The following is a 115,343-nucleotide window of genomic DNA, read 5'->3' on the forward strand; positions in this document are numbered from 1 at the left end:
CACGAAGGGAAAATTACCACTGGCGATCTTCTGTGATCCCGCTGGGACTCGAACCCAGGACCCATACATTAAAAGTGTATTGCTCTACCAACTGAGCTACGGAATCGGTAATTATTTTTTGGTAAAAAAAGCCATCGCTTCAGCTAAAACGATGGCTTTTTCTTTGGTGATCCCGCTGGGACTCGAACCCAGGACCCATACATTAAAAGTGTATTGCTCTACCAACTGAGCTACGGAATCATTTGCTTTTTTAAGTGAAACGAAAAACTTCTTTTGTTTTTCTCATATTGTTTCCCTTAATTGCGGTGCAAAACTACGATTATTAAGAATACAATGCAAGCATACTATCTAAAAAAAATCATATTTTTTTTCACTTTTTACTTAGCAACGATACAACTTGCTTATTCTCAGAGTGATGTAAACACATTAAAAAAAGCAGATTCTCTCTACAAAACTGATAATTTTTCGCAAGCAGAAGTTCTTTTTGAACAAGCACTCCCTTCGATTGAAAAACCAGCTACAACACTTTTTCTAAAATTAGCTTTTATCAAAGAAAAAAAAGGTGACTTTTTAAAAACGCTTTATTACTTAAACAAAGCCTATCAACAAGAACCTAATGAGAAAATTTTATCTAAACTCAATGAAATTGCTCAACTCCACGAATTGAAAGGTTACGAACTGAACGATTTTAATTTCTTGATTTTGTTCTACAAAAAATACTCTGGTTTTTTGATTGGAACAATGCTGATTTTGGGAATTTATATTTTTTACATTCTTTTTACAAAAAGATATAAAAGACATTATACACCCTTCAATCAAAAAATATTTTTATTGATTTACCTTTCAGGAATAGCATTATTACTAAATCTTCCAGATAAGTACCACCAAGGCATTATCAATCACGATGGCGTGTTACTTAGGGCTGAACCTTCTTCGGTAGCTCCTGTGGTAGAAATGATTGACAGAGGACACCGCCTAAACCTAATTGGCGGAACGGATATCTGGAGAAGAGTATATTGGAAAGATAAATTCTTGTATTTGAAAGAAAGTGATATTTGGTTGGTAGAATAAAAAATCCCTTTTCTAACAATGAAGAAATAGGGATTTTAATGAAGTGGAAGTGCTTTAGGCTGTAAGCAATAAGCAAAAACAAATGTACTTCTAATAAACATTTTGCCTAATGCCTACGGCTTAAAGCCTAAAGCAGATTACACATTTATCTTTTCAATGGTGAATCTTTCTCTTTCGCCAAAGTATTATAAACTATCTTATCTGCCAAAGAAGGAAGCCATTTGTTGAGTAACACAGCCATTTTTCCTTGAAGTGTCAATACTAAATCTCTTTTTCTATTTTTTACAGCCCATAAAATTTTATCCGCTACTTCTTCCGAAGTCATCATTTTACCTTCGTCACGCATAGTTTCGCCTTTTGAATTTCCATCTGCTCCTAATGAAGCTGTGCGAATATTTGAAGCCGTAAAACCCGGACAAGCCGTAAGTACGTGAACGCCAGTATGTAACAACTCAGTACGAAGTCCTTCTAAGAAACCATTCAAAGCGAATTTTGAAGCCGAATAACCAATTCTTACAGGTAAGCCTCTGTATCCTGCAATAGAAGAAACCCCAACAATTGAGCCTTTGGTGGCTTTGATATAAGGCAGTGCGTACTTGGTAATATAAACTGTTCCAAAAAAATTAATATCCATCACTTTTCTGAATACTTCTGGGTCACAGTCCTCAAACATAGCACGCATCGAAACGCCAGCATTATTGATAAGTACATCTATCTTTCCATACTTTTCAATAGTTTGATTCACCACCGATAAGTTATCTTTTTCAACACTTACATCAGAAACAATCGGTAAATTTTCGATTCCTTGTTGTGTTAATTCATTACTTGTTTCAACTAATGCTTCTTTTTTTCTACCTGTAATGACAATTTTTGCCCCTTCACGCCCAAAAGCAAAAGCCAACGCTTTTCCAATGCCCGAAGAAGCCCCTGTAATAATGACAACTTTATCTTTCATAAAAATTTATTGTGCTTTAATATAATCTATTTAATTACTAAGGATGAAATAATTGTGTAATGATTCAACTACAAAATTGAACTAAGTTTCTGAAAACTCCTGCTTGATTAACAATAATAATTTCATTCCTTCGTATTTTTGCACAATATGAAAAAGAATAAGAAAGAAAATATCATTTTCGAGAATGTTTTAATAGAAAACTTTGCCGCAGAAGCAAAGTGTATAAGTAGAATTGAAGATAAAGTAATTTTTATTGAAGGACCAGTTGCTCCGGGCGATTATGCTGATTTAAGAGTAATGAAATCTAAAAAAAGCTTCATGGAAGCGGTTGCCTTCAATATTCGTCCTACTTCAAGCTATCGTACTCAAACCATTTGTTCGCACTTCGGTACTTGTGGTGGTTGCAAATGGCAACATATTGATTACAAAACGCAATTAGATTTTAAAACAAAGCAAGTAGTTGATGCTTTAGAAAGAATTGCAAAAGTAAATCTTCCTGAAATCAAACCCATTTTTCCTTCTTCGGAAACCTTTTATTATCGTAATAAATTAGAATATACTTTTTCACAGAACCGCTGGCTGACGCAAGCACAAATTGATTCTGGTGAATCGTTTTCGAGAAATGCTTTGGGCTTTCATATTCCCAAACGTTATGATAAAATCTTGGATATCGACCATTGTTATTTACAGCCCGACCCATCAAATGCGATTCGTTTGGCTTTGAGAGATTTTACGGCTGCCAATAATTTGGATTATTACGAACAAGTACGTCAAGAAAAGGGAGCTTTACGCAATTTAGTAATTCGTACAGCCAGTACTGGTGATTTGATGGTTGTAGTACAATTTGCCTATTGTAAGCCCGAAGACATTGATTTAGTGATGAACTTTTTGGCAGAAAAATTCCCAGAAATTACTTCATTAAATTATGTCATCAATACAAAAGGCAATGATACTTTCTTTGATTTAGAGATTGTCAATGTAAAAGGTTTGCCATACATTATTGAAGAAATGGAAGATTTGAAATTCAGAGTTGGACCAAAATCTTTCTTCCAGACAAATTCAAAACAAGCTTACGAACTTTACAAAATCACTCGTGAATACGCTGATATTCAAGCAAATGATTTTGTTTATGACCTTTATACAGGAACGGGAACAATTGCCAATTTCGTAGCCAGACAAGCTAAAAAAGTAATTGGTTTGGAGTATGTGGAAATGGCGGTGGAAGATGCTAAAGTGAATTCGCAAATCAATAATATTACAAATACAGAATTTTATGCTGGTGATATGCGAAAATTATTGAGTAATGAATTTGTTAGTCAGCATGGCAGACCCGACATCGTGATTACTGACCCACCAAGAGCAGGTATGGACGAACCAGTAGTAAGAACACTCTTAGAAGCTGCTCCAAAAAGAATTGTATATGTAAGCTGTAACCCAGCGACACAAGCACGAGATTTGGCTTTATTGGATGAGAAATACGTAGTTACTGCTGTTCAACCCGTTGATATGTTCCCTCAGACCCATCACGTTGAAAATGTTGTAAGATTAGATTTACGATAAGCAGTGAAGTAAATAGTGATTAGAGATTAGGGTAAAACCTTCTAATTTTCCTTATTTACCGAAACATTAATACACAAAAAAGAAAAGCTACCGATATAAAATCAGTAGCTTTTTTTATGTCCCAAGCATTAAGTATTTTTCAAAAATAAAATTTTAAAACGGAACGTCTTGATTTGGTAAACTTGTACCAAATGGCGTTGCCGAAGGAATTGGCTGATTAGGTAAATTATTAATTTTACTTCCCAACATTTTACCACTACTTTCAAAGGCGGTCACAGGATTGTCAATTTGTTGGAAAGATTGTAAAGAATCGCCCGCAAAACCTGAATAATCACTTGCATCCAAATCGCAGTACTTGGTATATTTTCCGATAAATCTTAATTGAACAGTATCCAACGAACCTGCACGGTTTTTAGCGATAATCAATTCTCCGATTCCAGCCACAGAGTTACCAGCTTCATCCTGAGTAATTCCATAATAATCAGGACGATAGATAAACATTACCATATCCGCATCTTGCTCGATTGACCCCGACTCACGTAAATCTGAAAGCTGTGGTTTCTTTTCGCCACCACGAGTTTCAACCGCACGACTCAATTGTGAAAGGGCAATTACTGGTACGTTTAATTCTTTGGCTAATTGTTTCAAAGAACGAGAAATGTTAGCAATTTCCTGCTCACGGTTGCCTGGGCCTTTTCCACCAGAATCTCCTGACATTAATTGCAAATAGTCAATCACGATGATTTGAATATCGTGTTGAGCTTTCAAACGACGAGCTTTGGCTCTTAATTCCAAAATAGAAAGAGCAGGCGTATCGTCGATAAAAATCGGAGCGTTGGTTAATTTACCGATTTTCGCATGAAGTTGAGCCCATTCGTGTGCGGCAAGATTTCCTTTTCTGATTTTATCAGATTCTAATTCAGCTTCCGCAGAAATTAAACGATTCACCAATTGAACCGAAGACATCTCTAAGGAGAAAAATGCCACTGCCTGACCATGGTCAACTGCTGCATTTCTACACGCCGAAAGAATCAAAGCGGTTTTACCCATACCCGGACGAGCCGCAATAATGATTAATTCCGTTTTCTGAAAACCAGAAGTTACTCTATCCAAAGCAGTAAAACCCGTTGGAACACCCGTAAGACCTTCTTTTTGGTTTTTCTTTAATTCTAATTCCAACAAGGCAGTTCGCATAATTTGCCCCATGTCAGAGTAATTTTTACGAATATTTGCCTCAGAAATTCTGAATAAATCTTGTTCGATTTTATCCAACAACATAAAAACGTCTGTTGTATCTTCATAAGCCATTTTCTGGATTTCAGAAGAAACCGTAATTAACTGACGTTTCAAGGAATGTTCCACCACAATTCTGGCGTGAAATTCAATATTTGCGGCGGAGTTTACTCTTTGGGTAAGTTCTGCTAAGTACTGTACACCACCAGCCATTTCCAATTCGCCATTAGAAACTAACTGATTTTTAACCGTTAATAAGTCGATGGGTTCAGAATTAGCAAATAATTGCGTAATTGCCCCATAAATTCTTTGATGAGCTTCTTTATAAAAAGACTCAACTTTTAAAATATCAATAACATCTGTTAAGGCATCACGCTCCAACATCAAAGCACCCAGAACAGCCTCCTCCAAGTCGGTAGCTTGAGGTGGAATTTTGCCAAGCCCAGTATCCAGCCACCTGTTTTGGGCAGAGATACGACCACCAGCATAATTGCCATTTTTTTTATAATTCCCGTTATGTTGATTTGAATGTTCCATTCTCAATTATTACAAGCCTTTTTTCAAGATGAAGTGATTTTGAAAATTCAATTTTTTCTCAAAAATTTCATCCGCAACACAATTTTACAAATAAAAACTTAGAAAACCGAAATATAAAAGTTTGTATCAAACCTAATTTGCTGATTATCAAACGCTAAATTTTATGATTCAATTTTATGTGAGTTTTATGCAACAATTGAACCTTTTTTTTATTAAGTTTAATAATAATTCAATTTAAACTAAATTTTTCCAGATTTGACAGAAAAAGTAATTACCTTAGAAGACCTTGAGTTGGTTGGTTTTCTGGGTGTTGAAAACAGTAATATCAAAGAAGTTGCTGCCGCATTCCCTCAGAGTAAGATTATTTCCCGTGGCAATGAAATTATTATAAGAGGTTCTCTCCCAGAAATTGTCCGAATCCACGAGATTTTGGAATCACTCATCCAACATTATCAAAAATATGGTAAGATTAGTAAAGAACAGGTACAGTCTTATCTTATCCTTGAAAAAAATCCTGCCACTGAAACAAGTGTACATTTAAAGGAAGAAGACGATGTGCTTTTGTATGGGACAAAAGGCGTTGTAATCAAAGTAAAAACGCCCAACCAGCAAAAAATGGTTGAAGCGGCTGCCAAAAATGACATTGTGTTTGCAGTAGGGCCAGCGGGAACGGGTAAAACCTATACGGCTGTTGCCATTGCCGTAAAGGCTCTCAAGAATAAAGAAGTAAAAAAAATCATTATTACTCGCCCTGCGGTAGAAGCTGGCGAGAATTTGGGCTTTTTGCCAGGTGATTTAAAAGAGAAAATAGACCCCTACCTCCGCCCTATATACGATGCCCTCGATGATATGATTCAGCCCGAAAAGTTAAAATATTTTATCGAAAACAGAGTCATTGAAATTGCACCTTTAGCGTATATGCGTGGTAGAACGCTCAATAATGCCTTTATTTTATTAGATGAAGCCCAAAATACTACGCCAATGCAAATGAAAATGTTCCTTACACGTATGGGAATGTATTCAAAAGTAATCATCACTGGTGATAAAACACAAGTAGATTTACCTTCAAAAGTAAAATCAGGCTTGGCAGAAGCAGGCAGAATTTTAGGAAATATCAAAGGCATTGCATTTGTAGAATTAGATGGTAAAGACGTAGTTCGCCACCGCTTAGTTCGTGATATTATCATGGCTTACGAGAAATCAGAAGCCGAAAAGTAAAAGGCTATTTGACAAAAAAGATAAAAGGCTTTGGTAAGTATTATGTAAATACAAACCAAAGCCTTTATTTCGTTAAGGGTAAAATTAATTAGATAAACATGAAAAAAATATTATTCGCCATCTTTCTCTCGATTCCTTCCCTATTAATTGCTCAAGACCGCTGTGGCGTTGCCATCGCCGACAAAAAACTCCAAGAAAAATATAGCAATTGGCAACAAAGAAAAGCCAATTTTGAAACACAAGTCCAAAAAATTCAAGAACAAAATAAAAACCAAGCCAGAATCACCGATAAAGTATATCAGATTCCTGTGGTTGTGCATGTACTTCATAACAATGCTAATAATGCCATCGGTGGAACAAACATTTCGGATGAACAAATTCTTTCACAAATTAGAGTACTCAACGAAGATTATCGTAAAAAAGAAGGTACAAATGGCTACAATACCAATGCCGTTGGTGCTGACATGGAAATTGAGTTTGTCTTGGCTACAACCGACCCTGACGGTAATACAAGTACAGGTATTACCCGAACATACATTACACAAAATGGCTTTAGCTTCGTTGATGACAAAAATACGATTGCAAAAATCATTCAATGGGATTCCGAAAGGTATCTTAATATTTGGGTGCTAAAAGGACTCAATGGTGTAATTGGCTATGCCAGTTTTCCTTATGACAGCAAATTGGATGGCTTAGGAGGTACTTCTCAAGACATTGCTGAGATGGAGCTTTTTGATGGAGTTTTAATTGACTACCGAAATTTTGGTACTTGTTGTGGTACTTTGTCATCCACCTATAATTTAGGAAGAACCACTACCCATGAAATTGGACATTGGTTGGGTTTATTACACCCCAATGGTGATGAAGAATGTGGTACTGATTACTGTAACGATACGCCACAAATTGAGAAATTAAATCTTACTACTTCATGCGATAAAATGACTTCATCTTGTGTAGTACGTGTAACCAATATGATTGAAAATTATATGGATTATTCGCCTGACAGATGTATGAATATTTTTACAAATGACCAAAAAAGTAGAAGCCGAGCAGCTCTGAGTCTAAGTATCAAAAGACAGGCTTTACTTAATAACATAGAACCACTGGGAGAAACAGATAAGTTAAGTATTAATATTGAACCTAATCCAGTGAGTACAGGTAAAAGTATCCGCTTGAGAACTACTTTTAAAGGAGAACAAAACTTACTTATTCGACTTTTTGATTTTCAAGGTAGATTACTCCAAGAAGAGAGCCTTCAAAAACAGAAAAGTAATTTTATCAATCTCAAGAACGAAAGCCTTCGTGAAGGACAATATATCATAAATGTGTCAACTGAAAGCGAAAGTGTTTCACAAAAAATCTTAATCCAACCTTAATTACTCGAATAATTCTACTATTTAGAAACAATGCTTTTTAAATACTTGTTATCCTTTTATATAATAACACAATAAAGGCTATCAATTTGATTTGAATGTAGTGATAACATGGAAAAAGTAGAAAAAATCAAACACGCATACATTGAGTACTTCCTTGAAAATGGAACTCAACCAGCTTCAGTTTATGCTTTTACAAAAAAGTTGAAAATGAATGAGAGTGAATTTTACGACCATTTCAACTCTTTTGAATTATTAGAAAGTGCCATTTGGCTCGGTTTTTTTGAAGAAACAAAAAAGAAAATCGAATCAGAAAGTGTATATGAAACATACAGTGTTCGTGAAAAACTTTTAGCATTTTACTACACATGGATTGAAGTTTTGAAACAACATAGAAGCTACGCTTCACAAACTTGGCGACTCATTGACAAGCGAAAATTGAAAACCCCTGTCTTTATGACAGATTTAAAAAACGCTTTCAAAGATTATACAAAAGACCTTGTGTTGGAGGGAAAAGAGAGTAGAGAAGTACAAGCCAGAAAATTTTTAGACGAACGCTATCCAGATGCTTTCTGGTTACAGTTCTTAATGATTATAGATTTTTGGGTGAAAGACAAAACCAAAGGCTTTGAACAAACTGATGCCATGATTGAAAAATCAGTCAATACTTCGTTTGATTTGTTAGGTTCTACGGCTCTCGATTCTGTGTTAGACTTCGCAAAATTTATTTATCAAAACCGATAATCAAAAAATCAATATTAATTAATAATTGAGCATAAGCACCATAAGCAAATTGATAGTCAAGTATTTAACAAAAATACATCTTGTAATGTGCTGAAAACTCAACTATTGATATAGATTTTTTCTATTCTTATGAAAGAGCAAAACTCAATCCCAACCTCCAAAGTAGCAAGAGCTACAAAGTTTGTACAAACAGGTGTAAAAATCGGTGGTAACTATTTAAAACATAACGTTAAGAAAATTATTGACCCATCTATTAGTAGAGACGAGTTACATCAAGATAATGCCAGCGACATTTATTCTTCATTAAGTGAAATGAAAGGTTCAGCCCTCAAAGTTACACAAATGTTGAGTATGGACAAAGGAATGTTGCCAAGAGCTTACAGAGAGAAATTTGCAATGTCGCAATATTCAGCACCTCCCCTATCTGGGCCTTTAGTAATGAAAACCTTTAAAAAACATTTTGGCAAAACACCTCAAGAACTTTTTGATACTTTTGAAATGAACGCCAGTAATGCTGCTTCTATTGGTCAAGTGCATAAAGCTACAAAAGATGGAATTGATTTAGCGGTAAAAATTCAATACCCGGGTGTTTCAGAAAGTATTGGAAGTGATTTGAAAATGATTCGTCCCATTGCTATTGCCATGTTCGGCTTGAATGAAAATGATGTTGATAGATACATGGGTGAAGTAGCTGAAAAACTCATTGAAGAAACGGATTATCATTTAGAGCTAAAACGCTCGGTTGAAATTTCAGAAGCTTGCTCACATATCGAAGGTTTGTTTTTCCCGAAATACTATCCTGAGTATTCTTGTGATAAAATTCTGACGATGGACTGGTTGAAAGGTTTTCACTTAAATGAATTTTTAAAGACAAATCCTTCACAAGAAGTTAGAAATCAAATTGGGCAGTTACTTTGGGATTTTTACGATTTTCAAATTCATACACTCAGACAAGTACACGCCGACCCGCATCCAGGTAATTTTTTAATGCGTGAAGATGGAACAATGGGTGTGATTGACTTTGGATGTATCAAAGTAATCAACGATGAATTTTACGACAATTATTTTGCTTTGATTAATTTCGATACTTTGGAAGATGAAGAGCGAACAGTACAAATTTTCAAAACCTTAGATTTTATTACAAAATCGGATACTGATAAGGAAGCAAAGTTCTTTACTGAATTGTTCAAAGAAATGATTTATTTGTTAGGAAAGCCATTTGCCGTAGAAGAGTTCGATTTTGCCGACGACGACTATTTTGAGAGTGTTTATCTATATGCTGAAAAACTTCAAAATTTAGAAGAACTTAGAAAATCAAAAGTAGCTCGTGGTTCTCAGCATGGACTTTATATCAACCGTACTTATTTTGGTTTATATTCCATTTTGAATGAACTCAGAGCCAAAGTTACTACTACTCGTCCAGAGTGGCTTTGTTCAAAAGCCTTGAAAATAGCTTAATCATTGGGTGTTAATTGTTGAATTAACACCCAATTTTTTTTAGAAAGGTAAATCTTGGTCGTCTTCGCTGAAAGAAGGTAAATCAGCCACAGGAGCTGAAGGACGAGGTGCGGGACTACTCGCTCTCGGAGCTGGAGCAGGTGTTGATGAAACCGAACCTTCGCCAGCGGCTTCAATTCTATAAGCACGTAAATCTGTGTACCAACGCTCGTTGTATTCACGAGATTCCACGCTGAAAGTTACTTTCAACTTATCACCCAAAGAAAATGTTTTTAAGTCTGCGGTCTTGTCTCCCCAAGCAGTAAAGCAAGCTTTTTTAGGATATTGGTCAGCAGTTTCAAGAATAAAATCTTGCTTTACCCATACACCATTTTTCCCTTGACCACTCACTTCCGACAGTACTTTTATCAAACTACCTTCAAATTCTAATGCCATTGTAATAATATTTATTTTTATGCTGTTTAATATGATTGATTCTCAAAGAGTTAAAACTTATTCTTAAAAAGATAGACTTTCCTCCTCCCGAAATTCTTTGCAATTAAGTAAAAAATCTTTAATTTCGCACCATCAAAAGGCAATGTGGTGGAATTGGTAGACACGCTACTTTGAGGTGGTAGTGGGAGTAATCCTGTAGGAGTTCGAGTCTCCTCATTGTCACAGATAAAAAATCCCTCTCTGGAAAACCAAAGAGGGATTTTTTTATTAAATATATTCTTAATCAAGCTTACTGGGTGCTTTAGGAGCAGCAGGTGGTGCTGGTGGAGTTGCTGGCGAAGGTGGTTCAGGAGCATCAGCAGGAGAAATTCTACTTCTACGACTTTTTCTTGAAACTTTTGCCTGCTCAGGTAAAATCTTTTCAATAGCCAAAGCATGTTTTTCAATTTCTTTGCCTATCGCTTCCATTGGTTTGGCGGCTTTGTCCATCAATCTCCCTAAGCTATCCATCGGTGCGGCATTCAAATCCATTCTGCGACCAACTTCATCCATTTTCTTTCCTTCAACTTCCATCTGACGAGACAATTCATTCATTTGCTTTTCAATCTGCTCTGATTGCAATTGAGCATCTTTCATTGCTTGAGAACCTTCTTTCAAATGAATCATTCGAGTAGCAAGGGTAGCTTGCTTTTCCCCTAATTTGCCTAATTCAGTCCCTAATTTTGACATTTTATCAGAAAACACACTCATAGGTTTTGATTCTGATTCCATTTTAACGCTGAACTCATTCATCTGTTTTGACAAACTTTCCATTTCTTCTTGATGAGGTTTCATTTGTTCTTGTAACTCATCAATCGCTTTTAACTCTTTTGAAAGTGCAATACTATCATTTTCAGAAAGCGGTATTTTTACACCATTCACAAATACTTGTCCGTTATGAATTTGCATATCATTCCCCGAGAAAGTATGAGTAACATTTTTGTGAGCTTTTGGCGGAGCTGGTCTTTTTGGCGGTTTTGGTGGTGCAGGAACGGTCTGAGCATCAGCCGTTGGTAAACTTAGAACCAAAACACTCATCAAAACCAACATTCCTGTCAGAATAATTCCTGCATGGTTTACCGAATTGGCTTTTTGAACACCCAAAATTCTTTGAATTCTGCCCAACAAACTTTGTTTTTTTCCTGCAAAACCCATTGCCAAAGTACTAATAGGTTGCTGTTGAAAAATTTCTACTTTGGTAAGAGCTTTAGCCAAATGAATATTACTACCACAAAGCTGAACGGCTAAATCATCACAGCAATTTTCTCTTTCTTCACGAATACGAGATGAAATCCACCAAATAGCTGGGTGAAAAAAGAATATAATTTCTACCAACGACTGAATGATATTTACCAAATAATCATGTCTTTTGATATGTGCCAACTCATGAGCTAAAATAGCTTCCAATTCTATATTTGATAAACCTGTTAGTAAACCCACTGGTAAAAGAATAACAGGTTGTAAAAAACCTATAGTCATCGGACTACTTGCCAAAGATGACTCTAATAAATTTACGCCTTTGTTGATGTTGATTTTTTCTAACAAAGCCTCAAAAGTAGCCAAAGTATTGCCTTTAATTACTTTAGTATGCTTCCAACGCAATTGTTCTGTGTAAAAATATCCACCCATTAATCGTACTGAAAGTACTAAAATTCCAAGCACCCATACTTTTACGAATATGCTTAAATTAGCTGAGAGGAAATTCGTTAAAACCGTCCAAAAACTGAAAGTATCATTTGCTACACTTTGAACTTGGTTACTTGTTGAGGGTTTTAAAGCGGCTAAAATCTGAGAACTTTCATAAGTGCTGATGGTTGAATGATTCTCGAAGACCAAAAAATAAGTAAGTACTGAAAGTAAGCTTTGTAAAACTAAACTCCCGATGCCTGACCAGTATTTGGCATGAGCGGACTGTTTTTTATAATAAAAAACGCCTTTTAATAAAATGGCAATCACTACAATTTGCCAAAGAGAATGAAGTAAAGTCCAGCCCATTGCTGACATTACATTTTCGGGGAAAAAAATTAATAAATTTTGCATGGATTTGATAAGAGGTTATTTTTAGTTATGAATTATGAGTGATGAGTTTTGAATTAGGGCTGTATGAATGTCCTTCATTATGAAACAAACAATACTGTTATTTGAGTTAAAAACTCAATATCAGCATTTAATATTCATAATTTATAACTCATCATTCATAATTAAGACTGTTGTTCCATTGATGCAATCAACTTTTTGATTGCATCTAATTCTTCTTGTGAAGCTTGATGATTTCCTAAAGCTTGCATCACTAATTTCATTGCCGAACCACGAAAAGCGGTGTCAACAAATTTGTCAACCAATAATTGTTGCGTTGCTTGCTCGCTTACTGCTGCTTCATAGACATGATACCTTCCCTCCTCGGTTCTTGAAACCAGTTTTTTATCAAACATGATTTGCAATAACTTTAGCGTTGTGGTATAGCCAATATCACGAACTTTTGAAAGTTCGTCATTTACCTGCCGAACACTGGCTTTGCCCAATGTCCAAAGTACTTGCAGGATTTCTAATTCCGACTCTGTTGGTTTGATACCTTCCATATTATATTTTATTTGCTACGAATATTTTCGTAACAAATATACTACGAAAATATTCGTAATAGCAAATTTTATTACGAATATTTTCGTAGAAAGAATTAAAAAGCCGATAATAGGCTGTAAGTCGTAGGCTTTAGACTAAATTTTGCTTTTTCTTTTTTTTTGCCTAAAGCCTATCGCCTATTGCCAAAAAATTAAACCTTCTCATAAATTAAGGCTTTATCCACTTTTTGGATAACTATGTTCAAATCGTCGGGGTTATTCAAATAATCCATATCATTTACATCCAAAATCAAGATTTTACCATAAGTATAATTTTCGGTAAATTCTTCGTAATGTGCATTGAGGTCTTTTAGGTATTCGATAGGAATATTACTTTCAAAATCACGTCCACGCTTTTTTATTTGTGAAATCAGTTTAGGCAAATCAGCCTTTAGGTATATCGTAAGGTCGGGAGCTTTCACATTCGACATCATCAAATCGAAAATTCCTTTATAAGTAGTATAGTCATTTTCAGACATCACGCCAGAGCGATGTAAATTCTTGGCAAAAATGTAAGCGTCTTCATAAATGGTTCGGTCTTGAATAATTCTTTTGTTTGACCGCTGAATTTGCATTACTTGTTCATATCGACTTTTCAAGAAATACAATTGCAAGTGAAAAGCCCAACGAGGCATATCTTCATAAAAATCAGCTAAATAAGGATTTCCCTCTACGGCTTCATAAAATACTTCCCAACCAAAATGGTCTGCTAATTTTTTTGCTAAAGATGTTTTCCCTGCTCCTATGTTTCCAGTAACGGCAATGTGCATTTCTTAATAAAGATTAAATTGATGAAAATTAGAGTATAAAATAATGTTTTTTACAAATTTCCGCATTTTCAGAGCAAAATCAAAAGGCGGATAAGTACTTCTAAAAAAGCTATTACATTTGCTTCAATGGCGATGAGTAGAAAACGAAATTTCATAATCCTCCGCTTAGTGAATTTTCAGCATTTACATTTCTCCATTTCGTTTAATTAAACACTCTTTTATCCAAGAAAAAATTATGAAACATTTACTTTTATTCACTGTACTCTTACTTTTTTCAGAAAGTACATTTTCACAAAACAAAAGGACTTCTGGAAATCCTCTTTTCACTGGCTGGTATGCCGACCCCGAAGGTATCATTTTTGGCAACGAGTACTGGATTTATCCCACTTACTCTGCTCCTTACGACAAACAAGTATTTTTTGATGCTTTTTCTTCAAAAGATTTAGTTACTTGGACAAAACATTCAAAAATTCTTGATACTTCTAACGTAAAATGGGCAAAACGTGCCGTTTGGGCTCCTTCGATTATTCAAAAGGATGGAAAGTATTTTTTATTTTTTGGTGCAAACGATATTCAAAGTGATAATGAGTACGGAGGAATCGGTGTAGCGGTGGCTGACAAACCTGCTGGCCCTTTCAAAGATTACCTTAAAAAACCTTTGATTGATAAATTTCACAATGGAGCTCAACCAATCGACCAGTTTATTTTTAAAGATAATGATGAATATTATTTGATTTATGGCGGCTGGAAACATTGCAACATTGCTCATCTGAAAAAAGACTTTACTGGTTTTATTCCTTATAATGATGGAAGTATTTTTAAGGAAATTACTCCAGAAAACTATGTAGAAGGGCCATTTATGTTTAAAAAAGATGGTAAATATTACTTTATGTGGTCGGAAGGTGGCTGGACAGGCCCTAATTATAGCGTAGCTTATGCCATTTCGGATTCACCTTTTGGGCCATTTAAAAGAATTGGGAAAATTTTACAACAAGACCCTAAAATTGCTACTGGAGCAGGACATCATTCGGTTATTCAAAATCCTACAACCAAAGATTGGTACATGATTTACCACAGAAGACCATTGACAGAAACCGACGGAAACTCAAGAGTTACTTGTATTGATAAAATGTTTTTTGATGAAAATGGCTTGATTAAACCTGTAATCATTACCAACGAAGGTGTCGAAAAGCAGAAAATCAAGTGATTTTTGTCATCTTTCAAGTTCTGAATAGCCCGTAATTTTGGCATATTATATTTCATCAGCATTTATTAATCATCGCCCTAAGTGCAAAAAAGCACTTAGGGTTTTATAAATTCTCTAAAATACTATGCACAAAAATCGTATTCAATGCCCCGACTTGCTCGGAAAAGTGATTTCTGCACAAGAAGCTGCCAATTTTATTACCAAAGGAATGGTAATTGGCACAAGTGGTTTTACAAAAGCAGCCGACAGCAAAGCTGTACTTCAAGCTTTAGCTGACAGAACTTTAAATGAAAATTTAGCGATTACTTTGCTTTCGGGTGCTTCCTTGGGACATGATATTGATGGACATTTAGCTGAAAACAATATTCTTGCGAAAAGAATGCCTTTTCAATCTGACCCAGTTTTAAGAAAACATATTAATTCGGGAGAAGTACTTTTTATCGACCAACATTTAAGCGAAACAGCCGAATTAATTGATAATAAACATTTACCTGAAATTGATATTGCCATTGTAGAAGTAGCAAAAATCAATGAAGACGGAAGTTTAGTACTTACCACCTCAGTTGGAAACTCTGCCACTTTTATTGCCCGAGCAAAAAAAGTAATTCTTGAAGTCAACCTCTCGATTCCAACCAGTATTCAAGGCATACACGATATTTATTACTTACAAGAACATCCAATCCGAACAGCCATTCCTATAACGGAGTCACATACACGCATTGGTACAGATTTCGTTCCTTTAGATATAAGTAAAGTTATTGGAGTCGTTTTTACTGATTTACCAGATAGTCCAGCCCTTGTGGCTTTGCCTGATGAAAAAACAAAAGCCATTGCTAAACATTTAATTGATTTTTTGCAAAATGAAGTAAAGGCTGGTAGATTAAGCAAAAACCTTTTACCACTTCAAGCAGGTATCGGAAAAATTGCCAATGCTATTTTAGAAGGATTTATCGAAAGTGATTTTTCAGACTTAACGATGTATTCAGAAGTATTACAAGACAGTACTTTTGATTTAATAGATGCAGGAAAAGTGAGTTTTGCCTCAGCCTCCTCCATTACTGTTTCGGCTGAATGCTATGAAAGAATATTTAATAATTTCGATTTTTATAGAGATAAAATTCTTTTAAGACCACAAGCGATTAGTAATGCAGCCGAAGTAATTAGAAGATTGGGGGTGATTGCCATCAACACCGCCATCGACTGCGATATTTATGGAAACGTAAACTCTACACATCTTTGTGGTTCAAAAATCATGAATGGGATTGGAGGTTCTGGTGATTTTGCAAGAAATGCTTATTTAAGCATTTTTGTAACGCCTTCAATTTCAAAAGAAGACAGAATTTCACACATTGTTCCGATGGTTGCTCATGTTGACCACTCCGAACACGACGTTGATATTATCGTCACAGAACATGGTTTGGCTGATTTACGAGGACTTGCTCCGACAGAAAGGGCAATTGAAATTATTGAAAACTGTTCACATCCAATATATAAACCACATTTAAAAGATTACTTTCAAAGAGCTTGTGAAAATGGAGGACAAACGCCGCATCTTTTGAAAGAAGCATTCGACTGGTACATTCAATATATGGAAACAGGAAGTATGCAAGCTTTGGTAGAAATTGAAGCTTAATGAATAAAAAAAGGCTCAAGAATTGATTTCTTGAGCCTTTTTTATGAAAATAAATCTGCTACGGATTAAAAATATAAGGTGTGTATCTGTAACCAGCTTCAGTATTTGAATACCAATCGGTACGATAAGCTCCACCTGAAGTTGCCCAAGTAGCAAAGTACCAGTAGGTCGCTGTAATCATTTTATTTTCTGATGGATACTTGAAATTATCAGTTGCTATTTCAATCCCCCAAGGTAAATTACTTGATGTACGATAGTAATTAGTACCGGTTGAATTATCCGAAGCTGTTCCAAACAATTTGGTATTCATTAAATCAGTTGGTTTTTTGCCGACCAAGTGCGTTTCGTAACCTCTGCCAAAATTTGCTGAGTTATTCCAAATAAATGGATTGTATGAACCAATACCAAAAGTTTCTATTGATGGCCCGTCAACCACATCAAAGCTAAATGAATAACTTTTTGTGGCTACCGCTCCTTGTGTCGGAATGGTATTCCAAGCTGCCAACTCTTTTGAACTATTTTTAAATAATAATACAACCGCATTCGTCTGACCAGCTTCTACTTCAGCACCAGTACTTGAGCTAAAGTTCTTAATTGAACCACTTGGTAATTCAAATTGAATCCCTGCTCCGTTGTCATAGCTACCACCAGAAGCCTGTAAAGTATAATTAGCAATTACTTTGGCTACTTTGTTTTTGGCATTTGTTACAATTTGATATTTGTAAGAAAGTACCACATCATTCATATCGTAGTCACCTAAGTTTGGCCATTGGTCCTCAAAAGCAACGGTTGATGGTGTTGAATAACTATCAAAGGCTTTATCTGCATCATTTGGATAACTATCTTCCGAGTCAATAATACCATCTTTGTCAGAATCTTTAGCCACTACAGGTTCTTCGCCGTTTCCTGCATTACACTCTGTTTTAGGAATATAGATACCTCCGTCAGTTGTTGATTTTGCATTAGCATCAAAATGTTTGGCTAACATTGTTCCACTTGGTTCAGAGTACTGTATCATTCCTGTAATCTTCGGAGCTTTTCCTCCATCAAGATTTGGCGAGCTATTAAGAACCTTGAACAAAGAATAACTTGTACCTTGTCCATCTACATGACCATCAAATGTTTTTAATACTTTAGTTACAAACAAAGAACCATTGTTCATCCAAAATATAGCTCTTCCGCTAATTTCAGTATTGCCACCAACATAGATATAACTATCAAGGCTCAACATATTTTCAATTAAAAAATCTGTATTAATGATTAACTGACATTTGTTAAATACTTTTCCAGAATTGATAATCTTCATACTGTTGACAGAAATATACCCATTATTAGTCAATGTCGTCGTACTTGTTACCACCAAAGCACCTTTAATTTTATAAGTACCATTATTGGTAAAGCTAATTCCAGCTGAACTCAAAGATGTACTACCGTCTGCCTCAATTGTACCATTATTGGTAGTGGTTGAAAAAGGACTGAAATCGCCTTTTATCGTAATTTTTTTATTATTTAAAAAAGAAGCTCTACTTCCAACACCCACTGAATTAGTGAAATTGATTGTTCCGTCGTTGTATAAACTTCCTGATAATGTTAGGAAAGAAGTATTGGGAATATCGAGCGTTCCGAAGTTTTTAAGTGAAGCACTTGATGAAAGCCATGAAAAATTATTGAAAGTAGCTGAACCAGTATTTGTAACAATAACGGTATAGTATAAACTACCATCAAGTTTTAAGTTATTTACCGTAATATTCGTTCCGCAAATTCTTAAAGTTCCTCCGCTACTGATTGAACTTACCGTAACGCTATAATTGCTACCTGTCAAACAAACGGTTTTGCCATCAAGTGTAATATTTTTATTGGCAGTATTTTCATCAATCGAAACATCGCAGCCTGTACTACAATTTGGACTTGCTTCTGCAACTACATTTTTTTCTGAAAGATTTTCAAAAACACTTACTCTACCAGAAGAAACAGCTCCTAAAGAAAGATTAACCGTTGGATTGGTATCTAAAGTAACTTTTTGTGTAATTTTTGTACCATCTGGTGCAGTTTTTACAACAAACAAAGTTTTTGTTTTCGTTGCAATAGAAACTTTAGTGACAAATGGATTGGCTGTACTTGCAGCTCCTTTTGAAAGCGGAGCGACTCCCGTTATTGGGTCAGCAGTGTAAACAGAAACAACATGGCTGGCACTTTTGAAACGAATATCACTTACTTTAATATTTAGCGTGACATCTCGGGTTGTTTTCCAGTCGAATCCGGCAGGTACATTTAAAGCAGTAATGTCTGTCTTGTTGGTGTCGTTGGTGACAAGTTCAGAGGTACAGGCAGCAGTAATCAAGCTCAGTATGAGGGCGATAGGTAAAAGTTTAGTTCTCATGATTTGGTTGAGTTAGTAGTAATCAAAAATTTAAAATGAATAGGGATTTATTCGGGGCACTTAGGTTATTATTATTTCTATCAATAAAAAAGTGAATAGGGATTTAAGTATTCCTTTATTCCCCTATTCACTTTTCAGTATTAATTCGATTTAACTATCTCTATCTTATGGATTAAAGATATAAGGCGTGTATCTGTAACCAGCTTCTGTATTTGAGTACCAGTCTGTACGATATGCTCCACCTGAAGTTGCCCAAGTAGCAAAGTACCAGTAGGCAGCAGTAATCATTTTGTTTTCTGATGGATATTTGAAATTATCAGTTGCAATTTCAATTCCCCAAGGTAAATTACCTGATGTACGATAGTAATTTGTTCCAGTCGAGTTATCGTAAGCTGTTCCGAACAATTTTGTATTCATCAAATCGGTTGGTTCTTTACCCATCAAGTGCGTTTCGTAACCTCTACCAAAATTTGCTGAGTTATTCCAAATGAATGGATTGTATGAACCAATACCAAAAGTTGAGATTGATGGTCCATCTACAACATCAAAGCTAAATGAATAACTTTTTGAAGCTACAACTCCTTGTGCTGGAATGGTATTCCAAGCACCCAATTCTTTAACACTATTTTTGAAAAGAATTACTACAACTTTTTTCTGACCACCCTCTACTTCTGAACCAGTGCTTGAGCTAAAGTTTTTAATTGAACCGCTTGGTAATTCAAACTGAACACCTGCACCATTTTCATAAGCACCACCAGCAGCTTGTAAAGTATATTTAGCAATTACTTGAGCAACATTATTTTTAGCATTGGTGACAATTTGATATTTGTAAGCAAGTACCACGTCGTTCATATCGTAGTCACCTAAGTTTGGCCATTGGTCTTCAAAAGCAACGGTCGATGGTGTCGAGTAGTTGTCAAATGCTTTACTTCCGTCGTTTGGATAATTATCTTCTGAGTCGATAATACCATCTTTGTCAGAATCTTTAGCCGTTACTGGAGCATCACCATTTCCTTCATTACATTCTGTTTTAGCAATATAAATACCTCCGTCAGTTGTATATTTTGCATCTTTGTCGATAAACTTCGCATCTAACTTACCGCTTGGTTCAGAAAGTTGAACCGTACCTGTAAGTTTATAAGGATTTCCATTATTGATGTTCTGCACAGAAGAACGAACTTTGAACAAAGAATAATCTGAGCCTGAACCTGTGATTTTTCCATCATAACTTGAAGTATTCGTAGTGAAGAAAGCACCATTAAATAAATTCACAGTACCAGAGCTATTCAATCTTGTGAAACCACCAACATATACATAACTATTGTTATTAAGTGTTTGGTCAACCCCTAAATCAGTTTTAATAATCAACTGACATTTGTTATTCACAGTACCAGAGCTATTGATTTGCATTGAATTAGCAGTCATGTAGCCATTGTTTGTTAATGTAGTACTGCTGTTAACGATGAAATTTCCATTGGCAATCATTTTACTGTTGTTAGTAATTGTTTGTCCAGATGAATTTAATCTTACTTCACCGTTGAAAGTAATTTCACCATTATTAGTCATTGCTCCATCTAAAGGAGAAGAACCTTTTACGATGATTACTTTTTCGTTTACAATCGTTGAACCTTTACGAGTCTGTAATTCAGAGTTTGCGTTAATTGTTCCGTAGTTCGTTAATGTACCACCAACGATTAAATTATTAGGGAAAGTAACTGTTCCAAAGTTTTTGAAAGTAACATTTGGAGAATCCCAGTTCATATTATTGAATGTTGCCGAACCTGAACTTGTAATTACAACGTTGAACTTAGCGTTGTTTTGAAGATTCATGTTATTAACAGTAATACCTGTACCGCAAATTCTTAAAGTTCCACCGTTCAAATTGTTTGTGTTTACATTTACTGAATAGTTACTTCCTGTCAAACAAACTGTCTTAGAATCAAGTGTAATGTTTTTATCAGAAGTTTTTTCATTTACTGTAAAATCACAACCAGAACTACAATCAGGACTGTCTTCTAAAACAGCAGCAGTAATATATTCACTTGTACCAAATGAAGCAATTCTTCCTGATGAAGTAGCACCAATTGATACAGAGATTTGAGGATTTGTATCAAGCGTTACTTTCTGCGTTACTTTTGTTCCGTCTGGAGCAGTTTTTACGATATAAACCGTTTTTACTTTTGAAGCAATCGAAATTTTAGAAGTGAAAGGACTTGAAGTACTTGCGGCTCCTTTTGATAAAGCGGCTACGCCTGTTGCTGGGTCGTCGTTGTAAATCGAAATTACATGGATAGCATCTTTGAAACGAATGTCACTTACTTTTACACTGAAATTGATTTCACGAGTAGTTTTCCAATCAAAACTTGTTGGAACGGTAAGAGAAGTAATATCCGTATTCGTAGAGTCGTTTGTTAATAGCTCAGAGGTACAACTTGAAATCATTAGTCCCAGACCAAGAACCGCTGAAAGTATTTTTGTTTTCATTTTGAATGATGCCCTTTCGGACAAGAGTTTAATATGATAATGTGTTATTTAATAGATATAAATACTGTTAAGTATTTGCTCTTAACATTACAAATACTATACCAATTAATACATTATTCGATTAAGTATTATCTACTAAACTTCTATTGGGAGTCGAGAAATTTAAGGGTTTTCTCTTTTATTTTAACGATAAACGAAGAATTTAAACTTTTCTAAAAGAAAATACTTTGGCAAAACTCAGTACGTGTACAATTTCTGAACATTTATTTTGAGTTATTTTTTTCAAAAAAATTAAAAATTAATCTATGGTAACGTATAATTTTAAGTTCGACTACCAATCTTCACCAAAAACAGTCATTTGAATATCAGTTTGGTCTATACTTCTATCACTAAAACTGATAAGAAAAAAGCTTTGTAATCTTCTTTTTTCTCATTTTTTTACAAGTAATTTTCATCTTTACATCATTTAAAGGACGGTTATTTTTATCAGTTTTTTGTTTAGCAACAGAATCAATTACCCACAAATTATCTATCACTTGTCCGAATACCGTATAGTTTCCATCCAAATGTGGAGTGCCTCCAATGGTTTTGTAAACATTTTTTTGTTCATCGGTATAAGTCCGTTGTGGACTTCTCGCCATTTGTTTACTCAGTGTATTATCATCCCACACTTTTCCTTGAACGATATAAAACTGACAACCTGATGAAGCTTTTGCAGGATTGTTATCACGTGCCGCTGCCAAAGCTCCCTTTTTATGAAATAGCGTTGGCGTAATTTCAGCAGGTACTTGGTAGCCAACATCTCCTTCACCTAACATTATACCTTCTTTTGCATTTTTAGATGCTGGGTCTCCTCCTTGTATCATAAAACTTTGAATGACTCTATGAAAAAGTAAATCATCATAAAATTTATCCTCTACCAATTTCAAGAAGTTCTTTTTATGCTGGATAGCTTCATCATACAAAACTGCGTGCATTGTGCCAAAAGGGGTTTCTATCGTAACAAGGTAATCTTTTCTTTTACGCTGTGCTGAAGCACCGAGCGTACTGATAAGTAGGAATACAAGAATAAACGTTTTGGTGATTAGTTTTGAATTTTGAGCCATGCGTTTTAAGCTGTTTAGTTTTTAGCTGTGAGCTATGAGCCACAAGCTTTTTTTAGAATTTTGAAAAGAATTTGCTAAACAAATATAACTATAAGCCTCAAAAAAAAGCTCAAGGCTCACAGCTTATAGCTCATAACTTATAATAATCCACTACAAAAGCTTCTGGCTCATTCGGTGTGATAATTATCTTTTCATTTTCTTCCGTGAGTATCAATACAGTATTATCTTTTCGTGTGGCGTACCAAGTCATATTTCCCATTTGTGTATTAGCAAATTTCCCAAAGAAACCATAATAACCGCCAACTCCAAAAGTTCGGATAGACCATTCTAACTTTTTTTCATCTAATATACTTACACTTTTGATGTCCGTTTTTTCAATCACCACATCCTTATATAAGCGATGAATTATCAATTGATTTTCTGTGATAGTATAATGTATTGGTCGCAAAGAGTACGTAATTACAAAAACTAAGAAAAAAATAGTTCCAGTTACAATCTGAAACTCTTTCCCAGAATCCTTCAAAAAAGTAAAGAAGCCTATAAAAGTAAGTACAAACATTGTATTAATAATAATGGTTGTTACTTTTACAAAACCGCTCAAAGATGCTTTATGTGTCATTTTTTTATGGTTTTTATTTCAATGAAATTATATTCTTCTCAACTCAACGCTTTCAACTATACTTCCATCTCCAATAAAGCATAACTCAAAGTTTTGCCATGCGTGTCCATTGCTAAAGAAGTAGTAACGCCACCCAATAAAGCATTCTGACAAACAAATAAAAGTGAAGCAATATTGGGCATTTCGTAACGAATTATTTCGCCAGAAACAATTTCTGATAAATGTGCTTTTACTTTTTCTGCCGTAATATTTTCACAGAGCATTCTATAATCTGATGCTTGATAAGGAATCAATGAAAGTGTCAGGGTATTTCCTTTGTCTCCTGCACGGCTGTGGGCTATTTCATAAAGTTTCATGCTTCAAAAATTTTAACTGTGGCTTCAATACTCTTTCTATCTATCAATACAGAAACAATGCCTATTACTTCATTGACAAATTTTCTTACTCCTCCGCCTGCTGCTGGGCCATTTGTGTAAAGTGCTTCGACTTCTTCACCGATGATTGCAGCTTCTTCGGCTGTTTTTACTTTTCCAGCGGCTCTTACTCTTACTTCTTGAATATGCTCTGCTTTTGCATTGATAAGACTTGAGTTTTTTCTAAAAACAGAATTTACACCAATATAATCAATTCTGAAATCTTCAAATTGATGTCCAATTCTTTTATTCAAAATATCACCTGCTAAGGTAGCTCTTCCTAAAGCGTTTGGTCCTGAGTAAGAAATTTCTCCTTCTCCTTGATAAAATGCTTTATAACCAACACTTACTTTATACGTTTCTGGTTTTACAGCACCTCCTCCTCCACTTACAGCAATCTGATTCTTAGCAATTTCTTCTAAATGTACACTTGTAAAATCAGCAATTACATCTGGCGTAAAATATTGATAAGGATTGATTACTTCATAAAGTAATTGTTCTTTTGCTGTTTGCAAATTAATTTCTCCACCTGTTCCTGTTACTTTACTAATAATGGCTCTACCGTCAGCAAATACATCTGCAAATGGATGTCCGAGTGTATCCATATTTTCAATGGGTTTTGTCAATGGGTCGGCGAAGTATCCTCCACAAATATGTCCTGCACATTCTAATAAATGACCAATCACAGAGCCTTTTCCCATTAAATCATAATTATCACTTGCCCAAGCAAATTCATGAATCATTGGAGCAAGAAAAAGTGACGGGTCTGAAACTCTGCCTGTAATAATAATCTGTGCCTCCGCTTCCAAGGCTTTCACAATACCTTCAACACCTAAATAAGCATTGGCAGAAATGACCTCATAATCGGCTAATGTTTTAGTTTTGTCTTCAATAATTGGAAACTTTGAAGCTTCTGCACTCAATTTTTCTAATACGTCATCGCCTGCTACTGCCGCTACTTTGATAGTATAACCTTGTTTTCGGGCAATTTCTATAATTTTCTTTGCCCCTTCTTCAGGGTTCGCCGCTCCCATATTGGTAATTAGGCGAATTTTGTTTTTTACAAGATGTGGCAACAAACTTGAAATTCTTTTTTCTAACAATGGGTCATAACCTTTGATAGCATCTTGTAATTTGCGTTTCTGTGCTAAACCAATCGTTCTTTCTGCTAAACATTCCAGCACTAAATAATCTAATGCTCCCCGTTCTGCTAAAATAACAGCAGGCTCAATTCTATCTCCAGAAAAACCTGCTCCACATCCTATTCTAATTTTCTCTTTCATTTTTCTTACTACTTAGATATGAATTGAACCTGTTAATAAAGCAATTATTGTCATCACGATAGTTGTTCCCCATGCCCATTTAAAAGTAAATCGTTGATGTTCCCCTAAATCTACTTCCGAAAGTCCTACTAATAGAAAAGTAGATGCGGTAAGTGGACTGATGGGAAATCCTACGGTCATTTGTCCTAACAATGCTGCTCTACCAATTTCAAGTGCATCCATATTAAACTGTGTTGCCGTTTGACTAAGTATTGGCACAACCCCAAAATAATAAGCATCTGGCGTAAACAACATACTGGCAGGTAAGCTGGTAATTGCCGTTAGAACAGGTAATAAATTAGCATGATGTTCGGGAATTAAAGAAACTAATTCAGTTGCCATCGCATCAATCATTTTTGAACCTGTGAGTATTCCAGAAAAAATACCTGCGGCAAAAATCATACTCGACACCAAAAAGATATTCATACCATGTCCACGCATTACTTTTTGTTGTTCGGCAAGTTTTGGATAATTGACAATCAAAGCTAACATACTTGCTACAATAAATAATACGGGTGCTGGAATAAATCCTTTCATCAAACCGATAATTAAGCCAATCGTTATCAGGGCATTAAACCAAATCAAATTGGGTCTTCTTAATATTTTTTCATCTGCACTTAAATTTTCAGTATGATGATAGCTTAAATCAATAACGCCTAATCTTGTTCTTTCTTTTTTTCCTAAAATATAAGCTACAAACAGTACCCACAAAATACCGCCAATAATCGCAGGAATGTTCGGATTAAAAATATGTACTGCATCCGACTTTAAAGTAGAAATGGCTCTTGCGGATGTTCCCGACCAAGGCACTAAGTGCATCGGCCCTACACTTAAAGCGACGATACAGGATAAAATCAAACGATTAATTTTTAATTTCTTATAAATGGGCAGAAAAGCAGAAAGTACAATCATAAAAGTAGCTGTTCCGTCTCCATCCAAATGAACAATCATGGTCAGAATGGCTGTTCCCATAATTACTTTCAATGGGTCGCCTTTTACCGAACGAACAATTAGGGCAATTACGGGGTCAAAAAGACCCGTATCTAACATCGTAGCAAAATATAAAACGGCAAAAGTTAATAGAATCCCTGTTGGAGCTACTTGTTTGATTCCTGTCAACATCATTTCACCTAATTCTTTCAGTGAAAAACCTGCTATTAAACCAAAGGCAATCGGAATAAGTACCAAAGCTGTCATTACTGACAGCCTTTTGGTCATAATTAATAGCAAAAAAACGACGATTGTCGCAAAACCTAAGAATGCAAGCATAGTTTTAGTGGTTTGATTTTATTCAAAAACAAGATATTCATTAAAAAATGGCAACAAATCATTCAATACTCTACCATCTGTTGTCCAAATCTTATTAACATGATTACCGATATATTCTTCGGCGTAATGTTCAATACCAAGATTCTCTAATTTCTGACTAAACATTCCACATTGAATCGGAAAACGGGCAGCATCATTTCTTCCCCAATCCAATTTCAAGGCTTTTAATTTTCTTAAATTATTAGTGTACTTATCTACCATCAAAACTGGGAAATTTTGATTCCATTTTTCCAACACTGCTTGATTCACTATTAAACTATCACCTTTATAAGTGTAAGGAACATCACAATAAAATGGAGGATTTGCAGGATTTGGCGACCAAGCTCTTGCCACAGCTACTAATACTTTAGGATAATAACTTTTTTTCAACTCTTCTTGGGTTTTTATTTTACCAAGTTCTTTAAAAGAATCACTATTTGCTCCAAATTCTTTTACCATTGTTAGCAATCCCGGGCTCATGGCATATACCGAACTAAATACTTCTGGAAACAACATTCCGATTTTAATAGCACCATAACCACCCATTGAATGTCCACCGATAGCTCTACTTTCACGAGTAGGAATGGTTCTAAACTGCTTATCAATACTTTCAACTAATTCTTTTGCCATAAAATCAGACCAATTTCCTGTTAATGAAGAATTACTATAAAAACTTCCTTCATAAAGTGTATAATTACTGGCAATTACTAAAATGTAGGGACGAATTTTAGCTTGAAGAATTGCTCTGTCCAATATCATTTTCATATTGGCATCTATATTATCCGTACCCATAAAACCATGTAAGTAATAAATAACGGGATAACGTTTAGTTGAAGCATCATAATTGGGAGGAAGATAGACAGATACTTTTCGCTCGGGGTTTTCGCCTCCTGAATTTTGTAAGGTTTTAGCGTTCAGCGTAAAACTTACTACTTTACCAGTGGCATTTTGTGCTTTTATCGGCTGAATGCAGATGACAGCCAATAAAAGAAATAGATATTTTTTCATATAAATTGTGTTTTGATTGATTAAAATTAGCAATATATCACAAAAAAATAATCCAAACGCAATATTTTGTAAAGCATTTGGATTTTCATTGAAAAGTTTTCAATTCGGCTAAAAAGAAAAAACTTTCGCCAAGAAGAAAAAATCATTTCTAATTAGCGAAAGTTGTAAGATAAGAAGATAATCCTATTGTGGAATAATCAATAGATTTCATCAATAAAGCAAAGAAGAAACCAATAGACAGAAAAAATCTTCATATAGTCTTTTTAAAATATAAAATTCAAGGTTTGTGGACATCAGCTTTAGGGTTTTCTAAAGATGACATAGGCGATTGTATTTTTACAATGCCATAAATAGGTGAAAATTTTCCTTTACCTTGACAAACATCACATGCTTCATTGGTATTTTCTTTGGAAGGTTTCATAGTATTTTCCTTCACTTCAAAATAGGATTTATCTTCTTTTCCGACTGTAAAATTAATAAGATTTCTTGCTGTTTCATTCAATTTTGCTGGATTGATAGCAGTATTTTTTACATTTTGTTCGTTAATAAGTGAAACAAAAGGCATTTCTGTGAAATTTATTACTTCTTTTGGTTTGGTATCTTTGGTAATTTTCTCTTTCGTTTTTTGTGCAACAATGATAGAACTTGCCAAAAGTAAAAGCGAAAAACTTGTTGCAAACTTTTTCATGGTATAAATAATTCTAAAATTTGATGAATTGCGATAGTTGGTATTACATCGCTTGTTTATACCTCAAAAGTAGAGTACTAAAGTTGAGCTTTCAATGAGTTTTGTTAGGGTTTTAGCGTAGATTTACCGACAGTTCAGATAGTGACAATTGTCATTTTTACACTTTTTATAATTATTCGTCTTTAGGTTTTTTCGAAATAAATATTGTCATTTATCCAAACAAAAAAAGCCATTTTTAGGATTGATTTATAAAATACATATTTGATTATCGTAATTAATGATTTGATTTTCGTTACAATTAATCTCTTTCATTAAATACTTTTGTAGCTTTTAATTGTAGCGAGATTGGAGTAAATATATTTGAATTTTGCAAGGCTTAACACATGGAAAAGATAGAAACATTAGAAGATTTTTATAAGCGTAAATTTGATTGGATGCCCGAAAGTGTTCGTAAAGAAATCGGACATTTTAATATTTTCCCGCATGAACCCATCGAGGCAGGAAAAACGAGAGCCATTCCCTACAAAAGAAGAGATTTTTATAAAATCATGTTTGTAGTTGGAAATATAGAAATGAATTATGCCGACAAAGTGGTGGAGGTAAAAAAGCAAGCAATTTTATATTCTAATCCACAAATTCCTTATCAATGCAATCATCTCGAAAGAATTGAAGAAGGTATTTATTGTATTTTCAATACAGAGTTTTTTCACAAATTTGGCGATTTGAACCAGTATTCACTTTTTCAACCAAAAGGCAATCATGTTTTTGAATTGACTGATGAACAGGCTGAACAAGTAAAATTGATTTATAAAAAAATGAATGAAGAACTTCAATCAGACTATATACACAAGTATGATTTACTGCGTAACATGGTTTTTGAGTTGATTCATTTTGCCATGAAAATTCAACCTTCTACGGGTCAAGACAAAACACATATCAATGCTTCTCAGCGGATTTCTACCTTATTTTTGGAATTATTAGAAAGACAATTTCCGATTGAAGAAAATCACCCAAAAATCAATCTTCGCTCTGCTTCTGACTTTGCAAACCAGCTCAATGTACACGTGAATCACCTCAACAGAGCCATTAAAGAAACAACCGACAAAACTACTACGCAACTCATAGCCGACCGTGTTTTACAAGAAGCAAAAATATTATTAAGGCATAGCCAATTGAATATTGCTGAAATTGCCTTTTCGTTGGGTTTTGTAGAAGTAACACATTTTAATAATTTCTTTAAAAAACACGTGTCAGTTAGCCCAAGTAAATTTAGGAATGCCTAAACTTAAATTAATTTAACAAACGATACTCATTGGGAGATTGACCAACTCTTTGTTTAAATAGTCGAGCAAAATGCTGAGGATATTTAAAGCCCATTTCGTAAGCAATCTCACTGATTGATTTACTGCTATCAAAGATTTTCTCTTTGGCTAAATCAATCACTTTAATTTGAATGTACTCTTGTGCCGTTTTGCCAGTTTCTTTTTTAACCAATTCTCCAAAATAATTAGCGGATAAATGAAATTTATCCGCACAATAACTGACGGTAGGTAAACCTATCATTTGCGGTTTCTCTGATTTGAAGTACTCATATAATAAGTTTTCAAAGCGTACTAAAATATCTTTATTGAGACTCTCTCTGGTAATAAATTGACGGTCAAAAAAACGAGTACAATAATTTAAAAACAATTCGATATTACTAATTATCAATGTTTTACTGTGTTTATCAATCCCGTGTTCTAATTCATCTTTAATTTTCTGAAAACACTCCAAAACAATTTGTCTTTCTCGAGTTGAAATATGCAAAGCTTCATCGACATCATAAGAAAAAAATGAATAATCATTGATTTTTTTTCCTAATGAAGTCCCTCTGATAAAATCTGGATGAAAAACCAAAGCCCAACCACTTGGCTGTACAACAACGTTTTCGGGTAAATCAAATCCAAAAACTTGTCCGGGTGCTATAAAAATCATTGTTTCTTCTTGATAATCATAGTGTGTCCTTCCATACTTCAATTCTTCACATTTTACATCTTTCAAAAAGATAATATATACCTCCGAAAGGTAACGATGAGCCTGAATCTGCTTTGATTTAGTTTGATCCAAAACACTTACCAATGGATGTAAAGTTATTTGTCCTCTTTGCGTATTAAACTGCGTAACACTTTCCAGTTTTAAGATATTTTCCATAAGATTCCGAATTCATTTAATCAAAATTACGCTAAATATTTTCGGATTTTTCATTTGCCAACCAAAACCGTAATAATGGTACGAAAGACCGTAATTCATATAAGTACTTGCTAAAAAAATTGAAAGAAATTTGTTGCTCAAATAATCAAAAATGCAATAAAAATTACATGAAGCACATTTCAAAAAATGATTTTATCAAAAATATCGCAATTACACTTCTGATATTACAAGTGGTATTCCTGAGTTACGGACAAAGTAAAGACAGCACTCGCATAGCCTCACCCATTATATTTTCTGGAACAATCACCGCCACGAATAATGGAATTTCTTTACTTCCGAACTTTTCATTAAATAAGCCTGCCTTGTTATTTGACTTATCATTAGCAAAAGGAAGAATTAGTTTTGACCCAATGTTTCGCTTTGCGATGGAAGGAAAACCTTGGACTTTTGTTTTTTGGGGAAGATATAAATTAATTAATAAGAAAAATTTCAGCATGGGTATTGGTGCACATCCTTCTTTTGTTTTCAGAACAATTACTGTTGCCTCAAATGGCACTTCTACTGAATATTTAACTTCACAACGTTATCTTGCTTGGGAAGCAAGTCCAACTTTTTATATTAATAAAAATATTAATGTTGGTATTTATTATTTAGGTTCACATGGACTCACGAGCGATTTAACACAATACACCACTTTTATTACCGCAAAAAGTACTTTTTCAAATATTAATATTTCAGATAAGCTAAAATTAGCCATTTCACCACAATTTTATTATTTAAAACAAGATGAAAAAGATGGCATTTATGTAACAGGAACAGTGGCTTTAAGCAAAACAAACAGTCCATTTTCTATTTCATCTATTGTTAGTAAAAGTATTCAGACAGAAATAGCGGGAAAAGATTTAGTTTGGAACATAGCCCTAAATTATTATTTCAAACAGTAATCAAATGGTCGGAGTCTTCATAAGAGTATCCTATTATTTGATTTTTGTAAGTTTTAGTTTGGTTTTTGTTATTTGTTCATTGGGTAAAAAAGTAGCTTTGTTTTATGAAATAGTATCTTAAAATTCAATAAAAATGCAAAAGAGAAAATTAGGAAATAGCGGTTTGGAAGTTTCTGCTTTAGGTCTTGGTTGTATGGGAATGAGTTTCTCCTATTATCCATTTCCCGAGAAAAAAGATGCTATCGCTTTGATACATAAGGCCGTCGAGGAAGGTGTTAGTTTTTTTGATACAGCAGAAGTGTATGGTCCATTTACCAATGAAGAATTAGTGGGCGAAGCTTTAGCCCCTTTTAAAGGAAAAGTAGTAATAGCTACCAAATTTGGATTTAATATCAAAGATGGAAAAATGGCGGGTATTGATAGTCGTCCTGAAACGATTAGAAAAGCCGTTGAGGGTTCACTAAAAAGATTGAAAATCGAAACGATTGATTTATTATACCAACACCGTGTTGACCCTAACGTACCCATTGAAGATGTAGCTGGTACTGTAAAAGATTTAATTCAAGAAGGAAAAGCTAAATACTTTGGATTATCAGAAGCTGGAGCAAGTACGATTCGTAAAGCTCATGCCGTTCAACCTGTTTCAGCATTACAAAGTGAGTATTCTTTATGGACTCGTCAGCATGAAGTAGAAATCATTCCTACTATTGAAGAATTAGGGATTGGATTTGTACCCTTTAGTCCACTTGGAAAAGGATATTTGACAGGCAAAATTGATGAAAAAGCCACATTTGCCCAAGGAGATATTCGTGCGATTTTGCCAAGATATACCGAAGAAGCTCGTATTGCCAACAAAGCTTTGCTGGATGTAATCAGTAAATTTGCAGAAAGAAAAAATGCTACCAACGCACAAATTGCTTTAGCTTGGGTATTAGCACAAAAACCTTGGATTGTGCCAATTCCCGGAACAACAAAAATTCATCGTTTACTCGAAAACAATAGAGCAACCGAAATCATTTTTACGCCAGAAGAATTAGAAGAAATTGAAGTTGCCTCTGCCCAAATCAAAATTATGGGAAATCGTTATACGGAAACCATGGAAAAATCAACGGGACTTTAATGAGTGGTGAATTGAGAGTGAGGAATGAGGAGTTATAAATGTAGAATTAAAAAAAAGGTTTGAGAACGTCGATAGTTTTCAAACCTTTTTCTGTATTACGATGGCGGTCATAACACTTGGAAATAAGATTTTGAAATGGCGGCTTCAAATTAAAATTATTGAATTAGCGAAAGATGGCGGTCTTAGACTGTAATCAAAATTTTCTCTTATTTCCTTGTTTTGTGTTTCAAAATTAGAACATATAGCTATGTTACTAAATGATAAACGTTATGAGTAAATCTGAGTATTATGTACGAACTAAGTGACTATTATCATTTATCAAAAAAAACCGTTTAAAATGAAGGATATGCGTAAAAAATACACTTTGAAATCCTAATAAATAAAAATGGATATTTACAATGACGCATTTTTTCGTGCATCAACTGTAAATATCCTTTTAAAAATCGTTTTTTTTTATTTATTATCTACCTTTTGCGGCATAAGCAGCGGCTTTAGCCAACGCTACTTTGTCTGAAGTACGTGCTTTAATCCAATTACTCAAAAAAGTATAGGAACTTTTATCCGTAGTAGGTTCTAATAAACTATCTAAAACAGCCAAAGCTTGCTGAATCTTTCCTTCTCTGAAATAGGCTGTTGACTCTTCACGCCATACTCTTCCGTTGATAGATTTTTTATCAACGCCCAATTTTGCCAAGTTAGCTCTTACTTGAGCAATTTTAGCAGAATTATAACGCATCCCACGACTACTATACAACGAATACATAATAATATTTTCGGCCGTTTGCTTTACGAGTGTCTTTTCGTACTTGGCATTATATTCACCTAAATGAGCGATAAAGTATTTGAAAATTGGGTTTTCATCATCCATGATTACTTTTTGCAAGAGCAAAAACGAAGTGTTATTGCTGTATTGAGCAACAGGAATTTGGCTTGCATAAATGTTCATCGTATTAATATTATCCAGAGTATCTTGCATTACTCTCGCCATATAACCATATTCAATCAAGAAATCTGCATCTCTTTTCCCAGAACGAAAACTTGCTTTGTATGAACTTGTGCGAGTTTTTGGGTCTAAAGCCTTGTTGGCGGCATCAATCAGTACTTGTGGCGTATTAAAATTTTCACCTAAAACAGAAATGTGCATCAATTTCACATCTTTATCAAAAAACAATAAAGTAGGCGTCGAAGGAATCCAAATGCCTTGTTTGTTCAAAAAAGCTGCACCTTCGGGAGCGGTAATGTCTAATTTATAACTAACAAAGTTGCGATTATAAACTGCTCCAACTTGAGGGTTTTCAAAAGTAGGTTTGAAGGCACTACAAACATGACAAGTAGGTGCATATACTTCTAAAAACACAGGTTTGTTTTGAGCTTTAGCCATATCAAAGGCAGTTCTTAAATTACCTGATTGTAGAAATGCGGTTCCTTTCTGAGCAAAAGAGACAGCGTAAATAAAAAAAGAAAGAACAAGGAAAAGGTATTTTTTCATAGCCATTAGAAAGGAATTAAGTAATTACAACAAAAATATGCCAATCTCATTATAAGTGAGACTGGCATTAACAATCGTTAACAATACTATTGCTGTTTTTCTGCCGCTTTGATTTCCTCTTGTAAGTTTTTAGTCAAAGTTCTACAAAGATTGTCAATCAAGCCAGCCATTTTTTCATCGCCCGTTGCATCTACCAAAGTATTTGCTACACTTCCGATTACTTCAATATAAAAACGTTTCATTTCTAAAACATCCATGTCTTTTGTCCAAAGTGGTAAAGCCAATGTGCCTTTATGATAATGATCCCAAACACCTACAAAAATTGATTTTGTTTCTTCAATACCTTCATTTGGATTGTCTGTGGCCGTCCACTGAATTTGCTCTGGAATACTCTGGTCGTCTAATGTTACTTTAAAATTAATTTCAGAATGTTTCATTATAAAGATGGGTACTTTTATATAATTGTTTTTTAATTGAATCGCAAAAAATGATAGCAAGCATTTCAGATTTATGATGTATGATTTCGGGTGTAAGCTTGCACAGCCAAAATTGTAAATTTAAAATACTAATCACCAATCATTATTAACTAATTACTCCTTTATACTATTGATTAGCAAAAACCTTTTTCAATAAATCCGTTACACGTGCTGCTGGATTTTCTCTGATTTTTTGCTCTTCCTGAGCTACTAAAAGGAATAACCCATCAATTGCTTTTTGAGTTGCATATTGTTTCAAATCTGGGTTTACTTTTTTCGTAAATGGGATTTTATTGTAAGTATTGGCAATATCACCATACAAACGAGTAGCACCTGTTGCGTTGATAGATTCTTCAATCACTGGAGCAAAAGCGGCCGTCAAAGCAGTTGTTGAAGTTCTTTTCAAATAATTGGTGGCGGCATCTTTTTCGCCTTTCAAAATCCCCAAAGCATCTTGAATCGTCATTTGTGTAATAGCATCCACAAAAATCGGAACAGCTTTTGCCGCCGCTTTTTCAGCACCTCGGTTCAAAGCTGTAATAAATTTATCACATTCAGCTCCCAAACCAATTTGACGCAATTTCTGTTCAACATTCTGAGCCTCCGGTGGAAACAATAATTTAATGCTTTGGTTTCCTAAGTAACCATCCAGAGCAGATGCCTTCGACGAACTATTTTTAATTCCCACCGTCAGAGCCTCCTTTAACCCTCTGCCTATTTCGTCGGTAGTCAAAACGCCATTGGCATTGCCAACCAAAACGTCATTGGCTTGTTTAAGAATATTTCCGATATTCTGTGAATTACAACTGCTTAAACTAAGCATTAAGGATAGGCTTAAAATTAATTTTTTCATTTTATTTACATTAATGTTTAACAAAAAGAATATGATAAAATTTATGGAAAGTCATTTGCTTTTACATCTCAATACTCTTGAATTTGTGTAATTTTGAACAAAAATAATCAATTAGGGCTAAGGCTTTAGCTAAAAGATGAAATAATAATGATTAGAGCAGAGATAATTACCATTGGTGATGAAATATTATACGGACAAATTACTGATACCAACACCCAATGGATTAGTGCCGAACTTGATAAAATAGGGATTCGCACCGTTAGAAAATCTTCTGTGGGTGATACAGAAGAAGCCATTCTTCAAATCTTTAATGAAGCTTCGCAAAGAGCAGACTTGGTAATTGTTACAGGAGGATTAGGCCCTACAAAAGACGATATTACCAAGAAAACGTTCTGTAAATACTTTGGTTCGAGTCTTGAAATTCATCCTCAAGCCTTGATTGATTTAACAGCATTTTTCAAGAAAAGAGGCAGAGAAGTAACAGGACTAAACAAAGGGCAAGCTGAACTTCCGACAAATGCTACTTATATTGAAAATACAATGGGAACTGCTCCGGGTATGTGGTTTGAACACGAAGGAGTAGTGTATATTTCAATGCCCGGCGTGCCTTATGAAATGAAAGGATTGATGACGCTCAGTTTGTTGCCTAAAATTCAAGAGCATTTCAAAACGCCCGTTATTTTCCATAAAGTAATTCGTACAGTTGGTATCGGTGAATCATTATTAGCAGAAATGATTGATGAATGGGAAGATGCTTTGCCTTCGCACATCAAACTGGCGTATTTACCTTCCATGGGAAGTGTCAAACTAAGACTCACAGGCTTTGGTGATAATATTGATACTTTAGAACAAGAAGTAGAAGCTGAATTTCAAAAAGTATTACCAATTATTCAAGAGTTTGTATATGGTTTTGGCAATGATGAATTAGAAGAAGTAGTTGGCAGACTGCTGAAAGAAAAAGGGCTGACAGTATCAGTTGCAGAAAGTTGTACTGGTGGTTATTTGGGGCATCAGTTCACTAAAGTAGCAGGAAGTTCTGCTTATTTTATGGGTGGAATTTTGTCGTACAGCAACGAAGTAAAAATCAATCAATTAGGCGTAAAGGCTGAAACTTTAGCAAAATTCGGAGCTGTTTCTGAGGAAACAGTCATCGAAATGTCGGAAAATATTCGGAAATTATGCAACACAAGCTTTGGCTTAGCGACCAGTGGTATCGCTGGACCAGACGGAGGAACGCCTGACAAACCAGTCGGAACTATCTGGATAGCCATCGCTTCAGAACATCAAACAATTACTAAAAAATTACAATTAGGAGGCTTTAGAGAACAAAATATTCATCTCACTGCTATTAATATCCTTAATTTATTAAGAAAAACATGGCTTTAATCGAAGTAATTATGCCCAAAATGGGCGAGAGTATCATGGAAGCTACTATTTTGAAGTGGCTTAAAAGTGTAGGTGAGCGTATCGAAGCCGATGAATATTTATTGGAAGTAGCCACAGATAAAATTGATACGGAAGTACCTTGTACGCAGTCGGGAATTCTTACTCAAATTTTAGTTGCCGAAGGCGAAATTGCTGAAATTGGGAAACCAATCTGTATTATTAATTCTGATGAAAGTGAAGGAACAGAACCGAAAGTTGAAGAGATTTCTGAAACTTTAGCTCAAGAAATTGAAGAAATCAAACAACTGACAGGTATTAATCTCGACCCTCTGGTAAGTACAAGTACTTCAAGTAGCTCTAAATTTTATTCTCCTTTGGTACTCAATATTGCCAAAGAAGAAAATATTTCAAGTGCTGAATTAGACGCTATTGCTGGTACTGGTGCTGATGGAAGAGTAACCAAACACGATATTTTTGCTTACTTAAAAAATCGTCAAACCAGTCCGAAAGTAAGTACAGTAAAAGAAGTTCCAAGCGTGGCTGTTCCTTCAAAACCAGTGGTAATTTCTGGAAATGATGAAATTATTCAGATGGACAGAATGCGTAAAGTGATTGCTGACAGAATGGTTGAATCGAAAAAAGTTGCTCCACACGTAACTTCTTTCGTAGAGACCGATATGACGAACATTGCTCTTTGGAGAAACGGCATAAAAGATGCTTTCAAAAAACAGTATGGCGAAAACATCACCTTCACTCCTATTTTGTTGGAAGCTATCGTGAAAGCAATTGCTGATTTCCCACAAATCAATGCTTCTGTTGATGGTGATAAAATCATTTATAAGAAAAACATCAACGTTGGAATGGCTGTCGCTTTACCAAATGGGAACTTAATTGTACCAGTAATTCACAATGCAGATTCTTATAATTTGATTGGGTTGACAAAAAAAGTAAATGATTTAACGAAAAGAGCCAGAGAAAACAAACTCAAACCAGAGGATTTGGAAGGCGGCACTTATACTTTCTCTAATATCGGTACTTTCGGAAATATCATGGGTACACCCATCATTGTACAACCACAAGTAGCAATTATGGCATTCGGAGCAATTCAGAAAAAACCTGCCGTAATAGAAACACCACAAGGTGACTTACTGGGTATTCGCCACAAAATGTTTATTTCTCATTCTTATGACCATAGAATTGTCGATGGTTCTTTAGGCGGACAATTTGTAAAACGTGTGTCTGATTACTTAGAGGCTTTTGAGATTGATAGAAAATTGTAGTAAACTTTCAGCTATGAGTTTTAAGCTATGAGCCACAACAAAAACGTCCTGATTGAAATTCAATCAGGACGTTTTTGTTGTTTGTGTGTGAAATCAATAATCACTAAATCACAACTCACTCATTCACTCAATAACTAAAACTCCGCATCAGCAGGTTTACTTAAATTCGGCTTGATGATTCTCAACCAGATTAATAATTTAATCATTGGATAAGTTGGGTCGAATTCATACCATTTTGAAGCAAAATTCATACTGTTTGGCAACTTATGGTGATTGTTTTGAAATAATTCGCCCATCATCAAAAAGTCGAAAATCAATGAATTTCTTGATTTGTCATTATTGTCATGATTTTGATAACCATATTTATGACCCGACCAGTTTACAATCGCCCCATGAACTGGCCCCATCAAAAAGTGAATTGGCAATAAAAAGAAGAAAGCCCAGTGCATATCAAAGTAGATATAAGCCACTACATACATCATTACATAAGCTACTCCCCAACCGATTCTTGAAATCCAGTGGTCACCTAATTTCTCAATCGTTTTTGAAAAAGGGTAATTATGGTCGAAACGCTCTTCAATTTTAGCTTTGTTGTTCAAAAGAGCATTATAAATGTCTTTGGTTTTCCACATCATCGCAAATACATTATTTGAGAAATGTGGTGAGTGAGGGTCTTTTTCTGTATCACTGAAAGCGTGGTGCATACGGTGCAAAATTGCATAAGCACGTGGACTTAAATACGAAGAGCCTTGTGATACATACGTTAGGAAATAGAAAAACTTTTCCCAAAATTTATTCATCGTAAACATCTTGTGAGCCGAATAACGGTGTAAAAAAAACGTCTGGCTAAATAAAGATAAGTACCAATGAAAGATGAAAGCGGGTAATACCAACTGCATGTTAATTATTGTGATTTTAATTTGTTCGTGTGATTAATATCAGAAAGAAAAGAGACATTTATCATTGTGAAGACAAACGGTTTAACTTCGATGTTTAACAAAGTTACCTAATCTTTACAAAAAAAATCCATTATTTACCTTAATTCTGACATTTGCAAGGTTTAATTGGAAGTAAGAGCAAAAGAAATGAGATTCGCTCCCATTTGCAATGCTTTCTGACGAATACTTTCGGGGTCTTTGTAAACGCTTTGGTCTTCCCAACCATTTCCTAAATCGCATTCGTAGCTGTAAAAGCATACTAATCGACCTTCGTAAATTAAGCCAAAGCCTTGCGGAGGTTTGTTGTCGTGTTCGTGTACTTTAGGCAAACCGTTGGGGAATTTATATTTCTGAGAATAAATTGGATGATTGAAAGGTAATTCTACAAAACTTAATTCAGGAAATACTTTTTTCATTTCTCTTCTGATAAACTTATCCAAACCATAGTTATCATCAATGTGCAAAAAGCCTCCACTGATTAAATATTTTCTGAGATTTTGTACTTCGGCTTCATTAAAAACCACATTTCCATGTCCGGTCAAATGAACAAATGGATAAGTAAATAACTCTGGACTTGAAGGTTCAACGATGTCTTCTTCGGCGGCTATATTCGTTCTGAGATTACTATTGCAAAACATTATTAAATTTCCCAAAGAGGTTTTGTTGCAATACCAGTCGCCACCGCCGCCATATTTCATTTTGGCAATTTTAAAAGAAGCCTGTGCGACGAGTGTATTATTCTTTGTCTGTAAAAGAACCAAAATAAGTAAAATCAAAAACGACTTGGAAGCCAAACGAGTGCTAAAGAGACGAATCATTGATTAATTAAGTTTAAAGTATGACAAGCGACTAATCCTGCGGTTTCGGTTCTTAATCTACTTTTTCCTAAAGTTACAGCTTTGAAGCCTTTTTCAAGTGCTTGCTGAATTTCCTCTGGTGTAAAATCGCCTTCTGGGCCAATCAATATGGCGTATTTTCCGTTTTTGTCGGCTACTTCTTGTATCAAACGACGTTCACCTTCTTCTAAATGAGCAATCATTTTTTGAGATTCAGCAATTTCTTTTTTCAAAAACTCTTTCCAAGTAATCATTTCATTGATTTTTGGAAGAAAAGCTTTCAGCGATTGTTTCATCGCACCTACCGCAATTTTTTCTATTCTGGCTGTTTTTATTTCTTTTCTTTCAGAATAACGAGTTTGTATAAAAGAAATTTCTTGAATGCCTATTTCAACACATTTTTCTACCATCCATTCTATTCTATCCAAATTTTTGGTCGGAGCAATTATCAAATGAATATAAATGTTGGATAATTCATAATTCTGCTCTTCTTGAATGATTTTTACTTCACATTTTTTTTCATGGGCAATCCTCACTTCACAAGTATAAAAACCTCCTTTTCCATCCACTACAAAAAGTTTTTCGCCTACATTAAGCCTCAATACTTTTATCGCATGACGTGATTCTTCTTCATTCAGTTTTAAAGATTGTTTAATGGTAGGTTCGTAAAAAATGTTCATGAATGTATGAGTAATGAAAAGATAAATGGAAAAATTGTAAAAACCTTTGGCTTAGATTTCAAAAGTTTTGTGATACTTATAAATAAAAAAAATACCCAAAAGCATCATCGGAAAAGCAATCATTGAGCCTTCAAAGCCAAATGAACCGCCTGTAAAAATCTGACTACCAACTAATTGATGTTGAATAATTCCTTTTACATTATGCCCTGATACTTCAAAGCCAAATACTGGCCCTTGAAAGAAATTCCAAGTAAAATGCAAGCCAATCGGAAACATAATACTATGCCTAAGGATGTAAAACACACCTAATAAATAGCCTGCTAAAATTAAATTGAGAAAGGGAATAAAGTCAATGTAATTATTCATGAGATGTAAACCTGCAAAAATAAACGCAGAAATACTTAATGAAACATACTCATTGAAACCTTCCAATAAAATATTCAAAATGAGTCCTCTCGCCAGCAACTCTTCTGTAAAAGCCACTATTAGAAAGAAAAACAAGTACGAAACAAAAATGATGGGATTGAATTCGAGTGAAATTACTCGAACAAATCCCATCATTTTTAATATTACAAAACCAATACTTATTAAAAAAATACCTAAAATAGCTCCGCTTAAAAACTCGATTCCTTTGTTTTTTAAGCTGAAACCCATTCTTTTAAGACTAATTTTTCCCGAATTAAATTTCTGAAAAAGCAAAATGATGATTACTTCAATCACCGCATTGCTTACTTCAAAAATCAATTGTTTTTCGTGATGAGCTGGCATTTGTATCAGCTCATAAAACTGAGAAGTACTTACTCGAAAAACTTTAGCCAAAACAGAAGCCACAAACGACTGCCCGATTCCAACGATTATCAAAAAAAGAACTAAAAAGACAAAAACTTTTGCTATCGTTTTTAACCAGAGTATTTTTGAAATGGGCATTAACTTAATGAATATTAATCTTCAGATTCTGTTTTAAAAGAGTAAAGTGTTGGGTCAAGTTTGAAGTTGCCTGATAAGTAATCATCCACAAATTTAGTTACTACTTTATCGTTGACTTCTTCTACATTCAAACATACTTCTAAGCCGATACCAAACTCAAAGTCTTCATCAATTTCCAAATGTTCGGCTAATTTTATTTCTTCGTTTTCCTCAATTTCTTCAATGAGTTCAGTGATGAAAAGCTCAACTTCTTCGTCCATTTCTTCGTTTGGCGTATAAGTTTCATCACGATTTTCTAATGGAACATACAAAGGGAAAGATTTCATTGCTTTTCTTTCTGCTGTTTCATACACTACACTATTAAAGTGTAATCTCAAGGAGTAAATAACTGCATCAAAAATAGCCTCTTGTCCTTTATATTCTCCTACAAATTGAACATGAACAAACTCTTCCACATTGTCAGGTTCATCATTTAGCTCGTCTTCAAAATACACAAACTTTTTTCCTGCCTCTTTACATTCTTGTTTTAGTAAAGCTATTTCTTTGGGGTCAAGTCCTGGATTTGTTTTATATGACATATTTCGAGGGATTAATTTTTGTTCCAAAGATAACAAAATTGCCCACGAAGACAAACTATCGTGGGCAATTGAGTGAATATATCAATTTTTTGAAATAAAAATAATATTTTATCGAATCAACAATAATTCACGGTATTTTGGCAAAGGCCATTCATCGTCGTCAACGATAAGCTCTAATTTATCTACGCAATAACGGATTTCTTCAAGATATTCCTTCACCGTAGTACTGTAAATGACAGCTCTTTCACCGATGTTTTCTAAATTATTGGCTTCTTTTCTTGCTTCAGTCATCAATTCTACAAGATTATTGATTTTTGAAGTATAGATAGAAATTTTCTTGATAATCTCGATGGTTGGAGCAAAATACTGCGGGTCAATACCGATTTCTTTTTGTCCACGTACATTATCAACCAATTGTGTTTGGTACTTCAATGAAGTAGAAACAATATGATTAATAGCTAAGTCGGCAGCTACACGAGATTCAATCTGAATTTTTTTGATATAATTTTCAATTTCGATTTCATAACGAGCGTGCATTTCTACCTCGTTAAAGATTCCATGTTTTGAAAACAATTCAATCGCCGATTTGTCAAGGTACTGTTTCAAAGCCTCGGGCGTAGTTTTATGATTTGGCAAACCACGTCTTTTAGCTTCTTCAGCCCACTCTTCTGAGTAACCGTTACCTTCAAAAAGAATTTTTCTTGATTGTTTTACATATTTTTTCAATACTTCTACAATCGCTAATTCCTTTTTGATACCTTTTTCTAAATACACATCTACTTCCTCACGGAACTGCATCAACTGGTTGGCAACAATTGTATTCAAGATTGTCATCGGAGCAGCAGAATTGGCTGAAGAACCAACCGCTCTGAATTCAAACTTATTACCTGTAAACGCAAAAGGAGAAGTTCTGTTACGGTCGGTATTATCCAATAAAAGTGCTGGAATTTTATTAATTCCCAAACGCAAATAAACGTTATCACCTTTTTCTAATTTAATATCGTGCATTTCTGAAAGATTTTCTAAATCATTCAATACACGAGTCATTTCTGTTCCAATAAAAATTGATACAATAGCTGGCGGAGCTTCGTTTGCACCCAAACGGTGTTCGTTTCCAGCCGTTGCGATTGATGCACGTAATAAATCAGCGTAATCATGAACGGCTTTGATGGTATTGACAAAAAACGTTAAGAAACGAAGATTTTCTTTTGGCTTTGTTGAAGGACCTAATAAATTCACGCCAGTGTTGGTAGCCAAAGACCAGTTGTTGTGCTTTCCAGAGCCATTAATACCTGCAAACGGTTTTTCATGGAAAAGTACACGCATTTTGTGTTTTGAAGCTACTTTGTTCATCAAATCCATCAAAAGAGCATTGTGGTCGCAAGCTAAATTAGCTTCTTCGAAAGTTGGAGCTACTTCAAACTGTGCAGGAGCTACTTCGTTATGGCGAGTACGTACTGGCATGCCTAATTTCAAGGCTTCCAATTCAAAATCAACCATGAAGGCATTTACTCTTGGCGGAATAGAACCAAAGTAATGGTCTTCCAATTGCTGTCCTTTCGCTGGTGAATGCCCAAATACAGTTCTTCCCGACATCATTAAGTCTGGACGAGCATTATACAAAGCTTCATCAACCAAAAAGTATTCTTGTTCAACCCCAACAGAAGCCGTTACTTTTGATACTTCTCTATTAAAGTATTCATTCATTACTTTAGTAGCAGCTCTATCTATTAACTCACTTGATTTCAACAAAGGAGTTTTGTAATCTAAAGCTTCACCTGTATAAGAAACAAACACCGAAGGAATACATAAAGTAGCTGTTCCTGCTACGTTTTCCATAATAAACGCTGGCGAAGATGGGTCCCAAGCCGTATAACCACGGGCCTCAAAAGTGGAACGAATACCACCATTTGGGAAAGAAGAGGCATCAGGTTCTTGTTGTACTAAAGCAGACCCTTTGAATTTCTCAACTGCTTTTCCTTTACCGGTTATATCAAAAAAAGCGTCGTGCTTTTCAGCAGTCGTACCTGTTAAAGGTTGAAACCAGTGTGTATAGTGAGTAACGCCTTTAGATATAGCCCAAGATTTCATCGCTGCAGCTACTTCATCGGCTGCCTCTCTGTCAATTTTCTTCCCATCCTCAATTGCATTCGTAATTTTCAAGTAAGCTTCCGGGCTTAACAAAGAACGCATCACTTCTTCATTAAAAGTATTACTTCCATAAAAGTCCGTTACTTTCTCACTCGGTATCTTTACCGGTACAGTCGGTCTCGACTGTGCTAACTCAAGTGCTTTAAATCTTGCAATTGCCATATAAAATTATTCAGATTATTTTTTGAATGTTTTTAAGATTTGGTAATAAAATTACGAATGTTCGTGCAAACTCTTTAACAATAAACGAAATAATCTTTAAAAGGCTATGAGTTTAGGGAATAAAAACTTTTTTTAAGCATTTTATCTGACTTCAACATGCCTTCGTATAGGCAATTTTTCTCATCTCAAAAATTCAATTTTGGCAGTCTCTATTTCAAATCTGAATTTGTTTTCAAATGCCCAAAACAGTTCAGAACTGTAAAAACTGCTTCCTTTAAAAAGCACAATTTCGGTACAATAAAAATAACTAAAGAAAAAATTTAACTATTTAAAGAAATTTATATTTAATTCTGAAAATATTTTGATTTACAAAATAAAGTATTGTATTTTTGAGTATAACAAAATATAATTTTACGATTGACAAATTGACTGACAATTTTAAAATTAGAATTATTCAAAAAGAAAAAAAAATAGGTGCAGGTTTAAATATTTCATAAAAATCATTTTTTTTTTGTGTTTTTTAAATTTAGAAGTATAAATTTGTACCAAGAAATAAGGAAAATAACCAAATAAATTAAAATCCAATAACAAAATCATGGCAAAAGCTAAACTTGAGTACATTTGGTTGGACGGATACAAACCAACTCAGAGCCTTCGTAGTAAAACTAAAATTGAGAGTGATTTTAGCGGAAAATTAGAAGATTGCGGAATGTGGTCATTTGACGGTTCTTCAACAGAACAAGCTCCAGGTGGTTCTTCTGACTGTCAATTGAAACCAGTTTATATCTGTCCAGACCCTGAGCGTTCTTTATTAGGAACTCCTGCGTATTTAGTGATGTGCGAAGTTTTAGATGCAAACGGTGTACCTCACGAATCAAACGGTCGTGCTACAATTGATGACGATGATAATGATTTCTGGTTTGGCTTTGAGCAAGAATATTTCTTGTACGACTTAGCTACTAATCTTCCTTTAGGTTTCCCTGCAAACGGTTACCCACGTCCACAAGGCCCTTACTACTGCTCAGTTGGTGCTAAGAATGCTTTCGGTCGTAACATAGTTGAAGAACACTTAGAATACTGTCTTCAAGCTGGCTTAAACGTTGAAGGTATCAACGCTGAGGTTGCTGCTGGTCAATGGGAATTCCAATGTTTCGCTAAAGGTGCTAAACAAGCTGGTGACGAAATTTGGATTGCTCGTTATTTATTGGAAAGAACTTGTGAGAAATACGGTGTTTGGGTTAACTACCACTGTAAGCCTCTTGGAAATACTGACTGGAATGGTTCAGGTATGCACGCTAACTTCTCTAACACAGCTCTTAGAACTGCTGGTAAGAAAGAAACTTACGACATTATCTGCCAAGCTTTCGCTCCATTCGTTAAAGAACACATCGAAGTTTACGGTGCTGACAACCACTTACGTTTAACAGGTAAACACGAGACTCAGTCAATCGACCAATTCTCTTATGGTGTATCTGACCGTGGTGCTTCAATCCGTATTCCAATCGCTGCTGTACAAAAAGGTTGGAAAGGATGGTTGGAAGACCGTCGTCCAAACTCAGCTGCTGATCCATACAAAGTTGCTGCTCGTATCATCAAAACTGTTAAAACTGCTCAAGTTTAGTTTTTTTGATTCCTCATATAGAAAAGACCTGTTCAAAAAACAGGTCTTTTTTTATTGCCTTTTTCCCAATTTTGCTATTAATGCCATAAGAACCAGTGCATTTGAGTTTTTTTGGATGAGAATTTAGGAAAGGATAACTATCTTTGCAGTATGAAAAAGGTCGCATTTTATACATTAGGCTGTAAGCTTAATTACTCAGAAACATCAACTATTGCTCGAATGTTTGAGCAAAAAGGCTACAAAAAAGTAGAGTTTAATCAAACGCCAGATATATTTATCATCAATACTTGTTCTGTTACAGAAAATGCAGACAAGAAATGTAAGAAAATTGTAAAAGAAGCTAATAAAATCAATCCAAATGGTTATGTCACCATTATTGGATGTTATGCTCAACTAAAACCTCAAGAAATCGCTGATATTGAGGGAGTAGATGCTGTTTTAGGTGCTGCAGAAAAGTTTCAGTTAATTGATTTATTAGATGGTTTTGTTAAAGAACCTAAAGAAAATCAAGCCAAAATCTTCAACCAAAATATTGAAGAAGCCATTGATTACCACTCCTCTTATTCATTAAACGACCGTACTCGTACATTCTTGAAAGTACAAGATGGTTGTGACTATCCTTGTGCCTACTGTACTATTCCCTTAGCAAGAGGAGCAAGCCGTTCAGATACCATTGAAAATGTTGTTAAAGCAGCTAAAGAAATTGTGGCAAGCGGCGTGAAGGAAATTGTACTTACAGGCGTAAATATTGGTGATTTTGGTCTCCAAAATGGAAAAAGAAAAGAAACTTTCTTAGACTTAGTAAAGGCTTTGGATGAAGTTGAGGGATTGGAACGAATAAGAATTTCATCTATTGAACCTAATTTATTAACCGACGAAATCATTGAGTTTGTAGCTACTTCCAAACGTTTTGTGCCACATTTCCATATTCCGCTTCAATCTGGTTCAAATAAAGTATTAGGCTTAATGAAACGCCGTTATAGAAGAGAACTTTATATTGAGCGAGTAAATAAAATCAAGCAATTAATTCCTCATTGTTGTATTGGTGTTGATGTAATTGTTGGACATCCTGGCGAAACAGAAGAGGATTTTATAGAAACATACAACTTCTTGAATGATTTAGACATTAGTTATCTTCACGTATTTACGTATTCAGAAAGAGAAAATACGGCTGCTTTGTCAATCAAGCCAGTGGTAGCACTCAACAAACGCTCGGAAAGGTCAAAAATGTTACACATATTATCGGAGAAAAAAAGAAGATACTTCTATGAAGAAAACTTAGGTAAAAACTTCAAAGTACTTTTTGAAGATGATGTTGAAAATGGACAAATGCAAGGCTTTACCGAAAATTACATCAGAGTAACAGCCAAATATGACCCAATACTCATCAATGAATCAAAAGAAGTACATTTAGTTTCAATTAATCCTGAAATGCTTGTAGAAGTAAATGAAGTTGAAGTATTCGAAACACATTAGCCTTTATCAGCATCTAAAAATATTGCCAAAAATTCAGCAAAAAGCCCACAAACACAGTCTGTGGGCTTTCTTATAACAAAACAAAACCACAAGAAACCAAACTTGTGGTAATGCAAAGATATATATATTTTTTGAGAAAATGGATTCCCTACTTCTAATTCAGTGATATATTCTCTGTGTGATTCCTTCTTCAAGATTCATCCAATTCTTCTCTGTAAAACTCGTAATTTATTATTTTACTTTTTGTAATGTCCTTTTTTTGACTAAATGGTACATCATTTTAATCATTGATTGAAGATAGTACGTGCGAAAATTTGATAATTTAATACACGATTCATTATTAATTGTCATTTACTGCCATTTGCCCGTTTGGTTAAGGGCTATAAAGCTAAAAAGCCCCCTGACAAGGTCTGGGGGCTTTCTTTCTGAAACAAAACCACAAGAACCATTACTTGTGGTAAAGTTTTGATATTGTTATGCTTCAACGATAAATTCGTCGTGCTGAGAAATATCTAATCCTACTCTTTCTTCTTCTTCAGTTACACGCAAAGGAATAATTTTGTCAGTAACGAATAATAAGAAATAAGATAAACCAAATGCGAATGCTGAAACAACTGCTAATGCCACTAAGTGTTTAACAATCAAAGCAACGTCGCCAGTGATGAATAAGCCTTGCTCTCCTTCAACAACTACACCGTTTACTGCTTTAGAAGCAAACAAACCTGTCATTACCATACCTACCATACCACCTACACCATGGCAAGGGAAAACGTCTAAAGTATCATCTAATTTAGAATTTGCTCTCCAGTGTGCACCGATGTTAGAAATAATAGCGGCGATAGTACCAATAGTGATTGCTGCTGTAACTGTAACGAAACCAGAAGCTGGAGTAATTGCTACAAGACCAACAACAGCACCGATACAGAAACCTAAAGCTGAAACTTTACGACCACGAGTTACATCAAATAATACCCATGACAAACCTGCTGAAGCCGCTGCTACGTGTGTAGTTGCGAATGCTGATACTGCCAATGGTCCTGCTCCTACTGCTGAACCTGCATTGAAACCAAACCATCCAAACCAAAGTAAACCAGTACCTAACAATACGTAAGGAATGTTTGCTGGAGGTAAAATGTTAGCTTCAACGTGTGACTTACGACGTTTCAAGTATAAAGCACCTGCTAAAGCTGCCCAACCTGCACTCATGTGTACAACAGTACCACCTGCAAAGTCAAGAACACCGTATTTAAACAACCAACCATCTGGGTGCCATGTCCAGTGAGCTAATGGAGCATACACAACAACACAGAACAACACCATGAATAATACAAAAGCACGGAAGTTAATACGTTCAGCTAACGCACCAGAAATCAAAGCAGGAGTAATAACGGCGAATTTCATTTGGAAAAATGCAAACAAAGCAAATGGAATTGTTGTTGCAAGTGACCAAGGTTTACCGTCGAAAACACCTTTGAACATGAAATAAGTTGTTGGATTACCTACAAAACCACCGATAGAATCACCGAAAGCTAAGCTGAATCCGAATACAACCCAAATTAACGTAATTACACCCATTGCAATAAATGATTGCAACATCGTAGAAATAACGTTTTTGTGGTTAACCATACCACCGTAAAAGTAAGCTAAACCAGGTGTCATTAATAAAACAAGACCTGAAGAAACAAGCATCCATGCAGTATCGCCGGTATCGATACCTTCTGTAACTGCTGCACCGGGTGCAGGTACAAAAGCTGCTGCAATGGCAATAACTAACAAAATTAGAATTGGAATAAATGTTGGTTTTTGTGACATTGTGATTAGTGTTTTAGGGTTTATTATGGAATTGTTTACAGAAACTAAAATACACACAACCAATTAAAATTTAATCATTGGTTGTGTGCAGATTATATATTAAAACTTGTAAATCATTGCCCAAGTAAATGTTGATTGAGATTTTGTTTTAACGCCGTCTCCATCTGTAAAGAAATTCTTGTCATAAGAATCTACTCTAAATTCTGGCTTCAACAATAAGTGACCATCTGCTACTGTGAAAGTTGGAGTCACTGTGATTGAATTAACTTTAACACCATTACCATCATAGTCTAACAAAGCAGTTACACCATCTTTGTTTGAGAACGATTCATATCTTGCACCTAAACTAAATGTACTTGTGAAGTCATATTTAGGATATACTGCAAAACCACCCCATGTTTTACTTTCGCCTGCTGCATAAGTTTGTTTACCAGTTGCTGCATTCAAACCTAATAAGAATTTCTCAGTCACTTGGTATGTTGTAGTTAAGTCTAACAAGTTGTAAGTACCCTTATCAGTAAGACCGCTTGTTGCATCTTTTGTATTACGGTTAGCTGTAATACCGTTCACATATACATTCCATCCACCTACTGGCTGAACAAATACTTGAGCGATTAAGCCTGGTTTGTTGTTATTACTGTAAAGTTGGTCAACACCATTTACAATACCACCCATCAAAGCAAATTTATCAGATACTGCGTAAGCAGCTTTAACACCAACATGGTAGAATGGACCATTGTTGAATAAGTTTGATAAAGAGTAGTGATAGTTTAATGGAGCATCGATTACTTCATAACCAATGTGAGTTCCGAACTGACCAGCTGTTAATGTTAATTTATCAGTAGGCTTCCAGTTGAAATATGCTTGTTTTATAGCTAAAGAAGTACCTCCATAACCGTTTCCTAATACACTTACAGCATTACCATAATTTCCTAAGTCAGCATTTGGACCGAAAGCTAAATCTACTACAACGTCAGTATTTTTGTAAGCATATCCAATTTTTGTTTGAATGAGACCCAATGAAAATCCAGTTTTCTGATCAAATGCTCTTGCTGTTCCTGATGCACCTGTATTCTTCATGTTTCTTGGATTATTGAAGTTCGCTAAATAGTAAGAATCAATATATCCAGAGAATGTTAGTTTACCTTTATCTTCCTCTTTATCTTGAGAAAATGCAGGAACTGCTAAAAACAAAGAAAATAACGTGATTAAGGTTTTTTTCATAATAATATTTGGTTGAATGTTTAAATATTAATGCTTGATTACAGTGCAAATATTATAGGTAAAATTTACTATTCCAAATTTTATGTGCAAATTTTTAACCTATTTTAGGCTTTTTTTCAAAAAATAATCCAAAATAGGGCTAAAATCAATCATATAATCATAAATTTTACTAATATTTTGCCTTTAAAAGTTCATTTTTAACTTATTCTGTAATAATGCAAAAAAACCAAATATTCTTAAATTAAAATTCCAAGATTTTATATAACTTTTCAAACAAAAAAGCCCCGATTTTTATCAAATCGGGGCTTTTTAAAAATGTTTTCTTTCTTATTCTGCGTGTAACCAAGCTTTCTTTGCCAAAAGGGTTTCTTCGTCTTCTTCGTGGTCTGGATCTGGAACACAACAATCGACTGGACAAACCGCAGCACACTGTGGTTCTTCATGAAATCCCATACATTCTGTACATTTATCTGATACTATGTAATAAAATTCGTCAGAAACAGGCTGCATCGGGTCTTTACCACCGATTACAGTACCGTCTTCTAATTCAACGTCCACCAGTTTGGTTCCTCCCGACCAAGTCCATTCAACGCCACCTTCATATATTGCTGTATTTGGGCATTCTGGCTCGCAAGCACCGCAGTTGATGCATTCTTCGGTTATGATAATTGCCATAGAAAATCTTTTTAATTATATATAATTATTTGGAAATTTTAATACTGAAGTACTTTTGCTTATCTTTCAAACAGTTCTTCGCTCAAAATCATTCACAAAATTAATAGTTTAACCTTGAATAGCCTATAAAGTTTACAGAGTATCGAAAAAAAATATTTCGAGGGATTTCTGTAAATTTGTAGAAAATAACAATAAAATGAATTTAGAAGCAAGAATTGAGGCATTTGTTGCACTGGGGAATTTCTTAAAAAATGAAGAAAATAAAACAGAAATTACTACTTGGGCTGATAGAGCTTCGCATCAAAATAATTGGTTTACGATTGAAAATTCGCTTAAATCATTAGATGCGATTGCTAATTATTTCTTAGATAAAACTTTACTGGAAAAGTGGATTGAAAATTATAAGATAGCCGACAAACCTGAAACAGTAAAAAAAATCGGCGTTATCATGGCTGGAAATATTCCTGCAGTTGGTTTTCATGATTTATTGACTGTTGTACTTTCTGGACATATTTGTGTTGCCAAACTTAGCTCGCAAGACAGTGTTTTGATGCTGGCTTTGATTGAAAAATTATTAGAATTCAGCCCGGCTTTAAATATTAAAATTGGCGATAAAATGAACGATGTGGACGCTTTAATCGCTACGGGTTCTGATAATTCAGCTCGCTATTTTGAATATTATTTTAGAAATAAACCCCATATTATTCGTCAAAATCGTAGTTCGGTTGCTATTTTGAATGGACAAGAGTCGGTTGAAGATTTTATGAATCTTGGACATGACATCACGGATTATTACGGGCTTGGTTGTAGAAATATTTCTAAGTTTTACGTACCAGAAGATTACGATTTCACTCAATTTTATGATATAATCGAACCTCTTGGCGATGTTTTTTATCATAACAAGTATAAAAACAATTACGACTACAATAAGTCTATTTACTTAGTAAACCGCCAACATCATTTTGATAATGGTTTTTTAATTTTGACTGAAAATGATTCTTTGGTATCGCCTATTTCAGTTATTTTTTATGAGAAGTATCAAAATTTAGAAGATTTGAACCAAAAGATTGCAGAAAAAGCTGATAAAATTCAATGTATTGTTTCTAAGGATGCTTGGTATGAAAATAGCTTGGCTTTTGGAGAAACACAAAAACCGCAATTGTGGGATTATGCCGACGGAGTAGATACCATGCGTTTTCTATTAGATTTATAAAACAAAAAGGGCTTAAAGTTAACATTTAAGCCCTTTTTGTTTTATTCTGCTCTGTATAAAGTAACGGTTTTGCCAAAAATTGGCTTTCCGATATAGCCTCGTAAATCAAGTGTATTCTTATTTTTCAATGACATCTTTCCAGCCACTGTTCTTCCTGTTCGTACATCGTAAATTTCACCGTCTGTCCAAGTGTTATTTCCTTCAAAAATAAAATTATTAAAGATTGTCAAACCTAATACGCTTCTTGAACGCAATTTACTATCTGGATTTTTGCTGTCTGTAACTGCTTTTCCATTGACTAATGGATTTTTCAACCAAACAACTTTTCCAAAATATTGATTTTGAACTTTATAAATTTGAATTTTTGAGGCTTTATCATCCGTAAACCAAGTACCAACTATCAATTCTGAATCCTCATTTGAGGCAAATGTCCAAGAAGAGGAAAGTAAAATGATTAAAAATAATTTAAGGTTTCTCATGGTTTACTCTTAATAAATAATATTGATAAAGTCTAAAGCTTATAAAAGCTGACATTACGCCTACGCCTGCTCCTGCCAGTACATCAAGCGGATAATGTACGCCAACGTAAATACGGCTGTAAGATATAATTATTGCCCAAACAAAAAGAATTTTTACCCAAGCATAGTCTTTACCAATCAACAACAATAAGCTCATGGCTAATGTAAAAGAATTGGCTGCATGAGAGGAGCAAAAACCAAATTGTCCACCACAATTGCCCACCACGTGTACTAAATGTTGAATGGCGGGTTCGTGACAAGGACGTAAACGTTGAACTAAAGGTTTGAAAAAAGATGAACAAATTTGGTCTGAAAGTACCACGCTGAGTATCACAGCAATTAATATGGCAACTGACTTACTTTTATAACGCCAAACCAACAGACCAATTATCAAAACATAAAGAGGAATCCATGAATTTCTACCTGAAATCCATTCCATAATGGGATCTAAAGTTGAATTATGTAATGAATTTAACCAAAGAAAAAGGTAGGTATCAAGTTGGTTCATCTGTTTATGGATTGAAAGTTTATTAAAAATTCATTCTTTCTCTTACTCGCTCAATGGTTGTTTTGGCAATTACTTCTGCTTTGGCTTCCCCTTCTTGTAGTTTTTGCTCTAATTCTGGAATATTATTCATGTAATAATTGAATAATTCTCTTTCCTTGGCAAATTCACGAACCAAAACACTGTGTAAAGCTTGCTTGGCATGACCATAACCGTACCCTCCTGCCAAGTAATTGGCTCTCATTTCTTCAATCTCTGCCTCAGTAGCCACTAATGAGTATAGTTTGAAGACATTATCTGTATCAGGATTTTTGGGTTCTTCTAAAGGCGTTGTATCGGTCACAATCTTCTTGACAGATTTCAATAAATCTTTTTCATTCAAGAATATGTCAATATAATTACCGTAAGATTTAGACATTTTTTGTCCATCTGTTCCGGGAATTACCATGACAGTTTCATCAATTTTGGCTTCTGGCAACAGTAAAGTACCTTCGCCATAAATATTATTGAAAGTAACACCCAAATCACGTGTCATTTCTAAGTGCTGACGCTGGTCTTTTCCTACTGGAACAAGGTGAGCGTCGTAAAGCATAATATCTGCCGCTTGTAACACTGGATAAGTAAACAAACCCGCATTTACACTGGCTAATTTTTCTGATTTTTCTTTAAAACTATGACCGTTCGCCAACATTGGGAACGGGGTTACGCAACTTAAATACCACATCAATTCGGTGTGATAACCTGCTAATTTAGATTGACGATAAAAGAAGTTTTTGTCTGCATCAAATCCACAAGCTAACCAAGCTGCTGCAATCGCATAAGTATTTTCACGAAGTTGTTTTCCGTCTTTTAAGGAAGTAAGTGTATGTAAATCGGCAATGAATAAAAAGGATTCATTAGCTGGATTTTTTGATAATTCGATGGCTGGACGAATAGCACCGAGTACATTACCTAAATGTGGTCTGCCTGATGCTTGTATGCCTGTTAGAATTCGCATTTGTTGGGAGTATTTTTTTATAAATTAGATTCTGTAAAATGAATATTCATGATTTAATAAGAGGGTTTTATCCATAAGTAATTCATTATCAAAAAAATTATAAGACTAATTACTAATTACTATTCTCTAATCACCACTTATAAAGCTTACTAACGCTCAATTTTAAAATGTCTTTATTTTACAAAATTGAGTAAAATCCTTGAATTCCTCAAATCAAGCTTCACTGATTTTATGTAACTTCACGAATTAAGCCCTGAAACTTTGGCTTCCTTTTTTCATTTTCATAACTAAAATCTAACAATGGCGATTCAACCCTCTACTTTCGATTACCTCAATTTGTTGAAAGAAAATAATACTCGTGAATGGTTTCATGCCAATAAAAAAACTTACGATGGAGTAAAAGCCAATTTTGAAGAAACAATAAAAGCTTTGATAGAAAGTATTGGTACTTTTGAAGATATGCGTGGCGTGGAAGTAAAAGACTGTAATTATCGTATTGCTCGTGATGTTCGCTTTAGTAAAGATAAAGCTCCTTATAAAACTTGGCTTTCGGCAAGTTTTTCAGAAGGTGGCAGAAAATCAGGGAAAATGGATTATTACTTGCACATTCAAGACGGAGAGTCTTTTTTGGGTGGAGGAATGTACTCGCCTACACCTGAGCAATTAGCTAAACTTCGTCAAGAAATTGACTACAATGCTCAAGAATTAAAAGATATTATTTACAATCCAAAATTTATAGAAGTTTTTGGCGAAGCCGAAGGCGAGTCTGTAAAATCTGCTCCAAAAGGTTATGCTAAAGACCATCCCGAAATTGAATTACTCCGTAAAAAACAATTATTCTTTTGGCATAAATTCACCAATGAAGAGGTTTGTTCAGAAAACTTTGTAAAACAAGTAAGTGACGTTTGTTTTACTTTAAAACCTTTTTTAGATTTTCTGAACTATGTGTTTTTCAGTGAACAAGAACCAACTATTATTTTGTAAAAGCCAAATCTGCGGAGGATTTTAAAGTATATTGAGCAATTACTGGAAAATGGTCGGACATGGTAATATCTGAAAGTGTATGACAAGACTGTACATTCCATTCTGAACTAAAAAACTGCTGGTCGATGCGTACACAGTAAGGTTGGCGATTAAGTGTAAAACCCAAACCTTTTCCTACTTCTTCAAAAGCATTTTTAAAATTCAAACTTAATTTTCCGTAAGCAAAACCAAAGGGGGTTTCGTTGAAATCCCCGCAAATAATTACAGGATATTTGCTGCCAGTTACATACGATTCTACTTCTTTCAATTGTTCGTTTCTGTATTCAAAACCTACTTTCAATTTATCAAAGCTATCGGCGATTTCACGACAAAAAAGTAAAAACTCTCCTTTTTTTAAAGCTTCAATACTTTGGTTGATTCTTACGCCCATCGACCATAAGTGTGCATTTACTACTCTAACGGTATCGTTTCCGTAAACGATGTCAGCACAAATAAAACCATTGATTTTAGGCCCGTAGGCTTTATCCCAAATTTTTCCGTATTGTCGAACAATTGGAAATTGAGAAAACATTGCCAAACCAACCGAACGGTTTTCTTCAAACTTAGTTAATCTTTCAACTTTATGCTGATATAATTTTTCCAGATTTTCGTTGGGAGAATACTCTTGAAAACAAGCAATATCCGACTTTAATGCCGCCCATTTGTTGGTTTTATCACCTGAAAAACATTCACCATTAAAACTCAGTACTTTTAATGAATTAATGGTACTTATATTTTCAGATTCAGTATTTGTGCCTATCAATCTTTTCAAAATCGGTAAACTCATCAACAGCCAAATGAACCCAATCGTTGCTACTACTTTTTGTTTTTTGAAAAGCAAATAAATACTGGCAATAAAACCCAAAAGAATCGCTATTGGCAAACTCATCATGATAAATCCTGTTGTCCAATGGTCGAAGATGGGATAATGACAAAATGACATTGTGACAAACAAGTACAAAATCGTAGTGTACGAACGTGGATATTCTTTGAAGAAGGCAAAGCCCATTCTAAATCCTTCGAGCATACTGCTGATAATTTTGAAAGGTATCAACAGAAAAATAAGTATGAAGCGACTGTAAATAACCATTGTATGCTTTTTTTTGATAAAATAATTAAAAGTCTTTCAAAACTGACCCTCTAAGAAAAACGAAGGCGAAGTTTTTAATACTTCGCCTCATTTGTTGGGTTTTATTTTTCTACTTTACTTCAAAAGAGCCATTGCCAATTTTAAAGCCTTCTGAGTATAATTCGATACTGTATTTACCGGCTTGATACTGAGAGCTTTTTCCGTAAACAATGTCCACTTTTTGGTCGTTGTTTTCAAATAAAACACCTTGTTTGAAGCTGTACCCTAATTCTTTTCCGTCGTAGTTTAAAGTACCTGCACTACCGTCTTCGCTGATAACAGCTCCGTTTTGGTCGATTACTCTAACGAAAATATCTTTGATGTTTTTCTCAGCCACTGGGTTTGAAGGCATAATAAACGAAATTTTCAACTTACTGATTTTTGATGCTTTGAATACTCCGCCGTCACGCACTTTACCATTTGAAGCCAAAGCATATACTTGTACGTTGATGGCTTTCATGGCTTTAGCGATAGAAACTTTCTGTTTTAACTCATCGTTTTGTGAAGAAAAGTCAGAAACGGTTTTAGTAAGTGTTGCTTTCTCTGATTTCAATCCTGTGTTTTCAGAAATTACTTTTTCTTTTTCTTCTTCTAACAATTTAGCACGAGCAATCAAATCTCCATTTTCAGATTTAAGTCTTGTAATTTCGTCATCTTTGATTTCCAAGAATGCCTCGTACTCTTTAATCATTGAGTCGTATTTCTGAACAGAAAAATTCAAATCTGATTTCAATTTTTTCTTGTCGCCTTCCAAACGAAGTTTAACGGCTTCCAATTCAGCTATGTCACCACCAAGTTTTTTAATTTCTTCAATTTTTACATTAAGTACTGTTGAAATTGAATCTAATTTGATTTGTGCTGTTGAAAGTTGCTCTACTTTGGTTGTTAATGACTGTTGAAGCTCGAAGGTTTCGTTTCTTGCCCCCATGAATAAGTAAGTCAATAAAGCAACAATACCCACCAATACTCCAATGGCAATTTTCAATAATCCTTGATTGTTGTTAGTTTCCATAGCTATTTTATTTGAGATTAATTAATTTTTTGATGACACAAAGTAAGTACTCTTATCTTAAAGAGGAGTTAAAACGACCTTAATTTTACCTTAAAATTACATTTAGGCTTTTGGGAAGTTCAATATGAAACGAGTACCTGACTGATTGGAGCTTACAGAAATTTGCCCTTTATGAAGCTGAGTGACCTGTGCGACTATCGCCAAACCTACTCCATGCCCTTTTGTAGCTTGGGCTGTGGCGTTACTTCTGTAAAATGGATGAAAGATAAAGGGGATTTCTGCTTCTGGAATGATTGGGCCTTCATCAAAAAATGAAATATTGATACCTTCTTGATTGGCGATAAAATCAACGACAGCCGATTTAGTAAAAGAAAATTTACAGGCATTGTCCATCAAATTCATTAGTACAACTTTTAATGAAGCTTCGTTGCCATAAAGAATCAAGGATTCTTCATCTTCGGGAAAATCTAAGAAATTAATCTGTACTTGATAATCTTCGTGCCATTTGATGAGTTGCTCTTTGGTTTCCCAGAGTAATTCGTCCATTCTGATTGGCGATTTTTGTACTGATTCAGAAGTAATAATGGTATTTGCTAAATTCAAAAGTGTGTTCGTCAATTGAATTAAAGTACGAGTATCTTCTTTGAGCGAAAGTAAACTTTGTTCATATACTTCTGGACTACGTTTTTGCATCAAGGCGATGTCTATCTGCGTAAAAATCTTTGTCAAAGGATTTTTTAATTCATGCGAAACATTGGCGATAAACATTTTCTGGATATTCAAAGCTTCTTCAATTCTATCCAATAACTGATTAAAAGTATTGACAAGTAAGCCAATTTCATCCGAGCGATTGGGGTGTTCTACTCTTTTGGCGATATAATCAGGAAAGATTCCGTTTACTTGTTTAATAATTCCCGACATAGGTGCTAAGGCTCTATCAGCAAAAAACCAGCCCGACAAACCCAAGAGTAAAATGCCTGCCAATATCATTACCATCAAAATTTTTCTTAAATCTTGTAAAGCCACCATGCCGTTGGTGTCTATGGCACTCACAAAAATCAAATAATTGGACTTCCCTTTTTTATAATACGTTCCTAATATATAATACTCTCCAAGTTCAGTGTAGGTAGTTTTTCTATCTACTTTCATTTTGGAGATGAGCGATTGATAAGAAATACTCTGAGAAGACGACGAATTAAATACTTGTTTCATCGAGTCGATGTCGTAAATAACAACACTTTCTTGTGTAAGTAATTCTTTGTCTGAAATATTAACTAATTTGGTAATGGTTGAATTGGTCGCTTGTAGGTCAAAAAGCAGTGTAGTGGTAGTAGTAGTACGGTCTTTTAGACGGATAAAAAAACGTTTTTCAAGGTAGAGTTTACTAAAAAAGTAAACGCCTACCGAAAAAAGTAAGAGAATGGCCGTTACTAAAGCCATGAATTGATACGTAAGCCTTGAGCGAATATTTAGCATTATGTGTTGATTTTCAGGACATAACCCATTCCAATTTGCGTATGTAATAATTTCAAATCAAAATCTTTATCAATCTTTTTACGCAAAAAATTCATGTAAACTTCTATCACATTTGTACCTGTATCAAAAGTAATATCCCATACTTTTTCGGCAAGTTCAACTTTTGAAATCACTCTTCCTTGATGACGAATAAAGTACTCTAACAAAGAAAATTCTTTAGCCGTAAGAGCAATTTCTTTTCCTGCACGAACCACAGATTTGCTGTCTAAATCCATTTCCAAATCAGCGATTTTCAAAATGTTAGACGTTTGAATACTTCCAAGATTTCTGCGAGTCAAAGCCCTGATTCTCGCCATCAATTCTTTAAATTCAAATGGTTTTACTAAATAATCATCAGCTCCGCTATCTAAACCTAGAATTTTATCATCTGTTGTTCCTAAAGCAGTTAAAAGCAAAATCGGGTAGTGAATACCTGCTTCTCTTAATTTTTTACAAAGTTCTAAACCGTTGATTCCCGGTAAAATTATATCCGAAATAATAAGCTGATAGTGATTTCTGGAAGCCAATTGAAAGCCCATCAACCCATCATACGCAACTTCTACTTCACATTGCTGTTCTTCAAGTCCTTGTTTGATGAGTTGGACAGTTTTCACTTCATCTTCGATTACTAATATTTTCATAAAATTTCTTGATTTTTAATAATTTTAAGTAAAAAAAGGTAAATGCTTAAAATTAATTTCTTACAGAATTTCAACAAATTCGGCGAAAAAACAAATAACCCATCAAAAATACACAACGAAAAAACATTAAAAATTTAGCATTCCCTAAATCTTCTCAATAAAATGCTTTTGGTTGAGTGATAAGTTTACTTTGTTCCATTCAATAACCTTAGTCTGTGGATACCAACGAATTGGACAGTCTTCTATTTTACAATATGAACAACATTCTGGCAAACAAGGGTCTGCATGAATAAAAAACTCTACGCTGGCATCAAATTCTTTTGATAATACTTCCTCAAACTCATGAACGGTATCATGTACTTTTTCTAAAACCCAATAATTGGGCAAAGTAAGGTGGCAGTCGATATGAAGGTCTGAACCATATTCCTGAATTCTAAGATTATGCACATCAATCCATTCATTTTTTTGGTTATTTTTTATCAAATCTACAATGGTGTGTAGCGTAGCATCGTTGGTTTCGTCCATCAATCCACCGATTGATTTTCTTATAATTTTGATACCGCTAATGCCCATAAAAACTGCAAATGCAATAGATGCCAAACCATCTATCCAAGTAGCTTTTGTGAGAATTATCAACCCAATTGCCAGAATAAGTATTAGTCCACTCTGAGCATCCAATTTCAAGTGTTTGCCGTCGGCAATCAAAGTCGGAGAATTTTGCTTCTCTCCTTCTTTTTCGATGACATAACCTAAATAATAATTGATAATTGCCCCCGAAGAAATGATGATTAGACCAATGTTTAAATCATTTAGTGGCTGAGGTGTAACAAAACCTTGAACGGCATGAAAAATAATAAAAATACTTGCCAGCGTAATTAAAACGCCTTCTAAACCCGCAGAAAAAAACTCAATTTTCCCATGACCATAAGGGTGATTGAGGTCTTTTGGCAGAGAAGCCAAATAAACCGCATAAAACGCAAATCCGCTTGCTACTACATTAATGATGGATTCGAGGGCATCGGTAAGAATGGCACTTGAATACGTTTGGTAATAAGCAATAAATTTGGCAATCATCAATAATGTACTTAGTACAAAAGATGTGAGTATTAATCTATATTTAGGGGACATTAGTCTATCATTTTGCTACAAAGGTACTAAATTCATATTTTAATTTAGAACTTACTATCATACCTTTGCAAAATGACAACATTTGATAATCCTTGGAAGACGGTATCGTCTCGTGAAGTTTATGACAATCCGTGGGTAAATATTCGCCACGAAGAAGTAATTAAGCCAAATGGTGAAGCGGGCATTTATGGTGTCGCTCATTTTAAAACCCATGCCGTTGCTGTTGTACCTCTTGATGCCAATGGTAACATTTGGTTAGTGGGACAATACAGGTATCCGCTAAATGAATATTCTTGGGAAATTCCGATGGGCGGAGGGGCCTTTGATGTGGACATTCTGGAATCTGCACAACGTGAATTGAAAGAAGAAACAGGTATTATTGCCCAAGAATGGACTTATTTAGGAAGACTACACACTTCAAATTCAGTTACAGACGAAGTAGGATATATGTACTTGGCGGAAGATTTGGAATACGGCGAGTCTGAGCCCGATGATACCGAAATTTTGAGTGTTAAAAAAGTAAGTTTAACAGAAGCTGTGCGAATGGTGATGGATTCGGAAATTACGGATTCATTGAGTATTGCTGCTATTTTAAAAGTAGCACGTTTGAAAAAAGTTTAATTTTTTTATGATATTATCGGCGATTGGTTACGGTTTCATTTATGGATTCGTATTGTGTTTTACTTTTGGGCCTGCATTTTTTAGATTAATACAAACGAGTATTGACAATGGCTTTAAAAGAGGAGTATTAATTGCGGCTGGCGTAACGGTTGCAGACGCAATTTTGATGTTTAGTGCGGTTTTTGGCACAAGCTATTTGCCTACTTTTCAGTACTTTGATACTACGGTTGCTCTCTTGGGAGCATTGATCTTATTTATTTTAGGCTTCAATAGCCTTTTCAAACAACAAACCCAATTGGTATATCCTGTTACAAAATTTGGTTCTTTTTTGTACTATTTTACTTCTGGACTTTTGTTGAATTTGTTGAATCCTTCAAATTACATAGCGGTTTTTGCTACCTCTACTTACTTGTCGGGAGTAGAGGGTTTTTCTTTAGAGCAAATCATTGCTTTCTTTATTGCGAGTTTATTTGCCACGATGTTGGCAGAGAGCCTGATTGCTTTTTATGCTCAGAAAATGAAAAGATTACTCACAGCCAAAATCATGCGTAGAATCAATCAATTGGCTGGAAGTATCTTTATTATTTCAGGTTTGTTAATTATTTGGAAGCAGTTTTTTTAAGATAAGATTCCCACTCTTCAATCTGAACTGCTTTTTTCAATACTCTTGGAAACTTATGTTGTCCGCCTGTTTTACCTTTTGAAGCCATAAAAGCATAAAATGCTTCGGAAGGTAAAACAGTAATTTCGATACTTTTCAAAGCATGACCACGCTCTACGGGATAATCGTCATTGATTTTACAGAGTGTTTCGTCTATGTATTGTAATAAAGCTTGCTCATCTACTGCGTCATCTGTACCTACATACCAATGATGTCCGAAAGTATTCCCAACTTTTTGTCCGACAACGGTAAATTCACGAATATCTATTTTGAAATTTTTAGAAGCACATTCAATCGCTTTGTTCATATTATCAACCGATAAGTGTTCGCCACATAAACTCAAAAAATGCTTTGTTCTACCCGTGATGATAATTTCGGCTTTCTTGGCATTCGTAAATTTAATGGTATCGCCAATCAAGTATCGCCACGCTCCCGAAACGGTTGAAATCAGAAGGGCGTATTCTTTGCCTTCTTCTACTTCATCAATCATCAAAGTTTCTGGATTTTCAACCATTACGCCATCGACATCGAAGTTTTTTTCGTTGAAAGGGATAAATTCAAAGAAAATGCCATTGTTCAGCACCAATTGCATATCGCTATTCGGATGCGTTTGATAGGCCAAGAAACCCTCTGAAGCTAAATAGGTTTCGATATAAGTAATCGGGCGACCTAATAATTTTTCAAAACCTTGTTTATAAGGTTCAAAACTTACGCCTCCGTGACAATATACTTCAAGATTTGGCCAAATTTCATGGATATTATTCAGTTTGTACTCTTTGATAATATTTTCCATTAAAATCTGTATCCAAGCCGGTACGCCTACGATAAAACCAATATCCCAATCTTTTGCATTCTTGGTGATTTTATCAATTTTTTCAGTCCAATCAGATGTTTCGGCAATTTTTTTGCCCGGTTTATAAAATCGTTCAAACCAAAAAGGGATTTTCCCTGCCGTAATACCACTTAAATCGCCTTCAAAATGGTCGCCTTTGTCTTGCAATTTGGTGCTACCACCAAGCATCAAGTAACCTTTTTCATAAAGTTTTGAAGGAAGATATTTATAAGTTGATAAAGATAGAATCTGACGGATAGAAGTACGATGAATGGCTTTTACCATTTCTTTCGTAATGGGAATATGTTTTGAAGCTGATTCAGAAGTACCCGAACTCAAAGCAAAGTATTTTACTTTACCTACCCAACTAACATTTTTTTCGCCTGCCAATGTTTTGTGCCACCATTCATCAAACATTTTATTGTAATCGTAAACGGGTACAAATTTTTTATACTTTTTGTAAAATGTTTTATCATCTGAAAACAAGGCATCATCCATAATTTCCTCGAAATGATACTTCTCGCCAAACTGTGTAAACCTTCCTTTATTCAGTAACTTTACTAAAGTTTTACGCTGTACTTTCGCCAAATTCTTTTTTGGACGCTTCATCAGACTCGAAAGTCCAATACCTTTTTTCAATATATTGCCTACGATTGCCATTTGAAATTTAATTTTACTAACATCTTAATTATGAGTTACGACTGTACCTCGTCAAAACCAAGCTTTAATGGTATCGAGTGCTTGATAATCTGTCAAATCAAATTTTGCAGGCACAATCGAAACATAATTTTCTGCCAAAGCATCTTCGTCTGTTCCTCCGCCTTTGTCTTCATTTTGTAAGAATCCGTCCATCCAATAATATTTTTTACCATAGGGGTCTTTTCTTTCTTGGAATGTTTCTTTGAACAAGGCATCCGTTTGGCGACAAATTTTAATACCTTTGATGGCTTCTTCTGATTTTTTCGGAAAATTCACATTCAAGGCAATGCCTTTAGGTAAACCATTTTCTAATACTTTTTGAGTAATTTGAAGAATGTACTCTTTTGTATGTGAAAAATCTGCATCAGCAGCAAAGTCGCATAATGAAAAACCGATGGCTGGAATCCCTTCAATGGCAGCTTCGATAGCGGCAGACATTGTTCCGCTGTAAATTACTGCAATCGACGAGTTTGAACCGTGGTTGATACCTGAAACTACTAAATCAATTTTTCTACCTTTCAATACAAAATGTTTCCCGAACTTCACACAGTCTGCGGGCGTACCGCTACACTGATATGCTTCAACATTCGGAAGAAAATCTTTTACTTGGTTCACTCTCAAAGGTCTATCAAGTGTAATGGCATGCCCCATTCCCGACTGGTGCGTATCTGGTGCAATCACAACAACTTCACCGATTTCAGACATTATTTCTGCTAATGTTTTTATCCCTTTCGCCGCTATTGAATCATCATTAGCAATTAATATGAGTGGTCTTTGCATTTTCTCTCTAAGTTTTTTTAAGATTTGAAAGCCCTTTGGGCAAAATTAATTTGTTGATATAACAATATTCCTATATTGATTATTAAATAACTAATAATTATGCTAAATTCAGAGGATGATTAAAACACAAATCAAATATAGGTAGTTTTGTTTGAGCGACGAAATTACAGAATTCTTTCTTACATGATAAAAATTATTAGTAAACTCATCTTAAAACTTTCAGGTTGGACAATCAGCGACCAAACGCCAAAAGGAATCATAAACTACCACAAGGCTGTCATCATTGGTGCTCCACATACTTCCAATTGGGACTATGTGTATGCGATGGCGGCGATTTATAGAGTAGGTCTAAACATTAAGTATTTGGCAAAAGATTCTTTGTTTAAATTTCCACTGGGAATTTTGATAAAAGCCTTGGGCGGCATTCCTGTTAATAGAAGTCAAAAAAATAATTTAGTAGGAATGATGGTCAACATTTTGAAGGATTCTGAAACGGACATTCATATTATTGTTCCTGTTGAAGGCACTCGTTCTTATACAAAAGAATGGAAATCAGGCTTTTACCATATTGCGATGCAGGCAAATGTTCCTATTATTTTAGGTTTTATGGATTTCAAGACAAAGACGGTCGGCTTTATGGATGTGTTTGTGCCAACAGGTGATTATCAAAGTGATTTGATTTTAATTCAAAAAAAATACGTTAATATTACGCCAAAATATCCTGAATTATCTTCAATAAAAGACCTAAAGCTTGATTAACCAATGACTAACTATTCGATTCAGAAAGCAAGTTTCGACGATTTCCCCATCATTCAAAAAATCGCTTTTGCTACTTGGTATCCAACTTACGGACACATCCTTACGCAAGAACAAAGTACTTTTATGTTGGATATGATGTACTCTGAAACATCCATGACCCAACAATTTAACAACAACCAGTTTCTTATTTTTTATGAAAACGAAAAACCTGTTGGCTTTGCAGGTTTTGAAAATAAAGGTGAAGTAATGAAACTACACAAAATCTATTTTTTGCCAGAAACACAAGGAAAAGGTTTTGGCAAAACGATGATTGAAGAAGTGTCCAAAATTTCAAAAGCAGCAGGCTGTAAATACCTTGAATTGAATGTAAACAGAAACAACAAAGCCAAAAATTTTTACGAAAAACAAGGTTTTGAAGTATTCAAAGAAGAAGACATCGACATCGGCAATGGCTATTGGATGAATGATTATGTGATGCGTAAAGTACTTTTTTAATAAAAAAGAGGCTGTCCAAAAAGAATATTTGGACAGCCTCTTTTAATTTATCAACAATCTAAGCTTCGTTGCTACTATATTCCAAAGGGCTTTTGGTTAGCTTACGGCTTTTAAAACCAAACTCTGGCGTATAATTATCTGATTGCTTAGAATAATATCCTTTTACATTGTACGGACGCTTGCGTGGATGTGTTTTACAAGCTTCAGAACAAGCTCCGTCCATTTCTAACAAACAAGTAGCACAAATTGGCAAGTGTTCGTTACACTCAGGATTGGCACAGTTTACCATGTCCTCAGTTGGCGTTTGGCAAATATGACATTTTGAAATTACCACAGGGTTTACGGTATTTACTTCCGTTTTTACTCTGTTGTCGAAAACATAACATTTTCCTTCAAAATCTTCTCCGCCTTGTTCTAAACCGTACTTAATAATTCCTCCGTGCAATTGATAAACGTTTTCGAAACCACGCTCAATTAAATAAGCAGAAGCTTTTTCACATTTAATACCACCTGTACAGTAAGTAATGATTTTTTTGTCTTTCAAATGCTCAATTTCTTGCACGTGTTCTGGCAATTCTCTGAGCGTTTCCATATCAAAAGTAACAGCCCCTTTGAATTTTCCGATACTGTGTTCGTAATTTGAACGCATATCTACCAACACCACGTCAGGGTCGTTTTTCAACATTTCTTTGAAATCCGCTGGCTCAAGATGTTTTCCTGTTCTTACTCTTGGGTCAACAGGTAAATCAGAATTAACAATTTCTTCTTTTACTCTTACGTGTAATTTAGCAAAAGCATGAGCTTCATGTTCTTCTACTTTGAAATCGAAATCAGAACCTACAAAAATAGGGTCATTTTCCAACCATTTCATATAACGTTCGCAGTCTTCTGCTAAACCTGAAACGGTTCCGTTTAATCCTTCTGCCGCAACGATAATACGACCTAACAAGTTGTTTTCCAAACAAAATAAATGATGCTTTTCACGATAAGCGTCTGGGTCTGGAATGGGTGTGTAATTATAATACAATAATACTCTGTATGGCTTCATCTTCAACATGAGTTTACAGGGTGAATGTTTCTGAAATCAATTTTTGCTTATCCCAACCCGAAGTATTGATTCAAGAAACGAAAAAAGATAAGCGGCACAAAGGTACAAAAAAGGATTTTGTCAGCGAACCTAATTCCAAAGAATCAGCCTTTTGAGAAGATGATAATTGTCATTTTTGGTAGAAAATAAGTGAGCTTTTTACCGTTTAATAAAAATTTTGTCAAGAATTGGCTTATTCCTTCAAATAAACTTATGTTTGATTGAAGAAACCCAAATTTAATATTTGCCTGCTATGAGTGAGAAAAAAAACTGCTTTGTCATTATCGGTTACGGTAAAAAAACAAGTTATGCCAACGGGAAAGTAAGAGTACTGGATTTAGACGAAACTTTCTCGTTATTGATAAAACCCGTTTTTGATGCTTTGAATATTAATTGCTATCGAGCAATTGATAAAAACCTAAATGGAAGTATCGACAAAGTGATGCTTCAAGAAATTAAAAATGCTGATATTGCTTTAGTTGACATTTCGACGCTCAATGCCAATGTGATGTGGGAACTGGGCGTGCGTCATGCTTTAAAACCGAGTCATACCATTATGATTTGTGAAAAAGAGCAAATGAGTAGCATTCCTTTTGATGTCAATCATTTTGTGATTTATCAATACGCTCATTCAGAAGAAGGTATTCCATTCCGTGAAGTTGAACGTTTCAGACAGCAACTCAGTCAGGTAGTTTCTGGCTTATTACAATTAGAAACCCCTCCTACCGATAGCCCCGTTTTCACAATTTTGGAAAACGAACTAAAAAAAGATACCAATGGAGGCTCTACAGAATCCTTTGCGACGATAATGGGCAAAGCAGAGAAAGCTCGTAAAAGAAAAGATTTTGCAGCAGCTTTGGCTTTATTGGATGTTGCCAAAGGTTTTGCCTTAGAAAGTATGGCTTTGAAAAGTAGTTTAAGTACCATTATTACGCAACAAGCACTTTGTACTTATCAACTGAAAGAACCCAATCCAAAGCAAGCTTTATTGGATGCACTTGTAATTCTGGAAGAATTGCAACCTCAGCAAAGTAACGACATTGAGGTTTTAGGTTTGAGCGGAGCTATTCATAAACGTTTATTTGAATTAGAAAACAATACAGAAAATTTAGATTTTGCCATTCAGGTTTATAGCAAAGGGTTCAATATCAAAGGAGACTATTATAATGGTATCAATGCTGCCTTTATGCTGTACACAAAAGCGAGCCTTTTTGAAGCCGATAGCGAAGAGTGGGATGATTTAAAAACACAAGCAGATTTTATTAGAAACTCTGTATTGAGTGCTGTACTAAAGTTAGAAAAAGAAAGCTCTTTTCTGGAATCAAAAGATGCTTTATGGGTTTTACTTACTGCAGCGGAAGCTTGTCATTATAAGAAAAATGAAGCAAAAATGACAGAGTACGAACAAAAAGCAAACGATTTAGCGATTAAACTGAACGATACTTTTGCCATGAGTTCGTATCAAACTCAAAAAGATAAAATTGCAAAATTGAATTTTTAGACGCTGTAAAATGAAAAACTCCCTTTCGATAAAGTTTGAAAGGGAGTTTTTCATTAATAAATTATTAACAATCGCTTTAAAAATCAATACTTATTTTTCAAGTATTCAAATTTTGTCTTCAAAATAAAAGCTGAGTCTTCATCACCTAAAATTACGGCTCTATTGAAATCTATGATGGCATTATCAATTTGCCCGATACAATAGCGAGCCATGCCTCGCCAACGCAAAGTTTCTGGGTTTTCACTTCTAAAATACCAGTCGGCTTTATCAAATTCTAAAAAAGCTTTATCGTACTCTTTTAATTGATACAATACTTTTCCTTTAATAATGTAAGCTTCGCCAACGGTATTATCGAAAGAAATCGACTGCTCAATGTCGTACAAAGCAGAAAAATAGTTTTGTAGCATCAAGTTTGCCTTACTTCTCAGTAAATACGCTTTTGCCGATTTGGGGAAATATTTTAGTTTTTCAGTAAAAAAAGTTTGTGCATCAGCATACTTTTTTTCAAGTAAAAGTTGCTCGCCTTCTCCTAATTTTTCACGGTCACGAAAGTTAAATAGCTTTTCTTCCAACCAATTGAAAAACATCATGGTCAGCACAAAGGGCAAGAAGAATAACAGTAACAACCATTCCATAATATTATAAATTTTGAAATTCTGCTTGTACTTTTTTAGGTAAACCCGAAACAACCAATTGATAAGAATGCTCTGTTAGTTCTTTCAATTGTTTTGAAGAAGCAATCTCAGCATTTACGGTATTCCAATGTTTTTTGTTCATGTGAAAACCTGCCGTAATGTAATGAAACTCTTCTCGCAATTGAATCGCTTTGTCGGGGTCGCATTTTAAATTTACAGTAAATATTTCAGAATCAATTCCTGTCAGAGCAAACATTTTTCCCATTACTTTATACACTAAAGTATCAGGGCCAAAGGGTAATTCTTCGGTAACGCCTTTCAGCGAAAGACAGAAATCTCTAAATTCTTCAATATTCATTGTATTCAATTAGAATGGTTTGTGAGTATTTACTCGCCGTAAGCTTTAGGCTATATGCGATAAGCTTAAAACATATCTTTTCTTAAAAAAACAGATATTTTGCCTAATGCCTACTGCTTACAGCATATTGCACTACATTTATCTAAAAAAAGCTCTGTAAATCATAACAATAATACACATCAAAAACATCAAAATTGAAATTTTATTGATAATGTGCATCGTTTTAATGTTGAAATTAGTCGGCTTTGATGGGTCTGGCTTAGCGAATACTCTCAAAAAGTACCCAAAAGCTTCTCCTAATTTAAACTGGTCTTTTAATTTTGACATGGCTTTGTTTGTTTATAATTGAATGGCTATTAGCTGTGAGCTACGAGCTTTGAGCTTTTTTACTTTCCTTGACTTTTACTGATTTTATTATAAATCTATCATTATAATAGTAATGAAATCATTTACGGCTTAAAGCTAATAGCAATCAGTTTTGAGCATTTTTTACTTTCCTTAAATTTTACTGGTCGAATAGTAATCGACATTTAGTTTTGAGATTTGAGCTACCAGCTTTGAGCTTTTTTACTTTCTATTAATAATGATAATGTAATATTATAAAATTTGTTCAATGCCAAAATTCACAGCTCAATGCTTAAAGCTCACAGCTCTAAATCATTTACTGGTTCAAACCAAACGCCGTCTTCTTTGATAATTTCAATTAACTCATTTACGGCATTATCGGCATGAACAGATTTTTTCACTACGTTTTGTCCACGATAAAGAGCGATTTTATCTTTTCCGACACCCACATAGCCGTAATCAGCATCAGCCATTTCGCCCGGGCCGTTTACGATACAACCCATAATTCCGATTTTTACACCTTTCAAATGTTCTGTACGTTTACGAATCATGGCAGTTGTTTCTTGCAAATCAAATAAAGTTCTACCACAAGAAGGACAAGAAATGTACTCTGTTTTACTCATACGAGTACGAGCCGCCTGCAAAATACCAAAGGCTGTGGAGTTGTAACTTTTTGATTTAGTGATTAGTTCAGCTTTTTCTGATAAATCAGGTAATTGTAAAAGTATTCCATCGCCAAAGCCGTCAATCAATAATCCACCACAATCTGTTGCTGAAAATAATTGAAAATCACTTTCTGGTAAATCTGAATACTTTCGTAAAATCACTGCTGGCGTAGTGATTTCTTGGTTTATTAATTCAAAAAACAGCCTACGTAATTCTGGCATAGCGTGTTCGTTGTTGGTGGCTACTACCAAAACTAATGTTTTATCAGCTTTAATTTGTTCAACTAAAGCTTCGTTCAAATCTGCCAAACTGGTACTTAAAAAATTTAAAGTAGCGTGTTTTTCTGGGGCAACTTGATAAGCCTCAATGCTAAACAATGGGAATTTATTGAGTTTATCACCTTGTTCAGCCCAAACGGATGCATCCAAAATCTCTTTTAAACCCATTGGCAACATATATTTTGCTGGATTTTGAGCCGTATAAATATAGTCAGCACCCAAATCATTCATTGTCCATTTGTCGGGCAGTGGCAAATAAAAATGACCAATTGGTTTTAAATCTTCATGTTGAGCAACTTCAATCTGCGAATAATCAGCAATTACTCTCGGCACATTATGTCCTCCAAAATTTGCCACTTCATGCGTACTTCTTCTGAAATACTGGAAAGGATTAATAGGGGAATCGAATGAGTTTTGAATGCTGAGTGCTGAGTGCTGAGTTGATGTAAATGAGGGAATTATAGTTGATTTCTCTTTTCTGTTTGAATACCTATCAATCAAAGCTTTGGCAACTGGTGCTTCAAATTCTGGGTCTTCTGTTAGCGATACTCTTACGGTATCGCCCAAGCCATCTTCCAATAAAGTACCAATACCAACGGCTGATTTAATTCTTCCGTCTTCGCCCTCTCCTGCTTCGGTTACGCCCAAATGCAAAGGATATGGTTTTAGACCTTCTTCGTTCAGTTTTTTACACAATAATCTATAAGCCTCTACCATTACTTGTGTGTTTGAAGCCTTCATAGAAAGTACGATATTGAAGTAATTTTCGTCTTCGCAAATCCTTAAAAACTCCAAAGCAGACTCAACCATACCCAGTGGCGTATCGCCGTATCTACTCAAGATTCTATCACTCAAAGAACCATGATTTGTTCCGATACGCATAGCAGTACCGTACTCTTTACAGATTTTAACTAAAGGCAAAAACTTCTCTCTGATTCTGTCCAATTCTGCCTGATAAGCAGATTCAGTATAATCAATCGTTTCAAAACGCTTTTTGTCAGCATAATTTCCCGGATTGATTCTTACTTTTTCGACCAAACGAGCAGCCAATTCAGCAGCATTTGGCGTAAAGTGAATATCTGCCACCAATGGCACATTGTAGCCACGTACTCTTAATTCTTTGCGGATATTATCTAAATTTTGAGCTTCCTTCACAGACGGAGCCGTGATACGAACATACTCGCAACCAGATTCGACCATTCTAATTGTTTGTTCAACCGAGCCAATTGTATCCAGAGTATCGACGGTAGTCATAGATTGAACTCTAATGGGGAAATCAGAGCCCATCGGCACATCGCCAATATTGACAGTAATCGTTTTTCTACGAGAATATTCAGTTAAAGAGTTGGCGTAACGGTTGCCACTTTCGATAAGACTATTAAAAATTTGAGTAGTTGACATGAATTTGTGAATTGTTCGATGCAAAGATACGTGATTCTGTAATTTAATTTTATTTCACACAAAAAACCCTGATAAACTTAAAACGCATATCAGGGCTGAATGGTTATCAATTCCGAAGAAATAGCCATTTTTTAAGCAAAAATGTGAAAGCTATAAGCGATGAGCTGTGAGATTTTAGGCTTTTGTGTTTCAAATCTGGAATGGTATGATTACAGGTTTGAAATTAGATGAAAACTATAACGCCTATTTTTTTGAAAATAGAGTAACCTATAATTTTTTGAGTAAGTTAATATTTTTTGACCCAAGTAAAATTAGAAGACAATAAAAGAAAAGGCTGGATTACACTTACACAGCCATAACAAAATATTCACTTATTTTTAAAATATCATACAAGGTTTACTGCCATTAGTTCACTGCCAACTTTGTGAACAGCATCTTGTAGCTTCAAAATTTGTGCCTTGCTTGCTGTCTTACTTCCAGCTACATAGTGCCTAAGCAGACTTGCATTTATACCTGCATGCTTAGCAATTTCTGAAATTTTTAGGAAAGAGAAGCTATCAAAGAAAGCACTTAAATCATAGCTAATATCAAAATCAATATTATTTGCTTCTAAATCGTGAAAATCAAATAGCAAACCCTTCATCTTAGTTTGTAGTTGCTCTAAACTTTCAGCACTATCAACGAGTAAGTCATCTTCATAATTCACTCGCCCCCAAAAGACTCCATCTTTGGCATTTTCGATGATTAGATTAATTTTTTCCATTTTATTTTAAAATTTTATCTGTATGAATTAAAGTTAGCCACAACGAGCAACCAAATACCTATCCTACAGATGTTTCAATTCCACTATGGTACGATTAAAAGTTCAATGAGATAGGCAAAAATCAAGAGAGATTCATCACATTTCAATTCCTTTATGGTCTGATTATAAGTAATTCACCTTGTGATGAATCAAAGTTGGGTTGAATGTTTCAATTCGTTTATGATTCGATTAACGGGAGAATACCCAACAACCAAGCTAATCTGAGTATCAATTTTAAGTAGTAGTGAAATGATTATGATTTTTAAAATCATTCTATTTAAGTCCAGCTTGTTTAAGAATACTGTTAAGTGTGCCTTTAGGAATATCTCCACCGTGAATTGGCACAGTTACCTTACCTTCTTTAGTTGAATGAATTAGTTGTAAATGACTCCCCTTTTGAACTTTGTTTATCCAACCATCATCATGTAAAATTTTGAGTAATTCTTTTACTTTCATGCTATTATCTTATTTCAGCCCGACAAAAGTCGCAATAATGCGTCAAAATTCCAAATATTTTTATTGGTCAAATAAAAAGTAAAAATGTCAACACAAATAAAGGCGTTTATTTCAATTCTAAAATGGGGTTCGATTAAAAGCCCCGTCCACACACACGTCCGTAAATGCTGTTATATATTTCAATTCTATAATGGTAAGATTAAAAGCAGCTGTTGACAACCTGTACAAAGTACAAACGGTGGTTTCAATTCCATAGTGGTACGATTAAAAGAAACCAAAGCCAGTTCGCTTTAAGCCATTCAAGAAAGTTTCAATTCCATAGTGGTACGATTAAAAGTTTCATTTTCTTGTCTTTTGCATAGCTATCAATACGTTTCAATTCCATAATGGTACGATTAAAAGTGATAACATTGCCTGTGAATATTCTTCGTAGTCAAACATTTCAATTCCATAATGGTACGATTAAAAGAAATTAGAATTAAAACCGTTAAGTGTGAACACTGCTATTTCAATTCCATAATGGTACGATTAAAAGTTCTTTTTTAGCGTAGTCTTGCGTTAATTTTATTCATTTCAATTCCATAATGGTACGATTAAAAGGTTACAAAACTTTCTCGACCAAGACCCACCAGAAGCTATTTCAATTCCATAATGGTACGATTAAAAGTACCCGTTTCATTTCATTTCACTACGCTTTTACTTTTATTTCAATTCCATAATGGTACGATTAAAAGACGGGGGTTTTTTGTTCGTCAGCCGAATTATTGATATTATTTCAATTCCATAATGGTACGATTAAAAGGACTTGAACGCACTTTGTATGATTGTTGCAAGAGACATTTCAATTCCATAATGGTACGATTAAAAGAGTGATAGAAAAGTACTGGATTGGTAAACTAAAAGAAATTTCAATTCCATAATGGTACGATTAAAAGTTAAGAATCTTTGTTCGTCACGGTTAATTAGCGTCACTATTTCAATTCCATAATGGTACGATTAAAAGACAAATCTTAGAAAAAGAAACAATTTTTTATACTTGATTTCAATTCCATAATGGTACGATTAAAAGACAGTTGGCGACAACCTTTTGACGGGAAATGCCAACATTTCAATTCCATAATGGTACGATTAAAAGTCTATAAGTTTTAATTGCTTCACTTAATGCTTTGAAATTTCAATTCCATAATGGTACGATTAAAAGTTGGGTTGTTGGCGTTTACGTCGAACTCTGCCAAAAATTTCAATTCCATAATGGTACGATTAAAAGGCTTTGTATGGGCTTGAAGTTGTGGACATAAAGGCTTATTTCAATTCCATAATGGTACGATTAAAAGAAGAAAAACACATTAAACATAATCGTTTTTTACGCACATTTCAATTCCATAATGGTACGATTAAAAGCACAAAATCCATAAAGGTTTTATCAGTAGGGTTCAATATTTCAATTCCATAATGGTACGATTAAAAGAATCCTGCTGAAAGTGAAATGATTTATGCAAGAGATATTTCAATTCCATAATGGTACGATTAAAAGCTTCTTCCCATATCGCAGCATCCACAGACTTTCCGTATTTCAATTCCATAATGGTACGATTAAAAGGTTATTGAAGCTCAAAGCATATTCACCCTTTAAATCAATTTCAATTCCATAATGATACGATTAAAAGTTGCCTTTGTCTCTCAGTATTTGAGTGAGCGTAAATCAAATTTCAATTCCATAATGGTACGATTAAAAGAATGCAGGGATGCAACTTAAAGGATAGGTAAGCACGATTTCAATTCCATAATGGTACGATTAAAAGACTGCTCTTTTTGCCTTACTCGCAAAAGTTTTTGGTATTTCAATTCCATAATGGTACGATTAAAAGGTGAAAATATTGACTTCTTAGTTACTTCTGTGCCGTATTTCAATTCCATAATGGTACGATTAAAAGAATTTCTTTTCTTTTGATTTATTCGCAAATGGATTTATTTCAATTCCATAATGGTACGATTAAAAGACTAAGCCTTCGGGTGAAACAATTAGCATAAATTAATAATTTCAATTCCATAATGGTACGATTAAAAGTAGAACCAAACTCTTTTTCCATCAGGCAGAATAAAATTTCAATTCCATAATGGTACGATTAAAAGTTTGTAGGTAATTTTAATAATTGTATTTTTTAAAAAAATTTCAATTCCATAATGGTACGATTAAAAGGATTCAAGAGAATGCAAAATACTGGAAGGCTGAGGCAATTTCAATTCCATAATGGTACGATTAAAAGAGTATTTTCATCGTAAACTAAACCATAAACTTTTTCATTTCAATTCCATAATGGTACGATTAAAAGAGTCCACTATACGGCTTTTATATGCTGTTTTTGGCATATTTCAATTCCATAATGGTACGATTAAAAGCCATGATGACGTGTTCCGTAAACAATGAGGTATGTAGATTTCAATTCCATAATGGTACGATTAAAAGAACGCCCTGAACGGTCATCGTAAGGGGTGTAAGTAAATTTCAATTCCATAATGGTACGATTAAAAGGATATAAGTGAATCAATGTGTAAGCTTATTTTCGGAAATTTCAATTCCATAATGGTACGATTAAAAGTATAAGTGAATCAATGTGTAAGCTTATTTTCGGAAATTTCAATTCCATAATGGTACGATTAAAAGGCAAATTTGCTATCCTTTTACCCTTGCGAACCGCATTATTTCAATTCCATAATGGTACGATTAAAAGGGAAGTAGCCGTCGGAAAGCTCTTTAAAATCTGCACTATTTCAATTCCATAATGGTACGATTAAAAGATCAAGACCTTATTAATAATTTCCTTATTAACAGTTAATTTCAATTCCATAATGGTACGATTAAAAGAATTAGAGAAATACAAAAAAAGCCAACGTTTTAAGGCATTTCAATTCCATAATGGTACGATTAAAAGGTGATTTAGTGATTTAGTGATTTAGTGATTGGAAAATTTCAATTCCATAATGGTACGATTAAAAGGGAGCTTCAGTAGTAGTGTATGTACCAGACTGGTATATTTCAATTCCATAATGGTACGATTAAAAGTTATAGCCTGAATTAATATAAGGGACATAGCTCAGTCGTAGTGTATGTACCAGACTGGTATATTTCAATTCCATAATGGTACGATTAAAAGTGCAGGTTTAGTATCGAAAGATGGCTTGACAGTTTCAATTTCAATTCCATAATGGTACGATTAAAAGAACCCGGCATTATAAAATTATCAAGACAACAAGTTTATTTCAATTCCATAATGGTACGATTAAAAGTTAACCCCTACGATGTTAGGAGTCGATGAAGCTTTATTTCAATTCCATAATGGTACGATTAAAAGCAAAACAGTCAACCGGGTTTGGCGATATTGCTCCGATTTCAATTCCATAATGGTACGATTAAAAGTCGCAAGCGGTAAAAGAGAAGGTGAATTTTAGAAGATTTCAATTCCATAATGGTACGATTAAAAGGCCTTGTTTTTTGTCACCTTGCAAGATTTCCCAAAAATTTCAATTCCATAATGGTACGATTAAAAGGACCGAAAAAAAACATTTTCGGCCATTATGCTCAAATTTCAATTCCATAATGGTACGATTAAAAGCTGGACATAATGCGAAGTCTATTCACATATCGTACATATTTCAATTCCATAATGGTACGATTAAAAGCATTATCAGCCACAACCTTAATCAACTCCCCCTCAATTTCAATTCCATAATGGTACGATTAAAAGACAGACGGAACAATTGTATTTTCAGACGGTGTGACAAATTTCAATTCCATAATGGTACGATTAAAAGAAACGGAGAATTACTAACAAGTGAAATCGCTCCTTATTTCAATTCCATAATGGTACGATTAAAAGACCAGTTTACTCCAAAAAAGTATTTACCTGTAAATATATTTCAATTCCATAATGGTACGATTAAAAGTAGCCCACCGTTTATTACTGTTTGAACCTTTTCAACATTTCAATTCCATAATGGTACGATTAAAAGAATTTCTTGTTTTTACATCCCTTATAGCTTGTAAAAATTTCAATTCCATAATGGTACGATTAAAAGTTTTTTGTTGTTGTATCATACTTAGAATTTTAAAAGAATTTCAATTCCATAATGGTACGATTAAAAGAAGATTCAATAAGGCAATGGTCAAACAAACTTACTTATTTCAATTCCATAATGGTACGATTAAAAGAAAAAAGAAATTGATGAAAAGACCAAAACCCAAAAGCATTTCAATTCCATAATGGTACGATTAAAAGTTGACACAATGAAATGAATGAAAAGTAAGAAAAGATTTCAATTCCATAATGGTACGATTAAAAGGGTTAAGGCTATTGCATCGTTGTACCTAAAAAAGTTCATTTCAATTCCATAATGGTACGATTAAAAGCAGTTAGGGCATTCAAAGCCTTTTTCTTGAGCAATCATTTCAATTCCATAATGGTACGATTAAAAGAGCCGTAACTCTATGGGAACTTATATCGACCATAAATTTCAATTCCATAATGGTACGATTAAAAGTGGTTGTAAAATATGACAAAGGCGGGGCCACTAAGTTATTTCAATTCCATAATGGTACGATTAAAAGTGTAAGGATTGCCATAGCGACTACGATAACAAAGGAATTTCAATTCCATAATGGTACGATTAAAAGTAATCCCTAACGCACAAATAGGAAAAAGTACGGTTGTATTTCAATTCCATAATGGTACGATTAAAAGTGTCATAGATATTCCTGTTTATCGTGCTGAAAATCATTTCAATTCCATAATGGTACGATTAAAAGTTACGGTATCAAGTACCAACTACGGAATTGGAATATTTCAATTCCATAATGGTACGATTAAAAGCAGAAGAATTAGCAGAAAAATACTTACTAAGTATATTTCAATTCCATAATGGTACGATTAAAAGTATTTGCCAAACCAGTATCAGTCGCCTCAACTACAACATTTCAATTCCATAATGGTACGATTAAAAGAGTTTTTCTTTGTAGTTTACAGTATGCCCATATTTGGGTATCAGTCGCCTCAACTACAACATTTCAATTCCATAATGGTACGATTAAAAGCGAAATGTCACCGACAACAAGCTTAATTTTAGCCGTATTTCAATTCCATAATGGTACGATTAAAAGTAGAACCAAAGTACTTTAATAAGCAAGCTTTTGTTATTTCAATTCCATAATGGTACGATTAAAAGCCTTTATTTGAGATTAGGCAACACTTTAAATATTACTATTTCAATTCCATAATGGTACGATTAAAAGCATCACTTATGTTTTCTATCATGTAATCTGATAGCGTATTTCAATTCCATAATGGTACGATTAAAAGGCAAGCAGAGATACAGCACCTTTTAGAGTACAAGATAACATTTCAATTCCATAATGGTACGATTAAAAGTTATCTTGCTTTGATAGTTCTGCCAAAGCTTCTTCGATTTCAATTCCATAATGGTACGATTAAAAGAAAGAAATATCTGAAAGACCTTTTGTTGATTGGGTTAATTTCAATTCCATAATGGTACGATTAAAAGGGAGTAGGGATTGTTGGTTTTGTTATTGCGATTGTCATTTCAATTCCATAATGGTACGATTAAAAGAGGTTGTTTTGCATGATAGTTTTACGGTTTTATGATATTTCAATTCCATAATGGTACGATTAAAAGCAATCTAATCGGTACTTTAGAGGTTTGTGTTTGTCGAATTTCAATTCCATAATGGTACGATTAAAAGTTCACGGTGCAAAAGAAGTGATTGCTTGCGAAAGCGAATTTCAATTCCATAATGGTACGATTAAAAGATAGCATTAGGCATTAAAGATATTGAAAACAGGACTATTTCAATTCCATAATGGTACGATTAAAAGTCCTGAGTAGGTAGGTATGTCTTTTAGTCTAAATTATTTCAATTCCATAATGGTACGATTAAAAGAATAGTAAAACAAGGTTCTCCAAAAGCTTAGTTGTATTTCAATTCCATAATGGTACGATTAAAAGCTAAAAGTAGGCAAATCGCTTGATTTATCAAATGTATTTCAATTCCATAATGGTACGATTAAAAGGACCGATAGCGAGGAGGGCGGTAATTTTTGCCACCGAATTTCAATTCCATAATGGTACGATTAAAAGAAGGCGTTGCTTCTTACTTTGCTGAAAATGTAAATACATTTCAATTCCATAATGGTACGATTAAAAGGTTAGTCGGGAATAGATTGTTATTGTATTTTTTCTTTATTTCAATTCCATAATGGTACGATTAAAAGATTTTGATAACAAAAAAGCCACTCATAAAATTGAGATTTCAATTCCATAATGGTACGATTAAAAGAGCAAGCCAACATCAAAGATGCCATGACAAGTTTACATTTCAATTCCATAATGGTACGATTAAAAGACAAAATACGGTGTTTCAATTTTTACTTATACCTATCATTTCAATTCCATAATGGTACGATTAAAAGAATAGAGTAACCACTACTCCAAGAGTAGGTATTATTTCATTTCAATTCCATAATGGTACGATTAAAAGGTTCAACAATTTTGTTGATTTCTTCTTCTGGTAGTTCATTTCAATTCCATAATGGTACGATTAAAAGACTTTACCACATACAAGAATGACCAAAGCAAACCGTTATTTCAATTCCATAATGGTACGATTAAAAGCGTGCTGAATACAAAAAAGATTTGCAAAAGTCTGCAATTTCAATTCCATAATGGTACGATTAAAAGAAAATCTTTGAACATGAACTAATTACCACAATGGATATTTCAATTCCATAATGGTACGATTAAAAGAACCAGAGAAATAAAAATGAATCTTACTTCATTTCTTATTTCAATTCCATAATGGTACGATTAAAAGTAAGTAAGGATATTAACGTTTTGATAACTGGTCAAATATTTCAATTCCATAATGGTACGATTAAAAGAATAGAAGACTTTCAAAAGGCTTTATGTTTTGTTACATTTCAATTCCATAATGGTACGATTAAAAGAAGTTTCAGGAACAGAAACTTTTATTACAAGTGTGCAATTTCAATTCCATAATGGTACGATTAAAAGTTTCAATAACGCTAAAAGAAAGGAGGTGTGAAACAATTTCAATTCCATAATGGTACGATTAAAAGTTTCTATAAGCCCTTTTGTTGAAGGGGAAAGATTGGTATTTCAATTCCATAATGGTACGATTAAAAGGTGTAGGGATTGTTGGTTTTGTTATTGCGATTGTTATTTCAATTCCATAATGGTACGATTAAAAGTTTTCGCACATTCTACATTCTTTTGATACCCGAATATTTCAATTCCATAATGGTACGATTAAAAGTGATCGAGAACAATGATTTGCGAAAGAACTCTTTGGGATTTCAATTCCATAATGGTACGATTAAAAGACAAAAATCCTAAAAACCGTGTGAAAGTTGATGGCTCATTTCAATTCCATAATGGTACGATTAAAAGAGGAAGGGAGATTGCATGAGTTTGTTAAGATTTCGCATTTCAATTCCATAATGGTACGATTAAAAGTTTCCGCTGACATTGTCTGATTTGTTTTCGCTGGATTTCAATTCCATAATGGTACGATTAAAAGAGATGAAAGTATTGAATATTGTTTATTAGAATTAAAATTTCAATTCCATAATGGTACGATTAAAAGTCAGGAGGAACATCATTGGATTTTGCATTCGATTGAATTTCAATTCCATAATGGTACGATTAAAAGTTAACAGAATCCTTTGTCGTGAATCTGTCTGAAATGATTTCAATTCCATAATGGTACGATTAAAAGAATGTTGATAACTCGGTTGTTGTAATCGTTGTACTATTTCAATTCCATAATGGTACGATTAAAAGTTTTTCGACAAAGGTCGGAGGCTCTAATACAGAGCTATTTCAATTCCATAATGGTACGATTAAAAGATATGCCTGCGAGGTTGGGGAAGTGCTTTCACGACATTTCAATTCCATAATGGTACGATTAAAAGTTTGTGGGAAAGATTTGAGGAGTATAAAAAGAATTTATTTCAATTCCATAATGGTACGATTAAAAGATGGAAGATATATCTACCTCAGACTATTTCTTTTTTCATTTCAATTCCATAATGGTACGATTAAAAGTAGTATAATTGATATTGTTACTTCTCAGTATGTCACATTTCAATTCCATAATGGTACGATTAAAAGAAGATGGTGGCTTGAAAAAGAAATCATGCCAGTGAATTTCAATTCCATAATGGTACGATTAAAAGCCTATTCACTATGAAGAAAATTTAATTTTTTTAGACATTTCAATTCCATAATGGTACGATTAAAAGATAAATACGGTGTAAAAATCCGAAAAAGCTTAGCTATTTCAATTCCATAATGGTACGATTAAAAGTAATTTTTGTAGAATGAGGTAATTCTGAAATGTGTATTTCAATTCCATAATGGTACGATTAAAAGTTGCTTACATATATATACACGCACGGCAGGCAGTCCAATTTCAATTCCATAATGGTACGATTAAAAGTAGCATCAAACAACACGTTTGCGAACATTGATGTAATATTTCAATTCCATAATGGTACGATTAAAAGGAGTATGACGACCGAACAAATAAAGGAAGTTGAGGAGCATTTCAATTCCATAATGGTACGATTAAAAGGAACTGTTTTTACCACATGCTTTCTAAAGACAAGCAATTTCAATTCCATAATGGTACGATTAAAAGGCTTGAGCCTGACCCTGTGCCTGAGCCTGTTTTTTTATTTCAATTCCATAATGGTACGATTAAAAGTTGATGCTACGGCACGGTCACGGCTTTGTTGAGTATATTTCAATTCCATAATGGTACGATTAAAAGCCGTTGTGAAAATGGCTTTGAGACTTCAAAAATGCACTTTTTTTCCCGAAAATACAATCAAAAAATCGTCGAAGGATAATGATAGGTTTTTACCGTACCTTCGACGACTCTTGAATATCAGACACTTACTGCTTAATTCTTTTCTTTTGGCTCTCAAAATATCAAGATTTCAATGAACTTTGTGTACTTCGACGACTTACCTATACCTATGTACGTTAGTGTATTAAAGGAAATTATCTGTACTCATGCGTTCTTGTCCGATAATTTCTTTGTCGAGCCATCGCTCGTTTCTGCTCTTAAAGATAATCAAACTGTCTTCCTCTTCTTTCATTATTTTCTTGGCATTATACACTAATTCCTTCAACTTTACTTCGGTGATTTCGCCTTCAAATACCGAATTCTGTATCCAATTTAAGTACTTTCGGCAATGTTTCAACATCTTGCCTACTCGCTTTTCACCTATATCATATACTAATATTACATACATCTCAATCAAAGTTTTAATGTCATTAACTTTATTCAAAACCACTCACAACTCACTAATTGATACTACCACATCATTTTAAATGGCTTGTAATTTTCAATACCTAAAATATGTTTGCTCAGTTTATAACACTCTAACTTCACTAAATGCTTATAGCTTACATTTCTGCCTAAACTTCTGTGCTTAAAAGTTTCTTTTAATCTGTCCTCAAAAGCTTGAGTAAAAGTTTTGCGTGCTGAATCCTTCAAAACACAACGGTTGGTATCATTCCGAAAATCATTGGCTTGTATTTGCTTTTTGTTCAAGACGCTAAATATCGTTCTGTCCACCAAAATAGGTTTGAAAATCTCTGCTAAATCCAATGCCAATGAAAACCTCCTCACACCCGGTTCATGCAAAAAACTAATCGTTGGATTAAGCTGTGTATGATAAATCTGGTCGATACACACTGTATAACACATCATATTGCCAAACGAAATCAGGGCATTTACTTCATTTTGTGGGGGCTGTTTACTTCGATTACCCATTTCAAAATCATTGATAATTGTACCAAAAGTACTGTAATAGGCTTGACGAATATTTCCTTCAATACCCATCAACTCATCTACTCTATTACATAATGCTATTTGTTGGGTGTATTCCTCCATTCGAGCCAATGCTTCCGACACTTCTTTACCTCTACTTTGATAATACTTCAAATTTCGACTCATATTAAAAGCCGCTCCATTGATTAACGTTTGGGCAATCACCAAACGCTTTTTATCTGAAAGGTAATGTCTTGTTTGAGCCACCTGCATTTTGCCTGCCAACAAGTACTCTTTGGGCATAAACGAGCCAGTGTAATGTTCGTAATAATCAAAAAAATGCACTGCAACCTGATGTTTTCCCATAAAATTATACAAGGCACTGTTGGCATCTAAACTGCCAAAACAATACAGATTATCAACCGACTCTATTGGAATGTGCCGTGCTTGTCCTTCGTTGCCATGCTCATCTACAGGCGTAAAACAAAGGGTATTGTCTTTTCGACTCAATCGTCCGGGGTTAAATAGGTAATAAGATTTTTTCATCTGAGTAATTAAAATGATGCTATGAAAAATTTTGAGCTTTATAAGACCAATCAATACAAAAACAAACGATTCGAGCTTTAAGAAGTGTTTACTCCTCTCCTACCCAACAAAAATCAAAGTAACTGCACGATTTACACTTTGAAATCGCCAAAGTAGGCGGACAGTTTTCAAGTTGAATAATTTCGGCAACGGCTTTAATCCATTCTTCAAGCTCCGTCATTTCATCTTCTGGCAAATCTACCCGTTCCGTTTGGCGAATTTTGGGGTAATCAATCATGCCATAAGTTGCCTTTACGCCATTTTTACGAAGTAAATATAGATAAAACTTTACCTGAGCCACATGAGCCTTCTCTTTCGCAGCCGACTTTTTCGTTTCATGCACAATGCCTGTGCGAGCATCAAAAAAGTCAATTTTAGCAGACAACCTCACCCCCGCCCCCTCTCCATCTTGAGAGGGGAGTTCATACAAAATTTCCAATTCCTGATTTTTCTCGGCACGTTGCGGATAGGTTTCTTCTCCGATGAGCTTTCCTTCAGAAACAATATCAGAAGTATGTTCCATCGTGATACCATTGGCATGAAGCCAAAGTTTGCGGTAACAAACATGATAGTAGTTGATAAGCGTGGCGTTGATGTTCATAGTCAATAGAATTTGTCTTTATCCCAGTTTTGAGGATTATTCAAAATATACTCCGATATAACATTGTAGGCTTTCTCATCTCGAATAATATTATCCCAATATCTTTCTTGCCAAGCAAAATTGAGAGTCGGCAAAGCTTTGTGAATATGTTTAGAACAAACCGATTTAAACGAACCTATCACAACAGGTAAACTCCCTGCTTTTGGTGAGATTCTACCTACAAGTTTATGCCCATCGGCAGGAGTATTGTTTGAAATTTCTGTTTCCTCTTGTGGCTTTCTTAAACCCAATATACCGTGTATATGATTGGGCATTACTACGAACGCTCCCAGATATATATTCGAAAAATGATTGGGGATATCAAACCAAAATCCTTGTGCAATCGCCCCAGCCGTTGACAATTTCATTTTTCCATCGCTACATTCGCCAAAGAAATGTTCACGGTTTTTAGTACAAATGGTAATAAAATACAAACCATCGCCAGCATAATCCCAAGAAGACAATCGAGCGGATTCAATACGGTATTTATTTTTGTAAAGAGCCATCACGACACAATTTAAAATGTAAAACACGTATATAAAAAACGTAGAGACGATGCACCGCATCGTCTAAAATCATATATGATGAATGCAAATTCAAATATCACAAAATATCATTCCCATCATCAAAAAAATGTAGGATGATAATAAAACCTTAGATTCCCCCAAATACCCTACACATCACCAAAAATCATATACAATGATTATTTACGATTATCATACATTGCGATTAAATGATGTGATTAGACGATGCGGTGCATCGTCTCTACGAGATTTATACCAACAATGATATAATTGCTTTCCTATCATTTTGAAAATGATTGCATGATTGGTCACCTTCGCATTTAACTTATTTTTGGTTACGAAGTACGATAAACATGTTGCTTGTTTGTATGTAAAAAATAAAACACAAAAGGTTTTTTAGGCGAATAACATTTGAAATTTAGCCCCATTCAAAAATGGATAATGAATAGGGCTAACAGGATTATAGCTGATTTTCGTAATCAAAATCAGAGAGAAGTTGGATAAGATGTGCTTCTGCTTTTTCGAGGGCATCGTATGTTTCTCCTTTTGTCTGGATAAAACCTCCTGCCTGTAAAGTAATAAACGTATTAACCCCTTTCAACGATTCGTCGATAATTGGATTTGCCTTGTCAGAATCTTCTTCCGAAAGTTTAGCACGAATACTACCTGCAATAAGATTCGCATTATCGCTTATGGAAATAGCCAATGTATCCATCAAACTAAATGTTCTGGCTTGATTAGATGTTATTTTCCAATCAATAAGAGCTTTAGCCAAACCTTTTATCCATTCTTCTCGGAGAGGTTTAGGAGCTACTAAGCATTTGCCAAATACATTTTCTGAATCAATCCAACCCTCTGAACGAAGTTTTTCAATAGTAGAATCTGACATTTCAGGCTCAAATGAATTAACTGAAACAGAAAAGAGTCGTCTTAAATCAATAGCAATATCAGAAACAAACAACCCAGTAGCTCTATTTGCAGGCTTAATCCATTTTCTACTAAGACTCCTATCTTTTCCTTCCAAATAAGCAACAATATCATCATCACTTAATTCATTATTGTTTAAGTCCCTAACAACAACTCTGTTGTTAGGTCTCTCGCTTCTGTCAAATGAGGCATTTTCTTTTGCTGTACCAGCCAAAAGTGGGTGTAAAGCTCTCATAGCTGAAATTGACAAAGGACTTCTTCTTTTAAGCGTTCTGTCTTTCCCGCCTTTTCCTGCTTTCATCCAACCACCAAATAGTTGGTCTGCGTAAGTAGGGTCGCAAGTCCCATACACTTCTCCCTCTTCCATTTCATTCTTCTTATTAATATCGAATAAAAAAGTGGTCGGAGAAGGGATTTGTTTGATTTCACTGCACAATGTATCTATCAAAGACCGTTTTACTTGTTGTCCGCTTGAAAATGGTACATATTTGTTGAATTGAACATCATAATACGTTTTTTGTCCTTCTGCCACACAAAACACAGTGTGCTCTGCTCTTTTTAAAGTTCTAATATAAATCGTTGTCATTGTTATTGTAGTTTATATTTTTAAGATTTTTTCTCAAGAAATGCGTAATCAAATTTTAACAGGGTACAGAAATACCCAAATTCTTCATTGGTCATTAGATGTATTTCGTCTTTTAATTTTTTTATTCGTTCCAAATCATTGGTATCTAAGTCTTTAACCATAACAGTTAAAGCATCTATAAAACCTCTTTTAGTTTTGGATGCAAATAATTCCTTGTTAATCAAGTTAGGTCTTTCTGTTCCTTTAGACCCATTTCTATACCTCAGAATAGTCTCCGCTATGTCAAGGGTATAATCTGTTATTTCTTCTTTGTTTTTTGAAAGCATTGCTACTAACCACGTTTTATATGCAAAATAATTTATTGTATCTTCTTCTTTTTTGAATGATATAGTTTTATCGCTACTCATGAAATCTTTTAACTTTTCAGGACGTAAAGCTTGTAAACCAATACTTCCAAGTTCGCAAGCACGTTTTATGTGCATGCCGAAAAGTGCCTCAAACTTCTTTTTATCTGTGTTTGTCGAACCAAAAAGCTGTTTATAAACTTCTATTATTCTTGTCCCTGATTTGAAATAAAAAGGTATAAAGCCAATGGTTTTGTTGGTCTGACCTAAACCATAAACATATCCTGTTAATTCTCCTTTTGGGTAAAGCTGTGAAAGACTAAAAAATAATTCTGACCAATTAACAGTATTAACTTCTACCAATGTAGAACTAACTTCAAAAATCTTCTTATTGGTTAGTTCTGCAAAATCAAAATCTTCTCTAAATAAATCTTCATCAAGAGAGTATTTTAGCCACTGTCCATTCCAAGTATTTATTTGATTTCCACGTAATTTATCCAGTCCGTCATCTTTAAGGTATTTACGATATACTTTCCATCCTTCAAATGTTTGTAACGTAATAGCAGGGTCATCAAACAAAATTGTAAAACCTCCTGCAACGCCAATGCCTAAGCCACTACCTATCCATGAAAGGTAAGCATCATCAACCGTAGTAGGAATATCTAAATCACTAACTAAACCAGATGTACTCGCAAACTCTTCGCTTGCAGATGCTGGATAACCCAATACAAAACTCCCATCGGGGTCTTCTGTATCTACTTTTTCATGAAATTTAGCTAAACGCTCTCTTCTCTGAATTTCATCATTTATTTCAAGAAATACGATTTTATCTTTACTTTTATCGGTTTTTTCCAGCACTCTATTTTCTCCAAACTGAATAGCTAATTGAGATTTTATTCTCACAACTTCCTCAGTATTTTTCAGTTTTGCTTTTCCTATTTCTCTACCATAAATATTATTATCGCTTGAGGTTATTCCCTGAACCATTGGTGAGTTATTAACCCATTGCATATACTTTGAATGATTGTAAAACAATTCAAAATATACCTCTTCAAAAAACTCTTTTGGCGTTTTTTGAGTCTGATATTTTTGATTATATGCCTCTAAAAATGTCTTTCCAACAACTGTTGTTATCATAATAATTGATATTTAGAGTTAAAATTTTCTTCCTTTATTTCTCTTACAAAAAGCCCCATTTCTTCACTGTATGCTTTGTCTGGTATAACAAACGGGCGGTTGCCTTTTTCAATCTGATTCATTTTGCACACTGAAAAATATCGTACAGGAATCTCTAATTCGAGCCTTCTCTCAAAATAAGATTTCTCATACTCCTCTTGGTCTGCTTCTCTAATGCAAGCAACTGAATCAATATCAAGTAGTTCAAACAGAATGGATTTGCTATTGTGTGTAAGACAATCAATAGTAATTCTACCATCTTCTTTAAATATGGCGTGTTCTTCAATTTTAATAAAATTGATTTCTGTGAAAACTTGGTCTATTTTTGCTTGCAAATTCCTTTCTTTAAGTATTTCTCCATCTTCAAGCACTTCAAATGTTCGTTGAAGGGTTTCCACCTCATACGGTTTCGCTTCTTTCTCTGTGGCAGGCGGAGCAATCACATAAACATCCTTGATTTTACCAATCGTGTCTTCCGTTCTTTTTCTATTAATTCTGCCAAACCGTTGAACAAGTGCATCCAAAGGTGCGGTTTCCGTCACCATTATGTCAAAACTAATATCTAAGCTAACCTCTACAATCTGAGTAGAAACGACAATACAGGCTTTATTTGATGTATTGAATAAATTGATAGAATCACCTTTTTCATCTAAGCCTAACAAGTCCTTTTCTTTACTATTTCTATCTCCTCTTCTAAATCTACTATGTAATAATAACGTTGGCGTTTGGGGGTAAAGCTCTTTAATCAAAGCATATACTTCTTGGGCTTTATCAACGGTATTAAGAACAATTAGAACTTTTTCATTATTATTCACAGCATTGGAAATCAATTGTTTAGTGGAATCAAAAGACTCTACTTTGTGAACTCTATGACGGTCAAATTTATCTAATTCGTCAGGTGGCAAGCTTGTTTCTAATACATTATCTCCTAATAACTGAAGAATTCTGGTATAGAGTATCGTTGGCATAGTAGCCGTTCCAATATGAATTCTACAATCAATTTTATTTAAAACCTCAATAAGTTTCAAAACAATGGCTTGTGAAACTCCTGAGTATGTATGAATTTCATCGAGAATAATATCACAACCTTTCAAGTCTAATAATAAGGCTTCATAACCTTTCAGCCCAAAAGCAACAGCCGCTAATTGGTGAGGAGTCAAGATTTTAACGGATGAGCCAAATAATGACTGTAAAACACTTTCTTCTTCATCTTTCCCTCTCTTTACAACACTTGAAGCGGCGTGTAAAACCCTAATATCCAAATCAGAATTTGTACTTTCGAGAAAGTTTGCAACTCTTTTAAACATCGCATTGATAGATGCTTGGAAGGGTAACGTATAAAAAACTCGTCCTCTACATCTTTTAAATAGATAGTCAGTTTTTCCTGCACCCGTACAAGCTACAACAATCGTATGTCTTTTTTCAGAAGTAAAGTTTTTAACTTGAGATAATGGATATAGCTTACTTTCTCTCTGAAAAGAAGATAGATTAGGCGACTTGAATAATCTATCTAAATTCTTTTCTGTATCATGAATTAGTGCAGAGGCAAAATGGTCTGCCCCCATTAACACACCACGCCATTCCGAATAACCACGTTGCTTTACTTTCTTCTTACAATACTTGATAACGTATTCAAGATTGTCTAATGCTTCTTCTTTGGAAATGGAGGTTGCGACTATACCAAAATGATTGAATAAGGCAACTCCTCTATCACTCCATTCATTCCATTTTCCTAAATGATGGTCTAAATAGTCATAACCTTTATCTAAATCAAGCAATCCTTTTTCTCCACTATCATTCTTGACAGATTTATGATGACCGACTACCATCTCAATTAATATATCCCATTCTGATTTAGGAAATACAGACAAAAAGAAAAGAGAGCCTATCTCGTGCCTGTAAGTTTTTCCTTTTACCCCTTTGCTTAACAAACGTTCTTGAAAAGCAGGATGAGCTTTTCCTATATCGTGAAGAATAGCCCCTTTATAGGCTAAATTTTGGTCTAATCCCAAATGGTTAGCAAATTTTTGGGCAGAAATAGCTACATGATGTAAGTGGTCTTCTAAGCTCGTCCATTCTGGACCTGATTTTGCGTATAACTTTTCCATTAGAATTGTTTTACAGGTGTTCCTACTATTTTTAACCAGCCATACATAGGTTCATTTGTAACACGATGATACCCCACCATAAACGATTTTTCGTTTTTCTCGAACATTAATTCATAGCCAGAAAAACGCTCTATATCTTCGTCAAATTGATTGATGAAAATTTCTTCTGTTGATACAGGAAATAACAAATCTTCATTTCTACACAAGCAAATGTGTTGCGTAAATGCTCTTTGGGCATCTTCCTTTGTGTTGAATACCAGAAATAAGTCGGGTTCAAGTAGTACTCCTCTCAATAAAATGGCTTTGGGTCTATCGAATAAAACCTGTTTTCCCTGACGAGTAGAATTCCATCCTCTTGTTTGTATTACCTCCTGTTGTGCATTAATTTGAGCGTAAGAAAGTCTATATCTTACAATTTTTTTAATTCCATTTTCCCCCAACAACTCAGGAAATAGCTTTTTCTCAATACCTTCAACAATTGAAGGAGTAAGAAATTGTTGTGAAAATGTTTCACTATCTCTTACCGCAGTCCACGGCTTTATAAAACCGAATTGTCCGCTATATTTTACTACATAATATTTTTCCATTGTATCTTAAATTAATGAGCCAAAGCCAATACCTGTTGAATTTCCTACGCCGACATTCCAAGCAAATGCCAATTGCTCGGGTGTTCCGTTGATGATTACAGGGCATATTGAGCCTTTGTTGAAAATGCCTTTGTAGGTAACTCCTTTAGTCGTTGGATTTTGATAAGATTCATCAAACTGAACAGAAACATCTTCATACGACAATCCAGCATCATTCAGTTTATGTTGTAAGCTTTCTGTCAAAAATTGACTTGCTTCTCTATCATTATAATAGAAGAATTTAGCCCCTTTTTCTTCAGCTTGTGAACGCTTGATAAAAACAGGGCTACCTACCAAGAAGCGGTGCTGATATTCAAAATCGGGTTCTTTTTCAAGAGTCAAAGCCTTGATTTTCATTCCCCAACCAAAGTCATTGTCTTGCTGAATGCTTTTTATTAGCTGTTTTATAAGTGAACTCTCATAACAACTAATAAAAAACTGACTCCCAGTTCTAAAATTTAAACCTTTGCTTCCTTCTTTACGACCATCTTTTAGCCATGAAAAAGAATAAAGAGATAACTTATCGTGTATCTCATTTTTGCCAAGCCAATAATGTAATTTACTGACTTGCTGTTCCTGATACGAGAAAGGTACTATACTCGTATTTTTTGATAGTTTAATATGAAGACGCATATATTTGTTTTCTGTATTTTCTAATTTTCATATTTCAAACCTACACCCCAACCTACCGTATTATTACCCATACCCCTCAAAAATCTAAAAATTTATTTTCCCAATATGATTTCTTATATGCTCAATGAGGCTTTCGGGTTCGATGATTTCTACAATATGCTCGTGATAGCCCAAAATAAAATTGGTCAAACCGTAAAATTTTTCGTTAATGTCACACTCAAATTCATAAATTCCTTGTTGAGTAGCAGATGGCTGTAAATAGGCTTGTGTGAGAGGAAAACGTTCCAACAGTTCATTGTATCCACCCACCCGTAACAAAATATGTACTTTTATTTTGTTATTATTCACAATCCTAAATGGGTCAGTAGCAATTACATTGTGCTTGGTTTCGTATTGCCAATCAGTATTTAGCAATTCAACTCGCTCAATTCGTGAAATACGAAAATGACGAATCTCTTTCTTTTCTACCTCAAAAGCATGAAGTATATCCTCTTTTACACTTACCTGAAATGGCTCTACCAAACGGTTGTTTACATCGCTACTATTGGTCGAACGATAATTGATAAGCTTTACTACTTTTTTCTCTTGCTTGGCTTGTTCCAACAAATTGGCTTTTGAGAGAAAAGTCCTTGAAAACAAACTACTTCCCAATTTCGATACATCGTAAATCGTATTGAGTTTTTCTTGCATCCTTTTTGTTCTTTTCTCCGAAGCTTTTGCATTGTTTGCAAGGGCATCTATCAAGATTTCCTTTTCAGCTTCCGTGAAAAACAACATATCTTCTAAATGTTGTAAAGGCTTGCTGGGCAGAATGGCGTAACGATATTTTTTATCATATTGAACATCAAAGCCAGCATCTTTTAATTCATCAAAATCATCAGAAATAGCGTCTTTACCAACGTTAAACTTGGCTTCCAACATGACTTTTGTATATTGATACGGGCTCTCGATTAGTAGCTTAAGAATCGCTAATAAACGGTTTTTGGGAGTTTTATCATTAAATTTATTCATATAATGAATAGAACCACAAATGGTAATTCTGTTTGTTTTTAGGTTATACTATTAATTTCTCTCAATTTCTAAAAAAGAAAATAAAAAGCCTTGATAAAAATCAAAAACTTATTAAACGGTAATTAGCATACCTCCACACAACCACAGCCCATACTACTTTCTTTACCAAATCCACCAAAATAGCCTACTTTCAACAAAGATGCTGGGGCGGTTACTTCAAAGCTAAAGTCGTAATAGCCAATTACTTTTGTTTCGTCTCGGAGCTTGCCTTCTTTTACGGTAAAACCTCGTTTCTTTATCTTTTCAGGGTCTGAAAGGAGTTTGAATTTCACAATATTTTTGGCGAAAGCGGCATCTACTTTCATACCTGTATTGCCGTCGATTGTACGGTGTCGGTCTATTAGGTTAAGGGCAAAGAAGTCTGCAAATTGCTCATCTGCTGGGCTTAGGTATTGGTCTAAACCTTCTTCTTTGCAAGAAACCACCATCGGCGAAATGGTTTTGAACGACTGCGTAATGATACTTCCATCGGGAATTTCCTCAAAAGGATTTGGCAAGGTTTCTACTCGCTCTACCACAAAATCTGCTCGTAATTCACGGTTGAAAATACTGAGTTGCTGATTTTGGAACAATCCCATGATAAAACCTTCTGCGGCTTTGTCGATGTAGAAAGATACAATCAGAGAACTATTCTCCGAACTTAATAGCATATACGTATCACCTTTTCGCACAGCTTTGGCTTTGGAGATTTGTAAGGATGAGAAAGTAAAATGCTTGAAGGTTTTAAAACTATCAGGCACGGCATAGCCTTTGTTGTGTAAGAAAGAAGCATAATGCTCATCGGCTTGATAGATTAATTTATAAAGCCATGCTTGTAGCGGATACTGATAATTGAAAAGTAGCTTTTGTCTGTCTTGAACAGGTTTTAGATGTAATTTGAATCGCATATTTGTAGGTATTATTCATTCAATATTGTTAAAACTTGGCAACAAGTTGGCAAATATTTTGAACAATGCAATACAAAAATGGTAATATTTTAAGCAAGAATTATTTAGTAAAAATACTGTGCGTTCGTGATGATTTTCAGATGTATTGATGGCATTTAAAACTGTATTTTCTATCAATGAGCAAACTAATTTGCCCACTGATAGAAAACAAGAACTGATATTAGAAAGAAAATAGAAGCAAATTAGCTTATCGCATCTTAGCTCAATTTATCAATATCAAATGGCATTTTGCGTACTCTTATACCTGTGGCTGCAAAAATGGCATTCGCCAAGGCTGGTGCAAGGGGCGGAAGTCCCGGCTCGCCTACGCCTTTGATGTTTTTGCCGCCTTCGGCTAAAATATGTACTTCTATTTGTGGCACTTCGCTGATGCGTAACACAGGATTGTCGTGGAAATTACTTTGCTCCACCTTTCCCTCGGCGAAAGTGATGCCATTTTTAATAGCCGCCGTAATGCCCATGACTACCGCTCCCTCTACTTGTGCTTTGACGGTATCAGGATTCACAACTGTACCTAAATCTATGACGGCATACACTTTATCAATTTTTACCGCATTGTTCGATACTTTGCTTACTTCTACCACATGACCGCCCAAACCTGCAAAAAATTCCCATTGTGCTACGCCACGCCCTTTTCCTTTGGGCAGAGGTGTATCCCAGTTTGATACTTCTTTGAGTTTTTGTAATACTCGTTTGGTATCCGATTCTTTGGTAAGCATTGCCAAACGGAAAGCCATCGGGTCTTTGCCTGCAGCATGGGCCAATTCGTCGATAAAACATTCATGCGAAAAAGCCAAGGTCGAACTCGTCACCGAACGCCACCAAAACATCGGAATATGAATATCGGCATACACAAACAAGTTTTTCATGTTGGGTATTTCATAAGCCTGATGACTGATGCCTTCGGTCATGTTTCCGTCTAATTTCGTTTTGTCATTATTCGGATTCAAAAATGACATAATGGTTGGCGAAATTACTTTGTGCTGCAATGCCACCAGTTTACCATCTTCAGCAATTGCTCCTTTCAAAGCTGAGAATGTCGGCGGACGGAAAGGTCCTAATTGGGTATCATCTTCTCTTGTCCAAACCATTTTCACAGGCTTTTTCAAGGCTTTTGCCAAATTGACGGCTTCTATGATAAAATCAATTGCTAATCTGCGTCCAAAACCTCCTCCACTAAAAGCTGTATGGAGCGTTACATCATCGGCTTTTAAGCCAAAACGAGTAGGAATATCTCGCATCACATCGGAAGGCACTTGTGTTGAAGTCCAGATTTCTAAGGTATTGTTTTCTTTCCAATGAGCCGTGCAGTTCATGGCTTCCATTGGCGAATGCGAAACAAAAGGCGTTTCGTAAAAGGCTTCTACTTTTTTCGTCGATTCTCCAAAACTTTTTTCAAAATCACCAACATTGCTATCAATTACGCCTTCTTTTTTAGCTAATTCATGCAGTGTTTGGGTGTATGCTTGCGAGCTAAAGTTTTCATTTCCTTGATAATCCCAGTTTACTTTCAGGGCTTTTCTTCCTTTGAGTGCTGCCCAATAGTTTTTGGCAATCACGGCTACGCCCGTAGCTTTATACACGCCAAATACTCTTTCTACTTCCAATACTTGCTCTACTCCTGCTACTTTCATGGCAGCAGTTTTGTCGAAATCCTTCAATTTTGCTCCGAAAACAGGACAATGTTCAACCGAGGCATACACCATGTTTGGCAATTCGGCATCTATCCCAAAAACAGCTTTGCCCGATACTTTTAAAGGTACATCTTGGCGTTTGACCGATTTTCCTAAAATATTAAAATCTTTGGCATCTTTCAAGGTCGGGTTTTTAGGTACTTCTAAGGTTGAAGCGGTTTCCGCCAATTCGCCATAAGTCAAACTTTTGCCTGATGGTTTATGGTAAACTTTGGCTTCTTTGGCGTAGCATTCCGAAACGGCTACATTCCATTGTTTGCTGGCGGCCGTAATCAACATTTCACGAGCAGACGCTCCTGCTTTTCGTAAATCATTATAACTTGAACGCACTGAAAAACTTCCACCTGAAAACTGAGCTGGACCAAATTTGCTTTCTCCGCCTGTTTGTTTTACGCTGTATTGTTCTGGTGACAGTTCTAATTCTTCAGCAATCAAAGCAGGAATGGACTGAAAAGTGCCTTGTCCGATTTCTGGTTTTGAATTGAAAAGGGTTATTTTTCCTGTGTTTTCAATAATAATATAAGGGGTAAAATTGAATGGTACAGACGTTGCATGCAACGTCTTTTCTGCATGCAACGTCTCTACATGGGCGGATGAATGATTTATTCCTAAAACAAATGCCGTTCCCGATAAACCTGCATATCGTAAAAAATCACGGCGATTGACGCTATTATTTGACATAGTAGTAATGATTAACGGGTTGATTTAACGGTTTTAGTTTTACTTTTTTCTGACTTCAATTCATTCGCTGCTGAATGAATTGCTTTACGAATACGCACATAAGTGCCACAGCGACAGATGTTTCCAGACATATAATTATCAATATCCTCATCGCTTGGATTAGGATTTGATTTCAAAAGTGCCACAGCCGACATAATTTGTCCCGACTGACAGTAGCCACATTGCGGTACTTGTTCTTCAATCCACGCTTTTTGTACTACGTGGTCGATATTAGTCGAAATGCCTTCGATGGTAGTGATTTTGCTGGTAGCCTTTACCGAAGAAATGGGCGTTTGACAAGAACGAATCGCTTGTCCGTCTAAATGAATCGTACAAGCACCGCAAAGCCCCATGCCACAGCCAAACTTTGTACCTTTCAAGCCTACGTAGTCACGAATCACCCAAAGCATGGGCGTATCTGGCTCTGCTTCGACTTGTACCTTTTGGTTGTTGATGTTCAATGAGTATTTCATAGTTCTATATTTTTTTGAAATTTTTACTAAAATTATAACTTAATAAGACATTCCACATAAAATCTTTATTGCCGGGTACGTCAGAAGTAAAAGTCTGGTTGATAGTGTATTGTAAAGCAAAGGGAAAACCTTTTTTCGATAGCCCAGCCGTTGCTGCCAAATAATTGCCTGTGTAGCCATCGGTATTTAAAAAATACACGGAAGGCGTAAAGTTTAATCGTAACGCTTTTCCCAAATTGACGTTTGAAATACTGGCATTTAGAAAAAGAACTTGGGTCAATTGTGGCCCGTGTTTTTGTAAACCATTGCCCTGTAAATACACCGCACTGAGGTTGAGATGTGGCGTAAGCTGATAATTCGGGGCAATTTCATAAGCCAAAAATCGCAACATTTCGGTAATTTCAGTAGAAGTACCATTGTCATTGACAGTTCTTTTGACCAAGGAAAAAGCAGGGTGAGCACTTACACGCAAGCCAAATTTCTTTTGTTGTACTAATTGATACCTAAACCAAAAAATAAAACCTCCTTTACTGGCATCTGTCACCAAACGAATATCAGGGTTAAAGCTAAAACGATTTTTCCGCCAAGAAAAATTCATAATTGCAGCGGGTTTATTAAGTGAAAATGTAGGAATAATGGAAAAACCATTGTTAGTAACACCTACCGACCCACTAAAAGTACTGATAGCCTTTGTACTATCTTGTTGTGCGTAAATTGTTTGAGTAAAAAATGTTGCAATAGCGATAATTGAAATTTTGAAATAGTTCATGAATAATGCTTTGAAATAAAAATTTTGATTATCAAAATTAAGTCGCTCAACATCAAGGAATATTATAAATATTACTGTTTTACTTACCATTTTTACTGGTATTAGATTTATGCTTGTAAATCTTTGATATATTTCGACAAGTATTCAAAAATTAAGTACAAACAGCCATTGCCATGATAGTATATGATTCCGTAAAACAGTACAGCCAAATGTTCAACAATACAACCTTACATCCATTGATTAGTTTGGTTGAATTGGATAAATCTGAAATGCTTCAAAGAAGTAAATTTTCAATGGGCATTTATGCGATTATTATCAAAAAAGGTAATTGTGGAGAGCTTCGCTATGGCAATACTTATTACGATTACGACGACGGCACAATTGTATTTTTTGCTCCCGGACAAGTCATCACCAACGAACCCGAAGGCGAGTGGCATCAGCCTTTTGGTACGGCATTGGTTTTTCACCCCGATTTAATCAAAGGCACAAGTTTGGGCAAGCAAATTCATGAGTATAACTACTTTAGTTATCAATCGCACGAAGCTTTGCACGTTTCTGAGCGAGAAAAAGAAATCATTCACAACTGTTTTGCCAACATTACGGCAGAGATTAGTCAAAACCTTGATAAACACAGCAAAAAGCTCATTGTTGCCAATCTTGAATTATTGTTAAAATACTTTTTGCGGTTTTACGACCGCCAGTTTATCACCCGTGAAGAAGTCAACAAAGGCATCATTGAACAATTTGAGCAACACTTGAACGACTATCTTTTTGGGCAGGAACTCGCTACGATGGGTTTACCTTCAGTGGCATATTTTGCGGACAAATTACATCTTTCGGCTAATTACTTTGGTGATTTAATCAAGAAAGAAACAGGCAAAACAGCCTTAGAGTACATCCAACTCAAACTTATCGACCTTGCCAAAGAACGAGTATTAGACACCTCAAAGTCACTGAGTGAAATATCGTATCAATTAGGCTTTAAATATCCACAGCATTTTACACGCTTTTTCAAGCAAAAAGTAGGTATTACGCCACTGGAATATAGGTTAAATTAGTTGAAAAATAGCAGAGATAAGCGTAAAACTATATCAGTAAATTCCCCAAATCAATTAGCTAAAAGTACATTACTCATGAATAACCAAAATATTTTTCAAAGAATGCGGGCTGGCGAACCCATCAAAAAAGATGATAAAGAGTATGATACCTTTATGGAGGCGGTTGCTCGAACAATCCGTTTATGTTCAGAAATGAATGCGTCGGCAACAGATGTAAATCAAGTAAGAACAAAACTGAGCGAAATCATTGGCGAAGCGATTGATGAGAGTACTGCTATTTTTCCGCCATTTTATACCAATTTTGGCAGGTTTATCAAGTTGGGGAAAAATGTTTTTATCAATCACGCTTGTTCTTTTTTAGATTTAGGCGGCATCACCATAGAAGACGACGTAATGCTTGGACCAAGAGTAAACCTTACTTCGGAAAACCATCCTTTAGACCCCAAAGACAGAAAAACGGTTATTTTACAGCCCATTCTCATTAAAAGAAACGCTTGGATTGGGGCAAACGCCACCATTTTGTCAGGCGTAACCATCGGCGAAAATGCCATTGTAGCCGCTGGTGCGGTAGTTAGGAAAGATGTACCTGCCAATTGTGTAGTGGCTGGTGTTCCTGCTAAAATTGTTAAGGAAATTTAGGGGTAAATAATTATTTAAAGTGAGTATAGAATGGAAATAGTTTTGAAACCTATTTTAATACAATCCCTTCGGCATCAATTGAAAGATGGTTTAATATATTTTAATTGCCTTATTACCAATAGAAGCCAAGTCTAAAATTAAAATCTACCAAAGTAATACTCTTCAAAATTATCACTTCTAAAAACAAAAAACCCTTTCCTACAAGAGAAAAGGGCTATAGTTACAACAGGTTATTGATAAGGGTAAAGCTGTTGGTATTGTTTGAGTATTTTGTCCAATGAATAATTTTATTGTACAATTTACTTAAAAATCTCCAAATTCATCTACCAAATATTTTTGTACAATAGAAATATCGCCTTTTGACGTAAGGTCAGGTACGTTTTCTTCTACGGGTACAGTAATTACTTTTTTCTGATGTTCTCTTGCCAATTTCATTACAGCACTTGGCAATTCACGTTCGTTTCTGACTGGATTAAACGGCTCTTTGGTTACATATTCAAGAATATCATCGTAAAAGAAATGGAAAACATTCATATTTACGCCAATCTTTCCGTTTTTATCTCTGGCAGATTCTATTTGTTCATCGTTTGGTTTTTCGATAATTTCTACCAAATATCCTTCTTCATCAGCCTTGATTACGGCAAATGCTTTTACTCTTTCTGGTTCTACGCCCAAAGCGATACTTTCATAAGAAACCACTGCATTGGGTACAGGACAATCTTTTAGCAAAGTAAGTACTTTTACAGAGTATAAATTATCTGAATTACAAACGGTAAATCTTTCTCCTTTCCATTCTGGCGTTTGGTCTAATGCTTGTTGGATGGCATCAGCAGTACCAGCAGGTTTTTCACGGTCTGGAGCGATTTGTTGCGTAGCATATCTAAAAGTAAGTCCCCAAGCTTTATTTTCGGCTACCAATTGGTCATAATAAGGTTTAGTAACGTTATCTTTTGGGTTTTTTAAAATCAATACTTCGGTATAACCTGCACGATGAGCGTTATAAATTAAATAATCCATAAACGGGCGACCATCTTTTCCTACACCAATCATTCCTTTCGGAAGTGTATTTGCTTGTTCAACTAATGTAGCATCTAATGTTTCAGTGCCTTCTGCCTTTTTCATTCTTGACGACATTCCGCCCGCCATGATTAATAATTTTGCCATTTAAGAGTATTATTTTATAATTTGGTTAATTTTCTAAGCTCGTTCCCTTGTCGATTTGGATAATGTAAGCCTTGCCACCTTCTCTTTCGATACTTTTGGCGACTTCTTCGGTATTCTCTGGAGCATAGACAAACATACATCCACCACCACCTGAACCGTTTATTTTTCCTCCGTAAGCTCCAGCCTCTTTTGCGGCTGCTAACATTCGGTCGATTTTAGGAGTTGATATTTTTAATAAAGCCTGCAAATTTAACTGATGTTGTGCTAATAATTCACCAAACCTTTGATGATTCAAGTTTTCTGCCTTCAACAAAGCTAATGCTTCTATCAAAATATCTCTATTATCAATATTGGCTTTGATTAAATCTAACTCATCTTTGCTAATTAAAGCTTCAAATTCTTTTATGTCACTTTCCTGAACACTAAAGAGTGAAAAATCTGGATAAGCCTTTTTAATTTTCTCAACCGCCTCTAATACTCCATATTTTACTCTTTTCAGAATCCCGACTGTATCTTTTGGTTCTAAAGAATCGCCCAGTACAAAACTCCCAAAATTAGGTTTTAGTGTTTCTACCAAAATTTTTGGGGTCGATTCCAGATAGATAACATTCCCTACGGCGGTGGAATAATGGTCCATCATCCCTCCTGCTTCTTTAAATTCCACTACTTCGGCTCTGTAAGCAATTTCGGCTATTTCTTTTTCAGAAAGTGGCTTTGGTTCATCAGCCATTCTTGATAAGAAATGAATCCAATTTGCCAACAAGGCAGAGGAACTTGAAGTACCCGAATTGATAGGAATATTGCCTTCAACAGTACATTCTAAGCCTTTTTTGAAAGTATAACCTTCTCTTTGTAAGATATTTAGAGCCGAACGAAAGTAATCTCTTTTATGTAAATATTCCAGTTCGGGATAAATCTCAAAACTTTCTTGAGATTGTATATCAGGTAAATGTATTACTGCCTTTCCATCGTTTCTATTTAGTCCAGTAATGTTTACTCTTCTCGAAATTGCTGCTGCAATTACTGGTAGCCCTAAATAATCTTGATGCTCACCAAAGAGACAAATTCTCCCCGGCGTTGATACTTTAATCGTATTACTCATTGATGGTCGGTAATTAATTACTGCAAAAATAGTGAATTGATTTGAAGATTTGTGAATTTGAAGATTTGAAAATATGATTTAATTTGAAGATCTGAGAATTTGAAGATTTGAAAATATAATTTTATGAGCAAGTATATTGCATCATTTTCAAATTGATTATCAAATTTTCAAATCACCACACTTTCAAATTGATCATCAAATCTTCAAATTTTCAAATCACCAAATTTTCAATCAAATTGAAATCTAATATTCATCCGTAAGTCCAAAGATTCGTTTATTAGTTTTCCATTTTCCTCTGGTAAAGTCTGGTATTTCAACAGATGCTGAGTTTTTGGCAATTGATAGCTCAGAAAGTGGACTGATGGCTGACCAAACTGCGGCATCATAGACATCAATCGGAGGAGCAACTTTTCTTTTGATAGATTCTACGAAAGCTCTTAATACAAAATAGTCAATTCCACCATGACCTGCATTTTCTGCATCTTTGGCGTGGGTTTTCCAGAGTGGATGGTCGTACTTATCTTGATATTCTTTGAAAGGCTCCCAGCGGTCGTGGTTTTTTGAAAGACTTTCCAAATAAATTGATTTGTTATCTTCTGTCCAAAGTCCTTCTGTGCCTTGTACTCTAAAACCTAAAGAGTATGGACGAGGTAAATTGGTATCATGTGTAATCAAAATTGTTTCACCATTGGCACATTTAATTACTGTGGTCACCACATCGCCCAATTTGAATTTTACTTTCGCATTTGGATGGTCAGCACCACCTTTTTTTACGATATAATCATGCAAACCTCTTGCTTTTGTAGCCGTTGAAGTGAGCGAAACAAATCTATTTCCTCGGTTAATATCAATCATTTCAGCTACGGGGCCTAATCCATGCGTTGGATACACGTCGCCATTTCTATCAATAGAGTGTTGAGTACGCCATTTGGCTTCTGAGAAACCTTTTGCTCCAAATTCAACACCACCACCATAAGCTTGTTTGCCATCATTGAATTTTACGCCACGCAAATCGTGCTGATAACCGCATTGTAAGTGAATTAATTCTCCGAAAAGATTCTGACGAACCATGTTCAACACCGCCAACACATCACGGCGATAACATACGTTTTCAAGAATCATACAATGCGAACCTGTTTTTTCATAAGTATTTACCAAATCCCAAGATTCTTGTAAAGTAACCGTAGCCGATACTTCTACCCCCGCATACTTGCCAGCTTTCATGGTTGCGATAGACATTGGTACGTGCCATTCCCAAGGCGTAGCGATAATTATACCGTCTAAATCATCTCTTTTGACCATATTTTCAAAATCGTGGTCATTTTTTTGATAAACGGCAGGCTCTTTACGTCCTTTTTCTTTTATCATTTTCAAAGAAATCGCAATGGCGTCGGGGTCGATGTCACAAATAGCATTGATTTCTACATCCTCACGGTACATAGCCATTTCTAAATGGTTTCTACCACGAAGACCAACGCCAATAAAACCAAGTCTTACTTTTTGTTCATCAGGTTTTGCACCGAAAATAATGTTAGGCATCGCAAATGCCGCCGTGCCAGCCAAAGCGGAGGTTTGAATAAACTTTCTTCTTTGCATTGTTTGTTTAGTTTGAAGATAACGTTAAATAGTAATGGTAAATCTAATTTTGAAGAACACAATTTGAACCCTTCATTTAAAAGAACTGTTGTACTCTAAGAAATAATTTCGAGAAAAATAATCATAAAATTCAGCAAACGAACGATGATTATTTGATTTTTTGTAGAAATTCTTGTTTTCTTTGATTATCGAATTACGGGAAACAAAGGAATTTTAACTTATATTACCGAAAATGTTCTCAATAAAATTTCTTTTTGTTTAATTATTGAGATAAAATACTAAACAAAAACAAACAATCTTAAAAGAATATAAGTTTAAGTATTTGAATAAGAACTCGCTGATTTAGTTTAAGAGTGTTGCTGACAACCTTTCAGACGGCTTTTAAACTTTGAGACTAAATCCCGAATGATTGTCTCGGCTTGGTTGTAATCACCAATCTCTTGTCTTTCAACCAAGAAGATTTTTTTCAAATAAAATTTTAGGAAAGCATGATGCCAAAAAAAGTGGCGGTATTTAGGAAAGAACACTTCAATGCTGCACACAGATTGAACAATCCGAATTGGTCGGATGAGAAGAACGAGCGTGTTTATGGAAAATGCAACAACTATAATTATCACGGACATAACTACGATTTGGTGGTTCAAGTAACAGGCGAACTCGACCCCGAAACAGGTTATGTAATAGATATGAAAGTATTGGCTGAAATCATAAAAGTAGAAATTCTTGATAGATTCGACCACAAAAACTTGAATTTAGACACAGAAGAATTTAAAGATTTGAACCCTTCTGCCGAAAACATTGCCATTGTCATTTATGACATATTAAGAAACAAAATCAATTCAACATTTGACCTTAAAATTAGACTGTATGAAACCGAACGAAACTTTGTTGAATACCCTGTTAGTTGATAACAATAATAAAATCAGGTTTACAGATGAAGAAATCGGGGATGAACATATCATGACGTCGGTGGAAACACCTATGCGTGAAGATGCTTTTGATATGAGTGATGATGAAAAGATTGCTCAGATTGAATATCATTTCCGTCAGATAATGGAAACACTTGGACTTGATTTAAGGGATGATTCATTGAAAGGGACACCAAAAAGAGTAGCCAAAATGTATGTGCAAGAAATTTTCAGCGGATTGAATCCAAAGAATATGCCTTCGGTTGCCCTCTTTGAAAACAAGTACCAATACAATGAAATGTTGGTAGAAAAAAACATTTCTTTTTACTCTAATTGCGAACACCATTTTGTGCCAATTTTCGGGAAAGCTCACGTGGCTTATATCGCTAACGGACAAGTAATTGGGCTTTCTAAATTAAACAGAATTGTACAACATTTTGCCAAACGACCACAAGTACAAGAGCGTTTGACGATGCAAATTGCCAAAGAAATTCAGAAACTTTTGGGTACTGAAGACGTTGCGGTGATGATTGATGCCAAACATCTTTGCGTGGCTTCTCGTGGTATTAAAGACGATACTTCTTCAACGGTGACCAGTTTTTACGGTGGCAAATTCCAAGAAGAAATTACAAGAAATGAGTTTTTGAAGTACATTTCATTATAAAAGAAAACGAAACTTTGTTTATCTTTTACAAACAAAGTTTAAACAAAAAATGACATCTAAGGTTAGATACTTTAGATGTCATTTTTTTTTATAAGCAAATCATGTCAAAAAATATATTAATTATCGGAGCAAGCTCTGGAATTGGCGAAGCCACCGCTCAAAATTTAATCAACAAAGGTTTTAATGTTTATACTGCTTCAAGAAATGAAGCGAAAGTATCGGCAATCAAACACTTCACTTGGGATGCACAAAACGCAGATAATTCTGTTTTCAGCGAATTACCTGATACTTTAGACGGATTAGTGTATTGTCCCGGTACAATTAATTTAAAGCCATTTCAAAGACTTTCACAAGATGATTTTAAGAATGATTTTCAAATCAATGTCTTAGGAGCAGTTTCGGTCATTCAGGCTGTTTTACCCAAATTGAAAAAAAGTAGCAGTGCTTCAGTGGTTTTGTACAGTACTGTTGCCGTAAAAATCGGGATGGGTTTTCATGCTTCGGTAGCGGCTTCAAAAGGAGCAATTGAAGGTTTGACACGTTCATTGGCGGCAGAACTTGCTCCAAATAAAATTAGAGTAAACTGCATTGCACCGTCGTTGACAGAAACGCCTTTGGCAAAAAATCTGTTATCAAGCGATGAAAAGAAAGAAGCTTCAAACAAACGCCACCCGATAGGCAGATTTGGACAAGCCTCAGACATTGCAAACATGACCAGTTTTTTACTTTCAGACGAAGGTAGCTGGATGACAGGACAAATTTTAAACATTGATGGCGGTATGAGTTCCGTTAAAATGATGTAGCCATTACCCTTTTCTAAATATTACCAAATTAATTAAAATTTATGCTTTACAGCACCAAAGTTTTTGTACTTTGGTGCTGATTTGTTTTTGTACGAATCCGTTTATTTCTAAAATCTAAAAAACACTTGTACTTATTCACATTAAACTCTATTCAATTATGAGCTTTTTTATTGTTATCCTATTTTTTGCGATGGTTGCTACTGCCCTTTCAATTGTCATTGTTAATCAAGGAACGGTGGCGGTTATTACGGTTTTCGGGAAGTATCAGAGAATTATGACGCCCGGTTTGAATTTTAAAATTCCTTTTATTGAATTTGTCTTTAGAAGAATTTCTATTCAAAACCGTTCGATGGAATTAGAATTCCAAGCCATTACTTCCGACCAAGCCAATGTAAATTTCAAAGCAATGTTGGTTTATGCCGTTTTGAACCAAGAAGAGCAAACGATTAAAAACGTTGCCTTTAAATACATGGACGAACGCTCTTTTATGCAAGCCTTGATTCGTACCGTAGAAGGAACAATTCGTGCTTTTGTAGCAACTAAAAAACAAGCAGAAGTACTGCTTTTACGTGGTGAAATTGTATTGAATGTAAAGAACGAATTGGATGAGACACTCGAACAATGGGGCTATCATTTGATTGATTTACAATTGAATGATATTGCTTTTGATGAAGCCATCATGCGTTCGATGGCACAAGTGGTAGCCTCAAATAACCTAAAAGCTGCCGCAGAAAACGAAGGACAAGCTTTATTAATTACCAAAACTAAAGCGGCAGAAGCAGAAGGAAATGCCATTAGAATTTCGGCAGAAGCAGAAAAAATTGCGGCACAATTGCGTGGACAAGGCGTTGCTCTTTTCCGTGAAGAGGTAGCAAGAGGGATGGCAGAATCGGCGAAAGTAATGAATGAAGCCAATTTAGATGCTTCGTTGATACTCTTTTCGATGTGGACAGAAGCCGTAAAACACTTCGCAGAACAAGGACAAGGCAATGTGATTTTCTTGGATGGTTCGACCGAAGGAATGGAAAAAACAATGAAACAAATTATGGCGATTCAGCAGCTTAAAGATGGCGTGGATGTGATATCAGCTAATTCGCCAAGTACTAAGAAATAAACTTTCTTATAGATTATTTTGAAGAAAAGCGACCGTAAAATGTCGCTTTTTTGTTTAATTTGTAGAAGTTAAAACCCCAAATTAATGCAATTCTCTCATTTACACTGTCATACGCAATACTCTCTCTTAGACGGAGCTTCTAAAATTTCTGGACTTTTTGCCAAAGCCAAAGCCGACAATATGCCTGCCGTAGCCATTACCGACCACGGAAATATGTTTGGTGCTTTTCAGTTTGTGGCGGAAGCTGGAAAACATGAAGGCGTAAAACCAATCGTAGGTTGTGAGTTTTATGTGGTAGAAGACCGTTTTAAAAAGCAATTTTCAAAAGACCAAAAAGATAAACGCTATCATCAATTGATGTTAGCCAAAAATGCCGAAGGATATGCCAATTTGGTAAAACTTTGTTCTTTGGGTTATATCGAAGGACTTTATGGAAAATATCCTCGTATTGATAAATCACTGATTTTACAATATCACAAAGGGCTTATCGCCACTACTTGTTGTATTGGTGCGTCAGTTCCTCAAGCAATTCTGCGTGGAAGTGAAGAAGAAGCAGAAAAAGAATTCAAATGGTGGCTGGATATTTTTGGGGAAGATTACTACGTAGAAGTACAAAATCACCAGATTCCAGACCAATTAAAATGTAATGAAGTATTATTAAAATTTGCGAAGAAGTATAATGTAAAAGTAATTGCTTCGAACGATTCGCATTATTTAGACCAAAAAGATGCTAACGCACACGATATTTTATTGTGTATCAACACAGGCGAAAAACAAGCAACACCCACATACAAAGATGTTGACGATGGCGAGTCAGTAAAAGGAAAGCGTTTTGCCTTTTATAATGATGAATTTTACTTCAAGAATACGCAAGAAATGACCAAACTTTGGTCGCATATTCCAGAAGCCATTGATAATACGAATGAAATTGTAGGCAAAATTGATACACTTCGTTTGAAACAAGACATCATGTTGCCTAATTATGAAATCCCTGTTGGTTTTGTTAGTCAAGATGATTACTTGGAACACCTTACTTGGGAAGGAGCAAGAAAACGCTATGGCGAAGCTTGGGAAAGTATAGAAGTAAAAGACCGTTTGAGCTTTGAATTACATACCATTCGCACAATGGGTTTTGCAGGTTACTTCTTGATTGTATCCGATTTTATCCGTGCTGGTCGTGAACTGGGCGTTTTTGTAGGGCCGGGTCGTGGTTCGGCGGCGGGTTCGGTGGTTGCTTATTGTATTGGCATTACCAATATCGACCCGATTAAGTACAATTTACTTTTTGAGCGTTTCTTGAATCCCGACCGAAAATCAATGCCCGATATTGATACGGATTTTGACGACGAAGGTCGCCAAAAAGTGATTGATTATGTGGTAGAAAAGTACGGAAAACAGCAAGTAGCACACATTGTTACTTATGGCACAATGGCGGCAAAAATGTCTATCAAAGACGTTGCCCGTGTGATGGATTTACCTTTGAATGAATCCAACGAATTGGCAAAATTAGTGCCTGATAAACCCGGTACGAATTTAAACAGAGTAATGAATGCCCCATTAGTGGGTGAAAAATCGCTTGCTGAAAAAGAACAGTTCCAAGCAGAAGATATCGAAAACGTTAAGAAACTTCGTGAAATTCGTCGGGAAGGTTCTTTGCGTTCAAAAGTATTAGAGGAAGCTTTGGTTTTAGAGGGTTCTGTGCGTGGTACAGGTATTCACGCCGCTGGGATTATCATCGCTCCAAAAGATTTAACAGAAATTCTTCCTGTGGCTACTTCAAAAGAAGTAAACCTTTTGATTACACAATTTGAAGGAAGAATTATTGAAGATGCAGGTGTAATTAAAATGGACTTTTTGGGTTTAAAAACCCTTTCTATTCTTAAAGAAGCACTCAGACTCATCAAGCAAAACTACGGTGTAGAAATTGATTTAGACAATATTCCGCTCGATGATGTAAAAACCTATGAATTATATCAAAGAGGTGAAACAAACGCTACTTTCCAGTTTGAATCTGCTGGGATGCAAAAGCACTTATTGGACTTAAAGCCTGACCAATTCTCGGATTTAATTGCCATGAACGCCCTGTATCGTCCCGGGCCAATTGCTTATATTCCAAACTTTATTGCTCGTAAACATGGTCGTGAGGAAATCACTTACGATTTGCCCGACATGGAAGAGTATTTGGCTGATACTTATGGCATTACGGTTTATCAAGAGCAAGTAATGCTTTTGTCTCAGAAATTAGCAGGTTTCTCGAAAGGTGATGCCGACGTTCTGAGAAAAGCAATGGGTAAAAAAGACCGCTACACACTTGATAAAATGAAAAGTAAGTTTGTGGACGGTGCAAAAGCCAAAGGACACCCCGAAGACAAACTCAATAAAATCTGGACTGACTGGGAAGCTTTTGCTCAATATGCTTTCAATAAATCTCACTCTACTTGTTACGCTTTTGTGGCGTATCAAACTGGTTATTTGAAAGCCCATTACCCATCAGAGTATATGGCGGCAGTAATGTCTAACTCTTTGGGGAACATTGAAAAGATTACATTCTTTATGGAAGAATGTAAAAGAATGGGCTTACCTGTTTTGGGGCCTGACATTAACGAATCTTACCGTTCATTTGCCGTGAACAAAAAAGGAGAAATTCGTTTTGGTTTGGGGGCAATCAAAGGTACTGGCGATGCCGCCGTTGAAAGTATTATTGAAGAAAGAGATAAAAATGGCCCCTATAAAGATATTTTTGATTTCGTAAAAAGAGTAAACCTCCGTACAGTAAATAAGAAAACCTTAGAAAGTTTGGCTTATGCAGGTGGTTTCGACTGCTTTGAAGAAATTCACCGTGCGGTTTATTTTGCGGATGTCGAAGGAAGTAATTTCATTGAAAAGCTTATCCGTTATGCCAATAAAGCGGTTGAAGTAGCGGCTTCGGCTCAAGGTTCTTTGTTTGGAATGCTTGGCGAAGGCGGCGGTGGAGAAATTGCAACGCCAAAAATCCCTAATATTGAAAAATGGGGACAAATGGAAAAGCTAAAATTTGAAAAAGATGTAGTCGGGATTTATATTTCTGGACACCCTTTAGATGAGTATCGTCTGGAATTAGAAAGTTTCTGTACTTGTACTTTGGATAGAGTGATGGACCCGAATTACCGTGGAAAAGAAGTTTCTGTGGGTGGTATCGTTACAAAAGCAATTGAAAGGTATTCAAAAAATGGTAATCCATTTATGCTTTTTACTTTGGAAGATTATAATGGAAGCTACGAATTTGCTTTATTTGGAGAAGATTTCGTGAATCTCTCAAAATACATTGCCACAGATAGATTTTTGTATATCAAAGGACAAATTAAAAACCGCTGGGGTCGTCCTGATGAATGGGAATTTAAACCTGTTTCAATCCGACTTTTATCTGAAATTAGAAATCAATTTGCCAAAGAATTGAAAATTACGGTTGGCTTGCAAATGGTCAATTCTGTTTTAATTGAGCAAATCAATCAATTAGTCGAAAAAAATCAAGGTACTTGTAGCCTTACTTTTTCGGTAGTTGACCCCGAAGAACGCATTGAACTAACGATGCTTTCAAGAAAAAATAAAATTTCACCCTCGAATGAATTTTTAGATCAATTGAAATTAATCAATGGATTGACTTATAAACTTAATTAGTTGTGATTGAGTGAATGGTGATTTAGTGATTGTTTTCAAGCATTTTGTTTTATCATTGTAGCGTCCCTTGCGGTTGCCTGTACGTAATGAATAGCAACCGCAAGGGTTGCGACTACAAATTGTTTAGCTTAATTAGAAGAATCCATAAAATTTGGCATTAATCAAAAAATAATCACTAATTCACCACTCACTCAATCACAATTAAAACTCTTACTCAATTACTATGCTCAAAAAATTACTAACAATTGCTTTATTAGCTTATTTTTCGTGGAGTTGTAGCTCTGGGAAAAAAGCCTTGGAACAAGGAAATTATGATGAAGCCGTAGAAACGGCTATTGGTCGATTACAGAAAAGTCCGACCAATACCAAGGCTATGGAAGTACTTAAAAATGCTTTTCCTGCTGCCGTCAACTTTCATTTGACGAAAGTAGAAAACTGGAAAAATTCTCAAGAAAAATTCCGTTGGGAAAGAGTCGTTGCTGAATACAAACAGATTCATACTTTGTCAGACCAGTTAGTCAACTGTCAGGCTTGTCTCAAAATCGTTCCAACGCCCACTCGTTATTATGATGCTTTGCAATTTGCCCAAACCCAAGGAGCAGAAGAACGTTACCAAATAGGAATGAGTGCCTTGCAACAAGCTCAACAAAATAGACAAGCGGCAAAAGATGCTTTTTATAATTTTTCGGTAGCTGACGAACTCGTTCCGAATTATAAAAATGCTAAAGACAAACAATCCGAAGCTTATGAATTGGCAAGTATTAACGTCGTTGTTGAACAAGTAACGGTAAATTCAAGAACCTACTCGCTTAGTAATGAGTACTTTCAAGGTAAAATCAATGAGTTTCTGAAAACGAATCCCAAATTAAATCAGTTTGTAAGATTCTACGCTCCAGACGAAGCTGAACACAATAAAATTAAAGCCGACCAAATCATACATTTACAGTTTGATGATTTCATTGTTGGGCAAACTTATATGGAAACCAACACCAATACTCTTACCAGTAAAGACAGTGTGAAGGTGGGCGAAACAACAGTAAATGGCAAGAAAATTCCTGTTTACAATAAAGTAACGGCTAAATATACTCGTTCAAAAAAAACCGTTTCTTCTAAAGGAATTTTAGATTTTCAAATCATTGATTATGTTTCAAAACAAAAAATTCATCAAGATAAAATTGCAGGTGAATTTGTTTGGACAAACGAATGGGCAAATTTCAACGGAGATGAGCGTGCTTTGAGCAGTCAGCAATTAAACCTTACCAAAAATAAAGAGCTATTGCCACCAGCTCCACAGGTATTGTTTACGGAATTTACCAGACCAATTTATGACCAAATTACCCGTAAAATAAAAAAATATTACGAAAATTATTAAAAATAATCAAGTTAAAGACTTGATTATCAAACAACAAAATGAAAAGCTTTGTGTATCACCCAATTTTAGGAACTAAGATATTAGCACATTTTGTTTTAACTTTGAACATAGAAATTAACCTAATAAAACAATACAATGGGAAAATACGTAGTAGCAACCGATGATAATTTTCAGGAATTAATCAATTCAGATAAACCAGTTTTAGTAGATTTTTGGGCAGAATGGTGTGGACCTTGTAAAATGATTGGACCAGTAGTTGAAGAATTAGCTGGTGATGTAGAAGGACAAGCAATCGTTGCTAAAATGGACGTTGATGCAAACTCAACAGTTCCTTCAACTTTAGGAATCCGTTCTATTCCAACTTTATTAATTTTCAAAAATGGTGAATTGAAAGAAAGATTAGTAGGTGGAAATATTCCAAAAGCTGTGTTATCACAAACTTTGTTGAAACACGCTTAATTTTTTTAAGAGGAAAAACTAACCTCACCCCCAACCCCCTCTCCAGATGGAGAGGGGGCTTTTTTTTAGAAGCACCTAAGCTTTTTTATACTGGATAGAATGAATGAATCATTCTATCATTCAATAAATCACTCATTCACAAACTCAATAAATCACAATTCACTAACTCACTCATTCACTAACTCACTAAATAAATCAGATGCTTTCCAAAATCACTTCACAAGCTTTTCTGATTTCTTCTTCGGTAATAATTAGTGGTGGAGCAATTCGCATGGAGTTATCGCAAAATAAAAACCAGTCGGTTACTACGCCTTTTTCAATCGCTCGGTCGATGATAGGTTTTAAAGTATCAAAATCTGCAAATTCCACCGCCATCATTAAACCTTGATTTCTAACTTCTTTAATTTTCTCGTGAACTAACAAAGATTTAAATAAATCCGCTTTTGATTGAACGGCATCCAATAAGTTTTCTTCTACAATCACTTTCAATGTAGCCAAAGAAGAGGCTGCACTTACAGGATGTCCGCCAAAAGTAGTGATATGCCCTAAAATTGGATTATTTTTAAACACGCCCATTACTTCATGATTGGCAATAAATGCCCCAATTGGCATTCCTCCGCCCATTCCTTTAGCACATAACAAGACATCTGGATAAATATCAAATTGTTCAAAAGCCCAAAAAGTACCTGTTCTGCCAAAACCACTTTGAATTTCATCTAAAATCAAGAGTGTTTTAGTTTCATCACAGCGTTTTCTTAAAGCCAAGAAATACTCTTTGCTTGGAATTCTTACTCCTGCTTCTCCTCCGACGATTTCTATGATAATAGCTGCCGTTTTTTCCGTAATAAAAGCTAAATCTTCCATTACTCCGTGACGAATATTTCTAATTTCTGGCAATAATGGACGGAAATTTCTTTTAAAATTCTCGCTTCCAGACAATGATAAAGCTCCCTGCGTAGCTCCATGATAAGCATTAAAACAAGAAATAATTTCCTGACGACCCGTAAAACGTTTCGCTAATTTCATTGCACCCTCTACGGCTTCTGTTCCAGAATTGGTAAAATATACATTATCTAATGGTTGAACATTTTCGACTTTAGGAACAAGCGTTTTTACCAAAGCCTCAGCTAATTCTACTTGTGGACTTTGTACATATTCGCCATAAACCATTAAATGCAAGTATTTATCTACTTGATTTTTAATCGCTTCTACTACTTTCGGATGGCGATGCCCCACATTAGAAACCCCAATACCTGAAATCAAATCCATGTATTGTTTGCCATCTTTGCCGTACATATAAACGCCTTCTGCTTTTTCGATTTCTAAAGCCAATGGAAAATCAGAAGTTTGGGCAACATTTTTTAAGAATAATTCTCTATGTGTAATCAAGTTTTTGTATTTTTAATTGATTAGCTTTAAGCTGTGAGCCTTGAGCTATGAGTGTTGAGTAATATGCTTCAAGATTTTAGCTATTTTAAACACAAAATTACAATTCATTCATCATTTAACTAAATCCCCAATGAAAAAACACATTTTACTATTATTAATGCTTTGTTCTGTTTTTACTTATGCCCAAGACAAGGCGGAATCAAAACTTAATACTCCCCTTCTCCCTCCTCCTGCTCCAGTAGTTACAAAACATCAAACAGTTATTAATGGTCAAGCAATTTCTTATACTGCTACTACTGGCTATATGGTTTTAAGAGATGAATCAGGCAAAGCTAAAGGCAATGTATTCTTTATCGCTTATACCAAAGATGGCGTAACTGATATTACTAAACGACCTGTTACTTATACTTTTAATGGTGGCCCGGGGTCTGCTTCTGTTTGGTTGCACATGGGGGCAATTGGGCCTAAGAGAATCCTGATGTCCGACAAAGGTGATGCTTTAGCTCCTCCTTATAAGTACATCAATAATGAATACTCATGGTTGGATAAAACTGATTTGGTATTTATCGACCCTATCAATACAGGTTATAGCCGTGCGGTACAAGGTGAAGACCCAAAACAGTTTTTAGGCTATGTTGAAGACATTGAATCAGTAGGTGAATTTATTCGACTTTATACCGTTAAGTACGGTCGCTGGTCATCGCCTAAGTTTTTAGCTGGCGAAAGTTATGGTACTACTCGTTCTGCTGGACTTTCGGGGTATTTACAAGATAAATTCAATATGTATATCAATGGTATTTCTTTGATTTCTTCGGTATTGAATTTTCAAACCATACTTTTTGACAGAGGTAATGATTTGCCGAACATTCTTTACGTACCTACTTATACGGCGATGGCTTGGTATCATAAAAAGATTGCGAAAGAGTATCAAGGAGATTTACAAAAAGCTTTGCGTGAAGCAGAACATTTTGCCCTTAATGAATACGCTACGGCTTTGATGAAAGGGGATTTATTACCTGAAAATGAAAAAAAACAAATTGTACAGAAATTAAGTAAGCTAACAGGGATTTCTGAAACCTTTATCAATAATGCTAATTTACGCATTGAGATTAGTCGTTTTGTAAAAGAATTATTGCGTGATGAAGGTAAAACTGCTGGACGCTTGGATGGACGTTTTACTGGTATTGATTTTGATAATGCTGGAGAAAGATACGAATTCGACCCAAGTTTAGATGCTACTATCTCAGGGCCTTACTCTACGGCTGTAAATAATTATTTACGTCAGGATTTGAAGTATGAAAATGATTTACCTTATTTAATGCTTACTGGACGTGTTCAGCCTTGGAATTATAGTAATGTACAAAATAAGTACTTGAATGTAGCTGAAACTTTAAGACAAGCGATGGCAAAAAATCCTTATTTAAAAGTATGGATTCCTTCCGCTTACTACGATTTGGCTACTCCCTATTTTGCGGCAGAGTATGTAGTTTCACACATGGGCTTGCGACCAGAACAACGTAAAAACGTTAAGTTTACTTACTTTGAATCTGGACACATGATGTACATTCATAAAGCTTCATTGATTAAACTCAAAAAAGAAGCTGATGAGTTTTATGATGATACTTTGAAATAATATTTTCAATCAGGCTTTTTGAAATTTTTATTTTCAAATTGAGATTATCCAATAAGTTTTAACGAACAAATATTATTCAGCTAAAGACCTCACCCCCAACCCCCTCTCCTGTTGAGCTACGGTTTATACACATCTTTTAAGTGTATTTGTTAAGGGTATAATATTGATAGTAATTGAGGGGCAATTGGGTAATTTTACCCTTTTCAACCTCATCCCCCAGCCCCTTCTCCTTCAGAGAAGGGGAGCCGTTGGAGAGAACATATCATTAATTATCAGACACTTACAAACTTATATATAAACCGTAGCTCCTGTTGAGAGGGGGCTTTTAGCTCCAAAAACTCCCCTCTCAACAGGAGAGGGGTCGGGGGTGAGGTTGATTAATACTTCCAACTACTTAAATCTGCCCCTTTAGGTGCTGATTCTTCTATTCTTTTCAGAATTTTTGGTAGATACATGGTATTATATCGTAATCTGGAAATATAATTTGGCTGATTAGGGTCGCCGTTCCAACAATGTTCTGCACGGTCGCCGTAGGTAACTTCTCCATCATAAGTTGGATTTTTTGCACCTTTCAGAAAATCTTCCATTAAATATACCGCATTATTCAAGTAATAATTATCCATATCACCACAATAAATATGGATTTTACCTTGCAGTTTAGGGCCTAATTTTGCCCAATCTCTTTTTAAAATATGAAGTAAATCAAAGTTTTCTTTCCAATAAGCGGCTACTTCTTTATCAATCACGCCTGTTTTCTTATCAAAAATCCTTTTTGGATAACCATCTTTTCCTACGGGCGAATAAACAGCTTCCCAAATATCCCATTGTCCTCCCGAACGGGTTTTATCACCAATGGCTAATTCATGATAATTCATATCTTCAACTGTACATTGTACTTTGCCAAGATAATCTCTTTTACCCGGAATTGGGGTTCGTTTCCACGGACTTTCATAATAATAAGCATTTGAATATTGATATAAATCTATTGATGAATAAGCTTGAAAAGAAATTGGGTCAGGACAAGCCGCAAAGCAACC

96 protein-coding genes, 3 tRNA genes and 1 CRISPR repeat array (1 of these 100 running past the window's edge) are annotated in these 115,343 nt (G+C 35.0%); of the genes, 33 read left to right on the forward strand and 66 right to left on the reverse strand.

Annotated features, from left to right (window positions below; all coding sequences use genetic code 11):
• Nucleotides 1-33: 33 nt before the first annotated feature.
• A tRNA-Lys gene (locus VB248_RS03110) sits at nucleotides 34-106 on the reverse strand.
• 58 nt (nucleotides 107-164) lie between these two features.
• Nucleotides 165-240, reverse strand: a tRNA-Lys gene (locus tag VB248_RS03115).
• A gap of 93 nt (nucleotides 241-333) precedes the next feature.
• On the opposite strand from VB248_RS03115, the gene VB248_RS03120 reads away from it, so the two are divergent.
• The gene (locus VB248_RS03120) at nucleotides 334-1,071 is read left to right on the forward strand and encodes a hypothetical protein (protein ID WP_323295272.1); all 738 of its coding nucleotides are present in this window, start codon (nucleotides 334-336) and stop codon (nucleotides 1,069-1,071) included.
• A 145-nt stretch (nucleotides 1,072-1,216) separates the two neighbouring features.
• Here VB248_RS03120 and VB248_RS03125 read toward each other — a convergent pair whose 3' ends face one another.
• Complete coding sequence (locus tag VB248_RS03125; protein WP_323295273.1) at nucleotides 1,217-2,026, reverse strand: SDR family oxidoreductase; 810 nt, start codon at nucleotides 2,024-2,026, stop codon at nucleotides 1,217-1,219.
• 147 nt (nucleotides 2,027-2,173) lie between these two features.
• Here VB248_RS03125 and rlmD point away from each other — a divergent pair, with 147 nt between their 5' ends.
• Entirely contained in the window at nucleotides 2,174-3,586 is a 1,413-nt protein-coding gene (gene rlmD, locus VB248_RS03130; protein WP_323295274.1) for a 23S rRNA (uracil(1939)-C(5))-methyltransferase RlmD, read from the forward strand.
• Between the two features lie 153 nt (nucleotides 3,587-3,739).
• On the opposite strand, the gene dnaB is transcribed toward rlmD, so the two are convergent.
• Entirely contained in the window at nucleotides 3,740-5,356 is a 1,617-nt protein-coding gene (gene dnaB / locus VB248_RS03135) for a replicative DNA helicase (RefSeq protein ID WP_323295275.1), read from the reverse strand.
• A 255-nt stretch (nucleotides 5,357-5,611) separates the two neighbouring features.
• Between dnaB and VB248_RS03140 the strand changes: the two genes are divergently transcribed.
• The 4 genes from VB248_RS03140 (at nucleotide 5,612) to VB248_RS03155 (ending at nucleotide 10,149) form a co-directional block, all read left to right on the forward strand.
• Nucleotides 5,612-6,574: a PhoH family protein gene (locus tag VB248_RS03140; RefSeq protein WP_323295276.1), complete on the forward strand. Its 963-nt coding sequence runs from the start codon at nucleotides 5,612-5,614 to the stop codon at nucleotides 6,572-6,574.
• Between the two features lie 98 nt (nucleotides 6,575-6,672).
• The gene (locus tag VB248_RS03145; protein ID WP_323295277.1) at nucleotides 6,673-7,950 is read left to right on the forward strand and encodes a M43 family zinc metalloprotease; all 1,278 of its coding nucleotides are present in this window, start codon (nucleotides 6,673-6,675) and stop codon (nucleotides 7,948-7,950) included.
• Nucleotides 7,951-8,058: 108 nt separating this feature from the next.
• The gene (locus tag VB248_RS03150; protein ID WP_323295278.1) at nucleotides 8,059-8,691 is read left to right on the forward strand and encodes a TetR family transcriptional regulator C-terminal domain-containing protein; all 633 of its coding nucleotides are present in this window, start codon (nucleotides 8,059-8,061) and stop codon (nucleotides 8,689-8,691) included.
• Between the two features lie 129 nt (nucleotides 8,692-8,820).
• The gene (locus tag VB248_RS03155) at nucleotides 8,821-10,149 is read left to right on the forward strand and encodes an ABC1 kinase family protein (protein ID WP_323295279.1); all 1,329 of its coding nucleotides are present in this window, start codon (nucleotides 8,821-8,823) and stop codon (nucleotides 10,147-10,149) included.
• Nucleotides 10,150-10,188: 39 nt separating this feature from the next.
• Here VB248_RS03155 and VB248_RS03160 read toward each other — a convergent pair whose 3' ends face one another.
• On the reverse strand, nucleotides 10,189-10,584 hold the full coding sequence (locus VB248_RS03160; RefSeq protein ID WP_323295280.1) for a DUF3127 domain-containing protein: 396 nt from the start codon (nucleotides 10,582-10,584) through the stop codon (nucleotides 10,189-10,191).
• A gap of 138 nt (nucleotides 10,585-10,722) precedes the next feature.
• On the opposite strand from VB248_RS03160, the gene VB248_RS03165 reads away from it, so the two are divergent.
• Nucleotides 10,723-10,806, forward strand: a tRNA-Leu gene (locus VB248_RS03165).
• A gap of 57 nt (nucleotides 10,807-10,863) precedes the next feature.
• Here VB248_RS03165 and VB248_RS03170 read toward each other — a convergent pair.
• The 3 genes from VB248_RS03170 to VB248_RS03180 form a co-directional block, all read right to left on the reverse strand.
• The gene (locus VB248_RS03170) at nucleotides 10,864-12,663 is read right to left on the reverse strand and encodes a M56 family metallopeptidase (RefSeq protein ID WP_323295281.1); all 1,800 of its coding nucleotides are present in this window, start codon (nucleotides 12,661-12,663) and stop codon (nucleotides 10,864-10,866) included.
• A gap of 161 nt (nucleotides 12,664-12,824) precedes the next feature.
• Nucleotides 12,825-13,193, reverse strand: a complete 369-nt coding sequence (locus tag VB248_RS03175) for a BlaI/MecI/CopY family transcriptional regulator (RefSeq protein ID WP_323295365.1) — start codon at nucleotides 13,191-13,193, stop codon at nucleotides 12,825-12,827.
• A gap of 200 nt (nucleotides 13,194-13,393) precedes the next feature.
• Nucleotides 13,394-14,011: a deoxynucleoside kinase gene (locus tag VB248_RS03180; RefSeq protein WP_323295282.1), complete on the reverse strand. Its 618-nt coding sequence runs from the start codon at nucleotides 14,009-14,011 to the stop codon at nucleotides 13,394-13,396.
• 235 nt (nucleotides 14,012-14,246) lie between these two features.
• On the opposite strand from VB248_RS03180, the gene VB248_RS03185 reads away from it, so the two are divergent.
• Together VB248_RS03185 and VB248_RS03190 are read left to right on the forward strand one after the other, a co-directional pair.
• Entirely contained in the window at nucleotides 14,247-15,218 is a 972-nt protein-coding gene (locus tag VB248_RS03185; RefSeq protein ID WP_323295283.1) for a glycoside hydrolase family 43 protein, read from the forward strand.
• A gap of 124 nt (nucleotides 15,219-15,342) precedes the next feature.
• The gene (locus VB248_RS03190) at nucleotides 15,343-16,851 is read left to right on the forward strand and encodes a succinate CoA transferase (RefSeq protein ID WP_323295284.1); all 1,509 of its coding nucleotides are present in this window, start codon (nucleotides 15,343-15,345) and stop codon (nucleotides 16,849-16,851) included.
• A 58-nt stretch (nucleotides 16,852-16,909) separates the two neighbouring features.
• Here VB248_RS03190 and VB248_RS03195 read toward each other — a convergent pair whose 3' ends face one another.
• The 9 genes from VB248_RS03195 to VB248_RS03235 form a co-directional block, all read right to left on the reverse strand.
• The gene (locus tag VB248_RS03195; RefSeq protein WP_323295285.1) at nucleotides 16,910-19,231 is read right to left on the reverse strand and encodes an LruC domain-containing protein; all 2,322 of its coding nucleotides are present in this window, start codon (nucleotides 19,229-19,231) and stop codon (nucleotides 16,910-16,912) included.
• Nucleotides 19,232-19,396: 165 nt separating this feature from the next.
• Nucleotides 19,397-21,715, reverse strand: coding sequence for an LruC domain-containing protein (locus VB248_RS03200; protein WP_323295286.1), 2,319 nt, complete (start codon nucleotides 21,713-21,715; stop codon nucleotides 19,397-19,399).
• Between the two features lie 389 nt (nucleotides 21,716-22,104).
• A complete protein-coding gene (locus tag VB248_RS03205; protein ID WP_323295287.1) occupies nucleotides 22,105-22,821 on the reverse strand; it encodes a peptidylprolyl isomerase in 717 nt (238 codons plus the stop codon).
• Between the two features lie 130 nt (nucleotides 22,822-22,951).
• Nucleotides 22,952-23,440: a PH domain-containing protein gene (locus tag VB248_RS03210; protein ID WP_323295288.1), complete on the reverse strand. Its 489-nt coding sequence runs from the start codon at nucleotides 23,438-23,440 to the stop codon at nucleotides 22,952-22,954.
• Between the two features lie 56 nt (nucleotides 23,441-23,496).
• The gene (locus VB248_RS03215; protein WP_323295289.1) at nucleotides 23,497-23,796 is read right to left on the reverse strand and encodes an AtuA-related protein; all 300 of its coding nucleotides are present in this window, start codon (nucleotides 23,794-23,796) and stop codon (nucleotides 23,497-23,499) included.
• On the reverse strand, nucleotides 23,793-25,136 hold the full coding sequence (locus VB248_RS03220; protein WP_323295290.1) for an acyclic terpene utilization AtuA family protein: 1,344 nt from the start codon (nucleotides 25,134-25,136) through the stop codon (nucleotides 23,793-23,795). Before VB248_RS03220 ends, VB248_RS03215 begins: the two co-directional genes overlap by 4 nt.
• 12 nt (nucleotides 25,137-25,148) lie before the next feature.
• Entirely contained in the window at nucleotides 25,149-26,444 is a 1,296-nt protein-coding gene (locus VB248_RS03225) for a CitMHS family transporter (RefSeq protein WP_323295291.1), read from the reverse strand.
• 18 nt (nucleotides 26,445-26,462) lie between these two features.
• Nucleotides 26,463-27,491: an alpha/beta hydrolase gene (locus VB248_RS03230; RefSeq protein WP_323295292.1), complete on the reverse strand. Its 1,029-nt coding sequence runs from the start codon at nucleotides 27,489-27,491 to the stop codon at nucleotides 26,463-26,465.
• Nucleotides 27,492-27,768: 277 nt separating this feature from the next.
• The gene (locus VB248_RS03235) at nucleotides 27,769-28,179 is read right to left on the reverse strand and encodes a hypothetical protein (RefSeq protein WP_323295293.1); all 411 of its coding nucleotides are present in this window, start codon (nucleotides 28,177-28,179) and stop codon (nucleotides 27,769-27,771) included.
• A gap of 383 nt (nucleotides 28,180-28,562) precedes the next feature.
• Between VB248_RS03235 and VB248_RS03240 the strand changes: the two genes are divergently transcribed.
• Nucleotides 28,563-29,462 carry a helix-turn-helix domain-containing protein gene (locus tag VB248_RS03240; RefSeq protein ID WP_323295294.1) on the forward strand — a complete coding sequence of 300 codons (900 nt, stop codon included), beginning with the start codon at nucleotides 28,563-28,565 and terminating at the stop codon, nucleotides 29,460-29,462.
• Nucleotides 29,463-29,469: 7 nt separating this feature from the next.
• On the opposite strand, the gene VB248_RS03245 is transcribed toward VB248_RS03240, so the two are convergent.
• Nucleotides 29,470-30,369: a helix-turn-helix domain-containing protein gene (locus VB248_RS03245; RefSeq protein ID WP_323295295.1), complete on the reverse strand. Its 900-nt coding sequence runs from the start codon at nucleotides 30,367-30,369 to the stop codon at nucleotides 29,470-29,472.
• Nucleotides 30,370-30,536: 167 nt separating this feature from the next.
• Here VB248_RS03245 and VB248_RS03250 point away from each other — a divergent pair, with 167 nt between their 5' ends.
• Nucleotides 30,537-31,313, forward strand: a complete 777-nt coding sequence (locus VB248_RS03250; RefSeq protein ID WP_323295296.1) for a hypothetical protein — start codon at nucleotides 30,537-30,539, stop codon at nucleotides 31,311-31,313.
• 133 nt (nucleotides 31,314-31,446) lie between these two features.
• Nucleotides 31,447-32,433, forward strand: coding sequence for an aldo/keto reductase (locus VB248_RS03255; protein WP_323295297.1), 987 nt, complete (start codon nucleotides 31,447-31,449; stop codon nucleotides 32,431-32,433).
• Nucleotides 32,434-32,893: 460 nt separating this feature from the next.
• Here the strand turns inward: VB248_RS03255 and VB248_RS03260 are convergent, their stop codons facing one another.
• From VB248_RS03260 to VB248_RS03270, 3 genes are all read right to left on the reverse strand, one after another.
• Nucleotides 32,894-33,928: a thioredoxin family protein gene (locus VB248_RS03260; RefSeq protein ID WP_323295298.1), complete on the reverse strand. Its 1,035-nt coding sequence runs from the start codon at nucleotides 33,926-33,928 to the stop codon at nucleotides 32,894-32,896.
• A gap of 80 nt (nucleotides 33,929-34,008) precedes the next feature.
• On the reverse strand, nucleotides 34,009-34,359 hold the full coding sequence (gene gldC, locus VB248_RS03265) for a gliding motility protein GldC (protein ID WP_323295299.1): 351 nt from the start codon (nucleotides 34,357-34,359) through the stop codon (nucleotides 34,009-34,011).
• Nucleotides 34,360-34,525: 166 nt separating this feature from the next.
• Entirely contained in the window at nucleotides 34,526-35,251 is a 726-nt protein-coding gene (locus tag VB248_RS03270) for a DUF4197 domain-containing protein (protein ID WP_323295300.1), read from the reverse strand.
• 147 nt (nucleotides 35,252-35,398) lie between these two features.
• Here VB248_RS03270 and VB248_RS03275 point away from each other — a divergent pair, with 147 nt between their 5' ends.
• On the forward strand, nucleotides 35,399-36,637 hold the full coding sequence (locus VB248_RS03275; RefSeq protein WP_323295301.1) for a competence/damage-inducible protein A: 1,239 nt from the start codon (nucleotides 35,399-35,401) through the stop codon (nucleotides 36,635-36,637).
• Nucleotides 36,628-37,917 (forward strand): dihydrolipoamide acetyltransferase family protein, encoded by a 1,290-nt coding sequence (locus VB248_RS03280; RefSeq protein ID WP_323295302.1) that lies wholly within the window; start codon nucleotides 36,628-36,630, stop codon nucleotides 37,915-37,917. Before VB248_RS03275 ends, VB248_RS03280 begins: the two co-directional genes overlap by 10 nt.
• A gap of 134 nt (nucleotides 37,918-38,051) precedes the next feature.
• On the opposite strand, the gene VB248_RS03285 is transcribed toward VB248_RS03280, so the two are convergent.
• The 6 genes from VB248_RS03285 to VB248_RS03310 all read right to left on the reverse strand — a co-directional run bounded on the left by VB248_RS03285 (nucleotide 38,052) and on the right by VB248_RS03310 (nucleotide 44,189).
• Nucleotides 38,052-38,816 (reverse strand): acyl-CoA desaturase, encoded by a 765-nt coding sequence (locus VB248_RS03285; protein WP_323295303.1) that lies wholly within the window; start codon nucleotides 38,814-38,816, stop codon nucleotides 38,052-38,054.
• A 161-nt stretch (nucleotides 38,817-38,977) separates the two neighbouring features.
• Nucleotides 38,978-39,673 (reverse strand): DUF4159 domain-containing protein, encoded by a 696-nt coding sequence (locus VB248_RS03290; RefSeq protein ID WP_323295304.1) that lies wholly within the window; start codon nucleotides 39,671-39,673, stop codon nucleotides 38,978-38,980.
• Nucleotides 39,670-40,371, reverse strand: a complete 702-nt coding sequence (locus tag VB248_RS03295; protein WP_323295305.1) for a 16S rRNA (uracil(1498)-N(3))-methyltransferase — start codon at nucleotides 40,369-40,371, stop codon at nucleotides 39,670-39,672. Before VB248_RS03295 ends, VB248_RS03290 begins: the two co-directional genes overlap by 4 nt.
• A gap of 51 nt (nucleotides 40,372-40,422) precedes the next feature.
• Nucleotides 40,423-41,298, reverse strand: coding sequence for a CPBP family intramembrane glutamic endopeptidase (locus tag VB248_RS03300; protein ID WP_323295306.1), 876 nt, complete (start codon nucleotides 41,296-41,298; stop codon nucleotides 40,423-40,425).
• Nucleotides 41,299-41,312: 14 nt separating this feature from the next.
• Nucleotides 41,313-41,876 (reverse strand): hypothetical protein, encoded by a 564-nt coding sequence (locus tag VB248_RS03305; protein ID WP_323295307.1) that lies wholly within the window; start codon nucleotides 41,874-41,876, stop codon nucleotides 41,313-41,315.
• Nucleotides 41,877-41,984: 108 nt separating this feature from the next.
• Entirely contained in the window at nucleotides 41,985-44,189 is a 2,205-nt protein-coding gene (locus tag VB248_RS03310; protein ID WP_323295308.1) for a glutamine synthetase III family protein, read from the reverse strand.
• A 595-nt stretch (nucleotides 44,190-44,784) separates the two neighbouring features.
• On the opposite strand from VB248_RS03310, the gene VB248_RS03315 reads away from it, so the two are divergent.
• On the forward strand, nucleotides 44,785-45,810 hold the full coding sequence (locus VB248_RS03315) for a glutamine synthetase beta-grasp domain-containing protein (protein WP_323295309.1): 1,026 nt from the start codon (nucleotides 44,785-44,787) through the stop codon (nucleotides 45,808-45,810).
• Between the two features lie 150 nt (nucleotides 45,811-45,960).
• Nucleotides 45,961-47,286 carry a tRNA (N(6)-L-threonylcarbamoyladenosine(37)-C(2))-methylthiotransferase MtaB gene (gene mtaB, locus VB248_RS03320; RefSeq protein ID WP_323295310.1) on the forward strand — a complete coding sequence of 442 codons (1,326 nt, stop codon included), beginning with the start codon at nucleotides 45,961-45,963 and terminating at the stop codon, nucleotides 47,284-47,286.
• Nucleotides 47,287-47,760: 474 nt separating this feature from the next.
• On the opposite strand, the gene VB248_RS03325 is transcribed toward mtaB, so the two are convergent.
• From VB248_RS03325 to VB248_RS03335, 3 genes are all read right to left on the reverse strand, one after another.
• A complete protein-coding gene (locus VB248_RS03325; protein WP_323295311.1) occupies nucleotides 47,761-49,098 on the reverse strand; it encodes an ammonium transporter in 1,338 nt (445 codons plus the stop codon).
• A gap of 99 nt (nucleotides 49,099-49,197) precedes the next feature.
• Nucleotides 49,198-50,322, reverse strand: coding sequence for a porin (locus VB248_RS03330; RefSeq protein ID WP_323295312.1), 1,125 nt, complete (start codon nucleotides 50,320-50,322; stop codon nucleotides 49,198-49,200).
• Between the two features lie 327 nt (nucleotides 50,323-50,649).
• The gene (locus VB248_RS03335) at nucleotides 50,650-50,997 is read right to left on the reverse strand and encodes a 4Fe-4S dicluster domain-containing protein (protein ID WP_323295313.1); all 348 of its coding nucleotides are present in this window, start codon (nucleotides 50,995-50,997) and stop codon (nucleotides 50,650-50,652) included.
• A 196-nt stretch (nucleotides 50,998-51,193) separates the two neighbouring features.
• Between VB248_RS03335 and VB248_RS03340 the strand changes: the two genes are divergently transcribed.
• On the forward strand, nucleotides 51,194-52,210 hold the full coding sequence (locus VB248_RS03340) for an acyl-CoA reductase (RefSeq protein WP_323295314.1): 1,017 nt from the start codon (nucleotides 51,194-51,196) through the stop codon (nucleotides 52,208-52,210).
• Nucleotides 52,211-52,251: 41 nt separating this feature from the next.
• Here the strand turns inward: VB248_RS03340 and VB248_RS03345 are convergent, their stop codons facing one another.
• Genes VB248_RS03345 through trpS form a run of 3 tightly spaced genes read right to left on the reverse strand, consistent with a single transcriptional unit; the run spans nucleotide 52,252 to nucleotide 54,230 of the window.
• Nucleotides 52,252-52,689, reverse strand: a complete 438-nt coding sequence (locus VB248_RS03345; protein WP_323295315.1) for a DUF2147 domain-containing protein — start codon at nucleotides 52,687-52,689, stop codon at nucleotides 52,252-52,254.
• Nucleotides 52,676-53,236 carry a phosphatase PAP2 family protein gene (locus tag VB248_RS03350; protein WP_323295316.1) on the reverse strand — a complete coding sequence of 187 codons (561 nt, stop codon included), beginning with the start codon at nucleotides 53,234-53,236 and terminating at the stop codon, nucleotides 52,676-52,678. Before VB248_RS03350 ends, VB248_RS03345 begins: the two co-directional genes overlap by 14 nt.
• 22 nt (nucleotides 53,237-53,258) lie before the next feature.
• Entirely contained in the window at nucleotides 53,259-54,230 is a 972-nt protein-coding gene (gene trpS, locus VB248_RS03355; RefSeq protein WP_323295317.1) for a tryptophan--tRNA ligase, read from the reverse strand.
• Between the two features lie 300 nt (nucleotides 54,231-54,530).
• Between trpS and VB248_RS03360 the strand changes: the two genes are divergently transcribed.
• Entirely contained in the window at nucleotides 54,531-55,214 is a 684-nt protein-coding gene (locus VB248_RS03360) for a DUF2461 domain-containing protein (RefSeq protein ID WP_323295318.1), read from the forward strand.
• Here VB248_RS03360 and VB248_RS03365 read toward each other — a convergent pair.
• The 5 genes from VB248_RS03365 to VB248_RS03385 all read right to left on the reverse strand — a co-directional run bounded on the left by VB248_RS03365 (nucleotide 55,204) and on the right by VB248_RS03385 (nucleotide 60,678).
• Entirely contained in the window at nucleotides 55,204-56,343 is a 1,140-nt protein-coding gene (locus tag VB248_RS03365; protein ID WP_323295319.1) for an endonuclease/exonuclease/phosphatase family protein, read from the reverse strand. The two genes, VB248_RS03360 and VB248_RS03365, sit on opposite strands and share 11 nt — an antisense overlap.
• Nucleotides 56,344-56,452: 109 nt before the next feature.
• Nucleotides 56,453-57,394 (reverse strand): hypothetical protein, encoded by a 942-nt coding sequence (locus VB248_RS03370; protein WP_323295320.1) that lies wholly within the window; start codon nucleotides 57,392-57,394, stop codon nucleotides 56,453-56,455.
• Nucleotides 57,395-57,496: 102 nt separating this feature from the next.
• Entirely contained in the window at nucleotides 57,497-58,870 is a 1,374-nt protein-coding gene (locus VB248_RS03375; protein ID WP_323295321.1) for a sensor histidine kinase, read from the reverse strand.
• The gene (locus tag VB248_RS03380) at nucleotides 58,870-59,550 is read right to left on the reverse strand and encodes a response regulator transcription factor (protein ID WP_323295322.1); all 681 of its coding nucleotides are present in this window, start codon (nucleotides 59,548-59,550) and stop codon (nucleotides 58,870-58,872) included. Before VB248_RS03380 ends, VB248_RS03375 begins: the two co-directional genes overlap by 1 nt.
• Before the next feature lie 144 nt (nucleotides 59,551-59,694).
• Nucleotides 59,695-60,678: a cation diffusion facilitator family transporter gene (locus tag VB248_RS03385; RefSeq protein ID WP_323295323.1), complete on the reverse strand. Its 984-nt coding sequence runs from the start codon at nucleotides 60,676-60,678 to the stop codon at nucleotides 59,695-59,697.
• Between the two features lie 72 nt (nucleotides 60,679-60,750).
• Here VB248_RS03385 and VB248_RS03390 point away from each other — a divergent pair, with 72 nt between their 5' ends.
• Together VB248_RS03390 and VB248_RS03395 are read left to right on the forward strand one after the other, a co-directional pair.
• Nucleotides 60,751-61,299, forward strand: a complete 549-nt coding sequence (locus VB248_RS03390; RefSeq protein WP_323295324.1) for an NUDIX hydrolase — start codon at nucleotides 60,751-60,753, stop codon at nucleotides 61,297-61,299.
• 7 nt (nucleotides 61,300-61,306) lie between these two features.
• Nucleotides 61,307-61,921: a LysE family translocator gene (locus VB248_RS03395; protein WP_323295325.1), complete on the forward strand. Its 615-nt coding sequence runs from the start codon at nucleotides 61,307-61,309 to the stop codon at nucleotides 61,919-61,921.
• On the opposite strand, the gene VB248_RS03400 is transcribed toward VB248_RS03395, so the two are convergent.
• Both VB248_RS03400 and surE read right to left on the reverse strand, forming a co-directional pair.
• Complete coding sequence (locus VB248_RS03400) at nucleotides 61,899-63,452, reverse strand: GH3 family domain-containing protein (protein WP_323295326.1); 1,554 nt, start codon at nucleotides 63,450-63,452, stop codon at nucleotides 61,899-61,901. The genes VB248_RS03395 and VB248_RS03400 overlap by 23 nt on opposite strands.
• A gap of 51 nt (nucleotides 63,453-63,503) precedes the next feature.
• A complete protein-coding gene (gene surE, locus VB248_RS03405) occupies nucleotides 63,504-64,271 on the reverse strand; it encodes a 5'/3'-nucleotidase SurE (RefSeq protein WP_323295327.1) in 768 nt (255 codons plus the stop codon).
• 183 nt (nucleotides 64,272-64,454) lie between these two features.
• Here surE and VB248_RS03410 point away from each other — a divergent pair, with 183 nt between their 5' ends.
• The gene (locus VB248_RS03410; RefSeq protein WP_323295328.1) at nucleotides 64,455-65,030 is read left to right on the forward strand and encodes a 1-acyl-sn-glycerol-3-phosphate acyltransferase; all 576 of its coding nucleotides are present in this window, start codon (nucleotides 64,455-64,457) and stop codon (nucleotides 65,028-65,030) included.
• A gap of 3 nt (nucleotides 65,031-65,033) precedes the next feature.
• Entirely contained in the window at nucleotides 65,034-65,525 is a 492-nt protein-coding gene (locus tag VB248_RS03415; protein WP_323295329.1) for a GNAT family N-acetyltransferase, read from the forward strand.
• 58 nt (nucleotides 65,526-65,583) lie between these two features.
• Here the strand turns inward: VB248_RS03415 and trhO are convergent, their stop codons facing one another.
• On the reverse strand, nucleotides 65,584-66,573 hold the full coding sequence (trhO, locus tag VB248_RS03420) for an oxygen-dependent tRNA uridine(34) hydroxylase TrhO (RefSeq protein WP_323295330.1): 990 nt from the start codon (nucleotides 66,571-66,573) through the stop codon (nucleotides 65,584-65,586).
• 292 nt (nucleotides 66,574-66,865) lie between these two features.
• Here trhO and VB248_RS03425 point away from each other — a divergent pair, with 292 nt between their 5' ends.
• Nucleotides 66,866-68,113, forward strand: a complete 1,248-nt coding sequence (locus VB248_RS03425) for a TRAFs-binding domain-containing protein (RefSeq protein WP_323295331.1) — start codon at nucleotides 66,866-66,868, stop codon at nucleotides 68,111-68,113.
• Between the two features lie 83 nt (nucleotides 68,114-68,196).
• Here the strand turns inward: VB248_RS03425 and VB248_RS03430 are convergent, their stop codons facing one another.
• From VB248_RS03430 to VB248_RS03525, 20 genes are all read right to left on the reverse strand, one after another.
• Entirely contained in the window at nucleotides 68,197-68,748 is a 552-nt protein-coding gene (locus VB248_RS03430; protein WP_323295332.1) for a tetratricopeptide repeat protein, read from the reverse strand.
• A gap of 4 nt (nucleotides 68,749-68,752) precedes the next feature.
• Nucleotides 68,753-69,106: an MmcQ/YjbR family DNA-binding protein gene (locus tag VB248_RS03435; RefSeq protein WP_323295333.1), complete on the reverse strand. Its 354-nt coding sequence runs from the start codon at nucleotides 69,104-69,106 to the stop codon at nucleotides 68,753-68,755.
• 138 nt (nucleotides 69,107-69,244) lie between these two features.
• Nucleotides 69,245-69,433 (reverse strand): DUF6728 family protein, encoded by a 189-nt coding sequence (locus VB248_RS03440; protein WP_323295334.1) that lies wholly within the window; start codon nucleotides 69,431-69,433, stop codon nucleotides 69,245-69,247.
• A 317-nt stretch (nucleotides 69,434-69,750) separates the two neighbouring features.
• Entirely contained in the window at nucleotides 69,751-71,796 is a 2,046-nt protein-coding gene (gene ispG, locus VB248_RS03445; protein ID WP_323295335.1) for a (E)-4-hydroxy-3-methylbut-2-enyl-diphosphate synthase, read from the reverse strand.
• 385 nt (nucleotides 71,797-72,181) lie between these two features.
• Complete coding sequence (locus tag VB248_RS03450) at nucleotides 72,182-72,559, reverse strand: hypothetical protein (RefSeq protein WP_323295336.1); 378 nt, start codon at nucleotides 72,557-72,559, stop codon at nucleotides 72,182-72,184.
• Between the two features lie 312 nt (nucleotides 72,560-72,871).
• A complete protein-coding gene (locus VB248_RS03455; protein WP_323295337.1) occupies nucleotides 72,872-73,054 on the reverse strand; it encodes a type II toxin-antitoxin system HicA family toxin in 183 nt (60 codons plus the stop codon).
• A 176-nt stretch (nucleotides 73,055-73,230) separates the two neighbouring features.
• Nucleotides 73,231-81,917: direct repeats of the CRISPR family, unit length 30 nt; unit sequence ATTTCAATTCCATAATGGTACGATTAAAAG.
• A 223-nt stretch (nucleotides 81,918-82,140) separates the two neighbouring features.
• Nucleotides 82,141-82,404, reverse strand: a complete 264-nt coding sequence (gene cas2, locus VB248_RS03460) for a CRISPR-associated endonuclease Cas2 (RefSeq protein ID WP_323295338.1) — start codon at nucleotides 82,402-82,404, stop codon at nucleotides 82,141-82,143.
• 62 nt (nucleotides 82,405-82,466) lie between these two features.
• Nucleotides 82,467-83,471, reverse strand: a complete 1,005-nt coding sequence (gene cas1b / locus VB248_RS03465) for a type I-B CRISPR-associated endonuclease Cas1b (RefSeq protein WP_323295339.1) — start codon at nucleotides 83,469-83,471, stop codon at nucleotides 82,467-82,469.
• A gap of 88 nt (nucleotides 83,472-83,559) precedes the next feature.
• Nucleotides 83,560-84,111: a CRISPR-associated protein Cas4 gene (gene cas4 / locus VB248_RS03470; RefSeq protein ID WP_323295340.1), complete on the reverse strand. Its 552-nt coding sequence runs from the start codon at nucleotides 84,109-84,111 to the stop codon at nucleotides 83,560-83,562.
• Nucleotides 84,112-84,113: 2 nt separating this feature from the next.
• A complete protein-coding gene (locus VB248_RS03475) occupies nucleotides 84,114-84,656 on the reverse strand; it encodes a transposase (RefSeq protein WP_323295341.1) in 543 nt (180 codons plus the stop codon).
• 478 nt (nucleotides 84,657-85,134) lie between these two features.
• Nucleotides 85,135-86,187: a CRISPR-associated protein Cas7 gene (locus tag VB248_RS03480; protein ID WP_323295342.1), complete on the reverse strand. Its 1,053-nt coding sequence runs from the start codon at nucleotides 86,185-86,187 to the stop codon at nucleotides 85,135-85,137.
• A gap of 20 nt (nucleotides 86,188-86,207) precedes the next feature.
• On the reverse strand, nucleotides 86,208-87,668 hold the full coding sequence (locus VB248_RS03485; RefSeq protein ID WP_323295343.1) for a hypothetical protein: 1,461 nt from the start codon (nucleotides 87,666-87,668) through the stop codon (nucleotides 86,208-86,210).
• Nucleotides 87,665-89,815, reverse strand: coding sequence for a CRISPR-associated helicase Cas3' (gene cas3 / locus VB248_RS03490; protein WP_323295344.1), 2,151 nt, complete (start codon nucleotides 89,813-89,815; stop codon nucleotides 87,665-87,667). Before cas3 ends, VB248_RS03485 begins: the two co-directional genes overlap by 4 nt.
• Nucleotides 89,815-90,402, reverse strand: a complete 588-nt coding sequence (locus VB248_RS03495) for a hypothetical protein (RefSeq protein WP_323295345.1) — start codon at nucleotides 90,400-90,402, stop codon at nucleotides 89,815-89,817. Before VB248_RS03495 ends, cas3 begins: the two co-directional genes overlap by 1 nt.
• Nucleotides 90,403-90,408: 6 nt before the next feature.
• Nucleotides 90,409-91,074 (reverse strand): CRISPR-associated endoribonuclease Cas6, encoded by a 666-nt coding sequence (gene cas6, locus VB248_RS03500; RefSeq protein WP_323295346.1) that lies wholly within the window; start codon nucleotides 91,072-91,074, stop codon nucleotides 90,409-90,411.
• Between the two features lie 84 nt (nucleotides 91,075-91,158).
• Nucleotides 91,159-91,995, reverse strand: coding sequence for a helix-turn-helix transcriptional regulator (locus tag VB248_RS03505; RefSeq protein ID WP_323295347.1), 837 nt, complete (start codon nucleotides 91,993-91,995; stop codon nucleotides 91,159-91,161).
• Between the two features lie 212 nt (nucleotides 91,996-92,207).
• Nucleotides 92,208-93,032: a CRISPR-associated endoribonuclease Cas6 gene (gene cas6 / locus VB248_RS03510; RefSeq protein ID WP_323295348.1), complete on the reverse strand. Its 825-nt coding sequence runs from the start codon at nucleotides 93,030-93,032 to the stop codon at nucleotides 92,208-92,210.
• 257 nt (nucleotides 93,033-93,289) lie between these two features.
• Nucleotides 93,290-95,467 (reverse strand): xanthine dehydrogenase family protein molybdopterin-binding subunit, encoded by a 2,178-nt coding sequence (locus VB248_RS03515; protein WP_323295349.1) that lies wholly within the window; start codon nucleotides 95,465-95,467, stop codon nucleotides 93,290-93,292.
• Nucleotides 95,468-95,478: 11 nt separating this feature from the next.
• The gene (locus tag VB248_RS03520) at nucleotides 95,479-95,979 is read right to left on the reverse strand and encodes a (2Fe-2S)-binding protein (RefSeq protein ID WP_323295350.1); all 501 of its coding nucleotides are present in this window, start codon (nucleotides 95,977-95,979) and stop codon (nucleotides 95,479-95,481) included.
• Between the two features lie 4 nt (nucleotides 95,980-95,983).
• Nucleotides 95,984-96,748: a hypothetical protein gene (locus tag VB248_RS03525; protein ID WP_323295351.1), complete on the reverse strand. Its 765-nt coding sequence runs from the start codon at nucleotides 96,746-96,748 to the stop codon at nucleotides 95,984-95,986.
• A 173-nt stretch (nucleotides 96,749-96,921) separates the two neighbouring features.
• On the opposite strand from VB248_RS03525, the gene VB248_RS03530 reads away from it, so the two are divergent.
• Complete coding sequence (locus VB248_RS03530; protein ID WP_323295352.1) at nucleotides 96,922-97,806, forward strand: helix-turn-helix domain-containing protein; 885 nt, start codon at nucleotides 96,922-96,924, stop codon at nucleotides 97,804-97,806.
• Between the two features lie 75 nt (nucleotides 97,807-97,881).
• Entirely contained in the window at nucleotides 97,882-98,445 is a 564-nt protein-coding gene (locus VB248_RS03535; protein WP_323295353.1) for a sugar O-acetyltransferase, read from the forward strand.
• 303 nt (nucleotides 98,446-98,748) lie between these two features.
• On the opposite strand, the gene VB248_RS03540 is transcribed toward VB248_RS03535, so the two are convergent.
• The 3 genes from VB248_RS03540 to VB248_RS03550 form a co-directional block, all read right to left on the reverse strand.
• Nucleotides 98,749-99,609 (reverse strand): sugar phosphate nucleotidyltransferase, encoded by an 861-nt coding sequence (locus VB248_RS03540; RefSeq protein ID WP_323295354.1) that lies wholly within the window; start codon nucleotides 99,607-99,609, stop codon nucleotides 98,749-98,751.
• A 25-nt stretch (nucleotides 99,610-99,634) separates the two neighbouring features.
• On the reverse strand, nucleotides 99,635-100,711 hold the full coding sequence (locus tag VB248_RS03545) for a GHMP family kinase ATP-binding protein (RefSeq protein WP_323295355.1): 1,077 nt from the start codon (nucleotides 100,709-100,711) through the stop codon (nucleotides 99,635-99,637).
• Nucleotides 100,712-100,954: 243 nt separating this feature from the next.
• Nucleotides 100,955-102,307, reverse strand: a complete 1,353-nt coding sequence (locus tag VB248_RS03550) for a Gfo/Idh/MocA family protein (protein WP_323295356.1) — start codon at nucleotides 102,305-102,307, stop codon at nucleotides 100,955-100,957.
• 491 nt (nucleotides 102,308-102,798) lie between these two features.
• Between VB248_RS03550 and VB248_RS03555 the strand changes: the two genes are divergently transcribed.
• The 7 genes from VB248_RS03555 (at nucleotide 102,799) to trxA (ending at nucleotide 111,284) form a co-directional block, all read left to right on the forward strand.
• Nucleotides 102,799-103,215 (forward strand): 6-pyruvoyl trahydropterin synthase family protein, encoded by a 417-nt coding sequence (locus VB248_RS03555; protein ID WP_323295366.1) that lies wholly within the window; start codon nucleotides 102,799-102,801, stop codon nucleotides 103,213-103,215.
• Nucleotides 103,175-103,879: a GTP cyclohydrolase I FolE gene (folE, locus tag VB248_RS03560; protein WP_323295357.1), complete on the forward strand. Its 705-nt coding sequence runs from the start codon at nucleotides 103,175-103,177 to the stop codon at nucleotides 103,877-103,879. The genes VB248_RS03555 and folE overlap by 41 nt, the downstream gene beginning before the upstream one ends.
• A 101-nt stretch (nucleotides 103,880-103,980) precedes the next feature.
• On the forward strand, nucleotides 103,981-104,682 hold the full coding sequence (locus VB248_RS03565) for an SDR family NAD(P)-dependent oxidoreductase (RefSeq protein ID WP_407652848.1): 702 nt from the start codon (nucleotides 103,981-103,983) through the stop codon (nucleotides 104,680-104,682).
• Nucleotides 104,683-104,839: 157 nt separating this feature from the next.
• Nucleotides 104,840-105,796, forward strand: a complete 957-nt coding sequence (locus tag VB248_RS03570; RefSeq protein ID WP_323295358.1) for an SPFH domain-containing protein — start codon at nucleotides 104,840-104,842, stop codon at nucleotides 105,794-105,796.
• Between the two features lie 84 nt (nucleotides 105,797-105,880).
• Complete coding sequence (gene dnaE, locus VB248_RS03575; RefSeq protein ID WP_323295359.1) at nucleotides 105,881-109,453, forward strand: DNA polymerase III subunit alpha; 3,573 nt, start codon at nucleotides 105,881-105,883, stop codon at nucleotides 109,451-109,453.
• Between the two features lie 223 nt (nucleotides 109,454-109,676).
• A complete protein-coding gene (locus VB248_RS03580) occupies nucleotides 109,677-110,825 on the forward strand; it encodes a hypothetical protein (protein WP_323295360.1) in 1,149 nt (382 codons plus the stop codon).
• Between the two features lie 135 nt (nucleotides 110,826-110,960).
• Nucleotides 110,961-111,284: a thioredoxin gene (trxA, locus tag VB248_RS03585; RefSeq protein WP_323295361.1), complete on the forward strand. Its 324-nt coding sequence runs from the start codon at nucleotides 110,961-110,963 to the stop codon at nucleotides 111,282-111,284.
• 195 nt (nucleotides 111,285-111,479) lie between these two features.
• Here the strand turns inward: trxA and VB248_RS03590 are convergent, their stop codons facing one another.
• Nucleotides 111,480-112,670: an aspartate aminotransferase family protein gene (locus VB248_RS03590; protein WP_323295368.1), complete on the reverse strand. Its 1,191-nt coding sequence runs from the start codon at nucleotides 112,668-112,670 to the stop codon at nucleotides 111,480-111,482.
• 133 nt (nucleotides 112,671-112,803) lie between these two features.
• Here VB248_RS03590 and VB248_RS03595 point away from each other — a divergent pair, with 133 nt between their 5' ends.
• Nucleotides 112,804-114,306, forward strand: a complete 1,503-nt coding sequence (locus tag VB248_RS03595; RefSeq protein ID WP_323295362.1) for a S10 family peptidase — start codon at nucleotides 112,804-112,806, stop codon at nucleotides 114,304-114,306.
• A 377-nt stretch (nucleotides 114,307-114,683) separates the two neighbouring features.
• Here the strand turns inward: VB248_RS03595 and VB248_RS03600 are convergent, their stop codons facing one another.
• Nucleotides 114,684-115,343: the 3' end of an alpha/beta hydrolase-fold protein gene (locus VB248_RS03600; RefSeq protein WP_323295363.1), read on the reverse strand. It continues 1,050 nt past the right edge of the window; only the last 660 of its 1,710 coding nucleotides appear in the window; its start codon lies off the right edge, out of view; the stop codon is at nucleotides 114,684-114,686.

It is taken from the genome of Arcicella rigui (assembly GCF_034929435.1).
Taxonomy (GTDB): Bacteria; Bacteroidota; Bacteroidia; order Cytophagales; family Spirosomataceae; genus Arcicella; species Arcicella rigui.

Bases quoted from the DNA above. Each gene is read 5' to 3' on its own strand.
- VB248_RS03550 (WP_323295356.1), bottom strand. From the start codon at position 102,307: ATGCAAAGAAGAAAGTTTATTCAAACCTCCGCTTTGGCTGGCACGGCG.
- VB248_RS03450 (WP_323295336.1), bottom strand. From the start codon at position 72,559: ATGGAAAAAATTAATCTAATCATCGAAAATGCCAAAGATGGAGTCTTT.
- VB248_RS03360 (WP_323295318.1), top strand. From the start codon at position 54,531: ATGGCGATTCAACCCTCTACTTTCGATTACCTCAATTTGTTGAAAGAA.
- VB248_RS03235 (WP_323295293.1), bottom strand. From the start codon at position 28,179: ATGAAAAAGTTTGCAACAAGTTTTTCGCTTTTACTTTTGGCAAGTTCT.
- VB248_RS03555 (WP_323295366.1), top strand. From the start codon at position 102,799: ATGCCAAAAAAAGTGGCGGTATTTAGGAAAGAACACTTCAATGCTGCA.
- VB248_RS03295 (WP_323295305.1), bottom strand. From the start codon at position 40,371: ATGAACATTTTTTACGAACCTACCATTAAACAATCTTTAAAACTGAAT.
- VB248_RS03395 (WP_323295325.1), top strand. From the start codon at position 61,307: ATGATATTATCGGCGATTGGTTACGGTTTCATTTATGGATTCGTATTG.
- cas6 (WP_323295346.1), bottom strand. From the start codon at position 91,074: ATGCGTCTTCATATTAAACTATCAAAAAATACGAGTATAGTACCTTTC.
- VB248_RS03475 (WP_323295341.1), bottom strand. From the start codon at position 84,656: ATGGCTCTTTACAAAAATAAATACCGTATTGAATCCGCTCGATTGTCT.
- VB248_RS03205 (WP_323295287.1), bottom strand. From the start codon at position 22,821: ATGGCTCAAAATTCAAAACTAATCACCAAAACGTTTATTCTTGTATTC.
- VB248_RS03285 (WP_323295303.1), bottom strand. From the start codon at position 38,816: ATGCAGTTGGTATTACCCGCTTTCATCTTTCATTGGTACTTATCTTTA.
- VB248_RS03180 (WP_323295282.1), bottom strand. From the start codon at position 14,011: ATGCACATTGCCGTTACTGGAAACATAGGAGCAGGGAAAACATCTTTA.
- VB248_RS03155 (WP_323295279.1), top strand. From the start codon at position 8,821: ATGAAAGAGCAAAACTCAATCCCAACCTCCAAAGTAGCAAGAGCTACA.
- VB248_RS03330 (WP_323295312.1), bottom strand. From the start codon at position 50,322: ATGAAAAAAACCTTAATCACGTTATTTTCTTTGTTTTTAGCAGTTCCT.
- VB248_RS03350 (WP_323295316.1), bottom strand. From the start codon at position 53,236: ATGAACCAACTTGATACCTACCTTTTTCTTTGGTTAAATTCATTACAT.
- rlmD (WP_323295274.1), top strand. From the start codon at position 2,174: ATGAAAAAGAATAAGAAAGAAAATATCATTTTCGAGAATGTTTTAATA.
- VB248_RS03570 (WP_323295358.1), top strand. From the start codon at position 104,840: ATGAGCTTTTTTATTGTTATCCTATTTTTTGCGATGGTTGCTACTGCC.
- VB248_RS03120 (WP_323295272.1), top strand. From the start codon at position 334: ATGCAAGCATACTATCTAAAAAAAATCATATTTTTTTTCACTTTTTAC.
- VB248_RS03325 (WP_323295311.1), bottom strand. From the start codon at position 49,098: ATGTCACAAAAACCAACATTTATTCCAATTCTAATTTTGTTAGTTATT.
- trxA (WP_323295361.1), top strand. From the start codon at position 110,961: ATGGGAAAATACGTAGTAGCAACCGATGATAATTTTCAGGAATTAATC.
- VB248_RS03195 (WP_323295285.1), bottom strand. From the start codon at position 19,231: ATGAGAACTAAACTTTTACCTATCGCCCTCATACTGAGCTTGATTACT.
- VB248_RS03540 (WP_323295354.1), bottom strand. From the start codon at position 99,609: ATGGCAAAATTATTAATCATGGCGGGCGGAATGTCGTCAAGAATGAAA.
- ispG (WP_323295335.1), bottom strand. From the start codon at position 71,796: ATGTCAACTACTCAAATTTTTAATAGTCTTATCGAAAGTGGCAACCGT.
- dnaE (WP_323295359.1), top strand. From the start codon at position 105,881: ATGCAATTCTCTCATTTACACTGTCATACGCAATACTCTCTCTTAGAC.
- trpS (WP_323295317.1), bottom strand. From the start codon at position 54,230: ATGCGAATTCTAACAGGCATACAAGCATCAGGCAGACCACATTTAGGT.
- VB248_RS03200 (WP_323295286.1), bottom strand. From the start codon at position 21,715: ATGAAAACAAAAATACTTTCAGCGGTTCTTGGTCTGGGACTAATGATT.
- VB248_RS03400 (WP_323295326.1), bottom strand. From the start codon at position 63,452: ATGGCAATCGTAGGCAATATATTGAAAAAAGGTATTGGACTTTCGAGT.
- cas6 (WP_323295348.1), bottom strand. From the start codon at position 93,032: ATGCGATTCAAATTACATCTAAAACCTGTTCAAGACAGACAAAAGCTA.
- trhO (WP_323295330.1), bottom strand. From the start codon at position 66,573: ATGAAGCCATACAGAGTATTATTGTATTATAATTACACACCCATTCCA.
- cas1b (WP_323295339.1), bottom strand. From the start codon at position 83,471: ATGAAAAAATCTTATTACCTATTTAACCCCGGACGATTGAGTCGAAAA.
- VB248_RS03250 (WP_323295296.1), top strand. From the start codon at position 30,537: ATGAAGCACATTTCAAAAAATGATTTTATCAAAAATATCGCAATTACA.
- VB248_RS03340 (WP_323295314.1), top strand. From the start codon at position 51,194: ATGAATTTAGAAGCAAGAATTGAGGCATTTGTTGCACTGGGGAATTTC.
- dnaB (WP_323295275.1), bottom strand. From the start codon at position 5,356: ATGGAACATTCAAATCAACATAACGGGAATTATAAAAAAAATGGCAAT.
- VB248_RS03185 (WP_323295283.1), top strand. From the start codon at position 14,247: ATGAAACATTTACTTTTATTCACTGTACTCTTACTTTTTTCAGAAAGT.
- VB248_RS03390 (WP_323295324.1), top strand. From the start codon at position 60,751: ATGACAACATTTGATAATCCTTGGAAGACGGTATCGTCTCGTGAAGTT.
- cas3 (WP_323295344.1), bottom strand. From the start codon at position 89,815: ATGGAAAAGTTATACGCAAAATCAGGTCCAGAATGGACGAGCTTAGAA.
- gldC (WP_323295299.1), bottom strand. From the start codon at position 34,359: ATGAAACATTCTGAAATTAATTTTAAAGTAACATTAGACGACCAGAGT.
- VB248_RS03190 (WP_323295284.1), top strand. From the start codon at position 15,343: ATGCACAAAAATCGTATTCAATGCCCCGACTTGCTCGGAAAAGTGATT.
- VB248_RS03290 (WP_323295304.1), bottom strand. From the start codon at position 39,673: ATGATTCGTCTCTTTAGCACTCGTTTGGCTTCCAAGTCGTTTTTGATT.
- VB248_RS03535 (WP_323295353.1), top strand. From the start codon at position 97,882: ATGAATAACCAAAATATTTTTCAAAGAATGCGGGCTGGCGAACCCATC.
- VB248_RS03530 (WP_323295352.1), top strand. From the start codon at position 96,922: ATGATAGTATATGATTCCGTAAAACAGTACAGCCAAATGTTCAACAAT.
- VB248_RS03505 (WP_323295347.1), bottom strand. From the start codon at position 91,995: ATGTTGGAAGCCAAGTTTAACGTTGGTAAAGACGCTATTTCTGATGAT.
- VB248_RS03160 (WP_323295280.1), bottom strand. From the start codon at position 10,584: ATGGCATTAGAATTTGAAGGTAGTTTGATAAAAGTACTGTCGGAAGTG.
- VB248_RS03215 (WP_323295289.1), bottom strand. From the start codon at position 23,796: ATGAAACTTTATGAAATAGCCCACAGCCGTGCAGGAGACAAAGGAAAT.
- VB248_RS03300 (WP_323295306.1), bottom strand. From the start codon at position 41,298: ATGCCCATTTCAAAAATACTCTGGTTAAAAACGATAGCAAAAGTTTTT.
- VB248_RS03220 (WP_323295290.1), bottom strand. From the start codon at position 25,136: ATGAAAGAGAAAATTAGAATAGGATGTGGAGCAGGTTTTTCTGGAGAT.
- folE (WP_323295357.1), top strand. From the start codon at position 103,175: ATGAAACCGAACGAAACTTTGTTGAATACCCTGTTAGTTGATAACAAT.
- VB248_RS03335 (WP_323295313.1), bottom strand. From the start codon at position 50,997: ATGGCAATTATCATAACCGAAGAATGCATCAACTGCGGTGCTTGCGAG.
- VB248_RS03240 (WP_323295294.1), top strand. From the start codon at position 28,563: ATGGAAAAGATAGAAACATTAGAAGATTTTTATAAGCGTAAATTTGAT.
- VB248_RS03365 (WP_323295319.1), bottom strand. From the start codon at position 56,343: ATGGTTATTTACAGTCGCTTCATACTTATTTTTCTGTTGATACCTTTC.
- VB248_RS03440 (WP_323295334.1), bottom strand. From the start codon at position 69,433: ATGTCAAAATTAAAAGACCAGTTTAAATTAGGAGAAGCTTTTGGGTAC.
- VB248_RS03230 (WP_323295292.1), bottom strand. From the start codon at position 27,491: ATGAAAAAATATCTATTTCTTTTATTGGCTGTCATCTGCATTCAGCCG.
- VB248_RS03255 (WP_323295297.1), top strand. From the start codon at position 31,447: ATGCAAAAGAGAAAATTAGGAAATAGCGGTTTGGAAGTTTCTGCTTTA.
- VB248_RS03435 (WP_323295333.1), bottom strand. From the start codon at position 69,106: ATGAATATTGAAGAATTTAGAGATTTCTGTCTTTCGCTGAAAGGCGTT.
- VB248_RS03380 (WP_323295322.1), bottom strand. From the start codon at position 59,550: ATGAAAATATTAGTAATCGAAGATGAAGTGAAAACTGTCCAACTCATC.
- VB248_RS03280 (WP_323295302.1), top strand. From the start codon at position 36,628: ATGGCTTTAATCGAAGTAATTATGCCCAAAATGGGCGAGAGTATCATG.
- VB248_RS03305 (WP_323295307.1), bottom strand. From the start codon at position 41,876: ATGTCATATAAAACAAATCCAGGACTTGACCCCAAAGAAATAGCTTTA.
- VB248_RS03375 (WP_323295321.1), bottom strand. From the start codon at position 58,870: ATGCTAAATATTCGCTCAAGGCTTACGTATCAATTCATGGCTTTAGTA.
- VB248_RS03125 (WP_323295273.1), bottom strand. From the start codon at position 2,026: ATGAAAGATAAAGTTGTCATTATTACAGGGGCTTCTTCGGGCATTGGA.
- VB248_RS03545 (WP_323295355.1), bottom strand. From the start codon at position 100,711: ATGAGTAATACGATTAAAGTATCAACGCCGGGGAGAATTTGTCTCTTT.
- VB248_RS03345 (WP_323295315.1), bottom strand. From the start codon at position 52,689: ATGAGAAACCTTAAATTATTTTTAATCATTTTACTTTCCTCTTCTTGG.
- cas4 (WP_323295340.1), bottom strand. From the start codon at position 84,111: ATGAACATCAACGCCACGCTTATCAACTACTATCATGTTTGTTACCGC.
- VB248_RS03480 (WP_323295342.1), bottom strand. From the start codon at position 86,187: ATGACAACGATTTATATTAGAACTTTAAAAAGAGCAGAGCACACTGTG.
- VB248_RS03225 (WP_323295291.1), bottom strand. From the start codon at position 26,444: ATGCTTGCATTCTTAGGTTTTGCGACAATCGTCGTTTTTTTGCTATTA.
- VB248_RS03275 (WP_323295301.1), top strand. From the start codon at position 35,399: ATGATTAGAGCAGAGATAATTACCATTGGTGATGAAATATTATACGGA.
- VB248_RS03425 (WP_323295331.1), top strand. From the start codon at position 66,866: ATGAGTGAGAAAAAAAACTGCTTTGTCATTATCGGTTACGGTAAAAAA.
- VB248_RS03495 (WP_323295345.1), bottom strand. From the start codon at position 90,402: ATGGAAAAATATTATGTAGTAAAATATAGCGGACAATTCGGTTTTATA.
- VB248_RS03520 (WP_323295350.1), bottom strand. From the start codon at position 95,979: ATGAAATACTCATTGAACATCAACAACCAAAAGGTACAAGTCGAAGCA.
- VB248_RS03385 (WP_323295323.1), bottom strand. From the start codon at position 60,678: ATGTCCCCTAAATATAGATTAATACTCACATCTTTTGTACTAAGTACA.
- VB248_RS03260 (WP_323295298.1), bottom strand. From the start codon at position 33,928: ATGGCTATGAAAAAATACCTTTTCCTTGTTCTTTCTTTTTTTATTTAC.
- cas2 (WP_323295338.1), bottom strand. From the start codon at position 82,404: ATGTATGTAATATTAGTATATGATATAGGTGAAAAGCGAGTAGGCAAG.
- VB248_RS03580 (WP_323295360.1), top strand. From the start codon at position 109,677: ATGCTCAAAAAATTACTAACAATTGCTTTATTAGCTTATTTTTCGTGG.
- mtaB (WP_323295310.1), top strand. From the start codon at position 45,961: ATGAAAAAGGTCGCATTTTATACATTAGGCTGTAAGCTTAATTACTCA.
- VB248_RS03410 (WP_323295328.1), top strand. From the start codon at position 64,455: ATGATAAAAATTATTAGTAAACTCATCTTAAAACTTTCAGGTTGGACA.
- VB248_RS03455 (WP_323295337.1), bottom strand. From the start codon at position 73,054: ATGAAAGTAAAAGAATTACTCAAAATTTTACATGATGATGGTTGGATA.
- VB248_RS03210 (WP_323295288.1), bottom strand. From the start codon at position 23,440: ATGACACATAAAGCATCTTTGAGCGGTTTTGTAAAAGTAACAACCATT.
- VB248_RS03595 (WP_323295362.1), top strand. From the start codon at position 112,804: ATGAAAAAACACATTTTACTATTATTAATGCTTTGTTCTGTTTTTACT.
- VB248_RS03565 (WP_407652848.1), top strand. From the start codon at position 103,981: ATGTCAAAAAATATATTAATTATCGGAGCAAGCTCTGGAATTGGCGAA.
- surE (WP_323295327.1), bottom strand. From the start codon at position 64,271: ATGCAAAGACCACTCATATTAATTGCTAATGATGATTCAATAGCGGCG.
- VB248_RS03415 (WP_323295329.1), top strand. From the start codon at position 65,034: ATGACTAACTATTCGATTCAGAAAGCAAGTTTCGACGATTTCCCCATC.
- VB248_RS03315 (WP_323295309.1), top strand. From the start codon at position 44,785: ATGGCAAAAGCTAAACTTGAGTACATTTGGTTGGACGGATACAAACCA.
- VB248_RS03245 (WP_323295295.1), bottom strand. From the start codon at position 30,369: ATGGAAAATATCTTAAAACTGGAAAGTGTTACGCAGTTTAATACGCAA.
- VB248_RS03310 (WP_323295308.1), bottom strand. From the start codon at position 44,189: ATGGCAATTGCAAGATTTAAAGCACTTGAGTTAGCACAGTCGAGACCG.
- VB248_RS03170 (WP_323295281.1), bottom strand. From the start codon at position 12,663: ATGCAAAATTTATTAATTTTTTTCCCCGAAAATGTAATGTCAGCAATG.
- VB248_RS03145 (WP_323295277.1), top strand. From the start codon at position 6,673: ATGAAAAAAATATTATTCGCCATCTTTCTCTCGATTCCTTCCCTATTA.
- VB248_RS03525 (WP_323295351.1), bottom strand. From the start codon at position 96,748: ATGAACTATTTCAAAATTTCAATTATCGCTATTGCAACATTTTTTACT.
- VB248_RS03270 (WP_323295300.1), bottom strand. From the start codon at position 35,251: ATGAAAAAATTAATTTTAAGCCTATCCTTAATGCTTAGTTTAAGCAGT.
- VB248_RS03370 (WP_323295320.1), bottom strand. From the start codon at position 57,394: ATGGAAACTAACAACAATCAAGGATTATTGAAAATTGCCATTGGAGTA.
- VB248_RS03430 (WP_323295332.1), bottom strand. From the start codon at position 68,748: ATGGAATGGTTGTTACTGTTATTCTTCTTGCCCTTTGTGCTGACCATG.
- VB248_RS03150 (WP_323295278.1), top strand. From the start codon at position 8,059: ATGGAAAAAGTAGAAAAAATCAAACACGCATACATTGAGTACTTCCTT.
- VB248_RS03515 (WP_323295349.1), bottom strand. From the start codon at position 95,467: ATGTCAAATAATAGCGTCAATCGCCGTGATTTTTTACGATATGCAGGT.
- VB248_RS03485 (WP_323295343.1), bottom strand. From the start codon at position 87,668: ATGATAACAACAGTTGTTGGAAAGACATTTTTAGAGGCATATAATCAA.